A 111321-nucleotide genomic window follows, 5' to 3' on the forward strand; every position below is an offset into this window, starting at 1 on the left:
CGGCGAAGAGCCGTCGTACGACCGTGGCGGGGGTGATCGCGCACCTGCTGTCCGTGGACGGGCTGGTCGCGCTCGCGCTCGGTCTGGAGGACCCGCTGGCCGACGTCGTCGGCGCGGCCGCGCAGGACGCGGTGGGCCCGGCCGAGCGCACCGAGGCGTTCTGGCGGACCTCCCACTTCCCGCCGACCCGCTCGGTGCGGGGGCCCTGGCGGGAGCAGAGCCACGGCCTGGTGCGGACGGTGTCCTTCACCGGTGGGAACGCGGGCGGACTGGCGGTGTCGTACGGCGACTTCGAGCTGCCGCTGCACGACGCGATGCTGGACCGGGCCTTCGAGTCCTGGGTGCACGCCGAGGACATCGCGGAGGCGGTGGACTACCCGTACCAGCCGCCCGCGCCGCGCCACCTGAACAGGATGATCGACCTCGCGGCCCGGATGCTGCCCGCCGCGCTGGCCCGGCGCCGGCAGTCCGGGCTGGCTTCCCCGGCCCGCGGCCGCCACCTCGGCCTCGCCGGCGAGCCCGGCCGCAGCCTGCGGCTGGAGATCGAGGGCGCGGCGGGCGGCGAGTGGCTGATCCCGCTGGATTCACCGGCGGCGCTGGCCTCCGCGGACCTGGAGGTGGCCCATGTGGCGCTGGACGGCGTGGAGTTCTGCCGCCTGGCCGCCGGCCGGGTGTCGCCGGAGGAGGCCGCGGTGGGGCAGGTCGGCGACCGGGAGGCGATCAGGGATGTGCTGTTCGCGACGGCGGGGCTGAGCCGGCTGTAGGGGTGGGTCGCGGTTTCGCGGGCGGCCGAACGCCCCGGGCTGCTAGGCGAACACCACCGTACGGCGGCCGTTGAGCAGAATCCTCCGCTCCGCATGCCACTTCACCGCCCGCGCAAGTGCCTGGCACTCCACGTCCCGGCCGATCGCGACCAGCTGATCCGGGGTCACGTCATGCCCCACCCGCTCGACCTCCTGCTCGATGATCGGCCCCTCGTCAAGGTCGGCGGTCACATAGTGCGCGGTCGCCCCGATGAGCTTGACCCCCCTGGCGTGGGCCTGGTGATACGGCTTCGCGCCCTTGAAGCTCGGCAGGAAGGAGTGGTGGATGTTGATGATCCGGCCGCTGAGCTGCTTGCACAGGTCGTCCGAGAGGACCTGCATATAGCGGGCGAGGACGACCAGCTCGACGTCCTGCTCGCGCACGATGTCCAGCAACTTCGCCTCGGCCTGCGACTTCGTGTCCTTGGTGACCTGGATGTGGTGGAACGGAATGTTGTAGGAGCCCACCAGCTCCTCGAACTCGGTGTGGTTCGAGACCACGCCCACGATCTCCACCGGCAGCGCACCGATCCGGGCCCGGAACAGCAGGTCGTTCAGGCAGTGCCCGAACTTGCTGACCATGAGCAGGATCCGCATCTTCTCGTCGGCCCGGTTGATCATCCAGTCCATGTGGAAGGAGTCACCGATCGCCGCGAAGCTCGCCCGCAGCTTGTCCACCGTCACCGGCGCCTCGGCCGAGAAGTGGACGCGCATGAAGAACAGACCCGTGTCGTGGTCGCCGAACTGCTGGCTGTCCTCGATGTTGCAGCCGGTCATGAAGAGGTAGCTCGACACGGCGTGCACGATCCCCTGCTTGTCCGGGCAGGAGAGGGTGAGGACGTACTGGTCGGCCGGTGCGGCGGAGGGCGCGGGCTGCTCGTTCATGCACTACAGGTTCTCACGACGACCGCCCGCCGTGGGTGATCGTCCCGCAGGGCGGACGGGCTACGCGGTCCTCGTCATGATGCGCAGCACTTCCAGGGTCCGCGGGGGCGTGTCGGGATCGTCGCCGTCGCTCACCGCGAGGCGTACGTGCGCGTCCCGCGCCGCCCGCACCGCCTCCGGCCACCCCTGGTGGTCGAGATACGCGGCGACCGGCGCGTCCGGGCCGACCTGGTGCATGATCCGCAGCACCCGCAGCACGGCGGTGTCCACGAGCGCCGCCTCCTGCGAGTCCCGGAATATCGTGCCGACGTATTTCTCCGCGGACCAGTTGTCCAGCCAGGTGTCCTCCACCAGCCGGTAGACGGCGTCCGTGACGTCGCCGTACCCGTCCACGCCGGCCAGCCAGACGTCCCGCTGGAACACCGGGTCGGAGAGCATGTGCAGCGCCGAGCGCACATTGCTGCGCCAGCGCCACCACGGCATGTCGCTTAGGGGCATGCCGCCCATGGTGGAGGAGCGACGGCCACGACGGGAAGAGTTCTCCGAACCTTGCACGGTCATCGATCGTACGTTCCTCGTCACACCTGCCTCACCGGCCCCTCTAATTCACCTCGATGTCACTCTTCGTTGACTCAGGGTCACTCGACGGTTAGTCGTGTGAGGGAATCGTGCGTGCACATGACCGGCAGGCGACGCGCTATTAGTACATTCCTCCATTCGACCCTCCGCCCCGGCAGAGCCTCCGCCCTGACCGCGGGCGCCGTGGCCCTCTGTGCGTCGCTCACCGCCGGATGCGGGGTCGTCCCCGGTGCCACGGGGGGCTCCGGGGACGACCCGATCAAGGTGATGACCTGGGCGCCGCAGGACACCAGCGGCACCAACAAGCCCGGCATGCCCGCGATGGCCGTCGCCTACGCCAAGTGGATCAACACCAACGGCGGCATCAACGGCCGCATGCTGAAGGTCCTGACCTGCAACGACCACAACGACAGCGTGGGCGCCGCCAAGTGCGCCCGGTACGCGGCCGACGAGAACGTGGTCGCGGTCGTCGGCTCCTACAGCCAGTTCACGGACTCCTACTCCGCCCCGCTGGAAGGCGCCGGCATCCCCTACATAGGCGGCTACGGCGTCACCAACGACGAGTTCACCGGCCAGATGTCCTACCCGGTCAACGGCGGACAGCCCGCCCTGCTCGCCGGTCTCGGCAGGGCCCTCGGTGCCTCCTGCGGCAATGTCTCCTTGGTCCGCCCGGACAGCATCGCCGGTGACGAGCTGCCGGTGCTGCTCGACTCCGGGCTGAAGGCGGGCGGGCACGCGAAGGCGGGCGACCAACTCGCCGCGGAGGACGCCACCGAGTACGGCGACCAGGCCGACCAGGCGCTGCGGTACGCCGGCAGCGACCCCGCGAGGAAGGGCTGCGTGGTGCCGGCGCTCGGGGACCGCACCGACACCTTCATGGACTCGTTCCGGCGGGACCGCGGGGGCTTCCCCTCGGTACGGCTCGCGACCGTGCTCGGCAGCGTCGACCAGACCGTGATCAACGCCACCGGCGGCGCGTCCGGGCCGTACGAGGGGGCGTACATCACCGGCTGGTACCCGCCGGCCTCGGACTCGCGCTGGGACCCGATGAAGAAGGTGATCAACGAGGAGGCCTTCGGCGACACCCGCATCGACCCCGCGGACGCCGGAGTGCAGACCACCTGGATCGCCTACACCGTGCTGAAGGCCGTGCTCGACAAGATCGGTGACGGCGAGGTCACCGCCGACTCGGTGCGGCGCACCCTCGACGACGGCCTGCGGGTCCCCACCGGCGGTCTCACCCCGACCCTGCACTGGACCTACTCCAGCGAGCTCGCCGCGGTCGGCTTCCCGCGGATGGTCAACGCCGACGTCACCCTGCAGGTGGTCCAGGACGGCAAGCTGGTGGCCGCCCGCAAGGGCGTCGGCGGATTCGACGGCACCACCGACATGACGCGGACGCTGGAGGCCGCCGACGTGCAGTGACGCCCGCCGGCGCGCCCCTCAGGCCTGCCTCACAGCTGGGTGGGCCCGCGCTGGGTCAGGCCGTACTTCTGCGCGATCGTGTTCCACAGCGCCGCCGCCTTCACCTTCTGCGCGCTGGCGGTGCCGCTCGCCCGGTTGCCGGCCTGGGTCTCGCCCGTGACGCGGGCGTGGCCCTTGCGGCAGACCTTGCGGTCCTTGGCCTGGTCGGCCCAGGCCGCGTAGTGGTTGTCGGCCGCGGCGGACGCCTGCCAGGCCTGGGTCAGCGCGGCGGTGAGCTCGCCGTTGTTCGGCAGCTTGTCCACGGACAGCGTGCCGAGCCGGGTGACCAGGTCGCCCCGCTGCTTGGCGGCGGCGCGCAGATCGGAACCGGCCGTGTCGAGGTTGTCGCAGTTCTTGACGTCGGCCACCGACTTGATCACCGTGGCGCGGCTGCTGCCGCTGTCGGCGAGCAGCTTGTCCAGCGCGACCGCCTGCTGCCGGGCCGGATCGGCGGCCCCCGAGGAACCCTGGCCGGGGGCCGCGGAGGTGGCCGCGACCGTCTTGCCGTCGGCGCCCTGGTCCTTGCCGCCCCCACCGCTGAGCAGGGCGCCGGCGCCCACACCGATGACGACGATGCCGACACCGATCGCGGCGATCAGCGGCACCCGCGACCGGCCGCGCTGCCGGTCGTCGTCGTGCGCGGGGGCGTACGACGGCTGCTGCGCGCCGTACGAGGGCTGCTGTGCGCCGTACGGCGCCGGGCCGCCGGGGTAGCCGCCCGGCTGCTGGGCGCGCGGCATCTGCTGGGTGGCCCCGGCCGGGCCGTCATCGCCCGCGGGGCCGCCGCGGAAGAGGTGGTCGAACCCGTCCGACGGCTGCCGGTCCACGCCCTGCGCCTGGTTCTGCGCCTGTGCCTGCGCGGCGTACGGCGGGATGTACTGCGTGGCCTCCGCGTCGGGCGACGCCGACGCGGGCGCCTGCGGCTGGACGCGGCCGAGGTAGCGCGTCTCCTCGCCGCCCGCCTCGGGCCGCAGCGCGCCGGGCGCGACCGGCGGGATGTACTGGGTCGCGCCCTCGTCGGCGGTTGCGGCCGGCACCGGGGGCAGGTACTGCGTGGCGCCCTCGGCGGCCGCCGCCTGCACCGGCGGTATGTACTGCGTCGCGCCCTCGTCCGCGGCGGGCAGCGGGGCACCGGCGGGCGGGTAGGCGTCCGCCGGCGGCAGCGGCGCGGCACCGGCCGGCGGCTGCCGGTAGGGCTGCGGCAGAGACTGCTGATGCGTCTGGTGCTGCGGCTGCTGCTGGTACGGACCGGGTGCCGCGCCGTACCCGGGCTGCTGACCGGCGCCGTAGCCACCGCCCTGCGCGCCGGGGTGGTCGTACGACGGCGGGCCGTACGACGGCGCCGGGGCGCCCTCCGGGGGCAGCGGGCCGGGGTTCGCGGCGGGCGGCTGCCCGGGGGCGTCCGGGGTGTGCCACTGCTGGGCCGGCGCGGGGGGCCAGCCCTGGCCCGGCTGGGGCGGCTGCTGCTCGGGCCCCCAGGAGCCACCCCAGGCCTGCCCGCCCGTCGGGGCGGCGGGGGCGGGCGCGCCCGCCATGCCCGGCAGCAAGGGCTCGCCTCCGTCGGAGGGCAGCACGATGCCTTCGTGCGCGGGCCGCGCCGAGGGCTCCTCGCCCTGTCCACTCTGCGTCACCGGGACTCCTACTAATGGGGGACCTTGTGAATCGGGCTCACGCTACCGGGTCCCCCGAGCCGGGTGCCATGCAGCTCAGGGCGCGATCTTCTTACCTGTGACGGCGGTAACAGGACCGCCCCGCGGTGCGCCGTCCGCGGCACCTCGCCCGTCCGGGTGCCGTTGGCCGTGCGTTCACGCAGCCGCGGGGCCGGTGTTCACGCGGCCTGCTGGAGATCGAGGCGCGCCCCGAACTCCCGTACCACCGCCTCCTCCCGGAAGGGTTCCAGGCGCTGCTGGAGATCTTCCAGGTACTCGGCGCCCCGGTTGGAGCGGAGCGTCTCCAGCAGTTCCACCGCCTTCAGGCCGGTGCTGCAGGCCTGTTCGACCTCCCGCTGCTGCACCTGGGCCGTGGCGAGCAGCACATAGCCGATGGCGCGCCGCCGGGCCCGGGACTCCGGGTGCCCGGCCAGTGACTGCTCGGCGTACCGGGCCGCCTGCTCGCTCTGGCCGAGATCGCGGTGGCAGTGCGCCAGTTCGTCGGCGAGATACGCCTCGTCGAAGTGGCGGATCCACACCGGGTCGTCACCGGAGGAGCCGTCCGCCCGCTCCATCGCGGTCACCGCGCGCCCGATGGACGCCTGCGCCGCGCGCGTGTCGCCGAGCAGGGCGTGCCCGCGCGCCTCGGCCGCGTGGAACATCCCCTCCACGCGCGGGGTCACATGGCCGCGCGCGCCCTCCTGCGCCGCCCGCGCCAACTGGGCGATCTCCCGCGGGTTTCCGAGCTGTGCGGCGAGGTGGCTCATGGACGCGGCGAGGACGTAACCGCCGTACCCGCGGTCCCCGGCGGCCTGCGCGAGCCGCAGCGACTGGATGTAGTACCGCTGGGCCAGCCCCGGTTGCCCGGTGTCGACGGCCATGTACCCGGCGAGCTCGGTCAACCGGGCGACCGCCGCGAACAGATCCCGCCCGACCGTCTCCCGGTACGAGCCGGCGAGCAGCCCGGAGACGACGCTGTTGAGGTAGTGCACGACGACCGGCCGCACATGCCCGCTGCCGAACTGGTGGTCCAGGTCGGTCAGCGCCTGCGTCATGGACCGTACGGCCGCCACGTCGGCCTGCCCCACCCGCGGGCCCGCCTGCCGGGCCACCTGGGCGTCCGGCGCCGAGATCAGCCAGTCCCGGCTGGGCTCGACCAGCGCGGAGGCGGCGACGGAGGAGCCGGACAGGAAGTCCCGGCGTCCCACGTCGCTGCGCCACAGCTCGCAGACCTGCTCGATGGCCCCCAGTACCGTCGGCGAGAACTGGAGACCGACCCCCGAGGCGAGGTTCTTGCCGTTGGCCATGCCGATCTCGTCGATCGTGACCGTACGGCCGAGCTTGCGGCCGAGCGCCTCCGCGATGATCGCCGGGGCGCGGCCCCGGGGCTGCTGTCCGCGCAGCCAGCGGGCCACGGACGTCTTGTCGTAGCGCAGGTCGAGGCCGTGCTCGGCGCCGCACATGTTGACCCGCCGGGCCAGCCCGGCGTTCGAGCACCCCGCTTCCTGGATGAGTGCCTGCAGCCGTTCGTTCGGCTGCCTCGCCACGAGAGGCCTTGCGGCCATGGACTACCCCCTGCGTTGCGAGCCCCCGGAGCGTGAAGTTCCGGCCGAGTGATCGGTGACGATCCGTACGGGAAGATCACTGCCCAGTTGACATACCGTCAATGCGCGACATGTGCGGTTTGCCGGGGTAAAGGTGCTTGCCACCCCACCCCTGGCTACCCAGGTCACGCCCCGCTTCCTCCTGCGCGCCCCCACCCGTGCACCCATGCGCCCCGGCTGCCGAATCGATGCTCCACCTCCGCGCGCGCTACGGCCGTAACTCCAGGTGGGTGCGGGAGTTGAGAGGGGCGTGGAAGAGACGATCGCGGGCGCCGAAAACATTCAGATTGCCGGTCAGATTCCGCAGCAGCGCGGGGAATCGCTGCTGGAGACCGCCGTACGCTACGCCGAGGAACGCCACTGGGAGGTGTTCCCGGGCACCTGGCTGGAAGCGGTCGACGGAATCCAGCGCTGCTCGTGCGGCGACGCCTCCTGCCCTGCGCCGGGTGCGCACCCCGCGCGCCCCGACTGGGCGACGCAGGCGACCGGCAGCGCGACCGTCGCCCGCCGGATGTGGCAGAAGCAGCCGACGGCTTCGATTCTGCTGCCGACGGGGCGGACGTTCGACGCGTTGTCCGTCCCCGAGAGTGCGGGGTTTCTGACGCTCGCCCGCATGGAGCGGATGGAGTTGACGCTCGGGCCGGTCACTCTGGCTCCGGACCGGCGGATGCACTTCTTCGTGCTGCCGGGCGGGTCGGTGAAGGTGCCGGAACTGGTGCGGAAGCTGGGCTGGACGCTTTCGTCGCTGGACCTGGTGGCGCTGGGCGAGGGGGCGTATGTGGCCGCCCCTCCCACGCGGTTCGGGTCCCGGGGGGCCGTGCAGTGGGCTCGTCGGCCCACGCCGGCGAACCGGTGGCTGCCGGATGCGGAGGAGCTGATCTCGCCGCTCGCCTACGCGTGCGGGCGGGATCGGTAGCCGTCTCGTCCCCGTGGCCGCCCCGCACCCCTCAGGCCGGCGTCCGCGCCGTAGCCTTCATCCATGACCGATGTGGCAGTGCGGGTGCGAGGGCTCTGGAAGCAGTTCGGGCAGCAGGTTGCCGTCGGGGGGATCGATCTGGATCTGCCCGCCGGGAAGTTCATCGGGCTGGTCGGGCCCAATGGGGCCGGGAAGACCACCACCCTGTCCATGGTGACCGGGCTGCTGCGGCCGGACGGCGGGTCCGTCGAGGTCGTCGGTCATGACGTGTGGCGGGATCCCGTGGCCGTCAAGGCGAGCATCGGCGTCCTTCCCGAAGGGCTGCGGTTGTTCGAGCGGCTGTCGGGGCGGGAGCTGCTCGGCTACTCGGGGCGGCTGCGCGGACTGCCGGGGGCCGAGGTCGACAAACGGGCCACCCAGCTGCTGGACGTCCTCGACCTGGCCGGCGCCCAGCACAAGCTCGTCGTCGACTACTCGACCGGCATGCGCAAGAAGATCGGGCTCGCGGCCGCGCTCCTGCACAATCCCGAGGTGCTCTTCCTGGACGAGCCGTTCGAGGGCGTCGACCCGGTGTCCGCGCAGATCATCCGAGGCGTCCTGGAGCGGTACACCGCCTCCGGCGCCACGGTCGTCTTCTCCTCGCACGTCATGGAGTTGGTCGAGTCGCTGTGCGACTGGGTCGCGGTGATGGCGGCGGGCCGGATCCGCGCGACCGGGCCGCTGGCGGAGGTGCGCGGCACGCATCCCACGCTCCAGGGGGCGTTCCTGGAACTGGTCGGGGCGAGCGGCCGGGACACCGGGTCCGATCTGGACTGGCTGGGCGGAGGGGCGGCCCGATGACGAACCTCACCTCCACCGTCGTGCGCCTGAAACTGTCACTGCTGCGGAACGGGCTGCGGCAGTCCGGGGGCCGGCGGGCCGCGTTCGTCGTCTCGGCGGTGATCGCGGTCCTGTTCGCCCTGCTGCAACTGCTGGGGCTGCTCGCGCTGCACGGGCACGCGCACGCCGACGCCGTCGCCGTGCCGGGTACGGCCGTGCTGGCGCTGGGCTGGGCGGTGCTGCCGCTGTTCTTCCCGACCGGCGACGAGACGCTGGACCCGACCCGGCTCGTCATGCTCCCGCTGCGCCCCCGCCCGCTGGTCCGGGCGCTGCTCACGGCCTCCCTGGTCGGCATCGGCCCGCTGTTCACCCTGCTGGTGCTGGTGGGCTGCGCGCTGTCGCTGGCTCAGGGCGCGGCCGCGTACGTCGTCTCCGCCGTCGCCGTGGCCCTCGCGCTGCTGGTCTGCGTGGCGCTGGCGCGGGCCGTCGCCACGGCCAACGTACGGCTGCTGACCAGCAGGAAGGGCCGCGATCTGGCCGTACTGAGCGGACTGGTGATCGCCATCGGGGCCCAGCTGGTCAACTTCGGGGCGCGGCAGCTGGGTTCGGCCGGGATCGGCCAGTTGCAGCCGGTCGCGGACGTACTGTCCTGGGTGCCGCCGGCGTCGGCGGTGGCGGCGGTGCACGCGGCGAGCCAGGGGTCGTACGGCATCGCGGTCAGCCAACTCGCCGTGACGGCCGCCGGGTTGGCGGCGCTGATCGCGCTCTGGGCGCGGAGCCTGACCCGGCTGATGACCGCGCCCGACGCCTCCACGCTGCAGCCGGTCGACACCGCGGTCCGCAGCCGCTCGGCCACCGGACTCGGCCGACTGCTGCCGCAGGACCGCACCGGTACGGTCATGGAACGCAGCCTGCGCTACATCTGGCGGGACCCGAAGACCAAGGCCGCCTGGGTGACCTCCCTGGCGATCGGGCTGATCGTGCCGGTGTTCAACGCGATGCAGGGCACCGGATCGGTCTACTTCGCGTGCTTCGCCGCCGGGATGCTCGGCATCCAGATGTACAACCAGTTCGGGCAGGACACCTCCGCCTTCTGGATGGTGGCCATGACCATCTCCTCACCCCGGGACGCCTACGCCGAGCTGCGCGGCCGCGCCCTGGCGCTGCTGCTGATCACCCTGCCGTACGCGGCACTCGTGACGGTGGTGACGACGGCCCTGCTGGGCGCCTGGACCCGGCTGCCGGAGGTACTGGGGCTGTCCTTCGCCCTGCTCGGGGCGATGCTCGCGACCGGCGCCTGGACCTCGGCCCGCTTCCCCTACTCCATCCCCCAGGAGGGCCACAAGAACGTCGTCCCCGGCCAGGCGGGCCTCGCCTGGATCTCCATCTTCGGCGGCATGATCTCGGCGGCCCTGCTCTGCTCCCCGGTCATCGCCCTCACCGTCTGGCTGCATGTGAGCGAGGGCGGGGCGGACTGGCGGTGGCTGCTGCTGCCCGTGGGGGCGGCGTACGGCGCGGGGCTGACCCTGGGCGGCCTGCGCCTGGCGGCACCGCGGACGGCGGCACGGTTGCCGGAGATCCTGACGGCTGTCAGCAAGGGGTAGGTCGGTTCAATCCCCGAGCACCCGGTCGAGAAACGGCGAGACAGCGCCCCGCCAAGCCGACGGCAGCTCATAGTGCGCAAGATGCCCGGCATCGGAAACCTCCGCGTACTCCCCGGCCGGCAGCACCCGCACCATCTCCTGTGCCTCCGCCCGCCCCAGCTCCCCGTCCACCCCACGCACCACCAGCGTGGGGCACCGCACCTGGGCCAGCTCCTCCCAGTGCGCGTCGTACACCCAGGTCTCCCGGGAGCGGAGCATCTGCTCCGGCTCGAACACCGGCCGCCAGCCGTCGGCGGCCTCGTGCATCACCTCGGCGTAGAACTCTCCGCGCGAGGCATTCGGCCGCTCCACCCAGGGATCGTCCTCACCGAACCACTTGCGTACGTCGGCCAGCGTGGCGAAGGGAACGGGCCAGGCCCTGAACCAGTCGGCCCACTCCCGCTGCGAGGCGGCGCCCAGCGCGGAGGCCCGCATGTCGCAGATGATCAGGCCCCGGACCAGTTCGGGGCGCTTCGCGGCGAGCTGCCAGGCGGTCAGCGCCCCCATGGCGTGGCCGATGAGGAGCGCGGGGCCGAGGCCGAGCTGTTCGAGGGCGGCCTCGGCGTCCGCGACGTACGCCTCGCGGGTGTAGGCGGCCTGTGGGGGCTTCTCGCTCTGGCCGTGTCCGCGCTGGTCGAGGGCGACGGCGCGGTGGCGTGCGGCGAGCCAGCGGGCGGTGGAGGCCCAGTGGGAGGCGCGGCCCATCAGGCCGTGAAGTAACAGCACGCCCGGCGTGCCGGGCGGCGCATCCGCCCGGCGCTCCCCCTGGTCGTCCACCGGATCGGGTCCCGGCTTGGGAGGTTCGGCGAACTCCCAGGCGGCGAGGCGCACCCCACCCGCTCCCGTCACGTCGATACGCCGTGCCATCGGCCTGGCACCCCCCAGCTCCGCCTGCCTCGTACCGGTGTACTGCCGTACTCGCTCGTACTCGCTGCTGTCGCTGTCGTGCTTGTCGTGCTGTCGTCGCGCTCGTCCTGCCGCCGCAGACTATCGAATACCTATTCGAAAAATGCGCTTCTGCGGGACAACACCCCTCCTTCGAGTGACACCCCTGAAGGCATGATCGCCGCCACCGAGGGGATCTTTTCTGGCGAGAGGCGGACCGCTCGGGGAAAAACGGTCCGTGGGGGGATGACCCTGAGAGCTCGGGGCTCCGGGTCAGCACAGGGGAGGACAGGCCCCGGCGCCACCAGGCGCCGGGGCCCTCTCCCGCTCAGCGTTTGGCGACGAACACGTGGGAGGCGACATCCGCCTCCAGCTCGGCCGCCTCGCCGCCACTGCCCACCAGGACACCGCCGGCCGACTCCGTCACGCTCACCACGGAACCGGGCTGCACACCCGCGCGCCGCAGCGTGTACATCAGCTGCGCGTCCGTCTGGATCGGCTCGCCGATACGGCGGACGACGACCGTCTTGCCGTCCGTGCCCGCGTCCAGGTCCGCCAGCGAGACCATGCCCTCGTCCAGGAACGGGTCGGCGCCGTCCTTCTCGCCCAGCTCCTCCAGCCCCGGGATCGGATTGCCGTACGGCGACTCGGTCGGATGCCGCAGCAGCTCCAGCACGCGCCGCTCGACGGCCTCGCTCATCACGTGCTCCCAGCGGCAGGCCTCCGCGTGCACCTGCTCCCACTCCAGGCCGATCACATCGACGAGGAGACACTCGGCCAGCCGGTGCTTGCGCATCACGCGCGTGGCCAGCCTGCGGCCCTCTTCGGTCAGCTCCAGGTGACGGTCGCTGGCGACGGACACGAGCCCGTCACGCTCCATGCGCGCCACCGTCTGGCTCACCGTCGGCCCGCTCTGGTCGAGCCGCTCCGCGATGCGGGCGCGCATGGGGACGACGCCTTCCTCTTCGAGTTCGAGGATGGTGCGGAGATACATCTCCGTGGTGTCGATCAGTCCGGACATACGTGCCCCTCGATTACCTCTGCCGGCAGCCCGGCGCGTGCGCTGGCCCTAGCACCAATTCTGCCGGATCCGACTGACAAGCGGGGGCCTCCGGCGTAACGGGCCGGTACGGGTGACCGCCGCGGTGACCCGTGTCTCAATCTTGCGGGGCCAATCTTGAGGGAACAGGATGTGGGCTGGGTCACGTTCCAGTTGAATGATGGGCACTGAGCGAACCGTGCGCCGCACGTGCGCCGACGCAGTCTCCAGGGGGTCCAGGTGAGTGCTTCCCGGCCGAGTGGGACCACCGATGAACTGGGGCCCGACGAGCCCGGTGAGTCAGGGGGATCCGATCTGCTCGCCGCACTGCTCGACGGCATGGACGCGGCACTGTGCGCCTTCGACTCAGACGGGGTCGTCACGCACTGGAACCGGGAGGCCGAGCGCATCCTCGGCTGGACGGCCGCCGAGGCGGTGGGACGGCACGGGTTCGCCGGATGGGCGGTGCGCAGCGCCGACGCCGAGGAGGTGCAGGCCCGGCTGATGTCGGCGATGCACGCCCCCGGGCGGCAGGTGCACGAGTTCGCGCTGGTCACCAAGGACGGCGGGCGGGTGCTCGTACGGACCCAGTCCGCCGCCGTACGCGGACCCGACGGAGAACCCGCCGGACTGTACTGCGCGTTCAGCGAGGTCCACGCCCAGATCGACCTGGAGCGGTCGATCGCGCTGAGCGAGGCGCTGTTCGAGGACGCGGCCTGGGGAGTCGTCCTCATCGACGCCGATCTGCGGCCCGCCGTCGTCAACGCGCACGCGGCCCGCGCGCTCGGCATCGGGCGCACCTCCGCGCTCGGCCGGCCGCTCGGCGAGCTGCTCGCACAGGGTGTGGAGGAACTGGAGGCCGCGCTCACCCACGTACTGGCCGAGGGCGCCCCGCCCGCGCCCGCCGAGATGTGGGTGACCGTGCGCACCCGGGAGAGCGAGAAGCGGCGCTGCTGGCGCAGCGGCTTCGTCCGGCTGGCCTCGCCGCTCGCGGAGGAACCCGTACCGCTCGGCGTCGGCTGGCTGTTCCAGGACGTCACCGAGGCCAAGCAGGGCGAACAGGAGGCGGCCCTGCTGCGGTTCCGCACCAACCAGCTGCACCGGGCCGCGCGCGCCGCCGCCGAGTGCGAGGACCCGGCCGAGGCGGCCACCGTCCACCTGGACTTCGCCCTCGCCGGCTTCGCCGACCACGCGCTGATCGACCGGGCGGTGCCTGCACCGCGCTCGGAGGCTTCGCGGGGTTCGGAGGGCGAGGAGGCGGCGGCCGTACGACTGGTGCGGCTCGCCGCGACGCCCGCCGGAGCGCCGGGACCGAGCCTGCTCACCGGGGCGGCCGGGCTGCCCGTGCGCTACGAGCCGGGCCATCCGGCGCTGCAGTGCGTCGAGCGGGCCGGGGTCGTGCGCGCGGACGCCGGGTCGGTCCCGGAACAGCGGGCGCGGGAGTGGGCGCTGGCCCGGCAGTGGCCCGGCGACGCGGTGCACGCCCTGTGCGCGGTGCTGCGCAGCCGAGGGCGGACGCTGGGCGTGGTGACCTTCCTGCGCGGCTCCGGCCGCAGCCGCTTCGAACGGTCCGACACGGCCTACGCCGAGGACGTGGCGGTCCGCATCGCGGCGGCGCTGGACCTGGCGGACGCGGTACGGGAGAAGCAGGCCCCCCGGTAGCTCGCCGGCGGGGTCAGCGCCGGTAGAAGATCCGGTCGCCGTACTCCCGCATCACCCGGCCGTTCCACTCGTGGCCGCCGTCGACATTGCCGGAGCGCAGGAGCGGGGGCTCGATGCCCCGGTCGGCGAGGGCGGCGGCGGTGGTCGCCATGACGGCCTGCATCAGGGCGGTGGTGACGACCGTGGAGGCGGGGGCGAAGGGCGCCGGGATGGTGTCCAGGGTGAGCTCCGCGTCGCCGACGGCGATCTTCGAGTCCAGGACGATGTCGCAGTGGTCCTTCAGGAAGGTGCCGGAGGAGTGCCGGGACCTGGTCTGCGCTGCGTACGCGACCGAGGTGACGCCGATGACCTTCACGCCGAGGGCGCGGGCGTTCAGGGCCATCTCCACGGGCAGGGCGTTGCGGCCGGACAGGGAGATGATCACCAGCGCGTCGCCGGCGCGGACCGGTGAGGTGTCGAGGACGGCGCTCGCGAGGCCGTCGACGCGTTCGAGGGCGGAGCCGAGGGTGGCCGGGGTGACGTCGACACCGACGACACCGGGCACGGCGAGCAGGTTCATCAGCGCGAGTCCGCCGGCCCGGTAGACGACGTCCTGGGCGGCCAGCGAGGAGTGCCCGGCGCCGAAGGCGAACAGTCGGCCGCCGGCGGCGACGGTGTCCGCGAGCAGGGTGCCGGCCGCGGCGATCGACTCGGCCTCCTCCGCACGGACCCGTTGCAGCAGGCCGATCGCGGCGTCGAAGAACAGGTCGGCAGGCGTGCCGTCGCTCATGCGGTGCCCCTTCGCAGCGTCTGTGTCGCGGATCACCGTGCGGTCTGGACCAGTGCGGTGTCAATACGGCCGCTCACGGCCGCTCCGGCGGGGCGACGACTGCGGCTACGACGTCCGGCCGGAAGCCCCTGCCGCAGGATCTCCAAAAAACAGTTGAGCCCTCCCCAATCGCTTCTTAGGCTGTGCCTCACGTCGAAGGGAGGTGATCGGGTAAATGAGTGAAACCCGGACGCGCGAGGTGGCTGCGGGCTAGCGGCTCGCCACCACACCCAGTGCGGTGCCGGACCAGCGTGTGTGCGAAACACGCAGCCGGCCTAATCCAACGCAGTCACCCGACCCGCGGGCTGCCGGTACGTCCGGCCGGCTCCTCCTTGAGGAACCCAGCCCGCGGGTCGTCTGCGTTTCCCGGCCCCGTGCCGTCAGGGGGCGAGGCGCTCGACCTTCCAGGTGCCGCCCGGCTGGGCGACGTAGCGCAGGCGGTCGTGGAGGCGGTTCACGCGGCCCTGCCAGAACTCGACGGTCTCCGGGGTGATGCGGAAGCCGCCCCAGTGCGGTGGGACCGGGACCTGTTCGTCCTCGGGGTAGCGGGCCCGAAGGTCGGCGTAGGCGGTGTCCAGTTCGGTGCGGGAGGCGATCACCGTGGACTGGGCGCTGGCCCAGGCGCCGAGCTGGGAACCGTGCGGGCGGGTGCGGAAGTAGGCGGCGGTCTCGTCGCGGCCGGTGCGGTGGGCGGTGCCGGTGACGATGACCTGGCGGGCCAGCGGGTGCCAGGGGAAGAGCAGCGCGATGTGCGGGTTCTCCGCGAGGTCGTGGGCCTTGCGGGAGTCGTAGTTGGTGTAGAAGACGAAGCCCTCGGTGTCGAACTGCTTCATCAGGACCGTGCGCGAGCTGGGGCGGCCGGCCGCGTCCACCGTGGAGACGACCATCGCGTTGGGCTCGTAGACGGTGCCGTGCAGCGCTGCCCGGGCGGCGTCCTCGAACCAGCGGGCGAACTGGTCCATGGGGTGCGCGGCGAGGTCCTGTTCGGCGAGGCCTTCCGCCCGGTACTGCTTGCGCATGGCGGCGGGGTCGAGGGCGGGGTCCAGGAGCGGGTCGCGGTCGGTCACGCGGTCATCTTGCCGTATCGAACGCCACTGGCACTCAGTGTCGTACGGACTCCCCAAGTCTGGCACCGGGGGTTATGGTGCTGGTTCCCTTGCGGTTTTGGGTGACCACCGGTCGAACGGGGCATCACCGGGGTGACCGCCGCCGAACCATCTCAAGGAGCCGCCTGATGTCCGATTTCGTACCCGGGCTCGAGGGAGTCGTCGCGTTCGAGACGGAGATCGCCGAGCCGGACAAGGAGGGTGGCGCCCTGCGGTACCGGGGCGTCGACATCGAGGATCTGGTCGGTCATGTCTCGTTCGGGAATGTGTGGGGGCTGCTGGTCGACGGGGCGTTCAACCCCGGTCTGCCGCCCGCCGAGCCGTTTCCGATCCCGGTGCACTCCGGTGACATCCGGGTGGACGTGCAGTCGGCGCTCGCCATGCTGGCGCCGGTGTGGGGGCTGAAGCCGCTGCTCGACATCGACGAGGGACAGGCGCGGGAGGATCTGGCGCGGGCCGCCGTGATGGCGCTGTCGTACGTCGCCCAGTCGGCGCGCGGGCAGACGCTGCCGATGGTGCCGCAGCGGGAGATCGACAAGGCCAGGTCGGTGGTGGAGCGGTTCATGATCCGGTGGCGGGGTGAGCCGGATCCCAAGCATGTCGCCGCTGTGGATGCCTACTGGACGTCCGCGGCCGAGCACGGGATGAACGCCTCGACCTTCACCGCGCGGGTCATCGCCTCCACCGGGGCGGATGTCGCGGCCGCGCTGTCGGGGGCGGTCGGGGCGATGTCCGGGCCGCTGCACGGGGGTGCGCCCTCGCGGGTGCTCGGGATGATCGAGGAGATCGAGCGGACGGGGGATGCGGAGGCGTACGTCAGGCAGGCCCTGGACCGGGGTGAGCGGCTGATGGGGTTCGGGCACCGGGTGTACCGGGCGGAGGATCCGCGGGCGCGGGTGCTGCGGCGGACGGCGCGGGAGCTGGGCGCGCCGCGGTTCGAGGTCGCCGAGGCGCTGGAGAAGGCCGCGCTGGAGGAGTTGCACAACCGCCGGCCGGATCGGGTGCTCGCCACCAACGTGGAGTTCTGGGCCGCGATCGTGCTGGACTTCGCCGAGGTGCCGGCGCACATGTTCACGTCGATGTTCACGTGCGCGCGGACTGCCGGGTGGTCGGCGCACATTCTCGAGCAGAAGCGGACGGGACGGCTGGTGCGGCCCTCCGCCCGGTATGTGGGGCCCGGGCCGCGCCGGCCGGAGGACATCGAGGGGTACGGGGAGATCGCCCGCTGAGCGGGACCCAGCCCCCCGCGCCCCTGAAAATCGGGCCCTTCGGGCCCGATTTTCATGCTGTCGCAAGCAGACCCGCATGGTGCCTCTCCGCGACCAGCGGATGCGCCCTCAGCTTGCCCTTGAGTTCGTTGTAGCCGTACTCGGCGTACAGGGGGTTCGCCGGGTCGGTGGTGATGCCGGGGGCCTGGGAGGCGTGCGGGAAGGGCAGGGGCTCCACCCTGGCGTCCAGGCGCGGGTTGTAGAAGAACGGGACGGAGAAGCGTTCCGTGGCGCCGGGCGGGCTGACCACGCGGTGGTTGGTGGCGATGAGGTAGCCGTTGGTGGCCACTTCCAGGAGTTCGCCGAGGTTGACGACGAAGGCGCCCTCGATGGGCGGGACGTCGTGGAAGAGGCCGTCCTCGCGCTGGACCTGGAGGCCGCCGACGGTGTCCTGGAGGAGCAGGGTCAGGAAGCCGTAGTCCTTGTGGGCGCCGACGCCCTGGTCGGTGCCGTCGCCGGCGCTGCCGGGGTAGCGGACGAGCTTGAGGTGCGGGTGGGCGTGGGCGCCGAAGACCGGGTCGTAGAAGTCGGCGGGGGCGCCGATGGCGGCGAGGAGCTCGTGCAGGAGGCGGTCGGCGACTGTGCTGAGCCTGTCGATCCAGGCGAGGGCGGCGGTGCGCAGTTCGGGGAGGGCGACGGGCCACTGGTTGGGGCCCTGGAGCCACCAGTACGGGGGTTCGCCGGGGGCCGGGACGCGGGCGGGGCGTTCGGCGCCTATGTCGAGCTGGTCGCGCCAGTCGCGGGCGCCGGCGGTGCGTTCGTCGCCGGTGCGGGTGTAGCCGCGGAAGTGCGGGGAGTTCACGTTGTCGAGGGCGAGCCGGTCGGCCTCGGGGAGGGCGAAGAAGGCGCGCATGGCGGTGAGCAGCGCGTCGGTCTCGGCCTGGGTCACGCCGTGTCCGACGAGCTGGAAGAAGCCGACGTCGTGGGCGGCGCTGTGCAGCTGGGCGTGGAGCAGGGCGCGGGCCTGGGGGCCGCGGTCGGCGGCCGACAGGTCGATGATGGGGAGCTGGTCGTACGACGGGGTCGTCGTGGGGTGCGTCGATGCGGTGTGCGTCGTCATGGGTGCGTCCACGGGGTGTGTGGGCCACGGGCAAGCCACCGAGGGTGTGGGCGGCGTCGCCCCGGGTGCCGTAAGAAGATGCCGTAAGAAGGCGGGAGAAAAGAGGCTGAATCAGGCCGAAGGCCGACAGCCCATGCTCGTGACGCGCACGTAGTCCACGTGGCGGCGGCGAACGAGCATCGGAAGCATGCGGCAAGGGTACTGCCCGGTGCCGGATACCGGTGTGGCCTGCTTCACGGGGTCAGAGCTTGCCCAAGCCCAGGTGGGCGAAAGCGAAGTGGTCGTGGGCCCAGGTCCGGTCCGGGAGCGGGACCGAGGTGGCCCAGGCGGGGCAGGTGACGTCGGCCGCTCCGCTCGTGTGCCAGCGGTCCATGGCCGTGCCGTACGGCTCCCAGGCCGTGTCGATCCGGTCGTACTCGTCGGCGTAGCGGCGGGTAGTGGTCGTGCAGCGGGGGCAGCGGACCCACTCGGGCTCGCCGTGGCCGCCGTGGAAGCTCGTGCGCCCGGTGTGGACGGTCAGGCCGTCGGACGGTTCCCGGTCGACGTCTGCCGGGTCGACGGCCCGGTCCCAGTGCGGGCCGGGCAGGTGGTGGCCGAAGGAGCGGTCGGTGCGCTCGACGAGCCGCGGCGCCTCGGCGGCGGTGGCGTCCAGGTCGACGATCGTCTGAAAGTGGTCCCCCATGCCCGCTACCGTGGCCGCCGCCACTGACAGCGGCTCAGCCCAGGGCCTGTTCCAGCAGCTCGGCCCATTGGGCGACGACTCGGGCGCGGCGGGCGGTGTCGTCGGTGAGGAGGTTGGCGAGGCCGAGGCCGCGGGCCATGTCGAGGAGGCCCTGGACGGTTTCGCGGACGCCGGGGCGGGTCTCGTCGGCGCCGAGGAGGTCGACGGCGATGCGGTGGGTCTCGCGGCCGACGCGGGCCTCCAGTTCGGTCACGCGAGTGCGCAGCTGGTCCTCGTTGGAGGCGGCGACCCACAGGTGCAGGGCGGCGCGGAAGAGGGGTCCGGTGTAGAGGTCGACGAGGGCGGCGACGACGGCATGGCGGTTGGCGGGGCCGGACGGGAAGAGTTCCCGGAGGGCGGTGGAGCGTTCTTCGGCGACGTATTCGACGGCGGCCGTGAACAGGTCCTCGCGGGTCGGGAAGTGGTGCTGGGCGGCGCCGCGGGAGACTCCGGCGCGTTCGGCGACGACGGCGACGGTGGAGCCTGCCCAGCCGTGTTCGGCCAGGCAGGCCACGGCGGCCTCCAGGAGCCGCTGCCGGGTGGCCCGGCTGCGGTCCTGCTTGGGCGCCCGGTCGCGTTCCCTGGACACCCGGTCGTGTTCCGCCGTCGTGCTCATGTGGTCACACCGCCCATGCCGCGTCCCGTCTTTCCAGGAAGGCCGTCATCCCCTCCCTGGCCTGGTCGGAGGCGAACAGCCGGGCCGAGAGGGCGGTCAGGTCCGCCGCGTCCCGGTCGAATGTTTCCAGCACCCTAGCCGTGAGCAGCCGTTTCGTCTCGGCCAGGGCCTGGGGTGCGGCCTGGCGCAGTCCGTCGAGGATCGGGGCGAGGGCGTCGTCGACGTCGTCGCCGGTGACGGTGAGGAGCCCGGTGCGTACGGCCTCGCGCGGGTCGAAGCGTTCCCCGGTGAGGTAGTAGCGGGCCAGGGCGCGCTGGTCGGCGCGGGGGATCACCGGCAGGGAGATCACCGCGGGTGCGACGCCGATGCGGACTTCGGTGAAGGCGAAGGTGGCCGTGCTGGAGGCGGCGGCGATGTCGCAGGCGGCGAGCAGGCCGAGGCCGCCCGCGCGGACGTGTCCGGTGATGCGGGCGACGACCGGTTTGGGCAGTTCGACGATCTGCCGGAGCAGGGCCACGAGGGCCTCGGGCCCGGGCGGGTCGCGCAGGTCGGCGCCGGCGCAGAAGGTGTTGCCGGTGTGGGTGAGGACGACGGCGCGTACGTCGGGGTCCTTGCCGCATTCGGTGAGGGCCTCGGCGAGGCCGGAGACCAGGGCCGCGGAGAGGGCGTTGCGGGTGTCGGTGGAGTCGAGGCTGAGGGTTTCGACGGCACGCGCGCGTGTACGGCTGATCGGCGTCACGGCAGCTCCCTCAGTTCCCGGCGCAGGATCTTGCCGGAGGCGGCGCGGGGGACGGTGTCGATGAAGGTGACCTGGCGGACCCGTTTGTAGGGTGCCACCCGTTCGGCGACGTACAGCATGATCTCGCTCTCCGTGAGTTCCTCGGCGTCGTCCGCCCGGCGGACGACGAAGGCGTGCGGGACCTCGTTGCCGTCGTCGTTGTAGCTGCCGATGACGGCGGCGTCGGCGATGCCGGGGTGGGTGAGCAGCAGGGCCTCCAGTTCGGCGGGGGCCACCTGGAAGCCCTTGTACTTGATGAGTTCCTTGACCCGGTCCACGACGAAGAGCCAGCCGTCCTCGTCGACGTGCCCCACGTCCCCGGTGTGCAGCCAGCCGTCGACGTCGATCAGCGCGGCGGTGGCGTCGGGTCGGCCGAGGTAGCCCTTCATCACCTGGGGGCCGCGGATGAGGATCTCGCCGCGCTCGCCGGTGCCGAGGTCCTTGTCGGGGTCGTCCAGGGAGACGATCCGCATCTCGGTGCCGGCGATGAGCCTGCCGACGGTGCCGGCGGGGGCGTCGTGCAGCCGGTCGAGGGGGACGACATGGGTGCCGGGGGACAGTTCGGTCATGCCGTAGGCCTGGCCTATCGGGGGCAGGCCGAGCCGCTGTGCGCAGGCGCGGGCGAGGTGGGCGTCCAGCGGGGCGGCGGCGCTGAGGACGTACTTCAGGGAGGAGAGGTCGTAGCGGGCGACCGCCGGGTGCTTGGCGAGGGCGAGGACGATCGGCGGGGCGACGTACAGGCCGGTGATGCGGTGGGTCTCGATGGCCGCGAGGAAGGTCTCCAGGTCGAAGCGGGGCAGGACGACGACCGTGGCGCCCTTGCGCAGGGGGGCGTTCATGAGGGCGGTGAGGCCGTAGATGTGGAAGAAGGGCAGGACGGCGAGGATGCGGTCGTCGGGGGTGGCCGGGACGGCGGGTTCCAGCTGGGCGAGGTTGGTGGCGATCTGCCGGTGGGTGAGCATCACGCCCTTGGGGATGCCGGTGGTGCCGGAGGAGTACGGCAGCGCGGCGATGTCCTCGGCCGGGTCGAAGGCGTGCTGCGGCTCGGGTGTGGTCGTGGCGAGCATGTCGATGAGCGACCGGTGCCCGGGCGCGCTGTCGCAGACGAAGATCTCCCGTATGCCGCCGGAGAGTTCGGCGGCGCGGCGGGCCGTCTCCAGCAGGGGTGAGACGGTGACGATCCAGTGGGCGCCGCTGTCGCCGAGCTGTTTGGCGAACTCCTCGGGCGTGGCGAGCGGGTGCACCGTGGTGACGGAGGCGCCCGCGCGTGTGGCCGCGTAGAAGGCGGTCGGGAAGGCGATGGTGTTGGGGCTGTGCAGGGCGAGGACGTCGCCCTTGCGGACATGCGCGTCGGCGAGACCGGCGGCGACGCGCCGGTGGAACCGGTCCAGCTGCTCGTACGTGAGCGTGGTGCCGTCCGTGCCGTCGATGAGGGCGGGGCGCTCGCCGAACTCGGCGGCGCGGCCCAGGACGGCCTCGTGGATGGGGAGTGCTACGGGCGGGACGTCTGCGTACTCGCTGCGGAACACGGTTCCTCCAGGACGGTCGGCGCGGCCGCCTAGTACGACTTGGGCAGGCCCAGCGTCTGATGGGAGACGTAGTTGAGAATCATCTCGCGGCTCACCGGGGCAATACGAGCCACGCGTGCGGCCGTTATCAGCGAGGCGAGCCCGAACTCGCGCGTGAGCCCGTTGCCGCCGAGGGTGTGCACGGCCTGGTCGACGGCCTTCACGCAGGCCTCCCCGGCCGCGTACTTGGCCATGTTGGCGGCCTCGCCCGCGCCGATGTCGTCACCGGAGTCGTAGAGGTGGGCCGCCTTCTGCATCATCAGCCGGGCCAGCTCCAGGTCGATGTGCGCCTGCGCCAGGGGGTGGGCGATGGCCTGGTGGGCGCCGATCGGGGACTTCCAGACGGTACGGTCACGGGCGTACTCGATCGCCTTGGCGAGCGCGTACCGGCCCATCCCGACGGCGAACGCGGCGGTCATGATCCGCTCGGGGTTGAGTCCGGCGAACAGTTGCAGCAGACCGGCGTCCTCGTCGCCGACGAGCGCGTCGGCGGGCAGCCGTACGTCGTCCAGGACCAGCTCGAACTGCTTCTCGGCGGCGGCCAGTTCCATGTCGATCGGCCGTTTCTGGAAGCCCTCGGCGTCGGTCGGGACGATGAACAGACAGGGCTTGAGGCGTCCGGTGCGGGCGTCCTCGGTACGGCCGACGATCAGGACGGCGTCGGCCATGTCGACACCGGAGATGAAGACCTTGCGGCCGGTGAGCAGCCAGTCGGCGCCGTCGCGGCGGGCGGTGGTGGTGATGCGGTGGCTGTTGGAGCCGGCGTCGGGTTCGGTGATGCCGAAGGCCATGAGACGGGTGCCGTCGGCGATTCCGGGGAGCCAGGTCTGCTTCTGGGCCTCTGTGCCGAAGCGGGAGATGACCGTTCCGCAGATGGCCGGGGACACGACGAGCATGAGCAGGGGTGCGCCCGCGGCACCCAGCTCTTCGAGGACTATGGAGAGTTCGGCGATGCCGCCGCCTCCGCCGCCGTAGGCCTCCGGCAGGTTGACGCCGAGGTAGCCGAGCTTTCCGGCCTCGGACCAGAGTTCGGTGGGGGGCTTTCCGGCGGCGACCGTCTGGACGAGGTAGTCGCGTCCGTAGCGCTTGCCGAGGGCGGCTACCGCTGAGCGGAGGGCTTTGTGCTCTTCGGTTTCGATGACGGGAGACATGAGGCTCCTAAGAAGAGGTTTCCTGCACTACGGCGAGCAGCGTTCCGGGTTCCACCTGCCGGCCGGTCCTGGCGTGCAGCGCGGTCAGGGTTCCGGTGACCGGCGCCGAGATCTGGTGCTGCATCTTCATCGCCTCCAGCCAGATGAGGCCCTGACCGGCCTGAACCGTTGCCCCCTCCGCCAGGCCATCGGCGATGCGGACGACCGTGCCCGGCATCGGCGCGAGCAGGGAACCGGGGGCGAGCTGGGCGGTGGGATCGGGGAATCGGGGCAGGGCGGTGAGGCGGGTGGTGCCCACGTACACCTCGTCGCCGTAGCGTGTGGTCCTGAACTTCCGTTCCACACCGTCCACTTCGAGTACAACCGCACGCTCGTCGGCGTGCACGACCCGTACCCCGTCCGCAGCCAGGCCCTCCCTCGTGTGCCAGTAGCGGACCTCCTGCTCCTCCCCCGCCACCGCGTACCGCTTCACCTGCGGCTGTGAGGGCAGGTTGCGCCAGCCGCCGAAGCGGGAGCGGCCGTGGGCGTCGGCGAGGGCGGCGGCGAGGGGGGCGTACGAGCCGGGGGCGGGCTCGGTCAGTGCGGTGAGGTGGCGGTCGTAGAAGCCGGTGTCCATGCGGCCGCTGGTGAACTCCTCGTGGCGCAGGGAGCGGACCAGCAGGTCGCGGTTGGCGGCCGGGCCGTGGATCTCCGCGCGCTCCAGCGCTCCGGCGAGCCTGCGGATCGCCTCCGCGCGGGTGGCTGCGTGGGCGACGACCTTGGCGAGCATCGGGTCGTAGTGGACGCCGATGGTGTCGCCGTCGGTGTAGCCGGTGTCCAGGCGGACCCCGGCCGGTACGGCGAGGTGGTGCAGGGTGCCGGTCTGCGGGGCCCAGTCGTGGGCGGGGTCCTCGGCGTACAGGCGGGCCTCGATCGCGTGGCCACGCGCGCGTGGCGGGTCCTTTTCGAGGGTCCCGCCCTCCGCGATCCGGATCTGTTCGGCGACCAGGTCGATGCCGAACGCCTCCTCGGTCACGGGGTGCTCGACCTGGAGGCGGGTGTTCATCTCCAGGAAGTGCGCGCGGCCGTCGGCGACCAGGAACTCGACGGTGCCGGCGCCGACGTAGGCGACGGCGCACGCGGCCTGCACGGCCAGCGCGTACAGGTCCTGCGTGAGCCCCTCGGAGAGGCCGGGCGCCGGGGCCTCCTCGATGACCTTCTGGTGGCGGCGCTGGAGGGAGCAGTCGCGGGTGCCGAGGGGCCAGATCGTGCCGTGGGTGTCGGCGAGGATCTGCACCTCGACATGGCGGCCGTGCTCCAGGTAGGGCTCGATGAACACCTCGCCGTCACCGAAGGCGCTCGCGGCCTCGGCGCCTGCGCTCTCCAGTGCGGCGCTCAACCCCTCCAGACGGCGCACGATCCGCATTCCCCGCCCCCCACCGCCGGCGGCCGCCTTCACCAGCACCGGCAGATCGGCCTCCGTGACCTGCGCCGGGTCGAGGGGCGCGAGACCCATCAGCTCCTTCGCGCGGGTCTTGGACGCCATCGCCTCGATGGCCTCCGGCGGCGGGCCGATCCAGGTCAGGCCGGCATCGAGCACGGCGCGGGCGAAGTCGGGGTTCTCGGAGAGGAAGCCGTAGCCGGGGTGCACGGCGTCCACGCCGGCGGCGAGGGCCGCCTTCACGATCAGATCACCGCGCAGATACGTCTCGGCGGGCGCCGCGCCCGGCAGCCGTACCGCCGTGTCGGCCACGCGCGCGTGGAGCGCGTTCTCGTCCGCGTCCGAGTGCACGGCGACCGTCCGGATTCCCAACTCACGGCAGGTGCGGAAGATCCGGCAGGCGATCTCGCCCCGGTTGGCGACGAGCAGAGTCGAAATCACGTGATCCCTCACATCCGGAAGACGCCGAAGCCGCCGCGCGCGCCCTCGTAGGGCGCGGTGTGGAGGGCCGACAGGCACAGGCCGAGGACGGTGCGGGTGTCGCGCGGGTCGATGACCCCGTCGTCGTACAGCCGCCCGGACAGGAACATCGGCAGCGACTCGGACTCGATCTGCTGCTCCACCATGGCGCGCAGGGCGGCGTCCGCGTCCTCGTCGTACGGCTGCCCCTTCGCCGCCGCCGACTGGCGGGCGACGATCGAGAGCACGCCCGCGAGCTGCTGCGGCCCCATCACGGCGGACTTGGCGCTCGGCCAGGCGAACAGGAACCGGGGGTCGTACGCGCGCCCGCACATGCCGTAGTGCCCGGCGCCGTACGACGCCCCCATGAGCACGGACAGGTGCGGGACCCTGCTGTTGCTGACCGCGTTGATCATCATCGAGCCGTGCTTGATGATCCCGCCCTGCTCGTACTCCTTGCCCACCATGTAGCCGGTGGTGTTGTGCAGGAAGAGCAGCGGGATGTCGCGCTGGTTGGCGAGCTGGATGAACTGGGCGGCCTTCTGCGACTCCGCGCTGAAGAGCACGCCCTGCGCGTTGGCCAGGATGCCGACCGGATATCCGTGCAGGGCGGCCCAGCCGGTGACCAGACTGGTCCCGTACAGCGGCTTGAACTCGTCGAAGTCGGAGGCGTCGACGATCCGGGCGATGACCTCGCGCGGGTCGAAGGGGATCTTCAGATCGCCGGGGACGATGCCCAGCAGTTCCTCCGGGTCGTACTTGGGCGGCTCGGCGGGGCCGGGATCCGGGTACGCCTTGCGGTGGTTCAGCCGGGCCACCACCCGGCGGGCCTGGCGCAGGGCATCCGGCTCGTCGACGGCGAAGTAGTCGGCGAGGCCCGACACGCGCGCGTGCATCTCGGCGCCGCCCAGGGACTCGTCGTCGCTCTCCTCGCCGGTGGCCATCTTCACCAGCGGGGGCCCGCCGAGGAAGACCTTCGCCCGCTCCTTGACCATGATCACGTGGTCGGACATGCCGGGGATGTAGGCGCCACCGGCGGTCGAGTTGCCGAAGACGACGGCGACGGTCGGGATGCCTGCGGCGGAGAGGCGGGTCAGATCGCGGAAGATGGCGCCGCCCGGGATGAAGATCTCCTTCTGGGACGGCAGATCGGCCCCTCCCGACTCCACCAGGCTGATGCAGGGCAGCCGGTTGGCGCGCGCGATGTCGTTCGCCCGCAGGGCCTTCTTCAGGCTCCACGGGTTGCTCGCGCCGCCGCGCACGGTCGGGTCGTTCGCGGTGATCAGGCACTCCACGCCCTCGACCACGCCGATGCCGGTGACGATCGAGGCGCCGACCGTGTAGTCACTCCCCCAGGCGGCCAGCGGGGACAGCTCCAGGAAGGGCGTGTCCGGGTCGAGGAGCAGCTCGATCCGCTCCCGCGCGAGCAACTTGCCGCGTTTCCGGTGCCGTTGCACGTACTTCTCGCCGCCGCCCGCGAGCGCCTTGGCGTGCTCGGCCTCCAGTTCGGCGAGCTTGGCGAGCATGGCCTCGCGGTTGGCCCGGTGGTCGGGTCCGGCCGGGTCCAGGGCCGAGGTCAGGGTGGTCACAGCAGGGCCTCCGGGATGTCCAGGTGGCGGGAGCGCAGCCATTCGCCGAGGGCCTTGGCCTGTGGGTCGAAGCGGGCCTGCGCGGCGACGCCCGCGCCGAGGATGCCCTCGACGACGAAGTTGACCGCGCGGAGGTTCGGCAGCAGATGCCGGGTGACGGGCAGGTCCCGGCTCTCGGGGATCAACTGCCGGAAGCTTTCGGCGGTCAGCTCGTGCGCGAGCCACCGCCAGGCCTCGTCACTGCGCGCCCAGACGCCGACATTGGCATTGCCGCCCTTGTCCCCGCTGCGGGTCCCGGCGACCAGGCCGAGCGGTGCGCGGCGGGTCGGCCCGGGCGGAAGGGGATCGGGCAGGGCGGGTTCCGGTACGGCGTCCAGGGGCCGGGTCTCCTGGGGCGGCGCCACGGGGACACGCCGTCCGTCGTGGAGGACGGCCATATGGTCGACGGCGCCATGGGGGACGTACACATCCTCGAAAACCCCATAAGGCGAGCCCTTCCCCGGTGGGGAGAGCACATGGAAGCCCGGGTAGCTGGCCAGCGCCAGCTCCACGGCAGCGCCGCTCAGCGCCCGCCCGACGACCCGCTCGTCCGCGTCCCGTACGACGAGCCGCAGCAGTGCGCTCGCGGTCTCCTCGGTGTCGGCGTCGGCCCGGTCGGTGCGCACGAGTTCCCAGCGGACCTCGGCGGGCGGCGACTTGGCGAGCACGTCGGAGAGCTGCGCCCGCACCAGCTCGGCCTTCGCCTCGATGTCGAGTCCGGTGAGGACGAAGACGACCTCGTTGCGGAAGCCGGCGAGCCGGTTGAGGCCGACTTTCAGGGCCGGCGGCGGTGCCTCGCCGCGCACGCCCTCGATCCGCACCCGGTCCGGCCCGTCCTGGCTCAGCCGTACGGTGTCCAGCCGGGCGGTGACATCGGGGCCGGCGTACCGGCCGCCACCGGTCTCGTACAGCAGCTGCGCGGTGACCGTGCCGACGTCGACCAGGCCGCCGGTGCCGGGGTGCTTGGTGATGACACTGCTGCCGTCGGCGTGGATCTCGGCGAGCGGGAAGCCGGGCCGGCATACGTCCCCCTCCCGGAAGAACGCGTAGTTCCCGCCGGTGGCCTGCGTCCCGCACTCCAGCACATGCCCGGCGACGACAGCCCCCGCGAGCCGGTCGTGGTCCGTCCGCGCCCACCCGAAGTGGGTGGCGGCGGGCCCGGTGACCAGGGCCGCGTCCGTCACGCGCCCCGTGACGACGATGTCCGCACCGGCCCGCAGACACTCGGCGATGCCGAAGCCGCCGAGGTAGGCGTGGGCGGCGAGGGCGCCGGGGTGGGAGGCGGTGAGGTCGTCGCCCTCGACGTGCGCGACGCGGACCGGGATGCCGAGGCGGCCGGCCAACTCCCGTACGGCATCGGCGAGTCCGGCCGGATTGAGCCCGCCCGCGTTGGTGACGATCTTCACCCCGCGCTCATGGGCGAGGCCGAGGCAGTCCTCCAGCTGGCGCGGGAAGGTGCGGGCGTAACCGGCGCCGGGGTCCTTCAGCCGGTCGCGGGCGAGGATCAGCATGGTGAGTTCGGCGAGGTAGTCGCCGGTGAGGACGTCGACCTCGCCGCCGGTCAGCATCTCGCGCAGAGCGCCCGTGCGGTCGCCGTAGAAGCCGGAGAAGTTGCCGATGCGGAGGCCGGTCACGCCGGGTCCTCCTTCGGCGGGCGGCCGCCGCCGGGCGGGCCCGCGAAGGCCTGGGCGATGTCCAGCCAGCGGTCGGCGTCCGGGCCGACGGCCGTCAGGGCGAGGTCGGCCCGGTGGGCGCGCTGGGTGACGAGGAGGCAGAAGTCGAGAGCGGGGCCGGTGACGCGTTGCGGGGCGTTCTCGGGGCCGTAAGCCCACAACTCGCCGTTCCATGTGGTCAGTTCCACGCGGAACTCCTCGGCCGGCGGGGTGAGGTCGTGGACGGTGTAGGCGAAGTCGCGTGTGCGCACCCCGAGTCGGGCCACATGCCTGAGCCGGTCGGTGGGTGGGCGGACCACACCCAGGGCGTCGGCGATGTCCAGGCCGTGGGCCCAGGTCTCCATGAGGCGGGCGGTGGCCATGGAAGCGGCCGACATGGGTGGGCCGTACCAGGGGAAACGGGCGCCGGGCGGTGCGGTGCGCAGGGCCCGGTCGAGGGCGGTGCGCCCCTCGCGCCAGGCCGACAGCAGCTCGACGGGCGCGAGCCGGGCGCCTTCCGCCGCGCCCTCGTCCACGAAGGAGTCGGGGGCGGCGAGCGCCTTCTCGACCAGCGCTTGGAAGGCGTCGGCGTCGGTGATGGCGAGCAGGGCCGAGCGGTCTGTCCAGGCGAGGTGGGCGATCTGATGGGCGAGGGTCCAGCCAGGGGCGGGGGTGGGCAGTGCCCACTGCTCGCGGCTCAACTGGGCCACGAGCAGGTCGAGTTCCTCGCTCTCGGCACGCAGGTCGTCGATGACGGGCGTCGGGTCGGCCATGGGGGGAGCATGGCAGTGTAGGCAGAAACAATCAAGCACGCTTGCATGAATTTTCCCTCCTCTTCCCCACCCGCGCCTGGTCGGCCTTCGTGCAGTCGGTCAAGGGCTGAAGCGACTGATCAGCCCCCGGCCGGAAGCGGCCGGGGGCTGGGATGCGCTGCGTGGACGATCGGCCCCGTCGGCGAATTCACTCCGCGCCGACCGCCCGCCACCTGCTTGTCCAGGAAGCCGGGGCGGTACCCGACGAAGCGGAGGTCGTCCGGCAGCACCTCCTCCGCCGCTGCGAGGACGTCCGGTTGGCTCACTGCACGACGAGGTCGATGGGGTGATGCGGGTCCCAAGGGCATACGGCGACGGTCAGGCGACCGCGGCCCGGCGAGACTCCGGTAGGGTCGTTGGCCCACAAGGTGTCCGCGGCTTTCTGGTCTTCGTAGGGGATCCAACTGTTCGTGCTGGGATCCCATTCGCGTTCGTCCGCCGTCAGCAGCGGGGCGAGTTCCGCGCCGCAGACGGAGCAGAGCAACGGCCGTGGCCCCGTAGGAGGCCACGCCACATACCCGCCGACCTTCCAGCCAGGAACCGTGGACAGATCCGAGATGTACCGGTCGCCCGCGTCCTCAGGCCCTTCCCATGCGGCGATGCGTTCCTGCATGGCAGGGTCGAGCGTCATGAAGTAGGGATGCTCGATGATTTCCTCGGGATCCAGCACGCAAGGGGACGGGACGAGTTCTTCGCGACCGACGACTTCGGGCACCGGCTGCTGCGCCAGCGGTGTTCCGACGTCCTGGGAGTGCCGCCACCGTAGGTGCACGTAGAGTTCGTGGCGAGTGTCTTCGCCGTCCCACTGCCACTGCTCGCTGCTCCCGTCGGGGCCGACGCGTGTGAGTAGCCGTCCTTCGGCATCCCAGCCGAAGCGAGACGTCTGGCCAAGCGCGTCGGTGAGTTCGAGGACGTCAGGCCTCCGGGGCCGGTTCCACCCTGGCCTTGCCCCGGCCCACCTGGGTGCGGACCGCGCCGATGCTCGCCGTGATGACCAGGGTGATGGCGGCGGCCTCCGCGGCGGACAGGGACTGGCCGAGGATCAGGAAGCCGGCCGTGGCCGCTATCGCCGGCTCCAGGCTCATCAGGATTGCGAACGTGGATGCGGGAAGGCGGCGCAGGGCCAGGAGTTCGAGGGTGTAGGGCAGGACGGAGGAGAGCAGGGCCACCGCCGAGCCGATGGCGACGGTGGTGGGGTTCAGGAGGCGGGTGCCCGCCGCGGTGATGCCGATGGGGAGGAAGAGGAGGGCTGCGACCGCCATGGCCAACGCCAGGCCGTCCGCCTGAGGGAAGCGGCGGCCCGTACGGGCGCTGAAGAGGATGTAGATCGCCCACATGGCACCGGCGCCCAGAGCGAATCCGACACCTGTGGGGTCCAGACTGCTGAAGCCTCCGCCGCTCAGCAGGAAGACGCCGAGCAGGGCGAGGCCCGCCCACAGCGCGTTGATCGCGCGGCGGGAGGTCAGGACGGACAGGGACAGCGGGCCGAGGACCTCCAGGGTGACCGCCGGGCCGAGCGGGATGCGAGCCACCGCCTCGTAGAAAAGGCCGTTCATCGCGCCCATGGCGATACCGAACGCGATCACCGTGCCCCAGTCGGCACGCGAGTGGCCGCGCAGACGGGGGCGGCAGACCAGGAGGAGGACCACCGCGGCCGCGAGGAGGCGCAGGGTGACGACGCCCGGTGCGCCCGCGCTCGGCATCAGGGTCACCGCGAGGGCGCCGCCGAACTGGACCGAGATGCCGCCGGCCAGGACCAGGCCGACCGGGCCGAGCGAGCCGAAGCGGCGCGGTCCTCGGGCAGGGGTGACCGGGGTCGGCGTGGCGGTGCTGGAGGTGGCGGTCACGGGCGGTCCTGTGCTTGATCGGGTTCGTTCATCTCGATGTACTACCAGGTCCAGGGTAATGGACTTTGACAGGTGCGTGAACCCTTTAAGCAGCTGTCCCGGATGCTGGAATCAGATACCCGGCCACGCCTCCTCGTCACGGAAGGCGTAGGGCGCGTAACCGTACTGCTGCTGAGAACGGCCTCAGCGCAGGGTCAGGTAGACGTCAAGTGCCTTGTGCAGCAGGCGGTTCAGGGGGAAGCCCCACTCGCCCAGGTACTCCACGGCCTCGCCGCCCGCGCCCACCTTGAAGCGGAGCAGGCCGAGGAGGGGGTCGGACTCCTCCAGGGTGTCGGTGATGCCCCGGAAGTCGTAGACGTGCGCCCCGAGTTCGTGGGCGTCGCACATCATGCGCCACTGCATCGCGTTGCTGGGCTGCACCTCGCGTCTGCGGGCGGTGGAGGCGCCGTAGGAGTACCAGACGTGCCCGCCGACGATCAGCATCGTGGCCGCGGCGAGCACGTCGCCGTCGTGGTGCGCGAGATACAGCCGCATCCGGTCGGGGTCCTCGGCGGTGAGCGCGGTCCACATGCGCTGGAAGTACGGCAGCGGGCGCGGGATGAACCGGTCGCGCCGGGCCGTCTCGGCGTACAGACCGTAGAAAACCGGCAGGTCCTCGTAGCCGCCCCGGACGACCTTCACGCCCGCCTTCTCGGCCTTCTTGATGTTGCGCCGCCACTGCTGGTTGAGGCCCCGGTGGATGTCGTCCAGCGACCGTCCGGCGAACGGCACCTGGCACACATACCGCGGCTGACCGGCGGCGAATCCCTCCTCGCCGCCGGGCTCGGCCTGCCGCCAGCCCATCCGGCGCAGCCGGCCGGCCAGGTCCGCGGCGCCCTGTTCGGACGAGGTCGGCGGCACGTCCCGCAACCGGTGCGCGTCCGGGTCGGCGATCGCGGCCTTGACCGCCTCGGTACTCCAGCGCCGGGCCACCACGGGCGGGCCCATCTTCACCGAGAACGCGCCCAGCGCCTTGAGATGGGCGAGCATCGGCTCCAGCCAGCGCTCGAGGTCGGGCGAGTCCCAGTCGATGACCGGGCCCTCGGGCAGATAGGCCAGATACCGTCTGATCTTCGGCAGCGGCCTGAGCAGCACCAGCCCGGCCCCGGCGAGCCGCCCGTCCGGCTGGAACCAGCCGAGGCTCTCCGCCTTCCAGTCCGCCTTCACATCCCCCCACGACGGCACCTGCATATGACTGACGGAGGGTCGGCCCGCCACGAAGGCGAGGTGCTCGGCACGGGTGATGGCCCGGAGGGTGAGGGTCATGCGCGCTCCTTGGAGATCGCCGGTCAGGTCGTCCTATGAACCATCCCTCCCGTCCTTCGGTCCCCATGCCGCCAGCACCTGAGTGTCCGTCGCCCGGGCGTACAGGTAGTGGTCGGCCCACTCGGCGATCTCCGGGTAGGCGCACTCCGCGGTGAGCCGGGCGACGGCCGCCGGGATGTCGTACGGCGTCACGCGCAGGTCGGTGCCGGGGCCCAGGAGGCACCAGTGGGCGCCGGGGCGGCCGTAGGGCATGCCGACGCTGCCGGGATTGACCACCAGGCGGCCGTGCGCCAGACGGGCGTACGGCATGTGGGTGTGGCCGCAGACGACCGTGCCGATGCCGGGGTCGAGGCCGGTGAAGACCTCCGCCCAGCGGTCGGGGCGGGAGTCCACCAGCACCAGCTCCTCGTCGTCGCGTGGGGTGGCATGGCAGAACAGGACCGTGCCGAGGCCGCGGACGCGCAGGGTGAGCGTGCGAGGCAGGCCGGCGAGGAAGTCGATCTGCTCCTCGCGAAGGGCCCGGGCCGCGTGCGGGCCGATGGGGTCGGGGATGTCGGTGCGCTCGCCGCGCCGGTACTCCACCAGCTCCCGGTCGGCGTTTCCCGCGAGCCACAGCACCCGCTCGCCCTGCTCCCGCAGCAGGTCCAGCACCTCGGCCGGCTGCGGGCCCGCCGTGATGTCGCCGGTCAGGACGATACGGTCGGCCGCCGCCACTTCGGGCTCCGCCAGCACCGCCGCCAGGGCGGGCAACACACCGTGGATGTCGGACAGCACGGCCACCCTGCTGTATTCCTCGGTCACTTCAAGTCCCTCGTCACTACGCTTCCCCTCGGTCACTTCGCCTCTCCCGCCGGCTGGTCCAGCGCCTCCGCCAGCACCTCCGCCAGGTGCCGCCCCCGCACCCCGGCCAGCTGTGCCAGCTGGGTGCGGCAGGAGAAGCCGTCGGCCAGGATCACGGTCTGCTCGGATGCCTCACGGACCGCGGGCAGGAGCTGTTCCTCCGCGCAGGCCCTGGACACCTCGAAGTGGCCTTTCTCGAAGCCGAAGTTGCCGGCGAGGCCGCAGCAGCCGCCGCTCAGCTCGCCGGTGAGGCCCGCGGCCACGCGCAGCCGGCGGTCGGGGGCGTCGCCGAGCACCGCGTGCTGGTGGCAGTGGGTCTGACCGGCGACCGGGCGGTCCACGGCGGGTGGGGTCCAGTGCGGGGCGTGCCGCTGAAGGGCCTCGGCGAAGGTGACGACGGCCGCGGAGAGGCGGGCGGCGCGCGGGTCGTCGTGCAGGAGTTCCGGCAGGTCGGTGCGGAGGGCCGCGGCGCAGCTCGGTTCCAGGACGACGACCGGGACCCCGGCCCGCAGCACCGGCTCCATCAGGTCCAGCGTGCGCCGCAGCACGGCACGGGCGCGGTCGAGCTGGCCGGTGGAGACGTAGGTGAGGCCGCAGCAGACCCGGGCCCGGCGGGCGGTGAGCAGCGCGGTGGCCGGCCTGCTCCGGCCGTCATCGGTGCCGCCGATCCTTCCCCCGCGCAGCAGCAGCGTCGGCGGCAGGGCCACCCGCAGCCCGGCGGCCTCCAGCACCCGGACAGCGGCCCGGCCGACGGACGGTGACAGATGCTCGGTGAAGGTGTCCGGCCAGAGCACGACCAGATCCCCCGGGCCCGAGCCGCCCGGCACCGGCCCCCCGGTGCCGCTGTGGGCAGGCTTCCTGCCGCGCCACCAGCCGGTGAACGTCCGTGTCGCCAGCCGGGGAATCTCCCGCTCGGGCGCGATCCCGCCCAGGCGTTTGCCGACACCGGCCAGCGGCCGCACCGAGGCGAGGGTGTTGAGCAGCGGTGCCGTGCGGGTGGCGGCGACCCAGCGCAGCCACTGCGGCAGCCGGCCCATGCCGATGTGCGCGGCGGGACGGCGCCGGCCGGCGTAGTGGTGGTGCAGGAACTCCGCCTTGTAGGTGGCCATGTCGACGCCGACCGGGCAGTCGGAGCGGCAGCCCTTGCAGGACAGGCACAGGTCGAGGGCGTCCCGCACCTCGGTCGAACGCCAGCCGTCGGTGACCAGTTCGCCGGCCAGCATCTCGTGCAGCAGCCGGGCCCGGCCGCGCGTGGAGTGCTCCTCCTCGCCGGTCGCCCGGAAGGACGGGCACATCACGGCCGGGCCGGACACGGTCGTCGTACGGCACTTGGCGACGCCGACGCAGCGGCGGACGGCGGCGCGGAAGTCGCCTTCGTCGGCCGGGTAGCCGAAGGCCACGTCGACCGGGTCGCGGGGCAGGACCGAGAAGCGGAGGTTCTCGTCCAGCCGGGCCGGGCGGACCAGCATCCCCGGGTTCAGCAGGTCGTCCGGGTCCCAGACCGCCTTGGCCCGCTCGAAGAGCCGGACGGTCTGCGCGCCGTACATGCGTGGCAGCAGCTCGGCGCGGGCCTGTCCGTCGCCGTGCTCCCCGGACAGGGAGCCGCCGTGCTCCACCACCAGGTCGGCCAGTTCCTCGGAGAAGCGGCGGAAACGGCCGATACCGGCCCCGGTGAGCAGGTCGAAGTCGATGCGGACGTGGATGCAGCCGTCGCCGAAGTGGCCGTACGGCGTGCCGCGCAGGCCGTACGCCGACAGCAGGGCGCGGAAGTCGCGCAGATAGGCGCCGAGCCGGGCGGGCGGCACCGCGCAGTCCTCCCAGCCGGGCCAGGCCTCGCTGCCGTCCGGCATACGCGTCGCCGTACCGCTCGCGTCCTCGCGGATGCGCCACAGGGTGCGCTGGGCCGCCGGGTCGGTCACCACCAGGGAGTCGGTCACGCCGGCCGCGCGGGCGATCGCCTCCGCTTGTGCGCGTGCCGCGGCCGCCGAGTCCCCGCCGGTCTCCACGAACAGCCAGGCACCCCCCTTCGGCAGACCGGCCGGCGCGCGCACCAGGTCGGCCGCCATGCCCTCCACCGTCAGCGGGCCGTAGGGCAGCAGACCGGCGGCGGCCTCGGCGGCGGCGCTCTCGTCGCCGTACGCCAGCACGGCCAGGGCACGCGCGTGGGGGGCCTGGACGAGCTGGACGACGGCCTCGGTGAGGATGCCGAAGGTGCCCTCGGAACCGCAGAAGGACCGGGCGACATCGGCGCCCTTCTCGGGCAGCAGCGCGTCCAGCGCGTACCCGGAGATGCGGCGGGGCAGCTCGGGGAAGCCGGTGCGCAGCCGCGCCAATTCCCCCTCGGCCAGCTCGCGCAGCCCGTCCGGCGCGCCCGCCCAGCCCTGCCCGAGCCGCAGCCGACGGCCGCGCGCGGTGACGACGGACAGCTCCCGCACGCTGTCCGCGGTCGTGCCCCAGGCGACCGAGTGCGAGCCGCAGGAGTTGTTGCCGATCATCCCGCCGAGCGTGCACCGGCTGTGGGTGGACGGGTCCGGGCCGAAGCGCAGGCCGTGCGGGGCCGCGGCCTCCTGGAGCCGGTCGAGGACGAGGCCCGGTTGGACGACGGCCGTTCGGGTGCCGGGGTCCAGCTCCAGCAGGCCGTTCATATGCCGGGTGAAGTCCAGCACCACGCCGGTGCCGGTCGCCTGCCCGGCGATCGACGTGCCCCCGCCGCGCGCCACCACCGGCACCCCGCGCGCCCGGCAGACCTCCAGCACGGCGGCCACGTCGTCGGCGTCTCTCGGGGCGACGACACCCGCCGGAACGCGCCGGTAGTTGGACGCGTCCATGGTGACCAGCGCCCGGGAGGCGGTGTCGAAACCGACCTCGCCCCGGACGGCGCCGCGCAGCTCCGCTTCGAGACCCGAGTGATCCGTCATGCGTCCAGGATGCATCCGCTCACGGACAGTCACCGGAAGTTTTCCACAGCCTCCCGCAGATCGTCGTACGAATTCACGAGTCCAGGGCCCGGCGATCTCGTCTCATCGGACGGACACGGTTCCGCCCGGTTTCGCCCACCGGATACCCTCCGACTCGTGGCCGACATCCAGATTCCCGCTGACATCAAGCCCGCCGACGGACGTTTCGGCGCGGGCCCCTCCAAGGTGCGCACCGAGGCGCTCGACGCCCTCGCCGCGACCGGAAGCTCCCTGCTCGGCACCTCCCACCGCCAGGCGCCCGTCAAGAACCTGGTCGGCAAGGTCCGTGAGGGCATCTCCGAGCTGTTCTCCCTGCCCGAGGGCTACGAGGTGGTCCTCGGCAACGGCGGCTCGACCGCCTTCTGGGACATCGCCACCCATGGCCTGATCGAGAACAAGTCCCAGCACCTGAGCTTCGGCGAGTTCTCCTCCAAGTTCGCCAAGGCCGCGAGGCTCGCCCCGTGGCTGGCCGAGCCCACCGTCATCTCCACCGACCCCGGCACCCACCCCGAGGCGCGGGCCGAGGCCGGCGTCGACGTGTACGCCTTCACCCACAACGAGACCTCGACGGGCGTCGCGATGCCCATCAAGCGTGTCGAAGGCGCGGACTCCGGTTCCCTGGTCCTCGTGGACGCCACCTCCGGCGCCGGCGGCCTCCCGGTCGACGTGTCCGAGACGGACGTCTACTACTTCGCCCCGCAGAAGTCCTTCGCCTCCGACGGCGGCCTGTGGATCGGCGTCTTCTCCCCGGCCGCGATCGAGCGCGCCGAGCGCGTCCACGCCTCCGGCCGCCACGTCCCGGAGTTCTTCTCGCTGCCCACGGCGATCGACAACTCCCGCAAGAACCAGACGTACAACACCCCGGCCCTCGCCACCCTGTTCCTGCTGAACCAGCAGCTGGAGTGGCTGAACGGCCAGGGCGGTCTCGCCTGGTCCACGGCCCGCACCAAGGACTCCTCGACCCGCCTGTACTCCTGGGCGGAGGAGTCGAAGTACGCCACCCCGTTCGTCACCGACCCGGCCAAGCGCTCGCAGGTCATCGGCACGATCGACTTCTCCGACGAGATCGACGCGGCCGCCGTCGCCAAGGCCCTGCGCGCCAACGGCATCGTCGACACCGAGCCCTACCGCAAGCTCGGCCGCAACCAGCTGCGCGTCGCGATGTTCCCGGCGATCGACCCGGCGGACGTCGAGGCGCTGACGCACTGCATCGACTACGTGATCGAGAAGCTCTGACCTCTCGGGTACGCCGATCTCGGGCACGATCCCAGGTACGACGATGAAGGGCGCCCTGCGAACACCGGGCGCCCTTCGGTCATGTCGCCGTGCGACGCGGCCTCATCGGCGCCGCCGCAGCCGCCGCAGCCCGAACAGGGCCGCCAGCCCGACGGCGACGACGACGGCGGCACCCGCCTTCAGACCGTCCCCGGTCCCGGCCGCACTCCCCGCCGAACCCGAACTCGCGCTCGCCGACGGGGACTTGGCGTCCGGCCGGCTCGGCGCCTGCTTCGCCACGACCTCGCTGCCCGCGCCCTCGCTGCTATAGAGCAGCTCGGTCCCGTCGGGGGAGTACGAGACGCCCTCGCCCTGTCCCTGAAGGGGCACGTCGAGCTGGCCCTCCCGCTTGATCCGGCCGCCGTTCCAGTCGTAGTAGATCCCGCCCAGGTACCCGCGCACGGCGAGCTGCCGCCCGTCCGGTGAGAAGGCCGCGTCCGTGGCCCAGAGGTCGACGGGGGCGATCGGCTCGAAGATGTTCGCGCCGGAGGTGGAGAGGGTCGCCGGGCCCTCGTACAGGTGCCCGCCGTCCTCCTTCTTGTCGATGATGTAGACCCGCCCGGTCTTCGGGTGGACGATCAGCGACTCCGCGTCGCGCGGCCCGTTCGCGTACTTCACGACGTACTGCGTGGCGGTGACCGTCTGGTCCTTCAGCTCCTCGGGCTCGGGCAGCCGGTAGATCCACACGTACGGCCATCTGCCGCCGTAGTTGTCGCCGATGTCGCCCAGGTAGATCTCGTTGTGCGGCCCGATGGAGATGGCCTCGTCGTCACGCGGGGTGCCGATGCCGCGCAGGGTGATCCGGGCGACGGTCTTCCCGGTCCGGCTGTCCACAGCGTAGATGTACGGCCCGTCGCCGCTGTCGTTGTGCGTCCAGTAGATGCCAGGGTGGAGGTGGGAGGCGGCGAGCCCGCTGGACTCGGTGATCCGCGGGTCCTTGAGGGTGAACCCCTGGTCGCCGGCCCCGTCGGCGCTCTCGGCGGCGGAGGCGGGCAGCGTACAGGCGGCGGCGAGCAGCAACCCGGCGAGGAGGGCGGACGATGGACGCATGGGCCAAGACTGCCATTCCCTCCCAGGGGTGACCGGGCGTGCTGCCGACGGGTCCCGTGGACGTGGTGGGCCTCACATCCCATCGGCGCGCGTGATCATCCATCATGAGCGGATGCTTAGGTTCATGCCCGTAGGTGACTCCATGACGATCGGGAGCGCGGGCGAGCACACATGGCGTTACCGGCTGTGGCGGCATCTGTGCGACACGTACGGCGGCCCGTTCACCTTCGTCGGACCGCGCGAGGAGCTGTACGACAAGGCGACCGAGGCGCCGACCTCCCACGCCTACGCCGAGCCCGGCTTCCCCCGCCGCCACCTGGCCGGCTGGGGCGAGGGCTGGCTGCACATGGCTCCGCTGATCGGCGAGGCGATACGGGAGCACCCGGCCGACGTGCTGCTGGTCTCCCTCGGACTGATCGACCTGGGCTTCTACACCAACGCCGAGCAGACGGCTCAGAACGTGCGCGCCTTCGTCGCCGGGGCGCGGGCGGCCGAGCCGCGCATCCGCATGGTGCTGCTGCCGGTGATCCCGAACATCCGGGCCGCGGCGGACACATCCTTCGCCGAGCAGGTCGACCGCTTCAACGTCCTGCTCGCCAAGGCGGTCGCCGACCTGGACGAACCCCGGTCGCCGATCCTGCTGGCCTCGCCGCCGGAGTCGTACGACATCCACGTCGACACCTACGACGGCACCCATCCCAACGTGAGCGGGGAGCACCGGATCGCGGCGGCGTTCGCGGGGGCGATGTGGGAGGCGTGGGGGGTCGGACAGGCGTACGTGGCCGGAACGGATTGACCGATTTCCGGCGTCTCCTCGTCACCGTGCGTATCGTTGAACCGCGCGGCTGCACCGGTGCGTGGGGCAGCCGGGTAGGAGCGCCACGATGACCGTCCTTGAAGACAGGATCGAGATGGCCGAGGAGAGCGGCGAGCTGACTCTGGACGACCTGTTCGAGTCGCTCGAGCGGACCACCCCCGAGGGATACAAGGTCGAGATCGTCGAGGGGGCCATCTTCATGTCGCCGCAGCGGGACACCCATTGGGAGATCATTCTCGACATCGTTGAGCAACTGCGCACCAAGTACCCGCGCAAGCGCGTCAAGTCGGACGTCCGCGTCGACTACCCCGGTCACCTCAACGGCTTCGCATCCGACGTCACCCTCGTGGCCGAAGGCGCCGAGAAGACACCCAAGGGCCTCTGGCGCTGCGACGACGTCGAGTTCGTCGCAGAGGTCATCTCGAAGGGCACGGCGCACAACGACTACGGCCCAAAGAAGACGGCCTACGCCACCGCCGAGGTCCCCGTCTACCTCATCGCGGATCCCTACCAGGGCAAGTGCCACCTCTACAGCCAGCCGAAGGACGGTGAGTACGTCAGCGAACTGACCGTCACCTTCGGAGCGGACGTCGACATGACCACCACCGCCCTGGGCCTCACTCTCAAGACCGACGAGTTCCCCCGCGACTGACGTCCCCGGCCGAAAGCCCTTGCATAGAGCGCACTTCAAGCCGTTGGCTGGAGAACCATGAAGTACACGCAGCTTGGACGCACGGGACTCAAGGTCAGCCGACTCGTCCTCGGGACGATGAACTTCGGGCCGCAGACCGACGAGGCCGACAGCCACACCATCATGGACGCGGCGCTGGACGCGGGCATCAACTTCTTCGACACGGCCAATGTGTACGGGTGGGGCGAGAACAAGGGCCGCACCGAGACGATCATCGGCAACTGGTTCGCCCGGGGCGGCGAGCGCCGTGACAAGGTCGTCATCGCCACCAAGGTCTACGGCAACATGGCCCCCGACGGCGAGACCGCCTGGCCCAACCACGACAAGCTCTCCGCGCTGAACATCCGCCGCGCCGTGGACGCCAGCCTGCAGCGGCTGCAGACCGACTACATCGACCTCTACCAGTTCCACCACATCGACCGCAGCACCCCGTTCGAGGAGATCTGGCAGGCCATCGACACCCTGGTCCGGCAGGGGAAGATCCTGTACGCCGGCTCCTCCAACTTCCCCGGCTACAAGATCGCCCAGGCCAACGAGATCGCCGCCCGCCGCGGCGGCACCATCGGCCTGGTCAGCGAGCAGTGCCTGTACAACCTCGCCGAGCGCCGCGCCGAGATGGAGGTCATCCCGGCCGCGCAGGACTACGGCCTCGGGGTCATCCCGTGGTCGCCGCTGCACGGCGGTCTGCTCGGCGGGATCATCAAGAAGGAGGTCCAGGGCGGCCGCCGCGCCACCGGCCGGGCCGCCGACACCCTCAAGGATCCGGCCGCCCGCGCCCGGATCCAGGCGTACGAGGACCTGGTCGACAAGCACGGCCTGGAGCCCGGCGAGGTGGCCCTGGCCTGGCTGCTCACCCGCCCGGGTGTGACGGGTCCCATCGTCGGTCCGCGTACGGCCGAACAGCTGGAGTCCGCGATCAGGGCTTCGGAGCTGGAGCTGACCGAGGAGTTGCTGGCCGGCCTGGACGAGATCTTCCCGGGCCCGGGCCCGTCCCCGGAGGCCTTCGCCTGGTAGTTCCGGGAGGTGCCGACGCCCCGTAAGGGGGGCGGGGCCGCGTTTGACACGCGGCCCCGCCGCGCGGGCGCGACCTGCCCCGACGGGCCTACACCCGGCAACCGGCCGCAGTTCCCCCGCCGCCGCTCCTCCGTCACACCGCTACCTGACGGCCGCCGAAACAGCCACCACCACAAACATCAGCACAAGCACGCCGGCCATGATCCGGTTCCGAGTCTTAGGGTCCACACCGTCGAGCCTAACGGCCGGCGCCCAGTGCCCAGCGGGCGACCGCCTCATAGCGCGGCTGCTCCCCCACCATCCCCGACCGCGGCAGATTGCTCCGCACCAGCACCAGCTCGTTCACCGTCCAGGTCCGGCTGGTGAACTCGCGGAGCAGATCGACATACGGCCGTACGTCCACCGAGTCCCGGCCGCGCGCCACCGTCAGGTGGGCCTTGTACCGCCGGTGCTCCCCCATCGACACGCCCGCCTTCCGCGCCGCCGACTCCGCCCGGTCGGCCAGCAGCCGCATCGCCTCCACCTCGCCGTAGGCGCCGGTCCACAGGGCCTTGCCGTGCCCGAACTGGCCGCCGCCGGAGAGGGCGAGGTCGAAGGGCGCCGTACGGCCGGCCGCGCGGGCCAGGCGGTCCGACAGGTCCGGTACGAGGTCCTCGGCGACCTCGCCGTAGAAGGCGAGGGTGAAGTGCCAGCCCGGCCGGTTGGTCCAGCGCAGCCGCTCGGCGCCGGGCAGCCGTTTCAACCTGGCCACCTCGACGGCGAGTTCATGGACGACAGACTCCGGAGGGAGCACCGCGGCGAAGAGTCTCATGCCTTCACCTTCGCAGACCCGTGCGGGCAGGATGGTCCCATGACGATCACCATCCGCGAAGCCGGCCCCGACGACCTGCCGACGATACTCGGCATGCTCGACAGCAGTGTGCGGTGGCTGGTCTCACAGGGGCGCACCGAGCAGTGGGGAAGCGAGCCGCTGTCGGAGAACCCGAGGGTGGCGGAATCGGTCGCCGGGTACATGGCGCAGGGCACCACCTACCTCGCCGAGATCGACGGCGTACCGGCCGCCACCCTCACCCTCACGGACGCGCCCGGCGCCTACCTGTCGCATCTGCCGGCGCCGGGCGAGCCCGAGCGGTACATCCACTGGCTCGCCTCCGACCGCCGGTTCGAGGGACGGGGCGCCGGTGCCGCGCTGCTCGCGCACGCGGCCGAGGAGACCCGGCGGGCCGGGGTCTCCCTGTTGCGGGTGGACTGCTACGCGGGTGGCGACCGCAAGCTCGTCGCCTTCTACGAGGCGAACGGTTTCACGCCGACACAGGCGTACACCTCCGGCGAGAACGACTGGCCGGGGCAGGTGCTCGCCCGGCGGGTGTGACCGCCCGGCGAGCACCTCACGTCCGGTCGGCGGATCAGCGCTCGGCGCGCAGCGTGCCGAGCAGGCCGTGCTGCTCGTCCCCGATTCCCGCGGCGAACCAGACGCTGTCCCTGCCGCCGGACTCTGCGGTGCCCCGCTGCAGTCCCCACAGGCCGTCGATCACGATCGCCCGGCCGTTGCGGTCCCTCAGGGTTCCCTCGAACCGGCCGGTCCTCAGGTCGAAGGCGTGGATGCGGCCGTCGCCGAAGTTGCCCACGAGAAGGTCACCCGCGAACTTCCCGAACCCCTTGGGTGCCGTCTCCAGGCCCCAGGGCGAGTTGAGCACGCCCCGGCTCGCGAAGCGCTCGATGAGCCGGCCCCCGGTGGTGAACACGTCGATGAAGCCGTTGCCCGGACCCGGGACGTCGTCGTGCTTGTCCGCGTCCTGCTTGGCGTAGGTGACGAAGATCCGGCCGCCGATGTTCTTGACGTCGAAGGGCGCGAAGCCGCCCGGGATCCTCGGGTCCCGGAACGCGTCGGCGGGCAGGTCCACCTGGTTGAAGCCGGTGTCGAAGGCGTCGATGCGCGCGTCACGGAAGTTCGCCACGAGGATGCGCGACTGCCGCTCGCCGCCCTTGCGGCATTCCGTGCCCCTCGCGTCCTTCTTCTGGCAGTCCACCAGCGTCAGGCCCTTGAACACGGCGTCGTCCTCCTGCGCGACGCGGAAGGCGTGCGTCGGATCCACGTTCGCGTTGAACGCGAAGAGGCCGCCGCCCTCCCCCGCGAAGATGTACCGCGCGGGAGCCGACCTCTGGGAGACGGTGAAGCGGAAGTCGCCGGTGTCGTTGCGCACGATTCCGGTCGGGTCGGCGTCCTGGGGGAGCTGGATGACGGGAGACAGGGCGATGACCGGCCGGTTGTCCCGGGCGCCCGTGTACACCGTGGAGGTGTTGGTTCCGTTGTTGGAAACCCTGATCGCACCGCTCGGTGTGCGGACGAGGCCCCAGGGGTTGACCAGGTCGGGGTCCTGCAGCTCCGCCCTGTTCGCCTGGTCGGAGACGAGATCGCGCTCGCGGAAGCCGTGGTCGGCGCGGCGCGGCGCGTCCACCGCCCCGGACGGCACGGCGGCGGCGAGCGCGCCGACCGTGCCGAGGGTCAGCGCGACCGCCGCCAGCCGCCGCACGCGGGAGCGGGATCTCGGGGTCAATGCCGGTGATGCCATGCGGGTGCTCCTGTTCCCCTACGGGTGCCCAATAGGACTTACCGGCAGAAGTAATCTCATATAGGGGCAATCGCGCCCGCGATCGACACGCAGACGCACATCCGTACGAGCACAGGCGGTGGCGGTTCCTACGCCGCCGTCGCCAGCCGCTCCCGCTCGCGCGGGACGAAGCGGACCCGCGGATGGCCGTGGTGCCAGCCAACCGCCAGCCGCAGACCGCCGATACGGGCCAGGACCAGGCCGATACCGGCGGCGGCCGCGGCCGAGATCAGGCCGCCGAGGGCGAAGCCGACCCGGGCGCCGTAGGTGTCGGTGATCCAGCCGACGACCGGCGCGCCCAGCGGCGTACCGCCCATGAACACCATCATGAACAGGGACATCACCCGGCCGCGCATGGCCGGGTCGGTGGCCATCTGCACGGCGGTGTTCGCGGTGACGTTGACCGTCAGGCCGAAGACCCCGATCGGGATCATGAGCAGCGCGAACAGCCAGTACGACGGGGCCAGTGCGGCCACCACCTCAAGTGTGCCGAAGGCGAGCGCGGCGGCGATCAGGATGCGCAGCCGGGCCGTGCCGCGCCGGGCGGCCAGCAGGGCGCCGCCCAGTGAGCCGACGGCCATCAGGGTGTTGAAGAGGCTGTAGGAGCCGGCGCCGGAGTGGAAGACGCCGTTCGCGTACGCCGACAGCCACACCGGGAAGTTGAAGCCAAAGGTGCCGATGAAGCCGACGAGGACGATCGGCCAGATCAGCTCGGGGCGCCCCGCCACGTACCGCAGGCCCTCGCGCAGCTGGCCCTTGCCGCGGGGCGCGCGCCGGACCGCGTGCAGTTCACGGGCGCGCATCAGCAGCAGGCCGGTGATGGGCGCGACGAAGGACAGGCCGTTGGCGAGGAACGCCCAGCCGGTGCCCACGCCGGTGATCATCACACCGGCGACCGCGGGGCCGACCAGGCGGGCGGACTGGAAGTTCGCCGAGTTCAGGCTGACCGCGTTCTGCAGCTGCTCGGGGCCGACCATCTCGGAGACGAAGGACTGGCGGGCCGGGTTGTCGAGCACCGTGGCGAGGCCGACGGTGAAGGCGGCGACGTAGACGTGCCAGACCTGGACATGGCCGCTGAGCGTGAGGAAGGCGAGCGCCAGGCCCGTCACGGCCATGGCGGCCTGCGTGACCAGCAGCGTGGGGCGCTTGGGGAGGCGGTCGACCAGGACTCCGCCGTAGAGGCCGAAGACGAGCATCGGCAGGAACTGCAGGGCCGTTGTGATGCCCACGGCGGCGGAGGAGCCGGTGAGGCTGAGGACCAGCCAGTCCTGGGCGATGCGCTGCATCCAGGTGCCGGTGTTGGAGACGACCTGGCCGATGAAGAAGAGGCGGTAGTTCCTGATCCTCAGCGAGCTGAACATCGAGCCCTTGCGGGCGGCTGGGGTAGTAGTGACGGTCGGTGCGGGGGCGGAAGGTGTTCCGGATCCCGTACTCAAAAGGGTTCGCCTCCTCGACAGCGGTTATAGGTGTGCGAGCTTCTCCAGCACGGGGGCGGCGGCGCGCAGTTTGGCCCACTCGTCCTCGTCGAGGCCCTCGACCAGGCCGGCCAGGAACGCGTTGCGCTTGCGGCGGCTCTCCTCGAGCATCGCCTCGGCCCGCTCGGTCTGGGTGACGACCTTCTGGCGCCGGTCCTCGGGGTGCGGCTCCAGCCGGACCAGCCCCTTGGCCTCCAGCAGCGCGACGATGCGGGTCATCGACGGCGGCTGGACGTGCTCCTTGCGTGCGAGCTCGCCCGGGGTGGCCGAGCCACAGCGGGCCAGGGTGCCGAGCACCGACATCTCGGTGGGGCTCAGCGACTCGTCGACCCGCTGGTGCTTGAGCCGACGGGACAGTCGCATCACGGCGGAGCGGAGGGCGTTCACGGCGGCAGCGTCGTCGCCATGGGTGAGGTCCGGCATGTTCTTTAGAGTAACTCATTACCCTCTCTAAAGAACACTGCGACACGCCCGAAGGCCCGTGATACCCGCCACTGAACCAATCGATCACCCAAACGAGTGAGTCGGTTCCCGAAAGTGACGCATGGGACGGCCCTATGTGGCGACCCTCGTACGCATGGCGACCAGTGTGCTCAGCCTGCGCATAGACGGAGAGCTGCTCGAAAGACTCCGGCAGCACGCGGCGAAAAGAGGAATGAGCGTGCAGGACTATGTGGTCCGCACGCTCATCCGGGACGACTTCGACGAGCGGTTCCAGGCCGCCGTCGAGGAGACGGAGCGGTTCTACGACGTCACGTGACGCCGTGGAACCGTGACGCCGTAGAACCGCAGCGGGCTCAGGTCAGGCCCAGGGCCGGCATCAGGTAGTAGAAGGCGAAGACCGCCGAGACGACGTACATGGCGGCCGGGATCTCCCGGAACCGGCCGGCGGCCAGGCGCAGCACCGTGAAGGTGATGAAGCCCATGCCGATGCCGTTGGTGATCGAGTAGGTGAACGGCATCATCAGCATCGTCACGAACGCCGGGATCGCGATGGTGTAGTCGGCCCAGTCGATCTCCTTGATCGAGTTCGACAGGATCAGGAAGCCGACCGCGACCAGCGCCGGGGTCGCCGCCTGGGACGGGACCATCGTGGCGACCGGGGTGAGGAACAGCGCGGCGGCGAAGAGGCCGCCCGTGACGACGTTCGCGAGGCCCGTGCGGGCGCCCTCGCCGACGCCGGCCGTGGACTCCACGAACGCCGTGGTGGCCGAGGAGGAGCTGGCGCCGCCCGCCGCGACCGCGAGGCCGTCGATGAACAGGACCTTGTTGATGCCGGGCATGTAGCCCTCGGCGTCGGTCAGCTTGGCCTCGTCGCTGACGCCCATGATCGTGCCCATCGCGTCGAAGAAGCACGACAGCAGGACCGTGAAGACGAAGAGGACGCCGGTCAGCACGCCGACCTTGGAGAAGCCGCCGAACAGGCTGACGTGGCCGACCAGCCCGAAGTCGGGGGTGGCGACCGGGTTGCCCGGCCACTTCGGGACCGTCAGACCCCAGGACGGGATCGTGGTGACCGCGTTGAGGACGAGGGCGAGGACGGTCATGCCGACGATCGAGATCAGGATCGCGCCCGGCACCTTGCGGACGATCAGCGCGAAGGTCAGCAGCGCGCCCAGGATGAAGACCAGCACCGGCCAGCCGTGCAGATGACCGCCGGTGCCGAGCTGGACCGGGACGGTGGTCTGGGCGGCGTCCGGCATCCGGGTGACGAAGCCCGAGTCGACCAGGCCGATCAGCATGATGAACAGGCCGATACCGATCGAGATCGCCTTGCGCAGCCCGAACGGCACGGCGTTCATCACGCGCTCGCGCAGCCCCGTGGCGACCAGCAGCATGACCACGAAGCCCGCGAGGACGACCATGCCCATCGCGTCCGGCCAGGACATCCGGGGCGCCAGCTGGAGGGCGACGACCGAGTTCACGCCGAGGCCCGCGGCGAGGGCGATCGGGACGTTGCCGATGACCCCCATGAGGAGGGTGGTGAACGCGGCCGTCAGCGCGGTCGCCGTCACCAGCTGGCCGTTGTCCAGGTGGTGGCCGTACATGTCCTTCGCGCTGCCGAGGATGATCGGATTCAGCACGATGATGTAGGCCATCGCGAAGAAGGTGGCGAAACCGCCACGGATCTCGCGAGCGACGGAGCTGCCGCGCTCGGAGATCCTGAAGTAGCGGTCAAGGGCGCCCTGAGCGGGCACACCGCCCGGAATCTCGGGGGTGGGGACCTTGGCGGGTGCCGAGGTGGACATGCGGGTCTCCATCACCAACGGGGTTCCCCCGAGCCTCGTTGGAGTTTCATACGAACAGAAGCGGACACAGACAAACGGTTTCAGTATGAACGTATGAGTACGAGATCGCCATCTCCGCGCGTAGAACGACCATCCGCTTAAGCTGTGCACATGGCCAAGTGGACCCCCAAGCACGAGGCGCCCGAGCCCCTGGAGGGCCCCGTGGTCGCCACCATCACCGGCGGCACGATCGTCTGGTTCGTCCTCTTCCTCGTCCAGCTTCCCTTCTACGGCTGGTTCCACGAGCACGGACATCTGTGGTGGCTGTGGACCTGCCTGGCCGGGGGCGGACTGGGGCTGATCGGCATCTGGTACGTCAGGAAGCGGGACGCGGCGATCAAGCGGGCGGTGGCCCTGCGGTCGACGTCGGCCGAGTAATCCGTAAAGCGGGCGAGGGGGCAAAACCGCACGTACCGTCGGATGCATGACCGACATAGACGCGGGCGCGGAACTCGACCCCGTGCATCCGGTGGCCCTGCCGATGACCAGGTCGGCAGGGCTGACCCGCGCCGAGGTCGCGGAACGCGTCACCCGCGGCCAGGTCAACGACGTACCGGTGCGCAGCAGCCGGTCACTGGGCGAGATCGTCCGGGCCAACGTCCTCACCCGGTTCAACGCGATCATCGGTGTGCTCTGGCTGGTCATGCTGTGCGTCGCGCCGATCCAGGACAGCCTCTTCGGCTTTGTGATCCTCGCCAACACCGGCATCGGCATCATCCAGGAGTGGCGGGCCAAGCAGACCCTCGACTCGCTCGCGGTGATCGGCGAGGCCCGGCCCACGGTACGAAGAGACCGCACGGCCATCGAGGTCGCCGTCCATGAGATCGTGCTCGACGACCTCATACAGATCGGTCCCGGCGACAAGGCCGTGGTGGACGGGGTCTGCGTCGAGGCCGACGGGCTGGAGATCGACGAGTCGCTGCTCACCGGTGAGGCCGACCCCGTCGTCAAACGCCCCGGCGATCCGGTCATGTCCGGCAGCTTCGTCGTCGCGGGCGGCGGCGCCTACCAGGCGACCAAGGTCGGCCGCGAGGCCTACGCCGCCCAGCTCGCCGAGGAGGCCTCCCGCTTCACCCTGGTCCACTCCGAGCTGCGCACCGGCATCTCCACGATCCTCAAGTACGTCACCTGGATGATGGTCCCGGCGGCGGTCGGGCTCGTCATCACCCAGCTCGTCGTCAAGAGCAACGGCTTCAAGGACTCCATCGCCCGCACGGTCGGCGGCATCGTCCCGATGGTCCCGGAGGGGCTCGTCCTGCTCACCTCGGTCGCCTTCGCCATCGGGGTCATCCGGCTCGGCCGGAAACAGTGTCTGGTGCAGGAGCTGCCGGCGATCGAGGGGCTGGCCCGCGTCGACACCGTCTGCCTGGACAAGACCGGCACGCTCACCGAAGGCGGCATGGACGTCACCGAGCTACGGGCGCTCGACGGGGCCGACGAGGGTTACGTCCGCAGAGTGCTCGGCGCCCTCGGCGAGTCGGATCCGCGCCCCAACGCCTCCCTCCAGGCCATCATCGACGCCTACCCGGACAGCGAGGACTGGCGCTGCGTGGAGTCGCTGCCCTTCTCCTCGGCCCGCAAGTACAGCGGGGCGGCGTTCAGCGAGGCCGACGGCGAGACCAGCACATGGCTGCTCGGCGCCCCCGACGTCCTCCTCACCGACGGCGACCCGGCCCTGGCCGAGACCGAGCGCCTCAACAAGCAGGGCCTGCGGGTGCTGCTGCTGACCCGGACGAGCCGCGACCTGGACGACCCCGAGCCGGCCCATGGCGCCCGCCCCACCGCCCTCGTCGTCCTGGAACAGCGGCTGCGGGCGGATGCCGCCGACACCCTGCGCTACTTCGCGGACCAGGACGTCCGCGCCAAGGTCATCTCCGGCGACAACGCGGTGTCGGTCGGCGCGGTCGCCGCCAAGCTGGGCCTGGAGGGCAGGACGGTGGACGCGCGGCACCTGCCCGCCGACCGGCCGGGCATGGCGGACGCGCTGGACCAGGGGACGATCTTCGGGCGGGTCAGCCCGCAGCAGAAGCGGGACATGGTCGGGGCGCTGCAGTCGCACGGGCACACGGTCGCGATGACCGGCGACGGCGTGAACGACGTGCTCGCGCTGAAGGACGCCGACATCGGGGTCGCCATGGGCTCCGGTTCGGAGGCGACGCGGGCGGTGGCGCAGATCGTGCTGCTGAACAACAGCTTCGCCAGCCTGCCGTCGGTGGTCGGCGAGGGCCGCCGGGTGATCGGCAACATCACGCGCGTCGCGACGCTCTTCCTGGTGAAGACGGTCTATTCGGTGCTGCTGGCCGTCCTGGTGGTGTGCTGGCAGGTGGAGTATCCGTTCCTGCCCCGGCATCTGACCCTGCTGTCCACCCTCACCATCGGCGTCCCGGCGTTCTTCCTGGCCCTGGCACCCAACAAGGAGCGGGCGAAACCGCACTTCGTGCGCAGGGTCATGCGGTACTCGATCCCGGGCGGTGTGGTGGCGGGGGTGGCGACCTTCGTGACGTACCTGGTCGCCCGTGACCACTACACGGGAGCCGGCCGGCTGGACGCGCAGACCAGCGCGGCCACCCTCACGCTCTTCCTGGTCTCCATGTGGATCCTGGCGATCGTCGCCCGCCCCTACACCTGGTGGCGGGTGACCCTGGTGGCGGCGATGGGCGTGGCGTTCCTGCTGGTCCTGGCCGTCCCGGCGCTCCAGGGCTTCTTCGCGCTGAAGCTGGTGGGGGCCACGATGCCGTGGACCGCCGTCGGCATCGCGGTGGTGGCGGCGGCCGCCCTGGAGTGGCTGTGGAAGTGGGTCGACCGCCGCTTTCCCGATTAGGGGATGACTACTTCGCGCCCACGTACACACCCGTGGCGCTGACCGCCGGGGTCGTCGAGACGCCGGCGAAGGAGTAACGCCAGTAGCCGCTGGAGTTCACGGTGGCCGAGGTCTTCACGTTGCCGTACGAGTCGGTGGTCACCGTCTTGATCGTGGTGTACGTGCTCGTGCCGGCCTTGCGGAACTGGAGCTTGACGGGCTGGCCGCCGAAGTTGTTGTACGTGTGGTGCTCCCAGTCGGCCCGGGTCAGCTTGCCCGACACCGTGACGCTCTTGCCCTTGTAGACGGACGTCGAGCTCACGGTGGTCGTCAGCTTGGAGTTGCGCTGCACCAGGCTGGTGCCGAGGCCGCTCTGGTCCTTGAAGCCGACCTTGCTCATGTCGGGGTTCTGCTGGTCCTGGCCGTTGAAGGCGACGGCCTCGGCGGCCACGCTCCAGCTGCCGGCCCAGGCGTTCTTCAGGTCGCCGTCGGCCGGGCGGATGTTGATGGAGCCCTTGCAGGTGGCCGTCGTCGACGAGGTGGCGGTGCAGGTCGCCGGGTTGTCGCCGTACAGCTCGGGGGCGGTGTCGCTGTAGGTGCCGTGGTAGAGGAAGGCGTCCGTGTAGAAGTCCTTCGCGGCGATGTTGACGGTGGAGCCGTGCGTCAGCGTGTACGAGTACGCGACGGTCACCTCGCTGGTGGTGCCCACCTTGATCGACTTGGCGATCGAGACGTTGGAGAAGCTTGCGTTCAGCGTGTACGGCGCGCCCGAGTCGGTGACGGCCTGCGCGGCCGGGACTGCGAGGGCGGAGAGGGCCAGGGCGCCGGAGACGGCGGCCACGGTGGCACGTATGCGCATGTGCGTTTCCCCTGGAGGGAGAAGTGATCGTGGAGTCGGTTGACTCACGCGATCAGATCCGCGGAGGGTGCCGCTGGTTGTACGGCGGTTGCCCCCGCGGACCAGATTTTGTGCCGCGCTTACTGATCCGTTACCGCACGTCGACGAAGTCGCCCGTGGCGCTGACCGCCGGGGTGGTCGTGGTGCCCGCGAAGGAGAAGCGCCAGTAGCCGTCGACCGACGCGGTGGCCGTGGTCTTCAGGTTGCCCGTGGAGTCCGACTTGATGGTCTTCAGCGTGGTGTAGGTGCTGGAGCCGTACTTGCGGAACTGGAGCTGCACGGACTGATTGGTGTAGCCGTGGTACTGGTGGTCCTCCCAGTTGGCCCGGGAGAGCTTGCCGGTGATCGTGAGCGTCTTGCCCTTGGCGATCGGCTCGGGGCCGGCGTTGACCGTCAGCTTGGAGTAGCGCTGGACCTTGGTGGTGCCCAGGCCGCCCTGCACGGAACCGTCCCCGGTGCTGTACTGCAGCGCCAGCGCGCCGGCGTTCCAGGTGCCCGCGTCGGAGTTGAGCAGCTCGTCGTCGGCGGGGTAGATGTCGATGAGGCCCTTGCAGTTGGCGGTCGTCGACGAGGTGGCGGTGCAGCTGGCCGGGGCGTCGCCGAGCAGGATGTTGCTCGCAGTGTCCGGCGAGGAACCCTTGTAGATGAAGGGGCCGGTGGCGAAGTCGTCCGACGCGATGTCGTAGTTGGCTCCGTGGGTCAGCGTGTAGGTGACCGTGGTGGAGACGTGGTTGGTCGTACCGACCTTGACCGCCGAGGCGATCTTGAGGTTCGAGAAGGTCACGCCGAGGTCCGCGCCCTCGGCGGTGCTGAACGCGGACTTGCCGGAGGCATGGAGCGCCTTCGCGGCCTCCGTCTGGTACGACGGGGCGGAGCCGGCGGCCTGGGCGGCCGGCACGACGAAGGCGGAGAGGGCCAGGGCGCCGGAGACGGCGGCCACGGTGGCACGTATGCGCATGCGTTCCCCTGTGTGGAGAAAGTGGACACGAGGTCCAGTGATCAAGGAGTCAGACGACTCGCGTGATCAGACCCGTGAAGGAATGAAGTGGTTGTACGAGTGATGCCGTGAGTTTCCGACGGATTCACCGGACGGCTACTGCACGTCGACGAAGTCACCGGCGGCGCTGACCGCGGAAATGGTCGAGTTGCCCGCGAAGGAGAAGCGGTGGTAGCCGTCGGCCTGCGCGGACGGGACGGCGAGGGCGGACAGGGCCAGAGCGCCGCCGACGACGGCGACACAGGCGCGGCGGAAGCGGACGTTCCGGGGTGCCGTCAGTCGAACCAGCGGTCCCTGGCCAGCTCCTCCGTCCGCGAGGGGTCCTCCAGCAGGGCCGCCACCTCGAACCGCCGGGGCCACTGACCGGCCGCCCACGCGAGCCCGGCCGCGACCCCCTCCAGGGTGGCCGCGTGCAGCACACCGTCGTCGGTGAGCCGCCAGTCGATCTCCACGCCGTCCACGACCAGTTCCTCGTGCTCGACATAGGTCCCGGGCGTACCCGGCCCGAGCAGCACCCGCACCGACTCCGGCACGTCGTGCTCGGTCCCCTCGGAGTGCACCTCGCCGGTGACGGACTCGCTCAGCCGCCGCACCTGGAACAGCTCCGCCAGCTCGGCCGCGCGGGACGGCCGTACCGGCAGCAGCGCGACCCCGCCGGTGAACGGCAGCAGATCGGGCGAGTCGACCACGACCGCCTCCCCCGCGTCCACGACCTCCACCCGGCCGTCGACCACGGCCCGCAGCTCGTCCGGCAGCGTCACCTGCTCCGGGTCCAGCTCCGCCAACGCCCCGTACAGTGCGTGTAGTTGGCCCGGGGTGACCGGCCGGTCGGGGTCAGCCAGCCGGTCCAGCAGCTCCGCGGCACCGCCGGGCTCGTCCAGCAGGGCCGCGACGGAGGTGCGCACCCCCAGGGCCCGCAGCACCTGCTCGTCCTCGAACCCGGTCGCGTCGGCCTCGTCGTACAGGCCGCGCAGCAGCGGATCACCGCCCGCCGCGAGCAGACCGGCGGGCCGGCGCCCGTCGAGCACGGGATGACCGCGCAGCCACCACGCCGTGTACGGCCGCACGACGTCGTGCGTGCCGTCGTGCAGCAGGATGCGCACCGGCTGGGTGAGGGCGTCCCGCAGCGGCGGCTGCGCGAGCAGCGCGAGCGCCTGCGGCCAGTGCTCGTCGTCCACCAGGTCCAGATCGCGTACGGCGACCAGCTCGGTGGCGACCGGAGGCACCGGGCTGTCCGGGAAGCGGTCGAGGATGTCCTCGCACCACACGTCGACCGCGTCCAGCAGCCCGGCGTCGTCGGGCTCGGCGAAGTCGCTCTCCCGGGGCTCCAGTTCGTCCGGGTCGAGGACCACGTCGGTGGCGCGGACCAGCGCGAAGTTCGCGAGTACGCCACAGGCGGCCAGCGGCTGCTCGCCCCACTTGTCGGCCAGCTCGTGGTCCACGGCGGCCAGTTCGCCCTCGCGGATCACCCGGGCGAACGGACTGCCGGGGAAGACGAGTTCCCCGGCGGGGGCCAGTTCCCCGTCCTCGTCGGGCAGGGCGAGGGCGCCGAGCCAGGGTTCGTCCCCGGGCTCCAGGTCCGCGTCCCGCACCAGCCCGAGCACGGTCTCGGCCAGTTCCTCCGCGTCCGGAGCGTCCTCCTCCCAGCCCCCGAGCGCGCCCTCCTCGTCCAGCGAGGCGGCGACGGCGGCCCGCACCTGCGGGGTGGTGAGCACCGCGCGCGGGGTCGCGGGCAGCGCGCCGAGCTTCTCCAGCAGCGGATGCGCGGCGTCCTCGTGGGCCACCTTCAACCCGAGTCGGCCGAGGACGTCCGCGTCGATCCGGGCGGCGTCCGAGGTGGGCAGCAGCACCTGCCGGGGGCCGATGGTGGTCCGTCCGTCCGCCAGCGGCACCGGCAGCCCGGACAGCCGGTCGGGGTCGACCCCGGCGAGGCTGTCGTAGAGCCGCCACCACCAGTCGGGGTCCTTCTCCAGGCCGGCGAGCCGGTCGACGGCGTCGGCGAGCCGCAGCCGGGCGACCCCGAGGGTGCGCAGCTCCACGCGCCGTTCGAGACCGGCCGGCAGCAGCGTGGGCAGCACCTCGGCGAGCACCCGGACGGTGGCGGCCCCGGCGCCCTCCACGATCTCCGCGTCCCTGGGGCGCAGCGCCTGAGGAAGCTCGTGGTCGTCGTCCGCCTTCGCCGCCACCGCCGGGGGCAGGAAGGTCGTGCGCGGCAGCCGCTCCAGCACGGCCTGCCGCAGCGCCCCGTCCAGCTCGCCCTTGCCGAGCGGTCCCGGCACGAGGTCGATGATCCCGTCCGTCACCGGCCGCCAGTCGGCGAGCAGTTCGGTGTAGACGTCGGCGGCGCGCTGCACCAGGAAGTCGGTGAGCGGACCGGGAGCCGTGTGCCGGCGGGTGGTGTCGAGGGGGAAGGAGGCGATGAGCAGGGCGGGAACGCCGAGGGGTTCGTCACTGGGCGTGGGTGCGTGCACCACGGGCGTCGTACGAGGCCGCACCGGGCGCCCGCCCTCGTCCTCGGGCACGGCCCAGGTCACCGACCAGTGGGGCCGCAGCCGCTCCTCCACCGGCCGGTCGGCGAGCAGATCGGGCGTGAGCGCCCCATGGGCGGACGCGGTACGCCACCGGGTGGCCCCCGCGCGCGAGTCCTCCACGACGACGGCGGCGCCCTCGGCACGGCGCCGCAGCACCCGCTGCGCCTCGCCCCCGACCTCGATGACGACCTCCTCCAGGCCCGGCAGGGCGAGGAGCAGCGCGTCGTCGACGGAGTTCAGCAGCCGCTCGGCGAGATCGGCGGCGGCCGCGTCCCGCAGGGGCAGGATGACGGCGGTGTCGTACGGGTCCGGGGCGGTGCCCTCGGCGGCGAACGGCAGCCGGAGCAGCGGCACATGCCCGTCCCGGCGCCGGATCTCGTCCCCCAGCCCCGGGCTGTGCCGGGCGGTCTCGGCGGCCCGCTCCCGTGCCTCGCCGAGCGACCACCGCACACCCCCGTGCCGCCCGACGATCGCGGGTTCGTCGGTCACCGCGAGTACGGCGGCGAAGCCGACGCCGAACCGTCCGACGGCGCCCTGGGTGGCATCGCTGTCCCGCTTGGCCGAGGCGCGCAGCGTGGACAGTGACTCGACTCCGGCCGCGTCCAGCGGGGCACCGGTGTTGGCGGCGACGAGGACCCCGTCGCGCAGGGTGAGCCGCAGCCGCCCCGGCAACCGCGCCCGGGCGGCGGCGTCGGCGGCGTTCTGGGCCAGCTCGACCACGAGCCGGTCCCGGTAGCCGCCGAGGACCAGGTCCTCCTCGGCGTTGGCGTCCTCACGGAACCGGGCGGGGCTGGTGGCCCAGGCGTCGAGGACACCACGGCGCAGCCGGGCCGTCCCGAAGGGATCGGCGCCTTCGGCCGCAGGCCGCACGTACTTGCTGCTCACGCTTACCCATCCTCCCGGCTTCCTGCGAGGAGCCCCTGGCATCGCGCCGGGGTGGAGCGCCTCGCGCCTGCGGATCGTATCCCGTGGCAGCGACACCGGGCGTCGGCCGCCGCCCGCTGCGGGCAGCCGCAACCCGGCCAAATCCTTCAGGGCAAGTGTGTTGCCGGGGGATGCCGTTGGACCTGGGCGGGGCGGCGGTCACGAACGGTGCGCGTCGGACACGTCGGACATGGGCGCGCGGGCGTACCCGGGCCGCCCTCGGTCAGGAGTGGCCCAGTTCCGCCGTCTCCTCGTCGCCCGCCTCCGGGACCGAGCCCGAGTCGCGGGCGGGGCGCAGGGGGAAGGGGTCCACCCGGGTCTCGTCGATGACCGGCGGGGCCGGCTGCGGGGGCTTGGGCATGACCGCGGCCTCCGAGTGGCCGCCGCAGCCGTAGGACAGGGAGACCACACGGCCGTCGGCCGGGGAGAACTCGTTGGCGCACACGCCGAAGGCCTGGCCGAGGGAGCCACCGATCGGGGCGAGGAAACCGCAGGTCATACAGGTGGCCGGGGCCGCCTGGGCCATCGCGGTCTTCGGGCCGTACGACTCCTCCCAGCGGTCCGCGGCGACATGCAGGCCGTAGCGGGACAGGACGCGGGCCCTGCGCATGCCCAGTTCCTCCGCCACTGCGGCGATCGTGCCCCGGGTGGGGACCGTGGGCTGGGTGGCGGGGGCGCCGGGCGTGACGTCGGCGTCCTCGGCCTCCGCCAGTTCCGCCATCTCGTGCGAGACCACCGAGTTCGGCGGCGGCTCCTCCTCGCCCGTGTAGCCGGGCTCCAGGCGCAGGTCGTCCTGGTCGGTGGGGAGCAGGTCGCCGGGGCCGAGGTCACCGGGGCGCAGCCGCTCGCTCCACGGGACCCACTCCGGGGCGAGCAGGGCGTCGGGGCCGGGGAGGAGGACCACCTCGTCGAGCGTGACGATCTTGGCGCGGGAGGCGCGGGCCACGGTCACCGCCCAGCGCCAGCCGCGGTAGCCCAGTTCCTTGCACTCGAAGAAGTGCGTGACAACGCGGTCGCCCTCGGAGACGAGGCCGGCGTGCTCCCCGACCACACCGGGGGCCGCGGCCTCCTCGGCGGCGGCACGGGCGAGATCGACCGCCTCGGCGCACAGGCGGTCGGGGGTGCGGCTTCGCGTTGTCGCTGCGCTCACAGGTATCGCTTCTCTCCTACGCCGTCTCGTCGAGTGCGGCTGCCTGACGGCGGCTCTGCCGACGGAGCGGACCGGAGGACCGCATCGACGTCTGCATCCGCGCGCTGGGCGCACCTCTGCCATCCATTCTGCGTTATGGCTGAGATAGGCACGCTACACCGAACGAGATTCATCGCCGCCACACGGCAATTTTTCCTGCCCGCACACCCGGCCCTGCACACCGCCTCGTGGTTCGGTTCGGCGCCATGCGCGTCGTATGCGCACTATCCGGCCGCTTCTCGGGGCACTATGAAGCACGTGGCGACCGCGGACAGGCGTGGTGTTCGGGGTGGCGGTGCGAGCCGGGCCGGTGGCGCCGTCCGTTCCGTCGGGCGTGCCCTGCACTTCCCGGTCACCGGGGCCGCGCGCGGGATCCGGAAGGCCACGCATGCGCACGGGGCGGGCGAGTCGGGGCTCGGCAAGCTGATCGAGCTGCACGCGGTGAACGGCGCCGGCGATGTCATGATCACCGTGGCGCTGGCCTCCACGGTGTTCTTCTCCGTGCCGACCGACGAGGCCCGCGGGCGGGTCGCGCTCTACCTCGCCATCACCATGGCGCCCTTCACCGTCCTCGCCCCGGTCATCGGCCCCCTCCTCGACCGGCTGCCGCACGGCCGGCGCGCCGCGATGGCCGGGGCCATGCTGGCCCGTGCTCTGCTCGCGCTGGTGATCTCGGGGGCCGTGGCGAGCGGCAGCCTGGAGCTGTATCCCGCCGCGCTGGGCGTGCTGGTGGCGTCGAAGGCGTACGGGGTGGTCCGCAGTGCGGTCGTGCCCAGGCTGCTGCCGCCCCGGTTCTCGCTGGTGAAGGCCAACTCGCGGGTCACCCTGGCGGGACTGCTGGCCACCGGTGTCGCCGCGCCGGTCGCGGCGGGGCTGCACCAGGTCGGCGATCCCTGGCCGCTGTACGGCGCCTTCGTGATCTTCGTCGCGGGAACGTTCCTGTCCTTCTCCCTGCCGCCCAAGGTGGACTCGGCCAAGGGCGAGGACGTGGCTCTGCTCGCGGCCGACGAGCGACATCTGCACGGGCCGCAGCGCAGGAAGGAGCAGGCGAAGCGGCCGGGGCTGCGGACCGTGGGCCCCGCCGTCACCCACGCGCTCGGCGCCAACGCCGCCCTGCGCTGCCTCTCCGGCTTCCTGATCTTCTTCCTCGCCTTCCTGCTGCGCGAGCACCCGCTGACCGGCGAGAGCGCGGCGGTCTCGCTCGGCATCGTCGGTGTCGCCGCCGGCGTGGGCAACGCGCTGGGTACGGCCGTCGGGGCCTGGCTGAGATCACGCGCCCCGGAGATCATCATCGTCACCGTCGTCGCGGTGGTGCTCGGTACGGCGCTCGTGGCCGCCCTGTTCTTCGGGGCGCTGCTGGTGGCCTGTCTCGCGGCGGTCGCCGGGTTCGGGCAGGCGCTGGCCAAGCTGGCCCTGGACGCGCTGATCCAGCGGGACGTGCCGGAGCTGGTGCGCACCTCGGCGTTCGCCCGCTCGGAGACGCTGCTGCAGATGGCGTGGGTGTTCGGCGGCGCCGTCGGCATCGTGCTGCCGCTCAACGGCACCGTCGGCCTGCTGGTCGGCGCGGTGTTCGTGGCGGTCGGCTGGCTGACCACCCTCAAGGGCCTCCTCGCCTCGGCCCGCCACGGCGGCCGCGCCCACCCCCGCGTCGCCTGACCCGCCCACCCCGACCCCACGCCGGCCGACGCCCCGACCCAGCCCCACCTCGGCATCGCGCCCGGCGCAATTCTGACCTCGGCATAACGAAGCGGACACGGTTTCCCGAACCGCAGGCACGGCTGGCGTAACGAACCGGGCACGCCGCACCCCGCATGGGCGGACGGCTCCGGCCGCCAGATAGCCTTCGGTCATGACCACGCTGCAATCCGTTGTGCGACGCCGCCGCGCCGTCGCCGCCGCCGGCGCCGTTTCCGCCGGACTGCTCCTGCTCTCCGCCTGCGAGAAGCCGACGCCTGTCGCGACGGTCACCGTCGGCGACAGCTCGGTCAACTCCGAGGCCATGTGCTACAACGACGGCAACGCGCTGGACGCCAAGTCGCTGGCGACGTGCGTCAAGAACGTCGGCAAGGCCAAGTCGATCAAGGTCGACCAGGACGAGACGGTCCGCATCGGCGTCGACCCGAAGATCGCGGACGCCGGCTGGGTCCTGCTGGTGAACGGCCAGCAGTTCACCGACGTCAGCAAGAAGACCTACCGCACCATCCCGGGCAGCGCGTTCTTCAACCAGCAGTACGGCACCCAGGGCGACATCAACACGGTCACGATCCGGATGGGCGAGAAGTCCAACCAGGGCATGTGGTCGTTCAAGCTGACGAAGGCCTGATCACGGCTTCCGTGCGCGTCCTTGTGGCCACCGCGGTCCCCGTCGAGCGGGACGCGGTGGCACTGGCGTTTCCCGGAGCCGGGAGCGGGACACGGCTCCCCGGCGCACTCCTGTGCCGTACCGCGACCGGCTGTGATCTGCTCGCCGCCGGCGTCGGCCCGGCCCTCGCCGCCGCCTCCACCGCCGCCGCGCTGACCGCCGCCGCCCTCGAAGGCACCCCGTACGACCTGGTCGTCTCGGCCGGGATCGGCGGTGGCTTCCAGCCCGAGGCGCCCGTCGGCTCGCTCGTCGTCGCCGACGCGATCACCGTGGCCGACCTGGGCGCCGAGACCGGCGACGGCTTCCTCCCGGTCACCGAACTCGGCTTCGGGACCGTCACCCACCGGCCGCCGCTGCCGGTCGTACACGCCGCGGCCGAGGCGACCGGCGCCCGCACCGGCACCATCCTGACCGCCTCCACCGTCACCGGCACCGCCGCCCGCGCCGCCGAGCTGCGGGCCCGGCATCCGCGGGCGCTCGCCGAGGGCATGGAGGGCTTCGGGGTGGCGGAGGCGGCCGCCGCGCACGGCACGCCGGTGCTGGAGATCCGCGCGGTCTCCAACCCGGTCGGCCCGCGCGACCGCGCCGCCTGGCGCATCGGCGACGCCCTCACCGCCCTCACCGAGGCGTTCGGGAAGCTCCTCCCGGTACTGGAGAGTTGGAACCCACATGACCAGTGAGCCCTTGCAGATCGCCTACTCCCCCTGCCCCAACGACACCTTCGTCTTCGACGCCCTCGCCCACGGCCGGGTCCCCGGCGCCCCCGCGCTGGACGTGACCTTCGCCGACATCGACATCACCAACGGCATGGCCGAGCGCGGCGAGTTCGACGTGCTGAAGGTGTCGTACGCCGTCCTGCCGTACATCCTCGGCGCGTACACGCTGCTGCCGTGCGGCGGTGCGCTGGGGCGGGGCTGCGGGCCGCTGGTGCTCACGCGCGAGCCGGGGGACGACCTGACGGGCCGTACGGTCGCGGTGCCCAGCGAGAAGTCGACGGCGTATCTGCTGTTCCGGCTGTGGGCGGCGGACACCCTTCCGGAGGGGGTCGGCGAGATCGTCGTCCTGCCGTTCCACGAGATCATGCCGGCCGTGCGGGACGGCAAGGTGGACGCCGGTCTGGTCATCCACGAGGCCCGGTTCACCTACCGGAACTACGGGCTGCACAAGCTCGCCGACATGGGCGAGCACTGGGAGCGGACCACCGGACTGCCGATCCCGCTCGGCGCGATCGTGGCCAAGCGCTCGCTCGGCGCCGGCACGCTGACGCGGCTCGCCGACTCCATCCGCGCCTCGGTGCGCGCCGCCTGGGACGACCCCGAGGCGTCCCGGCCGTACGTCATGGCACACGCCCAGGAGATGGACCCGGCCGTGGCGGACCAGCACATCGGCCTGTACGTGAACGAGTTCACCGCCGACCTCGGCGAGGACGGCTACGCCGCGATCCGCGGCCTGCTCACACGCGCGGCGGCCGAGGGGCTGGTGCCGCCCCTCGGCCCGGATGCGCTCGCGTTTCCCTGACGGGTGCCTATACGTCCAGCTGGTCGGCGACCGCCCGCAGCAGACCGGCGATCTTCTTGCCGGAGGCCTTCTCCGGGTACCGGCCCTTCTCCAGCATCGGCGTGATGTTCTCCAGAAGGGTCGTCAGGTCCTGCACGATGGAGGCCAGCTCGTCCGGCTTCTTGCGCTGGGCCGCGGCGACCGACGGCGTCGGGTCCAGCACGGTCACCGACAGCGCCTGGTCACCGCGCTGACCGGCGACGACGCCGAACTCCACACGCTGTCCCGGCTTGAGTGCGTCGACTCCGGCGGGGAGAACAGAGGAATGGACGAAGACGTCACCGCCGTCGTCGCGGGAGAGAAAGCCGAAGCCCTTCTCGCTGTTGAACCATTTGACACGCCCGGTCGGCACCGTCTGTCCTCGTCCTCGTACTAGTCGGGAAAAGTGCTCTTGATAGCACTAGAGCGGGTCCACCGTGACCCGCCGCTATCAAGGCTAATGGTCTCGGGGCGGGTGACAAGACGTCCCCCGGTTGTTCCCTCGCGCTGGGAACTACCCTGGTCCGGTGCGTGACAAAACCCAAACGAATTCCGCCGCGCCCGGCGACCGGCTGATCCGCGCCGGTGCGATCGTCTTCTTCATCGGGGCCGTGGCCACTCTGGTCACGGTGGCCCCCCTGTTCCTTGGCGCAAAACCCTTTCCGACGTACATGTTCGGTCTGAGCATGCTCATGGCGGTCGGTTTCCTCGTCGCCGGCGCGGGCGTCCTGCGGTCGATCGCCGCCGGCCGGCGTCAGGCGCGGGGCGCCTCGCGGTAGGCGTCCAGCCACGCCGGGAAGACGGACAGGTCCGCCAGGACCACGTCCGCACCGGCGGCGCGCAGCTCGTCGGCGGGGCAGGGTCCGGTCGCCACGGCGACCGACAGCGCCCCCGCCGTACGGGCCCCGCGCACGTCCCCGACGTGATCGCCGACGTACACGCCGGCGCGGTACTCGCGCAGCGCCTGCGCCTTCTGCTCGGCCCACAGGTCGCCCACGACCACGTCCGGCTCGATGCCGAGGTGGCTCAGGTGCAGCTTGGCGTTGGGCTCGTACTTCGCCGTGACCACCATCGTCCGCCCGCCGGCCGCCCGCACCGCGGCTATCGCCTCCCGGGCGCCGTCCATGGCGGGGGTCGCGGCGATGGCGATCGCCGGATACATCTCCCGGTACAGGTCGGCCATCGCGGGCACCTGCTCCTCCGGGAACCAGTTGATCAGCTCCTCGGCGAGCGGCGGTCCGAGCCGGGTCACCGCCAGATCGGCGTCGATGTGGGTCCCGGTCCGCTCGGACAGCGCCAGGTAGCAGGCGTGGATACCGGGCCGGGAATCGATCAGGGTCATGTCGAGGTCGAATCCGACGGTGAATGTCATATGCGGCATTGTGTCAGGACCGCTGCCTCCGGCGGTTCGGCCGAACGGGCGTGCGCCACAGGGTCACCGTCGTCTGCCGGGTGCGGTCCGCTGTGGGCTGGTCGCGCAGTTCCCCGCGCTCCTTCGGGGCGCGCCTCACCTGGTCCTCTGCGACCGCCACACCAGGAACAGCGCCGAAGCCACCGCCGCCCCCCGGACCACCCACGGCCATGTCCCGGCGACCGCGTCGTTCATGTGGCCCTGGGCGATCGGCTGGCCCCAGCGGCCGTTGACCCTTCCCCACAGCCACACGGTCCCCGCCGCGACCGCCGTACCCGGCAGGACCATCACGGCCGTCTTGGTCTCAGCGGGCGTCAGCCGCCGGGAGCCGTAGGCGATCACCCAGCCGAGGAGCAGCGCGAACCAGTTCCCGAGCACCGCACCGGCGACCAGCGCGGCGGCGGCCAGCAGCAGGAGGGGGTTGGTCCAGCCGGCCGCGGGGCGGGGGAGCAGACGCCGGCGCGCGGCCGAGGGCGCGGGCTCGGCCTCGGTCGCCTCCGGTTCCGGCTCGGCCGGCGCCGGGGCCCGGTCCGCCGGCTCCCGCTCCTTCGGCGGCCGCCTGAGCAGCTCCGGGATCTCCACCCCGCCCACGAACCCCGGCACCGAGTCCGTCTCGGCGCCCACACCGAAGGAACCGCCGCCGGCTCGCCACCAGTCGGGCTGTACGGCGCTGTCCCCGAGTTCGTGCGCGGCGGCCAGGTGCGGCGGGGACGGGGCGTCGCGCGGGACGGAGGGCTCGGACCGGGTCTCGTCGGGGCGGGGGCGGGGGACGGCCCGGCGCAGCGCCTTCAGGCCCCTCGGACCGTTCTGGCGTTCCCCGTCCGCCGGATCCGGCGCCTTCGGGTTCCGTTCGCGCGGCGCGGGCTGCACCGGCACGACGGCGGGCCGCTGTGCGACCCCGCCGGTGCCGGACGTGCCGCCCGCGGCCGCGACGACCTCGTCCGGGGTGCCCAGCCGGTCCAGGATGCGGCGGACCGCGGCGGGACTGTCGACCGTCGCCCTGGCCCGGTGCCGGTCGATCTCGTTGCGCAGCTCCGACACGAGCCGCATCCGCGTGGCCGACGGCAGCTGCCGTTGCTGAGCGATGTCCCCGACACGGCTCAGGTACTCGTAGACGACCTGGTCGCTCTCGATCCCCAACGGAACCCCTCCGGGGCGACGGTGATGAAACCCCGTGAGGACGGTAGCGCAGAGACCTGGCGCCGAACCCGCACCCCGGGTGGGGACCTCCGGGGACGCCCCCTCGGCGACGGCACCCGCTACCGTGGGTCAGATGAGCCAAGCGGCCCACCCCGCTCCCCGTTCCCTCGCGGAAGCGCTCCGCGCGCGGGACGACGCCTTGCTGGCCGCGCTGCTGCGCAGCCGCCCCGACCTCATCACGCCTGTCCCGACCGACCTCACCCAGCTGGCCACCCGCGCCGGCACCCGTGCCTCGGTGCTGCGCGCGCTGGAGCGGCTGGACCGGTTCGCGCTGCAGACGGCGGAGGCGCTGGCCGTGGCCCCGGACCCGGCGTCCTACGACACGCTGCTCGCGCTGATGGCCGGGGACGCCGGGGACGAGAAGGTCGCCGCCGCGCTGCCGCACGCCCTCGGCACCCTGCGCGAACAGGCGCTGGTGTGGGGCGACGACGAGCGGCTGCGGCTGGTGCGCACGGCCCGCGAACTCCTCGCGCCGTCCCCGCAGCACCCCTCCCCGACCGGGCTCGGCCCCAGCGTGCAGGAGGCCACCTCGGGCATGTCTCCGGGCCGGATCCAGGAGATCGTCACGGCGGCCGGGCTGCCCTCGACGCACGACTCGGTGTCCGCCGTGACCGCGCTCACCGCGCTGTTCGACGACCGCAAGAAGATGGGCAAGCTACTGGCCGGCGCCCCGGAACCCGCCCGCGAGGTGCTGGCGCGGCTGGTGTGGGGGCCGCCGTACGGGCAGGTCACCCCGGAACCGGCGGCGCATCTGCGCTGGCTGCTCGACCGCGGTCTGCTGCTGCCGACCGCGCCCGGCACGGTCGTCCTGCCGCGCGAGGTAGCCCTGCATCTGCGCGAGGGCCGGGCGCACCGCGCACCCGAGCCGCTGCCGCCCGCCGTGGAGGCGGCCGCGGCATACGGTCCGCAGGTGGTGGACGCGACGGCGGCCGGGCAGGCGTACACCGCGCTCGCCACGGTCGAGGAGCTGCTGAAGGACTGGGACGAGGGCGGCCCGGCCGTGCTGCGGGCCGGCGGTCTCAGCGTCCGCGATCTGAAGCGGACCGCCGTCGCCCTGGACGTGTCCGAGCCGGTCGCCGCGTTCTGGGTGGAACTGGCGTACGCGGCCGGGCTGATCGCCTCCGACGGCGAGGCCGACGAGCGGTACGCGGCCACGCCCGCCTACGACGAGTGGCTGGAGCGGCCCGCCGCCGAGCGCTGGTCCCAGCTGGCGGCGGCCTGGCTGGCGGCCACCCGGACGCCGGGGCTGGTCGGCGGGCGGGACGCCAAGGACCGTACGCTCGCCGCGCTCGGCCCCGGCCTGGACCGCTCGGCCGCGCCCGAGGTACGGCACCGGGTGCTGACCCTGCTGGCCGGGCTGCCAGCGGGAGCCGCACCGGACACCGAGTCAGTGCTGGCCCGGTTGCACTGGGAACGGCCCCTGCGCGGACCCCAGCAGCGGGACGGCGACGAGGACCTGCGCTCCCGGCTCGCCCGCTGGACCCTGTCCGAGGCGGAGCTGCTGGGCGTCACCGGACGGGGCGCGCTGTCGGCACACGGCCGGGCGCTGCTGGGCGCACCGGCACCGGGGACGGGAACGGGCTCGCGCACCGCGTCGGGCGCCCCTCGCACGCCGGGCGCCTCCGGCTCGGCGGCCGCCTCCGTCGGCTCGCTCGACACCGTCACCACCGCCCTCACCGAGCCCACCGGCCCCGGCGACAAGCTGCCCGTCCACCATCACCACCGTCCCGGCCCCGCCCTCCCCCCGCTCTCCCCCGCCGAGCAGGCCGTGGCGACGGCCGCCGCCGCCCGGCTCCTCGCGCCGCTCCTGCCCGAGCCGCTGGACCACGTGCTGCTCCAGGCCGATCTGACGGCGGTGGCACCCGGACCGCTGCAACGCCCCCTCGCCGATCTGCTGGACGTGCTGGCGGACGTCGAGTCCAAGGGCGGCGCGACGGTGTACCGCTTCACCCCGGCCTCCGTACGGCGGGCCCTGGACGCCGGCCGTACCGCCGCCGATCTGCACGCCTTCCTCGCCGAGCACTCCCGCACCCCGGTGCCGCAGCCGCTCGCGTATCTGATCGACGACGTGGCCCGCAAGCACGGGCATCTCCGGGTCGGCGCGGCCTCGGCGTATGTGCGCTGCGACGACGACGCCCTGCTGAACGAGATCCTCGCCGACCGGCGCGCCGCCGCCCTGCGGCTGCGTCGGCTCGCCCCGACCGTGCTGGCCGCCCAGTGCGACCCGGCCACGCTGCTGGAGGGCCTGCGCGCGATGGGCTACGCGCCGGCCGCCGAGTCCGCCGAGGGTGACGTCCTGATCACCCGCGCCCACGCCCACCGCACCCCGCCGCGCACCGCCCCCGAGCCGGTCCCGGACGGCCCGCCGCCGCCCGACGCCACGCTGCTCACGGCGGCGATCCGGGCGATCCGGGCCGGCGACCTGGCCGCCACCGCCCCGCGCAAGACCCCCGGGGCCGGGGCTCCGCTGCCGGGCGGCGAACTGCCCCGCACCTCCTCCGCCGAGACCCTGGCCACCGTGCAGGCCGCCGTCCTGACCGGCGCGTCCCTCTGGATCGGCTATGTCAACCCCGAGGGCACCGCCAGCCAGCGCGTCATCGCCCCGGTCAAGGTGGAGGGCGGTTTCGTCACGGCGTACGACCACACCGCGGACGAGGTACGCACCTATCCGCTGCACCGGATCACCGGCGTGGCGGAGCTCGCGGAAGACTGACGGTGATCGTCGGCGTTTAGGGCAGACTGGACGTTTGGTTGTTGTGGAAAGGGTGTGGCCGCACGTGAACGGACCGCTGATCGTCCAGTCCGACAAGACCCTGCTCCTGGAGGTCGACCACGAGCGGGCCGACGACTGCCGGCGTGCCATCGCGCCGTTCGCCGAGCTGGAGCGTGCGCCCGAGCACATCCACACCTATCGGGTCACCCCGCTCGGGCTGTGGAACGCGCGGGCCGCGGGGCATGACGCCGAGCAGGTCGTGGACGCGCTCGTGCAGTACAGCCGGTATCCGGTCCCGCACGCGCTGCTCGTGGACATCGCCGAGACGATGGACCGGTACGGGCGGCTCACGCTCAGCAAGCACCCGGCACACGGGCTCGTGCTGACCACCACCGACCGGCCGGTGCTGGAGGAGGTGCTGAAGTCCAAGCGGATCGCCCCGCTGGTGGGGGCGCGGATCGATGCGGACTCGGTCGTCGTGCACCCGTCCGAGCGCGGGCAGATCAAGCAGGTGCTGCTGAAGCTGGGCTGGCCGGCCGAGGACCTCGCCGGGTACGTCGACGGCGAGGCGCATCCGATCGAGCTGCTGGAGGACGGCTGGGCGCTTCGGCCGTACCAGAAGCAGGCCGTGGAGAACTTCTGGCACGGCGGCAGCGGTGTCGTGGTGCTGCCCTGTGGCGCCGGGAAGACGCTGGTCGGCGCCGGGTCCATGGCCCAGGCCAAGTCCACGACCCTGATCCTCGTCACCAACACCGTCTCGGCGCGGCAGTGGAAGCACGAGCTGGTGAAGCGGACCTCGCTGACCGAGGACGAGATCGGCGAGTACAGCGGTACCAGGAAGGAGATCCGCCCGGTCACCATCGCCACCTACCAGGTGCTGACGACCAAGCGGAAGGGTGTCTATCCGCACCTGGAGCTGTTCGACTCCCGGGACTGGGGTCTGATCGTCTACGACGAGGTGCATCTGCTGCCCGCTCCTGTCTTCAAGTTCACCGCCGATCTGCAGGCGCGCCGCCGGCTGGGCCTCACCGCGACCCTCGTCCGCGAGGACGGCCGCGAGTCGGACGTGTTCTCCCTCATCGGTCCGAAGCGGTTCGACGCGCCCTGGAAGGAGATCGAGGCGCAGGGGTACATCGCTCCGGCCGACTGCGTCGAGGTCCGGGTGAATCTGACGGACGCCGAGCGGCTGTCGTACGCGACGGCCGAGACGGAGGAGAAGTACCGCTTCTGTGCGACGACGGACACCAAGCGGAAGGTGACGGAGGCGATCGTCCGCCGTTTCGCCGGCCAGCAGATCCTCGTCATCGGCCAGTACATCGACCAACTCGACGAGCTGGGCGAGCACTTGAACGCGCCCGTCATCAAGGGCGAGACTTCCAACGCCCAGCGCGAGAAGCTCTTCGACGCCTTCCGCGAAGGCGAGATCAGCGTGCTGGTGGTGTCGAAGGTCGCGAACTTCTCCATCGACCTGCCGGAGGCAACGGTCGCCATCCAGGTGTCCGGCACCTTCGGCTCCCGCCAGGAGGAGGCCCAGCGCCTCGGCCGGGTCCTGCGCCCGAAGGCCGACGGCCACCAGGCGCACTTCTACTCGGTCGTCGCCCGCGACACCATCGACCAGGACTTCGCCGCCCACCGCCAGCGCTTCCTGGCCGAACAGGGCTACGCCTACCGGATCGTGGACGCGGACGAGATCCTGGCGGAGGACAGCACCGGCTGAGCCGCGATCGCGAGCAGGAGCGCGTTGCCTGCGACGGCTACTTGCGGCGTATGCCCGCTTCCTCGCCGTACTCGCCGAGGATGATCACGCCGAACGCGGCCTCCGCGAACACCTTGATGGCGCGCAGGGCGTTGCCGAGCAGGTGGTGATGCGGGCCGTCCACGGCTGTGGCGCCGGTCGGCGGTCGGACAGGGCCTGGGGAGATGGTTGCTGCGCTCATGTCTCCATGGTGGATCGCCGGACGCGCCACCCGCATCGGTCTGCAGAGCCAATCCCGGACGGCCCCGCGTAGATCTACGGGTGGACCCCGGCCCCTACTTCGGGGGCTGCCCGTCCCCTAGGGGTCGGAGCGGGCCGGACAGGGCCGTGACAGGGACCGGACAGGGGGCGGAAAAACCATTGGCCCCCGCCGCGCGCGCTCGCCTAGAATCTCCGCTCTTGCCCGCCTCCCCTCCGCGGAGTGCCGTCGCCCGGTCGGAAACCGGGCGGCTTCGTCGTAGTCACCCAGCAGGTCCACCGGAGGCACCCCCTTGTCCACGTCCACTCCCGCCGACGACCCACTCGCCCGAGAGCGATCCCACCTCGCCGACTCCCGCGCCGCTCTGCGCGCCATGCGCGAGGACGTGGAGTCGCTGGACATCCGGGACGTCACCGCCAACTGGGTCAACGCCGAAGTACTGTCCCGCCAGATCGACGAGCGGATCAAGGCGCTGGCCGACCTGAGCGACACCCCGCTGTTCTTCGGCCGGCTGGACTATCTGCACGCGCCTCGCGCGGACGAGGCAGAGGGCGCGGAGGGCGAGCAGTTCTACATCGGGCGGCGGCATGTGCACGACGCCGACGGCGACCCCATGGTCATCGACTGGCGCGCCCCGGTCTCGCAGCCGTTCTACCGGGCGTCCAAGAAGGACCCGATGGACGTCGGCCTGCGCCGCCGCTTCGGCTACACCGGCGGCGACCTGACCGCGTACGAGGACGAGCACCTCTCCGACCCGGCCGAGGCGGCGGCCACCAGCAAGCTGCTCCAGCAGGAGATCGAGCGGCCGCGTGTCGGCCCCATGCGGGACATCGTCGCCACCATCCAGCCCGAGCAGGACGAGATCGTCCGCTCCGGCCTGTCCGGCACGGTCTGCGTCCAGGGCGGCCCCGGCACCGGAAAGACCGCCGTCGGCCTGCACCGGGTCGCCTACCTCCTGTACGCCCACCGGGAGCGGCTCGCCCGCACCGGCACCCTGGTGATCGGCCCGAACAGGTCCTTCCTGCACTACATCGAGCAGGTCCTGCCCGCACTGGGCGAGTTGACCGTCCAGCAGGCGACCGTCGACGACCTGGTCGCCCATGTCGAGGTGCGCGGCACGGACGAGGCGGCCGCCGCCATGATCAAGGGCGACGCCCGGATGGCCGAGGTGCTGCGCCGGGCCCTGTACTCCCATGTGACCCTGCCGACGGAGGCGGTCGTGGTGGTGCGCGGCTCCCGGCGCTGGCGGGTGCCGACGCACGAACTGGAGGACATCGTCCGGGAGTTGCTGCAGCGGGACATCCGGTACGGCGCGGCCCGCGAGGCCCTGCCGCAGCGGATCGCGCACGCGGTGCTGGTGCAGATGGAGCGCTCGGGCGAGGCGCCGGACGACCGGGTGCAGGACGCGGTGGCCCGCAACAGCGCGGTGAAGGCGGCCGTGAAGGAGATCTGGCCGGCCGTGGACCCGGCGAAGCTCGTGCTGCGCCTGCTGACGGACGCGGACTTCCTCGCCGAGCACGCCGCCGGGATCCTGGACGAGGACGAGCAGAAGACGATCCTGTGGGCCAGGCCGGTGCGCAGCGTGAAGTCGGCCAAGTGGTCGGCGGCGGACGCGGTGCTGATCGACGAGGCGGCCGATCTGATCCAGCGCACCCACTCGCTGGGCCATGTCGTCCTGGACGAGGCGCAGGACCTGTCCCCCATGCAGTACCGGGCCGTCGGCCGCCGCTGCACGACGGGCAGCGCGACGGTGCTGGGCGACCTGGCGCAGGGCACGACTCCCTGGGCGACCCGCAGCTGGGACGAAGCCCTCGCCCACCTCGGCAAGACGGAAGGCGTCATCGAGGAGCTGACGGCGGGCTTCCGCGTCCCCACGGACGTCATCACCTACGCCTCCCGCCTGCTCCCGCACATCGCACCGGGCCTCACCCCGGTCGAGTCGGTCCGCGAGAACCCGGGCTTCTTCGAGGTCCGTACGACGACGGAGACGTCCGAAGTCGTCGCCGCCTGCAAGGAGTTGCTGCGCAACGAGGGTTCGACGGGCCTGATCGCCGCCGACGCCCGGATCCCGGTCCTCGCCGAGGCCCTGACGGCGGCTGGGCTCCCCCACCTCGCCCCCGGCGAGGAGACCACCCGGGAGACCCGCCTCACCCTCGTCCCGGCCTCCCTCGCCAAGGGCCTGGAGTACGACTACGTGGTCCTGGACGAGCCCCAGGCGGTGATGGACGGCGAGCCGGACGAACGCACCGGCCTGCGACGCCTGTACGTGGCGCTGACGCGTGCGGTCTCGGGCCTGATCGTGACGCACTCGGCACCGCTGCCGGCGCAGTTGGCCTGACGGCGCACCGCTAGGGTGTCGTGCCGTTCCGGCATGTCCCCATGGAAAGGCCTCCGTTGAGCACTCCACCGCCTTCGCACCCCGCGTACCAGCAGTACCCCGGTCCCTACCAGCAGGCACCGGCGGGCCACCCGCAGGCGCCGGGGCCGTATCAGCAGGCCCCCGCGGGTTATCCACAGGCGCCGGTGGGACAGCAGCCGCAGCCCGCCGGGCCGTACGGGCAGGCACCGGGCGGCTACGGGCAGGCTCCCTACCCGCAGGCGCCCGCCGACTTCGGCCAGGCCGGGTATCAGCAGGCCCCCGGCGCGTACCCGGCCGCTCCCGGCGTCGGGTGCGAGGTGTGCGGAGCGGCGCCCGCCGAGCGGGTGACGATCCGCGGCCACCAGGGCATGCTGATCGTGATGCGGAACCTGTGGCGGAAGGGCACCTTCTGCCAGACCTGCGCGCTCGCCGTCTTCCGGAAGATGCAGTCGGACACCATGGCGCAGGGGTGGTGGGGTCCGGCGTCGATGCTCATCACGCCCGTCACGCTGCTGATCAACCTCTTCGCCCTGGCCAAGATCCGTAAGCTCCCCGCACCGGCCGGCGCCCAGGGCCCCGGGCTGGACCCGGGCCGCCCGGTGCTGCGGCGCCCGGCCGGAATCCTGGGCCTCTTCCCGCTCACCGGCTTCGCCCTGGTGCTGCTCCTCGTGCTCGTCGGGATGGCGGCCGGGTGACGGCCGACAGCACCACGGCTCCGTAAGAGGCACGGGGGCTGTGCCGCGCCCGGCCAACGACCCGCGGGCCCGGGGCGCTACCCCGCGTCCAACGCCCTCCGCCACTCCCGCACGGCCCCCTCGAAAACCGGCCCCTCCCACCCGGAGGGCCGGGCCGCGCCGCCGATGTGGAAGGCGTCGATACCGGCGGCCCGAAGCCGCGGCACATGCTCCAGGCGCAGGCCGCCGCCGACCAGGAGGGTCTGGCCGTACCCCGGCTCCCCCCGCCGGCCCGCCTCCGCGACCAGCGTCGGCAGGCCCTCGTCCACCCCGCCGGCGGCGCCCGCGGTGAGGTAGGTGTCGAGGCCGGGCAGGTCGGCGAGCTGTTTGCGCAGGGCGTCGCGGTCGGCGGCCCGGTCGATCGCCCGGTGGAAGGTCCACGCGCAGCCGTCCAGCGCCTGGACCACCCGCTCCACCGCCGCCAGGTGAACCACGCCGTCCGCGTCGAGGAAGCCGAGGACGAACTGGTCGGCGCCGGCCTCGCGCAGGCCGCCGGCCACCCGAACCAGACCGTCCACGTCTCCGGCCGCGAACCCGTCCGCGAGGCGGAGCATCACGCGCAGGTCGATGTCGACGGCGGCCCGGATCCGGGCGACGGTGGCGGGCGCCGGGCTGAGCCCGTCGGCCGCCATGTCGGTGACCAGCTCCAGGCGGTCCGCGCCTCCGGCCTGGGCGGCGACCGCGTCCTCGACGTCGAGCGCGATCACCTCCAGGACTGCACGCTTGCTCATGGCACCCCATTCATCGTCGGCCACTACAGGTCTAGTCCAATTCCAAGACTACGCCTGTGCGCGAGCAGGTGGGGTCCGCGTCAGGGCGCCGACGGGCAGGCGTCACGGCGGAACGACGGCGCGCGGCGCGGAAGAATGGGCCCATGGCCGACCTCGATGCCCTGCGTCTCCGTTTCGCCCGTGCGCTGGAAGCCGCCCGTGCCCCCGGCGGCGGGCCCGATCCCGCGCCGTACGCCGACAACCTGCTCGCCCGCTGGCAGGAGCCGCAGCGCCGGTACCACACGCCGGCCCACCTCACCGCGGTGCTCGACCACATCGACGTACTGGAGAAGTACGCCGCCGACCCGGACGTCGTGCGCCTGGCCGCCTGGTTCCACGACGCCGTCTACCTCCCGGAACGGTCGGAGAACGAGGAGCGCTCGGCCCGCCTCGCCGAGCGCGCGCTCCCCGAGGCCGGGGTCCGTGCGGAGACGACCGCCGAGGTGGCCCGGCTGGTCCGGCTCACCTTCACGCACGACCCGGCCGACGACGACCGCAACGGCGAGGTGCTGTGCGACGCCGACCTCGCGATCCTGGCCGCGCCCCCGTCGGCGTACGCCGTCTACACCGCCGAGGTGCGCGAGGAGTACCACTTCGTGCCGAACGACGCCTTCAAGGAGGGCCGTTCGGCGGTCCTGCGCCAACTCCTCGCCCTCCCCCGGCTGTTCCGCACCCCCTACGGCCAGGAGCACTGGGAGGCCACCGCCCGCTACAACCTCGCCTCCGAGCTGGAAATGCTGTCGACCTGAGGGGTACGGCCCCCTAGGGTTCGCTCCATGCGACCGATAAACGGGGACGATGTGACCGAGGCCGTGGCAGGCTGCACGGCGGCACTGCGCGCGGCGGTGGACCGGGACTGGCGGGCCGTACCGGCCGGGCGGCTGGAGTGGGACTGCCACACCACCGCCGTCCATGTCGCCGACGACCTCATCGCCTACGCCGCCAACCTGGCCGGACGCGCGCAGGACGGCTACCTCCCCTTCGAGCTCACCCTCGACGAGGGCACCGACAACGCGGGTCTGCTGCACGTCATCGAGACGACCGGCGCGCTCCTCGCCGCCGCCGTCCGCACCGCCCTGCCCGGCGTCCGCGCCTTCCACCCCTACCCCTTCCGCAGCGCCGACGCCCAGGGCTTCGCCGCGATGGGCATCGCCGAGGTGCTGCTGCACACCCACGACATGGCCGAGGGGCTCGGGATCGCCTACGAGCCGCCGGCCGAGCTCGTCGAGTCCCTCCTCGCCTGCCTCTTCCCGCACGTCCAGCCCGGCCCCGCCCCCTGGCCGACCCTGCTGTGGGCCACCGGCCGCGGCGAGCTGCCCGGTCGCGCCCCGGTCACCGAGTGGCGCTGGAACAACAACCTGGTCATCCCGGCCGAGCGCCTCACCCTGGTCGGCGTCCGCCCGGCCGCCGCCCACGGTCTGCGCCTGGGCGGCGACGGCGGCTTCACCTGGCTCGACGGCGGCCCGTACGAGGGCACCCGGGAGGCCGCCTCCTTCCTGCTGAAGGCGTACGAAGCCGGTGTGCACCGGCCGGAGTTCGGGGTCTTCGCCCTCGTCCGGCAGGAGGACGGCCGTGCGATCGGCGGCATCGGCTTCCACGGCGTCCCGGACGAGGACGGCCGGGTGGAGATCGGCTACGACCTGGTCGAGGGCGCCCGCGGTCAGGGGTACGCCACCGAGGCCCTGCGCGCGCTCGCGGACTGGGCGCTGGCCCGCGACGACGTCGGCTCCCTGTTCGCGACCGTCGAGCGGGACAACACCGCCTCGCAGGCGGTGGTCACCCGGGCCGGGTTCACTCAGGTCAGCGACGAGGGTGCCGAGTTCGCCTACGAACTGCGCCGCTGAACAAGCCCCTTGCGCCGGCGCAGGCCCGAGGCGTGCAGCAGCCGCACCACCTCGCGGCTGCCCACCTCCACCGCGCCGGCCGCCACCGCCTCCGCGTACCGGTGCGACGGAAGGTCGTAGTGGTCGCGCTCGAAGGCGCGCCTCGGCACGCCCAGCCGCTCGGCGAACGCGTGGAGTTCGGCGTAGGACACGTCGCTGACCAGGTGCGACCACATGCGGCCGTGTCCCGGCCAGGTCGGCGGGTCGATGTAGAGGGTCACGAAGAGGCCATTCCGCCCGTGGCCGAGCCCAGCGAGCCCACCGCGGCAACCTTCACGCCCGCCTTGTGGCACACCCAGTGCGGATCGGGGCCCAGTTCGGGCTCCACGTCCAGCGCGTGCGGGTCGCCGGAGCCGCACACCGGGCACAGCGGCCAGCGGCCGTACCGGTCCAGCAGGGCGTCCTGTACGTCCTGTGCGACCAGCCCGGCGACATAGGTCGCGCCGTCCGGCCACTGCTCGACCCACCAGCGGCGCTCCGCGACGGAGTCCTCGACGAGCGAGACCACGTCCGCCTCCGCGACCTCGCCGGCGATCAGATCGGCGAGCACGAGGGCTCGGGCGGCATGCAGGGCCTGCTCAAGGGGTGTGATGGGCTCCATGGAACCCATTGTGCGCACTCTTGACCCCGAGGCCGAACCGAAAATACCTTTCACATGTGACCCAGGACGTGAAGGAAACTTTCGGCAGCCCGGGCGGCTCCCTCGCCGCCAAGGTGCGCACCCTCGCCCCGTCCATGACCCGCTCCATGCAGCGCGTCGCGGAGGCCGTCGCGAGCGACCCGGCCGGCTGCGCCGCCCTCACGGTCACCGGCCTCGCCGAGCTCACCGGCACCAGCGAGGCCACGGTCGTCCGCACCGCCCGGCTCCTCGGCTACCCCGGCTACCGCGACCTGCGGCTCGCCCTCGCCGGGCTCGCCGCGCAACAGCAGTCGGGCCGGGCGCCCGCGATCACGACCGACATCGCGGTGGACGACCCCATCGCCGACGTCGTCACCAAACTCGCCTACGAGGAGCAGCAGACCCTCGTCGACACGGCCGCCGGGCTCGACACCGTCCAGCTCGGGGCCGCTGTGAGCGCGCTGGCCGGGGCCCGGCGCACCGATGTGTACGGCATAGGGGCCTCGGGGCTCGTCGCCCAGGACCTCACCCAGAAGCTGCTCCGTATAGGCCTCATAGCCCACGCCCACAGCGATCCGCACCTCGCCGTGACCAACGCGGTGCAGCTCCGCTCGGATGACGTGGCGATCGCGATCACCCACTCGGGCTCGACGGAGGACGTCATCGAGCCGCTGCGGGTCGCCTTCGAGCACGGGGCCACGACCGTGGCCGTCACCGGCCGGCCGGACTCGCCGGTCACCCAGTACGCCGACCACGTACTGACCACGTCCACCTCACGGGAGAGCGAGCTGCGACCCGCCGCGATGTCCTCGCGGACGAGTCAACTGCTCGTGGTGGACTGTCTGTTCGTGGGAGTGGCCCAGCGCACGTACGAGTCGGCGGCGCCCGCGTTGGCGGCGTCGTACGAGGCGCTCGCTCACCGGCATCGCACCGGCCGCAGGTGACCGACCGAGGTGACCGGCCCCAGGTGACCGACCCCGGGTGGGCAACAGCACGCACAACGGCACCCAGACCTGAGAGAGCCACCCCCCATGACCTCCCATGACCTGCGTCAGCAGTTGGCTTCCCTGACCACCGAAGCCTTCCGGCCCGAGCTCGCCGAGATCGACCGCCTTCCCACCCTCGACATCGCCCGCCTCATGAACGGCGAGGACGCCGGAGTGCCCGCCGCCGTCGCCGCCCAGTTGCCCCGGATCGCCGCCGCCATCGACGCCGTCGCCGAACGCATGGCCCGCGGCGGACGGCTGATCTACGCCGGCGCCGGCACCGCCGGCCGGCTCGGCGTGCTGGACGCCGCCGAGTGCCCGCCCACCTTCAACACCGACCCCGCGCAGGTCGTCGGCGTGCTCGCGGGCGGCCGGGAGGCAATGGTGACCTCCGTCGAGGGCGCGGAGGACTCCGGGGAACTGGCCCGCCGCGACCTGGACGCGCTGGCGCTCACCCCCGCCGACACCGTGGTCGGCATCTCCGCCTCCGGCCGTACCCCCTACGCGATCGGCGCCGTCGAGCACGCCCGGGCCCTGGGCGCGCTGACCGTCGGCCTGGCCTGCAACGAGCGCAGCGCGCTCGCGGCCGCCGCCGAGCACGGCATCGAGGTCGTGGTCGGCCCCGAACTGATCACCGGCTCCACGCGCCTGAAGGCGGGCACGGCCCAGAAGCTGGTCCTGAACATGCTGTCGACGATCACGATGATCCGGCTCGGCAAGACCTACGGGAACCTGATGGTCGACGTCCGCGCCTCCAACGACAAACTCCGCGCCCGCTCCCGCCGGATCGTCTCCCTGGCCACGGGCGCCTCGGACGAGGAGATCGAGAAGTCCCTCACCGAGTCCGGCGGCGAGGTGAAGCACGCGATCCTCGCCCTCCTCGCCGGTGTCGACGGCCCGACGGCCGCCCGCCTCCTGGAGGAGTCCGGCGGCCATCTGCGTGCCGCGCTGGCGCACGCGGCCCGCTGACCCGCACGCTCGGGGCGCAACGACCCCGCCTCCACCGCGACCGCCCTCCTCACCCGGGTCGGCGGCCCGGCCGACATCACCGCCGTGGCCCACTGCATGACCCGCCTCCGGCTGACCCTCGCCGACCCGGCGGCGGTGGACGAGGAGGGATTGCGGGCCCTGCCCGGCGTGCTCGGGCTGGTGTCCGACGGCCCGACCTGCCAGATCGTGATCGGCCCCGGGGTGGTCGACGAGATCACGGCAGAGGTGGAGGCGCGGGTCACGGCCGGACGACAGGCCGTAGACGGCCCCGAGCCGAAGAAGACGAAGCTCCTGGCCACGGCTGCCTGATCCATCAGGGCCGCTGAGGTACGGCAGTCAGGGCGACCGCCAGACCAGCGTGTAACGCCAGAACAGCCGCCGCCGGAACCGGGCCCCGGGAAGCAGCCGGCGGGCCTCCCGCTCGACCTCGTCGTAGGTCATCCCGGGCTCCCGGGTGGGCGCGGTCATGGACACGGGCCGGTGGGTGACCGCCCGCCCGCGGTTCTTCACCCATCCGGTCAGCGCGTTGAGCGGTACGGCGACCAGCCCGACGGCGTGATCGAGGGGCGTGGCGGCCTGCGCACAGCCGACGACGACAAGGGTTCCGCCCGGAGCCAGCCCTTCCTTGAGCCGGTCGAGGGTCTCGGCGAAGGGCAGGTGATGGAGCGCGGCCACACAGGTGATGACGTCGAAGGGGCCGGGCGGAAGACCGTGCGGGGCGGAGGCGAGGGTGTAGGTGACGGGAGCGTCGGGGGCCGTGAGCTGCCGCGCCTTCCCGAGGATCTCCGGCTCGGCATCCACCCCGACGACCGACTCCGCCCGCCGAGCCAGCAGCCGAACGAGGTCCCCGCTCCCGCACCCCACGTCCAGGGCGGTGCGGAACCGCCTGGGCAACTGCCGTAGCAGCCAGGGGTGATGGTGGGCGTTGTGGTCCCAGGGGTGGGCGGCGTTGAAACGCTGGAGGGCGTCAACCAGCCGGTTCGGCAACATGATCACACCCTAGGACGTGGGTCACCTTCCACACGCACCGCGCGGAAGCACGGCACCGGCCCAAGCAGCCGCTCTCGTACCCTTGGCTGACATGAACCACGTCCAGCTCGCCGCCCTGGGAAGGGCCCTGCGGCTTCTCGGGGAGCACGGGGAGGCGCTGACCGCCGACACCCCGGACGCCCGGCTGCACGAGATCAAGGCCGACCTGCGCCGGGCGCTCGATCTGGTGGAGGAGAGCGTCGGGGGCGGCGCGCCCAGCACCCGCTGCCCCGAGCATCCGCAGGGCCCCGTCGACGAGAGCGCGCCCGATCTGTGTCTGCTCTGTGAGACCCGGCGCCGGGCCGCCCGGCGGTCGGAGTTCCAGGGTGGGCGGACCGGACCCGCGCCCACCGCCACCGCACCCTCCCGCTACGGGGTCCGGGCCGACCGGCCCCAGCCGCAGCAACGCTGGTTGCCGGAGGCGTGGAACGGGCACGAGTGGCAGTTGTGCGGGACACCGAGGCGGGACCGGCACGAGGCCGAGGCGTACCTCGCCGCTCAGCGGCGCGGATCGCGGCCCGCCATGGCCTACCGGCTCGTGCACGAGTTCACCGACTACGAGGTGCTGCGGGTGTGGGGCACCCCCGTGCACGTCGACATCGAGCCCATGGGCAACCTGTAGGCCTCAGGCGTCTCAGCTGAGCGTCTTCAGCGACGCCGCGTCGTACGGCTTCAGCTCGTCGAGGCGGTCGGAGAGCACCTTGGCCGCCCACTCCGGGTCCTGGAGCAGCGCGCGGCCCACGGCGACCATGTCGAACTCGTCGGCCTCCATGCGGTCGAGGAGGTTGTCGATTCCCTTGACCTCGGAGCCCTGGCCCTGGAAGGCGCCCAGGAACTCGCCGTCGAGGCCCACCGAGCCGACGGTGATGACCTGCTTGCCGGTGAGCTTCTTCGTCCAGCCGGCCAGGTTCAGGTCCGAGCCGTCGAACTCCGGCAGCCAGTAGCGGCGGGTGGAGGCGTGGAAGACGTCGACGCCGGCCGCGGCGAGCGGGGTGAGGATCGCCTCCAGCTCCTCGGGGGTCTCGGCGAGGCGGGCGGTGTAGTCCTGCTGCTTCCACTGCGAGTAGCGGAAGATGACCGGGAACTCGGGGGAGACCGCGGCGCGGACCGCGGCCACGATCTCCGCGGAGAACTTGGTGCGGGCCACCGCGTCGCCGCCGTAGGCGTCGGTACGGCGGTTGGTGCCCTCCCACAGGAACTGGTCGAGGAGGTAGCCGTGGGCGCCGTGGAGCTCCACGCCGTCGAAGCCGATGCGCTCGGCATCCGCGGCGGCCTTGGCGAACGCGGCGATGACGTCGTCCAGGTCCGCCTGCGTCATCGCCTTGCCGGCCGGCTCGGCGTCCGCCGCGACCAGGCCGGACGGGCCCATCGCGGGGGCGTCCGGGAAGGGGGCCTCGCCGTCCTTGCGGACCATGCCGATGTGCCACAGCTGCGGGACGATCGTGCCGCCCGCCGCGTGCACGTCCTCGGCGACCTTCGCCCAGCCCGCGAGCTGCTCCTCCCCGTGGAACCGGGGCACGCGCGCGCTGTTGCCGGCCGACTCATGGCCGACGTACGTGCCCTCGGTGACGATCAGGCCGACTCCGGCGGCGGCCCGGCGGGAGTAGTACGAGCGCACGTCCTCACCCGGGATGCCGCCCGGGGAGAACATGCGGGTCATCGGCGCCATCACGATCCGGTTGGGGACGGTGAGACCGTTGAGCGCGATCGGGCGGGACAGGACCTGGGCCGCGCGGGAGGCGGGCGTCGTGACGGTCACGTGGGGGCTCCTCGTGAGAGACGGGGTTAACCGAGCGGTATGTGAGCACGCATTGTTGCAGCTCCTTAAGTAATCGCCTATGCGCTGCCCCACATTCCGCCCCTGCAGAAGCCTTTACGTGACACCGCTCACACTGCCCCGGTTCAGCCGCCGCCTGGCCTACTCCGAAGGGCCTGACCCCCGGACGGCTGGAAGACGATCCGGCGACCGTTGCCCAGCTGTCGGCATCACCCTCGACACCGAGAAGCTGAAGGACTACGCCGACCGACCTCAGCAAACGCCCGAGGGCGGCATCCCCAGCCGGAAGCTGGGGATGCCGCCCTCGCAAAGGACAGGTGATCCGGGAAGGATCAGAAGTCCATGTCACCGCCCGGCATGCCGCCGCCGGCCGGCGCGGCGGCCTTCTCCGGCTTGTCGGCGATGACGGCCTCGGTGGTGAGGAACAGCGCGGCGATGGAGGCGGCGTTCTGCAGAGCAGAGCGGGTCACCTTCGCCGGGTCGATGATGCCCTCGGCGACCAGGTCGACGTACTCGCCGGTCGCGGCGTTCAGGCCGTGGCCCGGGGTCAGGTTGCGCACCTTCTCCACCACGACACCGCCCTCGAGGCCGGCGTTGACGGCGATCTGCTTCAGCGGGGCCTCCAGGGCGATGCGCACGGCGTTGGCGCCGGTCGCCTCGTCACCCTCGAGCTCCAGCTTCTCGAAGACCTGGGAGGCCTGCAGCAGGGCCACGCCGCCACCGGCGACGATGCCCTCCTCGACGGCCGCCTTCGCGTTGCGGACGGCGTCCTCGATGCGGTGCTTGCGCTCCTTGAGCTCCACCTCGGTGGCGGCACCGGCCTTGATGACCGCGACGCCGCCCGCGAGCTTGGCCAGGCGCTCCTGGAGCTTCTCGCGGTCGTAGTCCGAGTCGCTGTTCTCGATCTCGGCGCGGATCTGGTTGACGCGGCCGTTGACCTGCTCCGAGGAGCCGGCGCCGTCGACGATGGTGGTCTCGTCCTTGGTGATGACGACCTTGCGGGCGCGGCCCAGGAGGTCCAGGGTCGCGTTCTCCAGCTTGAGGCCGACCTCCTCGGAGATGACCTCGCCGCCCGTGAGGATGGCGATGTCGCCGAGCATGGCCTTGCGGCGGTCACCGAAGCCCGGGGCCTTGACGGCGACGGACTTGAAGGTGCCGCGGATCTTGTTGACGACCAGGGTCGACAGGGCCTCGCCCTCGACGTCCTCGGCGATGATCAGCAGCGGCTTGCCCGACTGCATGACCTTCTCCAGGAGCGGGAGCAGGTCCTTGACGGAGCCGATCTTGGAGTTGGCGATGAGGATGTACGGGTCCTCGAGCGACGCCTCCATGCGCTCCATGTCGGTCGCGAAGTAGGCGGAGATGTAGCCCTTGTCGAAGCGCATGCCCTCGGTGAGCTCGAGCTCCAGACCGAAGGTGTTGCTCTCCTCGACGGTGATGACGCCTTCCTTGCCGACCTTGTCCATGGCCTCGGCGATCAGCTCGCCGATCTGGGTGTCGGCGGCGGAGATGGACGCGGTGGAGGCGATCTGCTCCTTGGTCTCGACGTCCTTCGCCTGCTCCAGCAGGGCGGCGGAGACGGCCTCGACGGCCTTCTCGATACCGCGCTTCAGCGCCATCGGGTTGGCACCGGCGGCGACGTTGCGCAGGCCCTCCTTGACCAGGGCCTGGGCGAGCACGGTCGCGGTGGTCGTACCGTCACCGGCGACGTCGTCCGTCTTCTTGGCGACTTCCTTGACCAGCTCGGCGCCGATCTTCTCGTACGGGTCCTCGAGCTCGATCTCCTTGGCGATGGAGACGCCATCGTTGGTGATCGTGGGGGCGCCCCACTTCTTCTCGAGGACGACGTTGCGGCCCTTGGGGCCGAGCGTCACCTTGACGGCGTCCGCGAGCTGGTTCATGCCGCGCTCGAGGCCGCGCCGCGCCTCCTCGTCGAACGCGATGATCTTGGCCATGTGAAGTGGTCCCTCCAGGACTGGGGGTGATTCCTTCGGACCGCGCCCGCGCCCGCGACGGACGGCTCGCCGGCCGCGTGGTTCCTTGCCCCACTTGGCCTGCGGGCCTCACCGACCCGGTCCTTCACTGTCACTCTCACCTTCAGAGTGCTAACGCCAATGATTAGCACTCGGCATGCACGAGTGCAAGGCGCACCCGCGAAGCGGGTTCGTTGAGGGGTGGTGGTCGGGCGACGGGTGGGCGCAAGCGCCCTCCGGGGTACGGCACCCCCGTCAGCCGCCCGCGAACACCGGACCCCGGGCATGACGCAGGGCCCACACCCCGAGCGAGGTGCGGGCCCTGCGAAGATGAACGAAGAACGTCGCTGACAGTCGACGCGTGCTTCAGCTGGTCGCCAGCCGGACCATGTCCGCCTGCGGGCCCTTCTGGCCCTGCGAGATCTCGAAGTCGACCCGCTGCCCCTCTTCCAGGGTGCGGTAACCGTCCATCTGGATCGCGCTGTAGTGGACGAAAACATCCGCACCACCGTCGACCGCGATGAAGCCGTACCCCTTCTCCGCGTTGAACCACTTGACGGTGCCCTGAGCCATGCCTAACTCCCCTATTACTGGCCCTTGCACAGATCCACACTTCGCGGACCCGGGTCAGACCTCACCCCCCATCGGTCGGGGGCGTGCGCCGGAACGCGTCGACCGCGGCTGAATGTATCTGTCCAACTGCCGTCTGCAACAGGTCAATCGGACGAGAATTCTGGACGGGAACGGTCCGGAATGTGGTGTGAATTCACCCGACTTCAGGGCAAGTCGGGCCCTACAGACCGCCACAAAAGCCGCATAAAGCCCGCACACTTTGGCTACTTCTTGTCGGGCGTCCGGCATGAATACAGGGCTCCCGACCGGTCATGTCGAGAGCGCGTTCCCCAACTCTACCGCGCTCAATCACGCAGAATTGCCCCCTCCGCTTCTCTCACGGAGGGGGCAATTCGATGAACAATGCGTAACTGAAGTTACCTAAGGTAACGATCAGCCGCCGGCGACGGCCGGAATGATGGAGACGCCGGCGCCGTCCGGGGTCGCGGTCTCCAGGCCCTGCTCGAAGCGCACGTCGTCGTCGTTGACGTAGACGTTCACGAACCGGCGCAGCTTGCCCTGGTCGTCCAGCACGCGCGCGGCGATGCCGGTGTGGTTCTTCTCCAGGTCGGCGATGACCTCGGCGAGGGTGGCGCCCTCGGCTGCCACTTCGGCCTGCCCGCCCGTGTAGGTGCGCAGGATGGTGGGGATGCGAACGGTCACGCTCATGCGAGGCCAGCCTCTCGGAAGGAGTCCAGGGTCGGTCGGATGGTGGCGGTGAGGCCGGTACCGGCCACCGCGTCAAGGGTCTTCAGGCCGTCGCCGGTGTTGAGGACCACCGTGGTCTTCGTCGGGTCCAGGACGCCGTCCTTGAGCAGCTTGCGGGTGACGCCGACGGTCACACCGCCCGCCGTCTCCGCGAAGATGCCCTCCGTGCGGGCCAGCAGCTTGATGGCGTCGACGACTTCCGCGTCCGTCACGTCCTCCACCGCACCGCCGGTGCGGCGCGCGATGTCCAGGACGTACGGCCCGTCGGCCGGGTTGCCGATGGCGAGGGACTTGGCGATGGTGTTCGGCTTCTGGGGCCGTACGACGTCGTGGCCGGCCTTGAAGGCGCTCGACACCGGCGAGCAGCCCTCGGCCTGCGCACCGAAGATCTTGTACGGCTTGTCCTCGACCAGACCCAGCTTGATCAGCTCCTGCAGACCCTTGTCGATCTTGGTGAGCTGGGAGCCGGAGGCGATCGGGACCACGATCTGGTCGGGCAGCCGCCAGCCGAGCTGCTCGCAGATCTCGTACGCGAGGGTCTTGGATCCCTCCGCGTAGTACGGCCGCAGGTTGACGTTGACGAAGCCCCAGCCCTCGCCCGCCGGGTCGCCGATCAGCTCGGAGCAGAAGCGGTTCACGTCGTCGTAGTTGCCCTCGATGCCGACCAGCTCGCCGCCGTAGACCGCGGCCATGACGACCTTGCCCTGCTCCAGGTCGTGCGGGATGAACACACAGGAGCGGAAGCCGGCCCGGGCGGCGGCGGCGCCGACGGCACCGGCGAGGTTGCCGGTGGAGGAGCAGGACAGGGTGGTGAAGCCGAAGGCGCGCGCGGCCTCCAGGGCCTGGGCCACCACGCGGTCCTTGAAGGAGTGGGTCGGGTTGCCGGAGTCGTCCTTGACGAACAGGCCGCCGGTGACGCCGAGTTCGGCCGCGAGGTTGTCGGCCTTGACCAGCTTGGTCCAGCCCGGGTTCAGGTTCGGCTTGTCGGCGACGTCGGCCGGGACCGGCAGCAGCGGCGCGTACCGCCAGATGTTCGCGGGGCCGGACTCGATACGGCGGCGCAGCTCTTCGGTCTCGTAGGCGGAGAAGTCGTAGGCGATCTCCAGCGGGCCGAAACACTCCTCGCAGGCGAACACCGGGCCGAGCGAGACGCGGTGACCGCACTCGCGACAGCTCAGGGCCGCGGCGGGGCCGAGGTCGACGGTGGAATCGGTCGAGCTTGCAACTGTCTGCACAGCCATGGAGGCGAGGCCCTTTCTCCTCATCTTCCTCACGACGCACCTCGCCGTGAGACGGATTTGGCACCTTCCCTGGCCGGGAGCCTCGCGTGAACGAGTGCGGCTCAGGGGGGTTGCCGGGGCTTCATCGGGCCGTGTCCCTCTGCCCCTCTGGATGAGCGGTATGCGGTTGTGAGCGCCTGGCTGACCCCCGACATGCGATGGTCATCAGCGTTGTTCAAGACTGTAACCGAAGGCCAAGACAGTTGAGAGAGTCGTCCGAACCGCGAGACAACAGTGAGGAGCCGCCGACCGTGCTGGAAGAAGTCGAGCGCTGGCTGAGCACCCGCTCCTGGTCCGTGACCGATCGCCCACTGCACAAGATCTTGGCCGCCAAGCAGCGTACGGGCCAGTCGGTGTCCGTCGTGCTGCCCGCGCTCAACGAGGAGGAGACGGTCGGCGACATCGTCGCGATCATCCGCCACGACCTCGTGGAGCGGGTCCCGCTCGTCGACGAGATCGTGGTGGTCGACTCCGGCTCCACCGACCGCACCGCCGAGGTCGCCGCCGCCGCGGGCGCCCGGGTCGTTCACCGGGACGAGATCCTGCCCCGCATCCCCGCCGTCCCCGGAAAGGGCGAGGTGCTGTGGCGCTCGCTGCTGGTGACCAGCGGGGACATCGTCTGCTTCGTCGACGCGGACCTGAAGGAGTTCTCCCCCGACTTCGTCACCGGGATCGTCGGCCCGCTGCTCACCGAGCCGGACGTGGACCTGGTCAAGGCGATGTACGACCGTCCGCTCGCCGGGGCGGCCGGCCAGGGCGGCCGGGTCACCGAGCTGATGGCCCGCCCGCTGCTGAACATGCACTGGCCGCAGCTGGCCGGATTCGTGCAGCCGCTGGGCGGCGAGTACGCGGCCCGGCGCTCGCTGCTGGAACAGCTGCCGTTCCCGGTCGGGTACGGCGTGGAGCTGGGCATGCTGGTGGACGCCCTGCACCTGGTGGGTCTCGACGCGCTGGCGCAGGTGGACGTGGGCGTGCGCAAGCACCGCCACCAGGACGGGCAGGCGCTGGGCCGGATGGCCGCGGCGATCTACCGCACGGCCCAGCTGAGGCTGGCCCGGGGCCATCTGATCCGCCCCTCCCTCACCCAGTTCGAGCGGGGCGAGGACGGCTTCGAGCCGCGCACCTACTCGGTGGACACCGAGGAACGGCCGCCGATGGCGGAGATCGCCGAGTACGCCGAGCGCCGCGTGGCCTGAGTTCGTATACGGCCGCGACACCCGGCGTGGCCGTACGTTTGAGCGTTTCCGGGCCGGGCTAGGTTGAGGACCATGGCTTCCACGCAGGGTGCTGCCGAGAAGGCTCAGGTGCTGGTCGCGTCCAACCGCGGCCCGGTTTCGTACACGGTGGACGAGAACGGCTCGCTGTCCGCCAAGCGGGGCGGCGGCGGGCTGGTCTCGGGGCTGTCGGCCATCGGACCGGACGCGGACTCGCTGTGGGTGTGCGCGGCGCTCGACGACGGGGACCGGGAGGCCGTACGGCGCGCGGGCGGCGGGCCGCTGCCGGACGAGGACACCGGCGGGCAGCGGGTGCGGATGCTGGACATCGACGCGAAGGTCCACTCGGACGCCTACAACGGCATCGCCAACTCGGTGCTGTGGTTCGTGCACCACATGCTGTACCAGACCCCGCTGGAGCCGGTCTTCGACACGGAGTTCCGGCGCCAGTGGGCGTCGTACGAGGCCTACAACCGGGCGTTCGCCGAGGCGCTGGCCGAGGAGGCGGCCGAGGGTGCGGCGGTGCTGGTGCAGGACTACCACCTGTGCCTGGTGCCGGGGATGCTCCGCGAGCTGCGCCCCGACCTGCGGATCGGCCATTTCTCGCACACCCCGTGGGCGCCACCGGAGTACTTCCGGCTGCTGCCCGACGACATCGCCGCCGAGCTGCTGCGCGGCATCCTGGGCGCGGACCGGGCGGCGTTCCTGACCAGGCGCTGGGCGGACGCCTTCACGGAGTGCTGTCACGCGGTCCTGGGACCCGGTACCCCGGCCCTGCGGGTCGGTGTGCACGGGCTCGGCGCGGACGCCGACTTCCTGCGCAAGCGGGCCCATGAGCCCGATGTGGACGAGCGGATGGCCGCGCTGCGCGCGGAGATCGGCGAAGGCCGCAGGACCGTCGTGCGCGTCGACCGCACCGAGCTGTCCAAGAACATCGTGCGCGGTCTGCTGGCGTACCGGCAGTTGCTGGAGGACCGTCCCGAGTGGCGGGAGCGGGTGGTGCATCTGGCGTTCGCGTATCCGTCGCGGCAGGACCTCGCCGTGTACCGGGACTACACCGCCGAGGTCCAGCGGGTGGCCGAGGAGATCAACTCGGCCTATGGCACCCCCGGTTGGACGCCGATCGTGCTGCACGTCAAGGACGACTTCGCCCGTTCCCTGGCCGCGTACCGGCTCGCCGACGTGGCGCTGGTCAACCCCATCCGGGACGGCATGAACCTGGTCGCCAAGGAGGTGCCGGTCGTCTCCGACGAGGGCTGTGCGCTGGTGCTGTCGCGGGAGGCAGGGGCGTACGAGGAGCTGGGCGCCGACGCGCTCGTGGTGAACCCGTACGACATCGGGGGTACGGCCGACGCGTTGCACTCCGCGCTGAGCATGCCGGCGGACGAGCGGGCGGAGCGGTCGAAGCGGCTGGCCGCTGCCGCCACCGCGTTGCCGCCCGCTCAGTGGTTCCTGGATCAGCTGCGGGCGCTGGAGGAGCTTCAGTCCAGCTGAGCCGCGAGGGTCCGCAGCAGGTGTACGACGCCGGGCGGGCCGTCCACCACCACGTCCGCGCGTTCCGCCAGCTCCGTGACCTCCGTGCTGCCGCTGCAGACCAGGAGGCCGGGGACGCCGTCGGCGCGGAGTTCGTCGACGGCGGCGAAGGCGGGGAGGTCGCCGAGGTCGTCTCCGGCGTAGAGGACGGACTCGGCGCCGGTCCTGCGGACGTGGTCGGCGAGGGCCACGCCCTTGTCCATGCCCGGCGGGCGCAGTTCCAGGACCAGCCGGCCGGGTTCGACGATCAGGCCGTGGCGGGCGGCGAGGTCGGTGAGGGGGCCGCGCAGGGCCTCGAACGCGGCCTGCGGGTCGTCGGCGCGGCGGGTGTGCACCGCGACCGCCCGGCCCTTCTCCTCGATCCAGGTGCCGTGCCAGGCGCCGGCGCGGTCCAGCACGCCCGGCAGCTCGGCGCGGGCCGCCGCGACGCCGGGGTGCGGGGGCGGGGCGGTGACGGTGGCGGTGACCGCGTCCCAGCGTTCGGCGCCGTAGTGGCCGAGGACGGTCAGGCGCTCCAGGCCGGGGACGCCGGCGAAGCCGCCGTAGCGGACCGCGACGCCGGCGGGGCGGCCGGTGATCACGGCGACGGAGGCGACCTTCGGGGCGAGTGCGGCGAGGGCCGGTACGGCCTCGGGGTGGGCGCGGGCCTGCTCGGGGTCGGCGACGATGGGGGCCAGTGTGCCGTCGAAGTCCAGACCGACGATCGCGGCGGACGGCTTCGCCAGGAGCGCGGCGAGTCCGTCCCGGCCGGGCTGGGTCTGCGGGGTCGGCAGAGGGTCCATACAGCGACACTATCCAGGCTCGCCCGGCCTCACTCCTGGGGCCTTCTCGGTCGGCCGAACGAGCGCCCGCGCAGCCGGTTCAGCGTTCCGTGCGCCGGGTCTCCCGCACCCTCCGCAGGCGGTTCACCGTCACCGGGTCCGCCGCCAGGGCCCGCTCGTCGTCCAGGAGCGCGTTCAGGAGCTGGTAGTAGCGGACCGGGGACAGGCCCAGTTCCTCGCGTATCGCTCGCTCCTTCGCGCCGGGGCCGGGGAAGCCGCGGCGCTCCAGGGCGAGGATGGCTTGTTCGCGGAGGGGCAGTTCCATGGAGTCACCGTAGCGGTGGGCACTGACAGCCGCGCTCAGTTCCTGGCGCTGCTGTCCGCCGCCGTCGCCGTCGTCTGGAGGCGGGTCAGGACGCCGGCCGGGTCGCCGCCGGGGGCGACGGCCTGGCCGATGTTCTGCTTCACGGCCGCGCTGACCGTCGCCCAGGAGGTCTTGCCGGCGGGGTACAGCTCGGAGGTCGGCAGCTGGTCGAGGAAGGGGTGCAGAGGGCTGTCGGTCGGGGCGTCCGACGCGCTCATGGTGTTGGACGCGGAGCCGGTGACCGGCAGCAGGCCGTACTCGCGGGAGAACGCCAGGACGTTCTTCTCGCTGTAGACGAAGTTGAGGAAGTCGCCGATCCGGTCGCGGTGACCGTTCTGCTTGAAGGCCATCATCCAGTCGGTGACGCCCATGGACGCCCTGGATGTACCGGTGCGCCCCGGCATCGGCACCATGCCGAACTGCACGCCCTTCTTCTCGGCCTGCTGGATCAGTGTGGGGTGCCCGTTGAGCATGCCGACCTGGCCGTCGGCGAAGGCGGCGAACGCGTCCGCGCGGTTGAGCCTGCCGGGCGCCACCGGCCCGGTCAGGCCCTTGTCGACCAGCTCGTCCTTGAGCCAGGTGAAGGTCTGGACGTTCGGCGCGGAGTCGATGGTGTAGGTGCCGATGTCGTCGGTGTAGCCGTTGCCGCCGTTGGTGCCGCTGCTGCCGTTGGTGCCGCTGCTGCCGCTGCTGCCGCTGAGCAGCCACTGCATGGTCTCAGCTTGGGCCTCCTCGGGGCCGAGCGGCAGCGCGAAGGGGTACTTCACGCCCTTGTCCTTGAGCGCCCTGGCGTCGGCGGCCAGCTCGTCCCAGGTGGTGGGCGGGGTGATGCCGGCCTTGGCGAACAGGGTCTTGTTGTAGAAGAGCACGCGCGTGGAGGCGGCGAAGGGTATGCCGTACTGCGTGTGGTTCCACTGGCCGGCCTCGGAGAGCTGGGCGAGGAGGTCGGCCTGGGTGGGGATGGAGAGCAGGTCGGAGGCCGGGTAGAGCTTGCCGGCTGCCGCGTAGTCGGCGTAGGCGCCGATCTGGGCCAGGTCCGGGGCGTGGCCGGCGGCGACCATGTCCTTGACCTTGGCGTCGACGTCGTTCCAGGAGTACACGCTGACGTCGATCTTCACACCGGGGTGCTTGGACTCGTACTCCTTGGCCAGGGCGTCCCAGTACTTCTTCGAGCTGTTGGCGGGGGAGTCGCCGTAGTCGGCGGCGACGAGTCTCAGTGTCACTTCGGAGGCCGTACTCCCGCAGCCGCCGAGGACCGCCGTCATGCCCAGTGCGGACACCACCGCGATCGTTCCTGCCGTACGCCGACGCAGCACCCTCAAAACCCCAACCCTGCTGTCTGACCGTTCAATATATGGACACATAAGGTCTACACCACGTGAGTGGACTAGACCTCTCGCGGGTGGGGGGCCACACTAGGGCCCGTGGTGAGACATGTCATCGCCCTGGACGTGGGCGGTACCGGGATGAAGGCCGCCCTCGTCGGCGACGGCGGCGTACTGCTCCACCGCGCCCGCCGCGCCACCGGACGCGAGCGCGGACCGGACGCGGTGGTCGGGACGATCCTCGACTTCGCCGCCGAGCTGCGCGCGTACGGCGTCGAGCACTACGGCGTGGCCGCCGCCGCTGCCGGCATCGCGGTCCCCGGCATCGTCGACGAGGAGCGGGGCATCGCCTCCTACGCCGCCAACCTCGGCTGGCGGGACGTACCGCTGCGCGCCCTGCTCACCGAGCGGCTCGGCATCCCCGTCGCCCTCGGCCACGACGTGCGCACCGGCGGTCTCGCCGAGGGCCGGATCGGCGCGGGCAGGGGCGCCGACCGGTTCCTGTTCGTGCCGCTCGGCACCGGGATCGCGGGCGCCATCGGCATCGACGGCCGGGTGGAGGCGGGCGCGCACGGCTTCGCGGGCGAGATCGGCCATGTGGTCGTACGGCCCGGCGGGATCGCGTGCCCCTGCGGGCAGCACGGCTGCCTGGAGCGGTACGCCTCCGCGTCCGCCGTCAGCGAGGCCTGGGCTGCGGCCTGCGGGGACCCGGACGCGGACGCCGCCGACTGTGCCAAGGCCGTCGCGTCCGGCGACCCGAACGCCGTCCGGGTCTGGCAGCAGGCGGTCGACGCGCTCGCCGACGGCCTGGTCACCGCGCTCACCCTGCTGGACCCGCGCACCCTGATCATCGGTGGCGGTCTCGCCGAGGCGGGGGAAGTGTTGTTCCCACCGCTGCGCGACGCCGTCCGGCGCCGGGTCACCTTCCAGAAGCTCCCGGCCATCGTCCCCGCCGCCCTCGGCGACACCGCCGGCTGCCTGGGCGCCGGCCTGCTGGCCCGCGACCTGCTGGCCACGACAACCACTTCTACGACTCCGGAGGTAAGCGCCTGATGGCTCCCAGCTTGGTTCTCACAGGTGCTCGGGTGGTGCTGCCCGGCGGAGTGGTGGACGACGGACGCGTTTGCGTCGAGGGCACGAAGATCGTGGCCGCGACGGCCGAGAGCGCCGAGACGCTCGACCTCACCGGCCACTGGCTGGTACCGGGCTTCGTCGACATCCACAACCACGGCGGCGGCGGAGCCTCCTTCTCCGGTACCCCGGACGACGTCATGAAGGCCGTCCGCACCCACCGCCTGCACGGCACCACCACCCTCGTCGCCTCCACCGTCACCGACGAGACGGACCTGCTGGCGACGCAGGCCGGGCTGCTGAGCGAGCTGGCCGAGCAGGGGGAGATCGCGGGCATCCACTTCGAGGGGCCGTTCATCTCGCCGTGCCGCAAGGGCGCGCACTCCGAGGCGCTGCTGCGCGACCCTGACCCGGCCGAGGTCCGCAAGCTGATCGACGCCGCGCGCGGCAAGGCGAAGATGGTCACGCTCGCGACCGAGCTGCCGGGCGGCATCGACTCCGTACGGCTGCTCGCCGAGCACGGGGTCATCGCGGCGATCGGGCACACGGACGCCACGTACGAGCAGACGGTCGAGGCCATCGACGCGGGCGCCACGGTGGCCACCCACCTGTTCAACGCCATGCCCGCCCTCGGCCACCGCGCCCCCGGCCCCATCGCCGCCCTGCTGGAGGACGAGCGGGTCACGGTCGAGCTGATCAACGACGGCACGCATCTCCACCCGGCCGCGCTGGAGCTGGCCTTCCACCGCGCGGGCGCGGACCGGGTCGCGTTCATCACGGACGCGATGGACGCGGCCGGGATCGGCGACGGCCGTTACATGCTCGGCCCGCTGGAGGTCGAGGTCAGCGAGGGTGTGGCCCGGCTGGTGGAGGGCGGCTCGATCGCGGGCTCCACGCTGACCCTGGACCGTGCGTTCAGGCGGGCGGTGACCGTCGATCGGCTGTCGGTCGAGGACGCCGTACAGGCCCTGTCGGTCAACCCCGCCCGCCTCCTGGGTCTTTCCGACCGCATCGGCTCGCTGGAGCCGGGCAAGGACGCCGACCTGCTGGTGCTGGACGCGGGCTTCGACCTCAAGGGCGTGATGCGGCGGGGCGAGTGGCTGGTGATCCCGCCCCAACTGGCCTGATCTGCCCGTCTTTTCCCTGGACGACGGCCGGCTCATGACTGGGCCGGCCGCCGTCTGTTTGGCATGATCGTGCCCCCGGAACCGATGACAGGCACAGGGACTTCGAGGGAGGTCGGCCCGGGTGATCCTCACGGTCACGCTGAACACCGCTCTCGACCTCACCTATCGCGTGCGGTCGCTACGGCCGCATGCCTCGCACCGGGTCTCGGAGGTCATCGAACGGCCCGGCGGCAAGGGCGTGAACGTGGCCCGGGTGCTGGCGGCGCTCGGGCACGAGGTGACTGTCACGGGGTTCGCGGGCGGCGGGACCGGCCGGGAGATACGCGACCGGCTCGCCGATGTACCCGGGGTGACGGACGCGCTGGTCCCGGTCGCGGGCGCGACCCGGCGCACGATCGCGGTCGTGGACGAACTCTCGGGTGACACGACCCAGTTGAACGAGCCGGGCCCGCTGATCGCCGCGGCGGAGTGGGGCGCGTTCCTGGACCGCTACGAGGAGCTGCTGCCCGGCGCCTCGGCGGTGGCCCTGTGCGGCAGCCTGCCGCCGGGCGTGCCGGTGGGGGCGTACGCGAACCTGGTCCGCGCCGCCCGCTCCCACGGCGTTTTTGTGTTGCTGGACACCAGCGGCGAACCCCTGCGCCGCGGAGTGGCGGCCCGCCCGGACCTCATCAAGCCGAACGCCGACGAACTGGCCGAACTGACCGGCTCCCACGAGCCGTTGCGCGCCACCCAGGATGCGCGACGGCGCGGGGCGCACGCGGTGGTGGCCTCCCTCGGCCCGCAGGGCCTGCTGGCCGCGACCCCGGAGGGCCACTGGCGCGTGGCGCCACCCTCTCACGTCCCCGGCAACCCCACAGGCGCAGGAGACTCCGCCGTCGCGGGGCTGCTGTCAGGGCTGGTGGAGCAGCTGTCCTGGCCGGACCGCCTGACCCGCGCGGTCGCCCTGTCGACAGCCACCGTACGGTCCCCGACAGCGGGCGATTTCGACTGCGCGGCTTACGAGAAACTCCTGGCGCGAGTGTCGGTCGCGGCGGCGTGAAGGCTGTGCATCCCTTGCCGGATTTGCCCACCTGGCAGTTTGGCCGAAAGCGATTTCCTTTCATGACAGCCGATTGATCCTGTGATCATCTGTTCGCTGCATCGACCGAAAGCGAACGATTCAGAATCGGGGACCTGTGAGCGTACTCAAGAAGAGCCTGACAACGATCGCCGTAGCCGGCGCATTGCTGGGCGGCGCCTTTGCCACACCGGCCGCGGCGGCCGATCCCAACACCTGCCCGAAGGGCAAGTTCTGCGGATGGTCGGGGCCGAACAGGACCGGGACCAGGACGGTCTACTCCGAAACGCCCGGCTGCATCCCTCTCGACCACATCGCCCGGTCCGTCTCGAACCAGACTTCTTACACTCTGGTTTTCTGGAAGGCCACCCTCGGCTGCGCCACCGGCACCAAGCTGGTCACCCTGAAGCCGGGCACCTACTCGGACAACCCCGGCAGCGCCAACTCGGTTGAGATTTACGGCTGAGGTGCGCCAAGAGCGCTCAACCTGAAGTTCACAATGCCCGACAGCCGCCGGAAATCAACACCTCCGGCGGCTGTCCCGCTTGACGGACCGCATCAACCTCTACTTGGTGATGTAGAGCTGGTCCAGGACAGCGTTGCACTGGTTGCCCGCATTGCAGGCGAGCACGATCGTGTTGGTGCCCTCGTGCAGGTTGACGTTGGCCCACGTGGTCTTCCAGCCCTTCTCCCAGTCACCTGCGGGAGTGTTGCCGAAGTTCTTCATGTTCAGCGGCTGGGTGTTCGCCTCGCCGTTGACCAGCAGGGTCGCATTGGCGTCCGCGCCTGGGACACCGTAGCGCACGTACAGTCGGTAGGTGCCGGCGTTCTGGATGCCGTTGACGGTCCAAGTGACCTTCGCCCCAACCTGGTTGAAGCCCGTCACATAGACGCCGCCGGCGGCCTTGGCACCCTTGAAGTCGGACGCCGTGGTGGCTCCGCCCTCCAGGCCAAGGGCCTTCGCGTCGCTCTTCGGCAGCTCACCGGCTGCCGCCGGTTTGCTGTTCGACGGGCTCGGGCTCTGGCTCTGGGACTGGGTCGGGGTGCCGCCCGCCTGGTTGTTGTGCTTGCCGTCGTCCGCGTTGCCGTTGAGCATCGTGATGCCGATGCCGATGACGACCGCGGCGACCACCGCGATCGCGCCGATCAACAGGCCCTTGGTGTTCGGGCCGCGGCGGCCGGGAGCCGGCGGTACCGGCTGTCGGCTGGTCGGGGCGCCGCCGGGCAGGGTCTCGGGGGCCTGGTAGTAGGCGTTCGGCTGGCCGTGGGCACCCTGCTGCTGCGGCACTCCCTGGCCGTAGGCGGCCTGCGGCTGGCCGTACTGCCGCTCGCCGACCGCCCGCACCCTGCTGACCGAGTTCGGGTAGCCGTAACCGCCGGACGGCGGCTGGGCCCCTCTGGCCTGGCCGTCGGCGTACAGATAGCCGAACGGGTCGTCGTCCTCGGGCGTGCTCGGGCCGTTTTCGCCGGGCGTCATCCCTAGGTCTCCTCAGCGGGTGCGAGTGGATGCGGTACAGGTCTGAAGGGGGAGCCTACCCGCTCCGACTGTGCCAAACGGGTGACTCGAATCGCATCAAGTCCCTGACCTGCGGATCATCCGGCGCGCCGATGTTGTTTGGGACGAGATCGTTTCTCTACGTACATCCGTTCGTCGGCTGACTTCAACACTTCGTCCGCCGTCATGCCGCAGTGTGCCCATCCGATGCCGAAGCTCGCGCCCACCCGGACGGCCCGGCCCTCCGCCCGGATCGGCTGGATGATCTCGTTGCGCAGCCGTACGGCGAGGTCCTGGGCGTCGGCCCGGCCGAGGCCGTCGGCGAGGATCACGAACTCGTCGCCGCCGAGCCGGGCGACCGTGTCCCCGTCCCGGACCCCGCGCGACAGCCTGCGCGCCACCTCGATGAGGACCGCGTCGCCCGCGTTGTGCCCGAAGCGGTCGTTGATCGACTTGAAGCCGTCGAGGTCGCAGAAGAGCACCGCGAGGCCCTTGGTGCCGTCGTCGCGGCCGTCCTCGGGGGCGACGGTGTGGACGTGGTGGTCGAAGGTGTCGTACGCGTCCGCGCCCGGCCGGAAGTCGAAGCCGTGGCCGACGGGGGCGTCGAAGGCGGGGTGCCCGTAGGCCGCGTCCAGGGATTCCAGCTCGTCGGCGTGGGCCGGGCGCCGGCACAGCCGGGCGGACAGGCGGGAGCGCAGCTCGGCGGAGTTCGGCAGGCCGGTGAGCGAGTCGTGGGAGGCGCGGTGGGCCAGCTGCAGCTCGCGGCGCTTGCGTTCCTCTATGTCCTCGACGTGGGTGAGGAGGAAGCGGGGACCGTCGGCGGCGTCCGCGACGACGCTGTTGCGCAGGCTCACCCAGACGTACGTGCCGTCGCGGCGCCCCAGGCGGAGTTCCGCGCGGCCGCCCTCCGCCGAGGTCCGCAGCAGCGTGCCGATGTCCTCGGGGTGGACGAGGTCGGAGAAGGAGTAGCGGCGCATCGCGGAGGCCGGGCGGCCGAGGAGACGGCACAGGGCGTCGTTGGTGCGCAGGATGCGGCCGTGCTGGTCGCCGCCCATCTCGGCGATGGCCATGCCGGAGGGGGCGTACTCGAAGGCCTGCCTGAAGCTTTCCTCACTCGCCCGCAGCGCCTGCTGCTCGCGCTCCAGGCGGACCAGGGCGCGCTGCATGTTGGCGCGCAGCCGGGCGTTGCTGATCGCGATGGCGGCCTGGAAGGCGTACATCTGCAGGGCCTCGCGGCCCCAGGCGCCGGGGTGGCGGCCGTTGCGCGGCCGGTCGACCGAGATGACCCCGAGCAGCTCGCCGCATGAGCCGCCCGGGACGCCCGGCGTGTACATGGGGGCGAAGAGGCGGTCGGAGGGGTGCCACTCGTCCTCGAAGCGCGGCGCGGGCCCGTCCGTGAACCACTGGGGGACGTCGTCGTCGTCCAGCACCCAGCCCTCGGTGTGCGGTATGAAGACCAGGTCGCCCCAGCGCTCGCCCATGGTCAGCCGGCGGTCCCAGGACTCGCGGGAGCCGACCCGGCCGGTGATCAGGGCCTCGGCGGCGGAGTTCCCGGCGAACGCGGCGACGACGAGATCGCCGTCGGGGCGTACGAGGTTCACGCACGCCATCTCGTACCCGAGGGCCTGTACGGCGCCGTCGGCGACGGTCTGCAGTGTGTCCGCCAGGCTGCGTGCCGTGTTCATGTCGGCCATGACCTGGTGCAACTGCCGCAGGGACGCAAGACGGACATACGGCTCCGACTCGGTCTCCATGCTCGCCCTCCCCCCGAGACCTCGCAGCGAATCAAGGGTTGTCTTCGGCGCTTCTTAAGGGTGCCTCTTACGGTGCGTTTCAGCTTTCCCCGCCACTGAATCACAGCGCGCTGCCCACTCGGTACACAGGGTCAACAATTACTGGCCCTTGTGACTCAAGTCACAGGTGAACGTGAACAATTGAGTGGAGTTTCTGCGTTTTCCACGTGCGTTTACCGAACGCAAGCTTTTGGTAACTGTTCACATGATGCACACAGCGGTCGTCCGTTGGTCCTAGGACCCGGCTCGGGCGAAGGCCCGATGCTGCCCGTGCGGGGCGGAGACTAGCGTTCCGGGTGTGCTGAAGACTCCCTCATCCACCGCCCCCGCCGCTTCCGGGCATGCTGAGGGGGTGAGCAACGACGAGTTCCGGGCCGCGATGTCCCGGCTGGCCGCCGGAGTGGTCCTGGTGACCGCGCAGGAGCCGCCGCTGGACGCCGACGACCCGGGCGCGCCGGGCATGGAGGACGTCGGCATGACCGCCACCGCCTTCATGTCCGTCTCCCTCGACCCGCCGCTGGTCCTGGTCAGCCTGCGGACGGGCGCCCGCATGGACGACCTGCTCGACGAACAGCCCCTGTGGGCGGTGTCGGTCCTCACCGAGAGCCAGCGGCACATCGCGGGCCGCTTCGCCATGAAGGGCCGCATCAGCGACCGGCTGCTCTTCGAGGACATCCCCTACATCCGCGGCGAGGCCACCGGCGCCCCGCTGGTGGGCGGCGCGCTGGCCACGCTGGAGTGCCGCACCGAGCAGCGGGTGACGGCCGGCGACCACACCCTCGTCATCGGCCGCGTCCTGACCGCCCGCGTCCCGAGCACGGAGGGCGGCCCCCTGCTGTACTTCCGAGGCCGGTACCGGCAGTTGGGGTGACTGGATATTCCGGAGACGTACATCCACCCCGCCGGCGCCCGGCCCCGGCCAATGCCCGGCTACACCGGCTCGATGGTCAGCTCGGACAGGTCCTCCGGGTTCGTCACGATGTCGATGGCCGTGATGCGGTCGGCGACGAAGGTGAACGTCAGGACGCGCTCCACGCGGCCGTCGGCGTACACGACCAGCCCCGTCGCCCCGTCGACCAGCGCGGGACGCGCCACGCGGGCCAGATGGGCGAAGCTCTTCGCACCGGAGGCGACCCCCGCCGCACCGGTGGTCACACCCGCCTCGCCGCGCGCCACCACGTCCGGGTCGAGCACCTCCAGCAAGCCGTCGAAGTCCCCCTCCCGCGCGGCCGCCAGGAACGCGTCGACCACCTCCCGCTGCCGCGCCAGGTCGGCCTGCGGCGCGTCCGCGCCCCGCACCCGGCGCCGCGCGCGGCTGGCCAGCTGCCGCGCGGCGGCCGGGTTGCGTCCGAGGATCCCGCCGACCTCCTCGAACGGCACCCCGAACAGATCGTGCAGCACGAACGCCAGCCGCTCGGCCGGCGAGAGCGTCTCCAGGACGACCAGCAGCGCCGCCCCGACCGAGTCCGCGAGCACCGCGTCCTGCGCGGGGTCCGGCTCGGCGCAGGCTCCGGGATGCCAGGTCTCCAGGGGCTCCTCGCCCCGCGAGCGGCGGGAGCGGAGCATGTCGAGGCAGACCCGCCCGACGACGGTCGTCAGCCAGCCCCCGAGGTTGTCCACCGCACGCGTGTCGGTCCGGCTGAGCCGGAACCACGCCTCCTGCACCGCGTCCTCGGCCTCCGCGGCCGAGCCCAGCATCCGGTGGGCGACGGCCCGCAGATGCCTCCGGTACGCCTCGAACCGCTCGGCGAGGAACTCGTCGTCGCGGTGCTGCCACTCGTCGTCGCCCATGGGGGTGCGGCCCTTCCGTCGCCCAGGTGGTCCGCTGCCTCACGGACTCGCTGACTCACTGACGAACGGCAGGCCGCGAATGTGACGGCTCACCGGCGCGACGGCAGCCGCGCGGGTGACCGGCGGCCGCCCGCGCCCGCCGGGCTCACGACCAGTCCCGGCCCGAGCGGCCCCGCTTCGTCTCCGAGCGCTGCTTCTTCTCCCGCAGCCGGCGTTCGTTGATGCCGCGCGGGATCCGGGTCGGCCTGCGCGGTCTGGGCGGGGGCGCGCTGGCCTCCGCGAGAAGGGCGGCGAGGCGCACGGCGGCGGCCTCGCGGTTGCGCCACTGGGAGCGGTGCTCGGAGGCCCGTACGGTCACCACGCCGTCGGCGAGCCGGCCCGCGAGCCGCTGCAGCGCCCGCTCCTTCCAGACCGCGGGCAGCGCCTCGGTGCGGGCGAGGTCGAAGCGCAGCTCCACCTGCGAATCGCTGGTGTTGACGTGCTGTCCGCCGGGCCCGGACGACCTGGAGAAACGCCACATCAGCTCGGCCTCGGGAAGGGAGACGGAGCCGCGAATGACGTAAGGACCGGACATGCCCTCCATGTTCCCGGCCGGCCCGGTCCGCGTCACCTGGATTTCCGGATCCCCCGCTCGGTAAAAAAGGTAAAGGGACCCGGAACCACCGGCACCCCCCTCGACGTTCTTCACGGTGACGGTAGCTTCAACGGCACTGCACCACATGTCCAAGGAAGGGACTCCCAACATGGCTGTAAGCCTGTCCAAGGGTGGCAACGTCTCGCTCACCAAGGAGGCTCCGGGCCTGACCGCCGTCACCGTGGGCCTCGGCTGGGACGTCCGCACCACCACCGGCACGGACTTCGACCTGGACGCCTCCGCCATCGCGGTCAACGGCCAGGGCAAGGTCTACTCGGACGCGCACTTCGTCTTCTTCAACAACAAGCAGACCCCGGACAACACCATCGTCCACACCGGCGACAACCGCACCGGCGAGGGCGAGGGCGACGACGAGGCGATCAACGTCAACCTGGCCGCGCTCCCGGCCGACATCGACAAGGTCGTCTTCCCGGTCTCCATCTACGACGCCGAGAACCGCGGCCAGAACTTCGGCCAGGTCCGCAACGCCTACATCCGCATCGTCAACCAGGCCGGCGGCACCGAGATCGCCCGCTACGACCTCTCCGAGGACGCCGCCACCGAGACGGCCATGATCTTCGGCGAGCTGTACCGCAACGGCGCGGAGTGGAAGTTCCGCGCGGTGGGCCAGGGTTACGCCTCGGGCCTGGTCGGCATCGCCCAGGACTTCGGCGTCAACGTCTGACGGACGCCGGGCGCTGCGCTGAGCAGGGGCCGCTGCTGAAGCGACCTGCGCGAAGGCGGCGGGCGGAGGCCTCTCGTGCGGCCGACCACGGCGAAAGGCTCCCGCCCGCCTCCTGGCTCCCACCCCGCCCGCCTGAAGGGGCGCGGGGCACTCGGCCACCGCCCCCCGGAGGGATAGCCTGCCGCTGTGATTCTCGAACCCCTGTCCCCCGGCCGGGACTTGTGGCCACCGCCGCTGCTGGCCGAGCTCACCGCGCTCTACGCGTCCAACCGTGAGTTCCACCGGCTCAGCGGCGACTTCCCCGATTAGACCGGCGCGAACGGCGGGAGCTGTACGTCGCCTGCCTGACCAAGTACCGGCTGGCGTACGAGGCCATGCACACGGCCGCCGGCGCCCACCGGGACGGGCCCGCCGACCGGCGGGAGACGGCCGTGCGGGAGGCGTTCCGCGCCTCGGGCTGCGACGAGGTCCGGGAAAACCTGCTGATCTGCGCCACGGAGGAGATGACGGCCGTCGTCGAGGACGTCTACGCCTCCCTGCGGAAGCTGCTGGAGGTGTTCGCGGCGGGCGATCCGGCGCTGGACACCCTTGGGTTCCAGGAGCACCGGCTCAAGCACGCGCAGGCCATGTGGGCGGCACGGGCGGCGATGCGGGCGGCACTGGAGCGGGGAGCCCGGTAGCCGCGCCCGTCACGGACGGCCGGGCCTGCCGGTCACGGATGTCACGGGTGGGCCGGTTTGCCGTCGCCGTACAGCCAGTCCTGCCAGATCTCGGTGAAGTCCTTCTGCGGGGCCTTCTTCTCCACGTACGCGGTGAAGTCAGCGGTGCTCGCGCTGCCGTGCCGGTGGGCGGCGGCCCAGCCCTGGATGATGTCGTAGAAGGTGTCGTCGCCGACCTTCTGCCGGATCTTCTCCAGGACCATCGCGCCACGCTGGTAGACCGGGCTGTCGGAGATGTGCGCGGCGCTCGACGGTTTCGCGGGCGGGTAGGCCCAGATGGCCTTGTCGTCGCCGTTGTAGTAGTCCATGAAGGTCTGCTGGGCGCTCTCGCCGCCGTGGTCCTCCCAGTACAGCCACTCCGCGTACGTCGCGAATCCCTCGTTGAGCCACATGTCCCGCCAGGACTTCGGGGTGACCGAGTCGCCGTACCACTGGTGGGCGAGTTCGTGCACGAGGGTGCCGGTGTCCGGGGCGCCGGGGAAGACGGGCCGGTTCTGGGTCTCCAGGGCGTACCCGGCGTCGTCGGGGCGGGCGACGATCGCGCCGGTGGAGGAGAAGGGGTAGGGCCCGAAGTTGATCTCCTCCCACTTGATGATGTCGGGGAGCTGCGCCAGCGCCTGCTCGCTCGCCTTCGCCTGGGTGGGGTCGACGGCGGTGAGGATCGGCAGTCCGTGCGGGCCGGTGCCGCGAGTGAGGTCGAAGTGGCCGACGGCGACGGTGGCGAGGTAGCTCGCCATGGGCTGGGCGGTGTGCCAGTGGTAGGTCGTGCGGCCGCCCTTGGTGGTCCGGTCGGTCAGCTCGCCGTTGGAGACGGCCTGGAGGCCCTGGGGGACGGTGACGGTGAGGTCGTAGGTGGCCTTGTCGGAGGGGTGGTTGTTGCCGGGGAACCAGGCCATGGAGCCGACGGGTTCGCCCAGGCCGAGGGCGCCGTCGGCGGTGGGCAGCCAGCCCTCCTTGGAGCCGTCGGGATCGGTGAGGGTGTGCGGGGTCCCCGAGTAGCGGACGGTGGTGCGGAAGGTCTCGCCCCTGCGCAGGTCGTCGTGCGGGCGGACGGTGAGCTCCTGGCCGGCCCGGTTGAAGCGGGCCTTCCTGCCCTCGACGGTGACCGAGTCGACGTGCAGCCCGGCGAGGTCGAGGTCGAAGGCGGACAGGTCCTGGGTGGCGCGGGCGGTGATGACCGCCGTGCCGGTGAGGTGGCGGGTGGCGGGGGTGTAGTCGAGGGTGAGGCCGTAGTGCCCGACGTCGTAGCCGCCGTTGCCGGCCTTCGGGAAGTAGGGGTCGCGTACGCCGGAGCCGCCGGGGGTGCCGTGCACACCGCGGTCGCACGCGGTGCCGGTGAGGGCGAGGGCGAGCAGGACCGCGGCGGCCGGCACCAGGCGTACGGATCTGGACATGTCAGCGATCTTAAGTGCCGGGGCACGAGTGATCCGAGTGTCCGGGGCTGCTGCCGGGGCGTGACACCATCTCTCCCGTGCTCGACATCGGCTACGCCCTCTCCAACCGGTTCCCGGACCCCCCGCAGACCGACTACCGCCGCGCGGACGTGCACGCGCTGCGGCACGACCTGTTCTGCGGTGATGTGTATCTCGCGGACACGAAGACGGACCGGGAGCTGTCCACAGCCTGGGGATGGGTGCCGGTGCTGGACTTCGCGTGGGCGCTGTGCGACATCGTGGAGCGGCTGGACCGGGACCCGATGGGCTCCCGCGCGGCCCGGCCGCAGCGGGCGGAGCTGGACTTCACCGAGTCCACCGACCGGATGCTGTTCGAGCGCCGCTTCGGCTGGGTGGACATCACCGCCGACTGGGTGCCGGACGAGGAGTCCCCCCTGTCCTTCTCCCACGCCGAACTGCGCCGCGAGGCCCGCGACTTCCTGCACGACCTGATCTACGACCTGACCGACCTCCATGAGGACCTGGCCGAGAACCCGGCGATCTGGACCCTCCAGGCCCGCTTTCCGCGACTGCCGTGAGGCCTACTCCACCCGGATCCCCAGCTCCGCCGCCAGCACCGGCGCCAGATCCAGCAGTTGACCCGTGCTGATCACCGCCCCCGACAGCCGGTCCAGCCCCCGCACGATCTCCAGTGGCGCGGCGCCGCGCAGGTCCACGTCCTTCAGTGTCGCGCTGCCGAAGTCGGCCTCTCTCAGCGCGCAGTCGACGAACTCCACCCGCTCCAGCGTCGCGCCCGCGAAGTCCGGCTCGACCAGCACGCAGGACTCGAAGACCACGTCCTTGAGGCGCGCCTCACGCAGATTCAAATAATCGATCTTGCCGCCGCGGACCACGACCCGCTCCAGGACGGCGCCATGCAACTGCGTGCCGCCCAGCCGGGCGTCGATCAGCTCGACGTCCCGGAACGTGGACTCGGCGAGATGCGTGCCCACCCCGCGCAGCCCGGTCAGGACCGAGTCCAGGACTCTGGCCCGGCCCAGCGAAGTGCCCTCCACCACGCAGCCGGTCAGCGCGCAGTCCATGAACCGGGCGCCCACACCGTCCTGCCCGGTCAGATCGGCGTCCCGGAACTCCAGCCCGTCATAGTCCCCGTCCGGCGCCAACTCACCACCGGACCACGGCTCCAGGGGCGGCAGCCGCAGCTCCGGCCGCCGCGCGCCCTTCACCGCTGCCCGGCCCACCGCACGGCCGCCCGTTGCTCTCCTCGCCATGCTCCCATGCTGCACCCCACCACTGACAATCCGTCTGACCTGCGCAAACCCAGGCGATGTCACATTCCGGCCCCGCCAAACAGTCCTACCTACGGACCGACAGAGCCGTACGCACGGACCAGGTGTACCGATCCGAGGGAGGGCCCACCTCATGCACCGCCCCATGCACCGCATCACCGTCGTCGGCGGTGGCTTCGCCGGACTCACCGCCGCGATCACCGCCGCCGAGGCGGGCGCCGAGAACGCCGGCGCCACCGTGATCGGACTCGCGGGCGGCCCGGAGAAGACGGTCCGGGTCCGGGCGAACGGCGCCGACCTCGCCGTCGACTACACCGACACCGCCTGGCCCGCGAAGGTCCGGGCCGACCTCGGGGCGAGGCAGGCCTCGATGGTCTACGACGGAGTCGGCGGCGAGGCGGCCCGGCAGGCCGTCGCCCTCCTCGGACCCGGCGGGCGGCACGTCTTCGGCTGGTCGGCGGAGGGCATCGCAGAGGGCGCGGGGGCACTTCGTCGAGGGCGTCTCCCGGTCCGTGCTCGGCCCCGAGATGCTCCGCAGGGCCGACGGACTGCGCGCGCTCGAACTGCGCGCGCTCGCCGAAGCCGCGCACGGCCGGCTGCGCCCCGCCGTCACCCGCTTCCCCCTCGCGGACGCACCCGCGGCGCACCGCGCACTCGAGAACCGCGGCACTATCGGAAAGGTGGTACTGGAACCATGAAACGCCCGCCGAAAACCACGCCGAAGGCCCCGAACAGCCGGAACGCACACACGGATGCGATACGCCCCGATTCATGGTCTTCTGGCCAGATGACCAACGGCCGAACGGGTGCGACCGGAACCCCCCGACAGGCCCCGGAGGCGACCGACCCGCACCGCTGGTGGGCGCTCGTCGTCATCGCCCTCGCCCAGCTGATGGTCGTCCTGGACGCGACGATCGTGAACATCGCGCTCCCCTCCGCCCAGCACGCCCTGCACATGTCCGACGGCAACCGGCAGTGGGTGATCACCGCCTACACCCTCGCCTTCGGCGGCCTCCTACTGCTCGGCGGCCGCATCGCCGACCTCGTCGGACGCAAACGCACCTTCGTCCTCGGACTCGTCGGCTTCGCCGTCGCCTCCGCGCTCGGCGGCGCCGCCACCGGCTCCGGCATGCTCTTCGGCGCCCGCGCGCTCCAGGGCGCCTTCGCCGCCGTCCTCGCGCCCTCGGCGCTCTCCCTGCTGACCACGACCTTCACCGACCCCCGCGAACGCGGCAAGGCCTTCGGCGTGTACAGCGCCCTCGCCGGCAGCGGCTCGGCGATCGGGTTCATCGTCGGCGGCCTGCTGACCGAGTACCTCAACTGGCGCTGGTGCCTGTACGTCAACGTGCCCATCGCCGTGCTCGCCGTGATCGGCGCCTTCGCCCTCCTGCACGACCGCCCCGGCCACCGCGAGTCCCGCCTCGACGTCCCCGGCGCCCTGCTCGGCTGCGGCGGACTCGTCGCGATCGTCTACGGCTTCAGCGAGGCGCAGCCCCGCGGCTGGAGCGACTCCCTGGTGCTCGCCCTGTTCGCGAGCGGACTGCTCCTGCTCACCGCGTTCGTCTGGTGGCAGAACCGCGCCCCGAGCCCCCTGCTCCCGCTGCACATCATCAAGGACCGCAACCGCGCCGGCTGCTTCCTGACCATGATGCTCGCGACGATCGGCATGTTCGGGCTGTTCCTGTTCATGACCTACTACCTGCAGATCATCCTCGGCTACTCGCCGGTCAGGACGGGCCTCGCCTATCTGCCGCTCACCGCCGCGATCATCATCGGCGCCACGCAGATCTCCGCCCGGCTGCTGCAACACGTGGCCCCGCGCATGCTGATGACTCCCGGCATGATCATCGCCGCCGGCGGCATGGCCCTCCTCACCCGCATCACGGTCCACTCCTCCTACCCCACCGAGATCCTGCCCGCCCTCATCCTCATGGGCCTCGGCATGGGCCTGACCTTCATGCCCGTGTTCGCCACCGCGACCTCCGGTGTCGCCCCCCGCGACTCCGGCGTCACCTCCGCGACCGTCAACACCTCGCAGCAGGTCGGCGGCTCGATCGGTACGGCGCTGCTCAACACCATCGCCACCACCAGCAGCACCGCCTACATCACCGCCCACCTGCGCATCGGCGCACCCAAGGCCCTCGTGGTCCCGGCCGGAGTCGTCCACGGCTACACCGTCGCCATCTGGTGGGCGTCCGGCGTGATGCTCCTGGCGGGCCTGACCGCCGGCCTGATGGTCACGGCCAGGGCGCCGAAGAAGGGGCTGCCGGCCGACGCCCCGGTAGCGGAGTCAGTGATCTGACGCCAACTGCGCGAGCGGCCCGTCCGTCAGCCGGTACACCGTCCACTCGTCCTGCGGACGGGCACCCAGCGCCTCGTAGAAGCCGATCGCGGGCCGGTTCCAGTCCAGCACCGACCACTCCAGCCGCTCGTACCCGCGCTCCACACAGATCCGCGCCAGCTCCGTCAGCAGCGCCCGGCCGTGCCCGCCGCCACGGGCACCCGGCCGGACGTACAGGTCCTCCAGATGGATCCCGTGCGCCCCTCGCCAGGTCGAGAAGTTCAGGAACCACAGCGCGAACCCCACGGCCTCGCCGGTGGCGTCGTCCACAGCCATGTGGACGAACGCCGCCGGCCGCTCCCCGAACAGCGCCTCCCGCAGCTGCTCCCTCGTCGCCCTAGCCTCGTGCGGAGCCTTCTCGTACTCGGCCAGCTCACGGATCAGAGCGTGGATGACGGGGAGGTCGGCGGGTGTCGCGGTACGAATCATGCCGCGAGGCTAACCGGTGAGCCGGCGCGCGATCTCCAGCAGCCGCCCCCTTCATGACGGGGCGTGCCGCCCCCGCGCGGTCGGCGGCCGACACGTTCTCGAAGTGCGGATCCCAGACGGGCCGGCAGCCGCGAGATGACCACGACGGCCGCACGCGTGACGGCCCCACGGCCGCCGTCGGGCCCGACGACCGGCAGAGCCCTGCATTCCTGGACTCCATCTCCTGGACACCGCAAGATCGCCGGGAATGTCAATCACGGGCCGGACGATACTGGCGTGCGTGAATCGGCTCATGCGAATCAACCGGGGCCTCGGCTACGTACGGGCGTACATCCGCAGCGCTCCCGGCACGTATGTGTGGCTGGCGGTCCTGTTCGTCACGACCGTCGCACTGCACCAGATGTCGCCGGAGTTCGAGCAGCACTTCCTGCGGCAGCGGTCGACCAACATCCACGAACTGTCGCACAATCCCGTGCGGGTCCTGGTGGCCAGCGCGATGTGGATCGACAGCGGCCGCTGGCTTCCCTACGTCCTGCTGTACACGGTGTTCCAGGCGCCCGCCGAACGCTGGCTCGGCACGGCCCGCTGGTTCGCGGTGTGCGCCCTGGCGCACGTCCTGGCCACCCTCATCAGCGAGGGTGCCCTGCTCAAGGCCATCCGGGACGGCATGGCCCCGCACTCGGCCGTCAACACCCTCGACATCGGCGTCAGTTACGCCCTGGCCGGCGTCATCGGCGTCCTCACCTACCGCTTCGCGTTCCCCTGGCGGTACGCGTATCTCCTGGTCATCCTGACCGTCTTCACCCTGCCCCTGGCCGCGGGACGCACCTTCACCGAACTCGGCCACCTCGTCTCCCTACTGATCGGACTGGCCTGCTACCCGCTGACCAGAGGCCGCGGAAAAGCGTGGAATCCGAAGGAGACACTGACCGCCCCGAGGGGTTAACGTCCCGGCCATGAGCAGTACGGCAAGCAGTGTCGTCAACGGCGGGATCTCCTTCTGGTACGCGGACGACGGCCTCCCCGCGGTACGCGAGCCCCTGCCCGGGGACGCCACCGCCGACGTCGCGATCATCGGCGGCGGCTACACCGGCCTGTGGACCGCGTACTACCTGAAGAAGGCCGCCCCCTACCTCCGCATCACCGTCCTGGAACAGAAGTTCTGCGGCTACGGCGCCTCCGGCCGCAACGGCGGCTGGCTCTACAACGGCGTCGCCGGCCGCGACCGGTACGCCCGGCTGCACGGCCGCGAAGCCGCCGTACGCCTGCAGAAGGCCATGAACGACACCGTCGCCGAGGTGATCGCGGCGGCCGAGACGGAGGGCATCGACGCCGACATCCACCAGGGCGGCGTCCTCGAAGTGGCCACCACACCCGCCCAACTGGGCCGCCTCAAGGCCTTCCACGAGCACGAGCTGTCGTACGGCGAGAAGGACCGGGAATTCTACGGCGCCCGCCAGACCGCCGAACGCATCCGCATCGCCGACGCCGTCGGCTCCACCTGGACCCCGCACGGCGCCCGACTGCACCCCGTGAAGCTGGCCAAGGGCCTCGCGGCGGCCGTCGAGGCCCTCGGCGTCACGATCCACGAGTCGACCCCGGTCACCGAGATCCGCCCCAAGCACGCCGTCACCCCCTACGGCACGGTCCGCACCCCCTACATCCTGCGCTGCACCGAGGGCTTCACCGCGTCCCTGAAGGGCCAGAAGCGCACCTGGCTCCCCATGAACTCCTCGATGATCGCCACCGAGCCGCTGACCGAGGACCAGTGGGCCTCCATCGGCTGGGACGGCCGCGAAACCCTCGGCGACATGGCCCACGCCTACATGTACGCCCAGCGCACCGCCGACGGCCGGATCGCGCTCGGCGGCCGGGGCGTGCCCTACCGCTTCGGATCGAGGACGGACAACGACGGCCGCACGCAGCAGGCGACCATCGAGGCCCTCCGCGAGATCCTGACCCGCTTCTTCCCGGCCCTGACCGGACTCCGCGTGACCCACGCCTGGTCGGGCGTCCTCGGCGTGCCCCGCGACTGGTGCGCCACGGTGACCCTCGACCGCTCGACGGGCCTCGGCTGGGCCGGCGGATACGTCGGCTCCGGCGTCGCCACCAGCAACCTGGCCGCCCGCACCCTGCGCGACCTGGTCCAGCAGGACTCCGGCCAGGGCGGCCGCACCGAGCTGACGGACCTGCCCTGGGTGAATCACAAGGTCCGCAAGTGGGAACCCGAACCCTTCCGCTGGCTCGGCGTCCACGGCATGTACGCCACCTACCGCACCGCCGACCAGCGCGAACGCCTCCGCCCGGGGACGGAGTCCTCACGGCTGGCGAAGATGGCGGACCGGGTGGCGGGACGGCACTGAGCGAGCTGGAACGAGCGGGCCGACCTGAGGGAAATCCCAGGTCGGCCCGGTTGTCTGGAGCCCCCTGTCGGATTCGAACCGACGACCTTCGCTTTACAAGAGCGGCGCTCTGACCAGCTGAGCTAAGGAGGCGTGCACCTGGGTGCTCGTGCAGTGTACCCAGGTCCACGGCGGGTCCCGTCGAGAATTTCCGCGAAGTTCACAGTCGTCGAGGTACTGACAGACCACGTGAACGCCAGGTACCGTCCTGAGCCAGTTCACTCGTGTGGACTACACCAACCACCTTCCTACAACGGATCGTCCGGCACGTTCCTGCCGGTAGAAGGGGGCCCATCACCATGGCCACTGTCACGTTCGACAAGGCGACCCGGATCTACCCGGGTTCCACCAAGCCCGCCGTCGACGGTCTCGACATCGCGATCGAGGACGGCGAGTTCCTCGTCCTGGTCGGCCCGTCGGGTTGCGGAAAGTCCACCTCGCTGCGGATGCTCGCGGGCCTGGAGGACGTCAACGGCGGCGCCATCCGCATCGGTGACCGCGACGTCACCCACCTGCCGCCCAAGGACCGGGACATCGCCATGGTGTTCCAGAACTACGCCCTCTACCCGCACATGACGGTCGCCGACAACATGGGCTTCGCACTCAAGATCGCGGGCGTCAACAAGGCGGAGATCCGGCAGAAGGTCGAGGAGGCCGCGAAGATCCTCGACCTCACCGAGTACCTGGACCGCAAGCCGAAGGCGCTCTCCGGCGGTCAGCGCCAGCGTGTCGCCATGGGCCGCGCCATCGTGCGTGAGCCGCAGGTGTTCCTCATGGACGAGCCGCTGTCCAACCTGGACGCCAAGCTCCGTGTCTCGACCCGTACGCAGATCGCGTCGCTGCAGCGCCGCCTCGGCATCACCACCGTCTACGTCACCCACGACCAGGTCGAGGCCATGACGATGGGCGACCGGGTGGCCGTGCTCAAGGACGGCCTCCTGCAGCAGGTCGACTCGCCGCGGAACATGTACGACAAGCCCGCGAACCTCTTCGTCGCCGGCTTCATCGGCTCCCCGGCCATGAACCTGGTCGAGGTCCCGATCACCGACGGCGGCGTGAAGTTCGGCAACAGTGTCGTCCCGGTCAACCGGGAGGCGCTGAAGGCCGCCGGCGACAAGGGTGACCGCACGGTGACGGTCGGTGTCCGGCCCGAGCACTTCGACGTGGTCGAGCTGGGCGGCGGTGCGGCCGCCTCCCTGACGAAGGACAGCGCCGACGCGCCGGCCGGTCTCGCCGTCTCCGTGAACGTCGTCGAGGAGCTCGGCGCCGACGGCTACGTCTACGGCACCGCCGAGGTCGGCGGCGAGGTCAAGGACCTGGTCGTCCGCGTCAACGGCCGCCAGGTGCCGGAGAAGGGCTCCACGCTGCACGTCGTGCCGCGGCCGGGCGAGATCCACGTGTTCTCGACGTCCACGGGTGAGCGTCTCTCCGACTGAGCACGTGCACGCCGAGTGAGCTGCGCGTTTGCGCGAAGTTGACGAAAGAGGCCCTGCGGACTGCCGCAGGGCCCCTTTCGTGCCGTTCGCGCGGCCGGATATACCCCGGCACAGCCATCATTTCGGGCGAGGCCCGTCAACCCCCTACCCAGAAAATGGCGACATTCCATCCCCCGAAGGGGTGACTCAATGTCGCCAAATCATTACGCCACGCTACCCTCACACGCGTGAAGCACTCCACCACCCCACAGACGCGACGCGGCCACCGGGGCGGCCCTGCCCGCCGGATCGGCCGCACTCTCGCCCTCGTCCTGCCCGTCGTCCTGGTGCTCTCCGGGACCCTCGCGGTCACCCGGGTCAACTGGACGGGAAGCCCCTCCGGCTCGGTGCTGGCCGCCTCGGACATCTCCTCGGCCGAGGTCTCCACCAGGACGGTCTCCCGCGCCCCGCAGGACGTGCTCCGCGACCAGCTGATGAGCGAACTGCAGGACAAGAACCCCGGGGTCGTCCTCACCCACCTCCAGCAGGCCGTCAACGGACACCCCGCACTGGCCCGGCACTGCTCCGCCATCGCCCGTGCGCTGGGCCAGGCCGCGGTGCGCATCTACGGCGCCCCGCGCGCCCAGTCCTACGCCCGCCCCGTGTGCGACACGGCGTTCGCCTCGGGCGTGCTCGCCGCGCACAGCTGACGCCGGGTGCGCCGGGACGTCGGCGACGGCTCCTCAAGGAGCGCGCCGCCGTCGGTCGGCCCCAGGGGCGCGCCACGTACAGTGCGGTCATGACCCATCCCAACGCCGCGTCGCGCCCCACTCAGGCCGTGATCCTGGCCGGTGGCCAGGGCTCCCGGCTGCGCCCCTACACCGACGACCGGCCCAAGCCGATGGTCGAGATCCCCGGCACGGGCACTCCGATCATCGGCCATCAGCTGACCTGGCTCGCCGAGGAAGGCGTGACCGACGTGGTGGTCTCCTGCGGCCACCTCGCCGACGTCCTGCAGAAGTGGCTGGACTCCGCCGACCTGCCGCTCTCCGTCACCACCGTCGTGGAGACCGAGCCCCTCGGCCGTGGCGGCGGCCTCAAGTACGCCGCCGCGCGTCTCCCGCGCCCCGACCGGCCCTGGTACGCCACCAACGGCGACATCTGGACCCGCTTCTCCCTGCGGGACATGGCCGACTTCCACACCGAGCGGGACGCCGTCGCGACACTCGCCCTCGCTCGGCCGCGGATCCCCTGGGGCGCGGTGAAGACCGACGGGTTCGGGCACATCACCGACTTCATCGAGGCGCCGCCGTCGACGTTCGAGATCAACGCGGGCGTGTACGTCTTCTCCCCCGAGTTCGCCCCGCTGCTGCCGGAGCGCGGGGATCACGAGCGCACCACGTTCCCCGGGCTGGCCCGTGAGCGGAAACTCGCCGGGTTCCCCATTCCGCAGGGGGCGTACTGGCGGGCCATCGACACGGCCAAGGATCTGACGGAGGCGGCCAAGGAGCTTGCCGCGCTGGGGCGGTAGCCCGGGGGCCGCTCGGTAGCCGGGGTTGTGCCCTCCCCACGTCAGAAGGCCCCGTACCTTTCGCGGTACGGGGCCTTCCGCTCGCTGGGTCGAGCTAGCCGAGCAGACCGCCCACCAAGCCCGGCTGGCCGCTGGACGAAGAGCCGCCCGAGCCGCCGGAGCCGCCGGAGCCGCCGGAGCCGGACGAGCCGCCGGAACTGGACGAGCCGCCGGAGCTGGTCGGGCCGGCCGTCGTGCTCGGGGCGCCGCCCGTCGGGGAGGACTGGCGGGGCGGAATCTGGCCCGAGGTGCCCTGGGTCTGGCTGGGGGTCGTGGTCGTACCGCCGGCGCTGCGGGTGGCACCCGGGGTCGTGGCCGCGCCGGAGGGGCTCGCGCCGGCCGTGGCGCCGCCCGAGGGCGAGGTGGAGGCCGCCGGGTTCTTCTTGTGCCGCTGGCCGGACTGCTGGGGCAGCGGGGAGCCCGGGAGGTTGTTGCGGGGGGCATCGCCCGGGCCCGGGACGATGACGCGGCTGGAGTCGCGTACGGCGCCGCCGAGCAGGGAGCCGACGAGCAGGGTGACGCCGACGGTGATGACCGTGATCAGGGCGCCGCGGCGCAGGACGTAGCGGCGCAGGTCCCAGATGTCGGCGCGGGGGCCGAGGCGGCGCCAGGCGCCGGCGGCGAGGCGGCCGTCCACGGAGTAGACGGGGGCACCGGCGATGATCAGCGGGGACCAGGCGGCCAGATAGATGATGTCGGGGGCGTCGTAGGCGGGGACCGTCTTCCAGCTGACGGTGACGATCAGGGCCGCGGACAGCAGGGCCCCCACGACCGCGGCGACGCGCTGCCAGCAGCCGAGGACGGTCAGGACGCCGACGACCACCTGGAGGAAGGCGATGACCAGTCCGGAGCCGACCGGGTGGTGCAGCGCGAACTGGCGCAGCGGCTCGGCGACGTCCCAGGGGTGCAGGGTGTTGAGCCACTTGACCATCGAGCCGCGCTTTCCGCCGTCGAAGTAGACGGGGTCGCACAGCTTGCCCATGCCGGCGTAGATGGAGATGAAGCCCAGGAAGATGCGGAGCGGGAGGAGGACGACGCCCAGGTTCATCCGGCGGCCGGGGTAGTAGGCGTGCCGGGCCGGGTCTTCTCCGTGGCGGCGGGCGCGGCGCGGGGCGTCGGGATCGGAGAGGTGTGCGTAGTCGTCGTAGTCGCCATGGCCTTCGTAGCCGTCGTGGCTCTCGTACGGCTCGAAGGCGGCGCCCGGGTAGGGGGGTTCGTCGTAGGCGCCGCCGACCGTGCGCATGTGGGGCAGCAGGCGGGTGCCGTCGGCGGCGTCGGGGGCCGTGCGCTGATGGCCGACGACCGGGGTCGCGACCGTCTGCCCCAGGTCGTCGTAGGCGTCGGCGTAACCGGTCCCGACGCGTGGGATGACCCGGGTGGCGCCGGGCTCGGGCTCGTCGGTGTGGCGGACGCTGCTGCCCCGCACGGCCTGGAGGAGCCGGTGGGCGCCGGTGTCGTCGGGGGCGGACCTGCCGCTCCACACGACGGGGCGGCGGCGGCCGGCGGCGGC

Annotated in this window: 104 protein-coding genes, 1 tRNA gene, 3 pseudogenes and 1 riboswitch (2 of these 109 running past the window's edge); of the genes and pseudogenes, 48 read left to right on the forward strand and 60 right to left on the reverse strand. The window is 71.8% G+C overall.

The window, feature by feature from the left end; translation table 11 throughout:
• A protein-coding gene (locus ACFYOH_RS27175) for an MDMPI N domain containing protein (RefSeq protein WP_388630466.1) crosses the window boundary here: on the forward strand, nt 1-764 show its 3' portion. The gene continues 667 nt to the left of window position 1, outside the view; the window shows 764 of its 1431 coding nt (coding positions 668-1431); the start codon falls outside the window, past its left edge; the stop codon is at nt 762-764.
• Between the two features lie 42 nt (nt 765-806).
• Here the strand turns inward: ACFYOH_RS27175 and purU are convergent, their stop codons facing one another.
• Together purU and ACFYOH_RS27185 are read right to left on the reverse strand one after the other, a co-directional pair.
• Nucleotides 807-1688, reverse strand: coding sequence for a formyltetrahydrofolate deformylase (purU, locus tag ACFYOH_RS27180; RefSeq protein WP_388630469.1), 882 nt, complete (start codon nt 1686-1688; stop codon nt 807-809).
• A 60-nt stretch (nt 1689-1748) separates the two neighbouring features.
• Nucleotides 1749-2249, reverse strand: coding sequence for a hypothetical protein (locus tag ACFYOH_RS27185; protein WP_388630472.1), 501 nt, complete (start codon nt 2247-2249; stop codon nt 1749-1751).
• 117 nt (nt 2250-2366) lie between these two features.
• Between ACFYOH_RS27185 and ACFYOH_RS27190 the strand changes: the two genes are divergently transcribed.
• Complete coding sequence (locus tag ACFYOH_RS27190; RefSeq protein ID WP_388630475.1) at nt 2367-3692, forward strand: ABC transporter substrate-binding protein; 1326 nt, start codon at nt 2367-2369, stop codon at nt 3690-3692.
• 29 nt (nt 3693-3721) lie between these two features.
• Here ACFYOH_RS27190 and ACFYOH_RS27195 read toward each other — a convergent pair whose 3' ends face one another.
• Together ACFYOH_RS27195 and ACFYOH_RS27200 are read right to left on the reverse strand one after the other, a co-directional pair.
• A complete protein-coding gene (locus ACFYOH_RS27195; protein WP_388630477.1) occupies nt 3722-5362 on the reverse strand; it encodes a hypothetical protein in 1641 nt (546 codons plus the stop codon).
• 197 nt (nt 5363-5559) lie between these two features.
• Complete coding sequence (locus tag ACFYOH_RS27200) at nt 5560-6945, reverse strand: transcriptional regulator (RefSeq protein WP_388630479.1); 1386 nt, start codon at nt 6943-6945, stop codon at nt 5560-5562.
• Nucleotides 6946-7234: 289 nt separating this feature from the next.
• Between ACFYOH_RS27200 and ACFYOH_RS27205 the strand changes: the two genes are divergently transcribed.
• The 3 genes from ACFYOH_RS27205 to ACFYOH_RS27215 all read left to right on the forward strand — a co-directional run bounded on the left by ACFYOH_RS27205 (nt 7235) and on the right by ACFYOH_RS27215 (nt 10323).
• On the forward strand, nt 7235-7900 hold the full coding sequence (locus ACFYOH_RS27205; RefSeq protein ID WP_388630481.1) for a bifunctional DNA primase/polymerase: 666 nt from the start codon (nt 7235-7237) through the stop codon (nt 7898-7900).
• A gap of 63 nt (nt 7901-7963) precedes the next feature.
• Nucleotides 7964-8740, forward strand: a complete 777-nt coding sequence (locus ACFYOH_RS27210) for an ABC transporter ATP-binding protein (protein ID WP_388630482.1) — start codon at nt 7964-7966, stop codon at nt 8738-8740.
• A complete protein-coding gene (locus ACFYOH_RS27215; RefSeq protein ID WP_388630484.1) occupies nt 8737-10323 on the forward strand; it encodes a transporter in 1587 nt (528 codons plus the stop codon). Before ACFYOH_RS27210 ends, ACFYOH_RS27215 begins: the two co-directional genes overlap by 4 nt.
• Nucleotides 10324-10329: 6 nt before the next feature.
• Here the strand turns inward: ACFYOH_RS27215 and ACFYOH_RS27220 are convergent, their stop codons facing one another.
• Both ACFYOH_RS27220 and ACFYOH_RS27225 read right to left on the reverse strand, forming a co-directional pair.
• The gene (locus ACFYOH_RS27220) at nt 10330-11229 is read right to left on the reverse strand and encodes an alpha/beta fold hydrolase (protein ID WP_388630486.1); all 900 of its coding nucleotides are present in this window, start codon (nt 11227-11229) and stop codon (nt 10330-10332) included.
• 346 nt (nt 11230-11575) lie between these two features.
• Nucleotides 11576-12268 carry a metal-dependent transcriptional regulator gene (locus tag ACFYOH_RS27225; RefSeq protein WP_383025050.1) on the reverse strand — a complete coding sequence of 231 codons (693 nt, stop codon included), beginning with the start codon at nt 12266-12268 and terminating at the stop codon, nt 11576-11578.
• A 258-nt stretch (nt 12269-12526) separates the two neighbouring features.
• Between ACFYOH_RS27225 and ACFYOH_RS27230 the strand changes: the two genes are divergently transcribed.
• Nucleotides 12527-13948, forward strand: a complete 1422-nt coding sequence (locus ACFYOH_RS27230) for a PAS domain-containing protein (RefSeq protein ID WP_388630488.1) — start codon at nt 12527-12529, stop codon at nt 13946-13948.
• Between the two features lie 13 nt (nt 13949-13961).
• Here the strand turns inward: ACFYOH_RS27230 and ACFYOH_RS27235 are convergent, their stop codons facing one another.
• Nucleotides 13962-14717: an SIS domain-containing protein gene (locus ACFYOH_RS27235; protein ID WP_388630490.1), complete on the reverse strand. Its 756-nt coding sequence runs from the start codon at nt 14715-14717 to the stop codon at nt 13962-13964.
• Between the two features lie 419 nt (nt 14718-15136).
• Nucleotides 15137-15823 (reverse strand): pyridoxamine 5'-phosphate oxidase, encoded by a 687-nt coding sequence (pdxH, locus tag ACFYOH_RS27240; RefSeq protein WP_388630492.1) that lies wholly within the window; start codon nt 15821-15823, stop codon nt 15137-15139.
• 167 nt (nt 15824-15990) lie between these two features.
• On the opposite strand from pdxH, the gene ACFYOH_RS27245 reads away from it, so the two are divergent.
• Nucleotides 15991-17091 (forward strand): citrate synthase 2, encoded by a 1101-nt coding sequence (locus ACFYOH_RS27245; protein WP_388630494.1) that lies wholly within the window; start codon nt 15991-15993, stop codon nt 17089-17091.
• Between the two features lie 52 nt (nt 17092-17143).
• Here the strand turns inward: ACFYOH_RS27245 and ACFYOH_RS27250 are convergent, their stop codons facing one another.
• The 17 genes and pseudogenes from ACFYOH_RS27250 to ACFYOH_RS27330 all read right to left on the reverse strand — a co-directional run bounded on the left by ACFYOH_RS27250 (nt 17144) and on the right by ACFYOH_RS27330 (nt 35905).
• The gene (locus tag ACFYOH_RS27250; protein WP_388630497.1) at nt 17144-18190 is read right to left on the reverse strand and encodes an isopenicillin N synthase family dioxygenase; all 1047 of its coding nucleotides are present in this window, start codon (nt 18188-18190) and stop codon (nt 17144-17146) included.
• Between the two features lie 241 nt (nt 18191-18431).
• Nucleotides 18432-18872 (reverse strand): hypothetical protein, encoded by a 441-nt coding sequence (locus ACFYOH_RS27255; RefSeq protein WP_388630500.1) that lies wholly within the window; start codon nt 18870-18872, stop codon nt 18432-18434.
• Nucleotides 18873-18906: 34 nt separating this feature from the next.
• Complete coding sequence (locus ACFYOH_RS27260; RefSeq protein ID WP_388630503.1) at nt 18907-19527, reverse strand: TetR/AcrR family transcriptional regulator; 621 nt, start codon at nt 19525-19527, stop codon at nt 18907-18909.
• Between the two features lie 4 nt (nt 19528-19531).
• On the reverse strand, nt 19532-20266 hold the full coding sequence (locus tag ACFYOH_RS27265; protein WP_388630506.1) for an enoyl-CoA hydratase family protein: 735 nt from the start codon (nt 20264-20266) through the stop codon (nt 19532-19534).
• Nucleotides 20263-21834, reverse strand: coding sequence for a 4-coumarate--CoA ligase family protein (locus ACFYOH_RS27270; protein WP_388630509.1), 1572 nt, complete (start codon nt 21832-21834; stop codon nt 20263-20265). The genes ACFYOH_RS27265 and ACFYOH_RS27270 overlap by 4 nt, the downstream gene beginning before the upstream one ends.
• Nucleotides 21835-21863: 29 nt before the next feature.
• A complete protein-coding gene (locus tag ACFYOH_RS27275; RefSeq protein WP_388630512.1) occupies nt 21864-23024 on the reverse strand; it encodes an acyl-CoA dehydrogenase family protein in 1161 nt (386 codons plus the stop codon).
• A 7-nt stretch (nt 23025-23031) separates the two neighbouring features.
• A complete protein-coding gene (locus ACFYOH_RS27280) occupies nt 23032-24885 on the reverse strand; it encodes an acetyl/propionyl/methylcrotonyl-CoA carboxylase subunit alpha (RefSeq protein ID WP_388630515.1) in 1854 nt (617 codons plus the stop codon).
• Nucleotides 24886-24893: 8 nt separating this feature from the next.
• Nucleotides 24894-26492 (reverse strand): acyl-CoA carboxylase subunit beta, encoded by a 1599-nt coding sequence (locus tag ACFYOH_RS27285; RefSeq protein WP_388630517.1) that lies wholly within the window; start codon nt 26490-26492, stop codon nt 24894-24896.
• The gene (locus ACFYOH_RS27290; RefSeq protein ID WP_388630520.1) at nt 26489-28165 is read right to left on the reverse strand and encodes an acyclic terpene utilization AtuA family protein; all 1677 of its coding nucleotides are present in this window, start codon (nt 28163-28165) and stop codon (nt 26489-26491) included. Before ACFYOH_RS27290 ends, ACFYOH_RS27285 begins: the two co-directional genes overlap by 4 nt.
• Entirely contained in the window at nt 28162-28956 is a 795-nt protein-coding gene (locus ACFYOH_RS27295; RefSeq protein ID WP_388630523.1) for a TIGR03084 family metal-binding protein, read from the reverse strand. The genes ACFYOH_RS27290 and ACFYOH_RS27295 overlap by 4 nt, the downstream gene beginning before the upstream one ends.
• Nucleotides 28957-29075: 119 nt before the next feature.
• Entirely contained in the window at nt 29076-29261 is a 186-nt protein-coding gene (locus ACFYOH_RS27300) for a hypothetical protein (protein WP_388630526.1), read from the reverse strand.
• Nucleotides 29258-29665: a hypothetical protein gene (locus ACFYOH_RS27305; RefSeq protein WP_388630529.1), complete on the reverse strand. Its 408-nt coding sequence runs from the start codon at nt 29663-29665 to the stop codon at nt 29258-29260. Before ACFYOH_RS27305 ends, ACFYOH_RS27300 begins: the two co-directional genes overlap by 4 nt.
• A 150-nt stretch (nt 29666-29815) precedes the next feature.
• A pseudogene (locus ACFYOH_RS27310) lies at nt 29816-29896 on the reverse strand (RHS repeat domain-containing protein); the annotation flags it as partial.
• 13 nt (nt 29897-29909) lie between these two features.
• Complete coding sequence (locus tag ACFYOH_RS27315; RefSeq protein ID WP_388630532.1) at nt 29910-30842, reverse strand: DMT family transporter; 933 nt, start codon at nt 30840-30842, stop codon at nt 29910-29912.
• A 183-nt stretch (nt 30843-31025) separates the two neighbouring features.
• Nucleotides 31026-32147, reverse strand: a complete 1122-nt coding sequence (locus ACFYOH_RS27320; RefSeq protein WP_388630535.1) for a lipid II:glycine glycyltransferase FemX — start codon at nt 32145-32147, stop codon at nt 31026-31028.
• A gap of 33 nt (nt 32148-32180) precedes the next feature.
• Nucleotides 32181-32948, reverse strand: a complete 768-nt coding sequence (locus tag ACFYOH_RS27325) for a metallophosphoesterase family protein (RefSeq protein WP_388630538.1) — start codon at nt 32946-32948, stop codon at nt 32181-32183.
• Nucleotides 32949-32980: 32 nt separating this feature from the next.
• Complete coding sequence (locus ACFYOH_RS27330) at nt 32981-35905, reverse strand: FAD-binding and (Fe-S)-binding domain-containing protein (RefSeq protein WP_388630540.1); 2925 nt, start codon at nt 35903-35905, stop codon at nt 32981-32983.
• Nucleotides 35906-36061: 156 nt separating this feature from the next.
• On the opposite strand from ACFYOH_RS27330, the gene serC reads away from it, so the two are divergent.
• A complete protein-coding gene (gene serC / locus ACFYOH_RS27335) occupies nt 36062-37180 on the forward strand; it encodes a phosphoserine transaminase (protein WP_388630543.1) in 1119 nt (372 codons plus the stop codon).
• 102 nt (nt 37181-37282) lie between these two features.
• Here serC and ACFYOH_RS27340 read toward each other — a convergent pair whose 3' ends face one another.
• Nucleotides 37283-38269: a WD40 repeat domain-containing protein gene (locus tag ACFYOH_RS27340; RefSeq protein ID WP_388630546.1), complete on the reverse strand. Its 987-nt coding sequence runs from the start codon at nt 38267-38269 to the stop codon at nt 37283-37285.
• 112 nt (nt 38270-38381) lie between these two features.
• Between ACFYOH_RS27340 and ACFYOH_RS27345 the strand changes: the two genes are divergently transcribed.
• The 3 genes from ACFYOH_RS27345 to ACFYOH_RS27355 all read left to right on the forward strand — a co-directional run bounded on the left by ACFYOH_RS27345 (nt 38382) and on the right by ACFYOH_RS27355 (nt 40791).
• Nucleotides 38382-39065 carry a GDSL-type esterase/lipase family protein gene (locus ACFYOH_RS27345; protein ID WP_388630549.1) on the forward strand — a complete coding sequence of 228 codons (684 nt, stop codon included), beginning with the start codon at nt 38382-38384 and terminating at the stop codon, nt 39063-39065.
• Nucleotides 39066-39153: 88 nt separating this feature from the next.
• Nucleotides 39154-39738: a Uma2 family endonuclease gene (locus ACFYOH_RS27350; RefSeq protein WP_388630552.1), complete on the forward strand. Its 585-nt coding sequence runs from the start codon at nt 39154-39156 to the stop codon at nt 39736-39738.
• A gap of 57 nt (nt 39739-39795) precedes the next feature.
• Nucleotides 39796-40791, forward strand: coding sequence for an aldo/keto reductase (locus ACFYOH_RS27355; RefSeq protein ID WP_388630555.1), 996 nt, complete (start codon nt 39796-39798; stop codon nt 40789-40791).
• A gap of 238 nt (nt 40792-41029) precedes the next feature.
• Here the strand turns inward: ACFYOH_RS27355 and thpR are convergent, their stop codons facing one another.
• Complete coding sequence (gene thpR / locus ACFYOH_RS27360; RefSeq protein WP_388630558.1) at nt 41030-41602, reverse strand: RNA 2',3'-cyclic phosphodiesterase; 573 nt, start codon at nt 41600-41602, stop codon at nt 41030-41032.
• A 39-nt stretch (nt 41603-41641) separates the two neighbouring features.
• Here thpR and ACFYOH_RS27365 point away from each other — a divergent pair, with 39 nt between their 5' ends.
• Nucleotides 41642-42163, forward strand: coding sequence for a GNAT family N-acetyltransferase (locus tag ACFYOH_RS27365; protein ID WP_388630561.1), 522 nt, complete (start codon nt 41642-41644; stop codon nt 42161-42163).
• A gap of 34 nt (nt 42164-42197) precedes the next feature.
• Here the strand turns inward: ACFYOH_RS27365 and ACFYOH_RS27370 are convergent, their stop codons facing one another.
• The 3 genes from ACFYOH_RS27370 to ACFYOH_RS27380 form a co-directional block, all read right to left on the reverse strand.
• Nucleotides 42198-43364 (reverse strand): TIGR03118 family protein, encoded by a 1167-nt coding sequence (locus tag ACFYOH_RS27370; protein WP_388630564.1) that lies wholly within the window; start codon nt 43362-43364, stop codon nt 42198-42200.
• Between the two features lie 128 nt (nt 43365-43492).
• Complete coding sequence (locus ACFYOH_RS27375; RefSeq protein ID WP_388630567.1) at nt 43493-44839, reverse strand: MFS transporter; 1347 nt, start codon at nt 44837-44839, stop codon at nt 43493-43495.
• 24 nt (nt 44840-44863) lie between these two features.
• Complete coding sequence (locus tag ACFYOH_RS27380) at nt 44864-45301, reverse strand: MarR family winged helix-turn-helix transcriptional regulator (protein ID WP_388630570.1); 438 nt, start codon at nt 45299-45301, stop codon at nt 44864-44866.
• Nucleotides 45302-45422: 121 nt separating this feature from the next.
• Here ACFYOH_RS27380 and ACFYOH_RS27385 point away from each other — a divergent pair, with 121 nt between their 5' ends.
• Entirely contained in the window at nt 45423-45638 is a 216-nt protein-coding gene (locus tag ACFYOH_RS27385) for a ribbon-helix-helix protein, CopG family (RefSeq protein WP_388630573.1), read from the forward strand.
• A 37-nt stretch (nt 45639-45675) separates the two neighbouring features.
• Here the strand turns inward: ACFYOH_RS27385 and ACFYOH_RS27390 are convergent, their stop codons facing one another.
• On the reverse strand, nt 45676-47127 hold the full coding sequence (locus tag ACFYOH_RS27390; RefSeq protein WP_388630576.1) for an NCS2 family permease: 1452 nt from the start codon (nt 47125-47127) through the stop codon (nt 45676-45678).
• 150 nt (nt 47128-47277) lie between these two features.
• Here ACFYOH_RS27390 and ACFYOH_RS27395 point away from each other — a divergent pair, with 150 nt between their 5' ends.
• Nucleotides 47278-47544, forward strand: a complete 267-nt coding sequence (locus ACFYOH_RS27395) for a DUF2530 domain-containing protein (protein WP_388630578.1) — start codon at nt 47278-47280, stop codon at nt 47542-47544.
• A gap of 46 nt (nt 47545-47590) precedes the next feature.
• Nucleotides 47591-49987 carry an HAD-IC family P-type ATPase gene (locus ACFYOH_RS27400; RefSeq protein ID WP_388630581.1) on the forward strand — a complete coding sequence of 799 codons (2397 nt, stop codon included), beginning with the start codon at nt 47591-47593 and terminating at the stop codon, nt 49985-49987.
• A 7-nt stretch (nt 49988-49994) separates the two neighbouring features.
• Here the strand turns inward: ACFYOH_RS27400 and ACFYOH_RS27405 are convergent, their stop codons facing one another.
• The 4 genes from ACFYOH_RS27405 to ACFYOH_RS27420 form a co-directional block, all read right to left on the reverse strand.
• Nucleotides 49995-50825, reverse strand: a complete 831-nt coding sequence (locus ACFYOH_RS27405; RefSeq protein WP_388630584.1) for a hypothetical protein — start codon at nt 50823-50825, stop codon at nt 49995-49997.
• Between the two features lie 130 nt (nt 50826-50955).
• Complete coding sequence (locus tag ACFYOH_RS27410) at nt 50956-51822, reverse strand: hypothetical protein (RefSeq protein WP_388630587.1); 867 nt, start codon at nt 51820-51822, stop codon at nt 50956-50958.
• Between the two features lie 314 nt (nt 51823-52136).
• The gene (locus tag ACFYOH_RS27415) at nt 52137-55277 is read right to left on the reverse strand and encodes a sacsin N-terminal ATP-binding-like domain-containing protein (protein WP_388630589.1); all 3141 of its coding nucleotides are present in this window, start codon (nt 55275-55277) and stop codon (nt 52137-52139) included.
• 262 nt (nt 55278-55539) lie between these two features.
• Entirely contained in the window at nt 55540-56466 is a 927-nt protein-coding gene (locus tag ACFYOH_RS27420) for a DUF3027 domain-containing protein (protein ID WP_388630592.1), read from the reverse strand.
• A gap of 288 nt (nt 56467-56754) precedes the next feature.
• On the opposite strand from ACFYOH_RS27420, the gene ACFYOH_RS27425 reads away from it, so the two are divergent.
• The 4 genes from ACFYOH_RS27425 (at nt 56755) to ACFYOH_RS27440 (ending at nt 60385) form a co-directional block, all read left to right on the forward strand.
• Nucleotides 56755-58161 (forward strand): MFS transporter, encoded by a 1407-nt coding sequence (locus tag ACFYOH_RS27425; RefSeq protein ID WP_388630594.1) that lies wholly within the window; start codon nt 56755-56757, stop codon nt 58159-58161.
• A gap of 193 nt (nt 58162-58354) precedes the next feature.
• Nucleotides 58355-58828, forward strand: a complete 474-nt coding sequence (locus ACFYOH_RS27430) for a DUF2771 domain-containing protein (protein ID WP_388630597.1) — start codon at nt 58355-58357, stop codon at nt 58826-58828.
• 11 nt (nt 58829-58839) lie between these two features.
• Nucleotides 58840-59547, forward strand: coding sequence for a futalosine hydrolase (locus ACFYOH_RS27435; RefSeq protein ID WP_388630600.1), 708 nt, complete (start codon nt 58840-58842; stop codon nt 59545-59547).
• The gene (locus tag ACFYOH_RS27440) at nt 59537-60385 is read left to right on the forward strand and encodes a 1,4-dihydroxy-6-naphthoate synthase (protein WP_388630603.1); all 849 of its coding nucleotides are present in this window, start codon (nt 59537-59539) and stop codon (nt 60383-60385) included. The genes ACFYOH_RS27435 and ACFYOH_RS27440 overlap by 11 nt, the downstream gene beginning before the upstream one ends.
• Before the next feature lie 7 nt (nt 60386-60392).
• Here the strand turns inward: ACFYOH_RS27440 and ACFYOH_RS27445 are convergent, their stop codons facing one another.
• On the reverse strand, nt 60393-60776 hold the full coding sequence (locus ACFYOH_RS27445; RefSeq protein WP_351805449.1) for a cold-shock protein: 384 nt from the start codon (nt 60774-60776) through the stop codon (nt 60393-60395).
• 154 nt (nt 60777-60930) lie between these two features.
• On the opposite strand from ACFYOH_RS27445, the gene ACFYOH_RS27450 reads away from it, so the two are divergent.
• A complete protein-coding gene (locus ACFYOH_RS27450) occupies nt 60931-61182 on the forward strand; it encodes a hypothetical protein (RefSeq protein WP_356303861.1) in 252 nt (83 codons plus the stop codon).
• On the opposite strand, the gene ACFYOH_RS27455 is transcribed toward ACFYOH_RS27450, so the two are convergent.
• Complete coding sequence (locus tag ACFYOH_RS27455; RefSeq protein ID WP_388630607.1) at nt 61158-61784, reverse strand: HAD family hydrolase; 627 nt, start codon at nt 61782-61784, stop codon at nt 61158-61160. The two genes, ACFYOH_RS27450 and ACFYOH_RS27455, sit on opposite strands and share 25 nt — an antisense overlap.
• A gap of 126 nt (nt 61785-61910) precedes the next feature.
• Nucleotides 61911-62954 (reverse strand): hypothetical protein, encoded by a 1044-nt coding sequence (locus ACFYOH_RS27460; RefSeq protein WP_388630610.1) that lies wholly within the window; start codon nt 62952-62954, stop codon nt 61911-61913.
• 133 nt (nt 62955-63087) lie between these two features.
• On the opposite strand from ACFYOH_RS27460, the gene ACFYOH_RS27465 reads away from it, so the two are divergent.
• Complete coding sequence (locus tag ACFYOH_RS27465) at nt 63088-65727, forward strand: helicase-associated domain-containing protein (protein WP_388630613.1); 2640 nt, start codon at nt 63088-63090, stop codon at nt 65725-65727.
• 64 nt (nt 65728-65791) lie between these two features.
• Nucleotides 65792-67444 (forward strand): DNA repair helicase XPB, encoded by a 1653-nt coding sequence (locus tag ACFYOH_RS27470; protein WP_388630617.1) that lies wholly within the window; start codon nt 65792-65794, stop codon nt 67442-67444.
• A gap of 37 nt (nt 67445-67481) precedes the next feature.
• On the opposite strand, the gene ACFYOH_RS27475 is transcribed toward ACFYOH_RS27470, so the two are convergent.
• The gene (locus ACFYOH_RS27475; protein WP_388630620.1) at nt 67482-67664 is read right to left on the reverse strand and encodes a hypothetical protein; all 183 of its coding nucleotides are present in this window, start codon (nt 67662-67664) and stop codon (nt 67482-67484) included.
• Between the two features lie 310 nt (nt 67665-67974).
• Here ACFYOH_RS27475 and ACFYOH_RS27480 point away from each other — a divergent pair, with 310 nt between their 5' ends.
• Both ACFYOH_RS27480 and ACFYOH_RS27485 read left to right on the forward strand, forming a co-directional pair.
• The gene (locus ACFYOH_RS27480) at nt 67975-70020 is read left to right on the forward strand and encodes a HelD family protein (RefSeq protein ID WP_388630622.1); all 2046 of its coding nucleotides are present in this window, start codon (nt 67975-67977) and stop codon (nt 70018-70020) included.
• Between the two features lie 56 nt (nt 70021-70076).
• Nucleotides 70077-70736, forward strand: coding sequence for a hypothetical protein (locus ACFYOH_RS27485; RefSeq protein WP_388630624.1), 660 nt, complete (start codon nt 70077-70079; stop codon nt 70734-70736).
• 77 nt (nt 70737-70813) lie between these two features.
• Here ACFYOH_RS27485 and ACFYOH_RS27490 read toward each other — a convergent pair whose 3' ends face one another.
• Nucleotides 70814-71506, reverse strand: a complete 693-nt coding sequence (locus tag ACFYOH_RS27490; RefSeq protein WP_388630626.1) for a copper homeostasis protein CutC — start codon at nt 71504-71506, stop codon at nt 70814-70816.
• Between the two features lie 143 nt (nt 71507-71649).
• On the opposite strand from ACFYOH_RS27490, the gene ACFYOH_RS27495 reads away from it, so the two are divergent.
• Together ACFYOH_RS27495 and ACFYOH_RS27500 are read left to right on the forward strand one after the other, a co-directional pair.
• A complete protein-coding gene (locus tag ACFYOH_RS27495) occupies nt 71650-72294 on the forward strand; it encodes a hypothetical protein (RefSeq protein WP_388630628.1) in 645 nt (214 codons plus the stop codon).
• A 27-nt stretch (nt 72295-72321) separates the two neighbouring features.
• Entirely contained in the window at nt 72322-73389 is a 1068-nt protein-coding gene (locus tag ACFYOH_RS27500; protein WP_388630631.1) for a GNAT family N-acetyltransferase, read from the forward strand.
• Here the strand turns inward: ACFYOH_RS27500 and ACFYOH_RS27505 are convergent.
• The gene (locus tag ACFYOH_RS27505; protein ID WP_388630634.1) at nt 73371-73649 is read right to left on the reverse strand and encodes a DUF4031 domain-containing protein; all 279 of its coding nucleotides are present in this window, start codon (nt 73647-73649) and stop codon (nt 73371-73373) included. The genes ACFYOH_RS27500 and ACFYOH_RS27505 overlap by 19 nt on opposite strands.
• Nucleotides 73646-74029: a hypothetical protein gene (locus tag ACFYOH_RS27510; RefSeq protein WP_388630637.1), complete on the reverse strand. Its 384-nt coding sequence runs from the start codon at nt 74027-74029 to the stop codon at nt 73646-73648. Before ACFYOH_RS27510 ends, ACFYOH_RS27505 begins: the two co-directional genes overlap by 4 nt.
• 56 nt (nt 74030-74085) lie before the next feature.
• On the opposite strand from ACFYOH_RS27510, the gene ACFYOH_RS27515 reads away from it, so the two are divergent.
• From ACFYOH_RS27515 to ACFYOH_RS27525, 3 genes and pseudogenes are all read left to right on the forward strand, one after another.
• Entirely contained in the window at nt 74086-74991 is a 906-nt protein-coding gene (locus ACFYOH_RS27515; RefSeq protein ID WP_388630640.1) for a MurR/RpiR family transcriptional regulator, read from the forward strand.
• An 87-nt stretch (nt 74992-75078) separates the two neighbouring features.
• Nucleotides 75079-76002 carry an N-acetylmuramic acid 6-phosphate etherase gene (gene murQ, locus ACFYOH_RS27520; protein WP_388630643.1) on the forward strand — a complete coding sequence of 308 codons (924 nt, stop codon included), beginning with the start codon at nt 75079-75081 and terminating at the stop codon, nt 76000-76002.
• Between the two features lie 54 nt (nt 76003-76056).
• A pseudogene (locus ACFYOH_RS27525) lies at nt 76057-76332 on the forward strand (PTS glucose/sucrose transporter subunit IIB); the annotation flags it as partial.
• Between the two features lie 27 nt (nt 76333-76359).
• Here ACFYOH_RS27525 and ACFYOH_RS27530 read toward each other — a convergent pair.
• Nucleotides 76360-77013, reverse strand: a complete 654-nt coding sequence (locus tag ACFYOH_RS27530) for a class I SAM-dependent methyltransferase (RefSeq protein WP_388630646.1) — start codon at nt 77011-77013, stop codon at nt 76360-76362.
• 91 nt (nt 77014-77104) lie between these two features.
• Between ACFYOH_RS27530 and ACFYOH_RS27535 the strand changes: the two genes are divergently transcribed.
• On the forward strand, nt 77105-77674 hold the full coding sequence (locus ACFYOH_RS27535; protein ID WP_388630649.1) for a hypothetical protein: 570 nt from the start codon (nt 77105-77107) through the stop codon (nt 77672-77674).
• A gap of 12 nt (nt 77675-77686) precedes the next feature.
• On the opposite strand, the gene ACFYOH_RS27540 is transcribed toward ACFYOH_RS27535, so the two are convergent.
• The 5 genes from ACFYOH_RS27540 to thrC all read right to left on the reverse strand — a co-directional run bounded on the left by ACFYOH_RS27540 (nt 77687) and on the right by thrC (nt 83363).
• Nucleotides 77687-78811, reverse strand: a complete 1125-nt coding sequence (locus ACFYOH_RS27540) for an NADH:flavin oxidoreductase (protein WP_388630652.1) — start codon at nt 78809-78811, stop codon at nt 77687-77689.
• Between the two features lie 350 nt (nt 78812-79161).
• Nucleotides 79162-80784: a chaperonin GroEL gene (groL, locus tag ACFYOH_RS27545; protein ID WP_031170937.1), complete on the reverse strand. Its 1623-nt coding sequence runs from the start codon at nt 80782-80784 to the stop codon at nt 79162-79164.
• A gap of 384 nt (nt 80785-81168) precedes the next feature.
• A complete protein-coding gene (locus tag ACFYOH_RS27550) occupies nt 81169-81375 on the reverse strand; it encodes a cold-shock protein (protein WP_019057200.1) in 207 nt (68 codons plus the stop codon).
• 432 nt (nt 81376-81807) lie between these two features.
• Nucleotides 81808-82083 carry a MoaD/ThiS family protein gene (locus ACFYOH_RS27555; RefSeq protein WP_004000249.1) on the reverse strand — a complete coding sequence of 92 codons (276 nt, stop codon included), beginning with the start codon at nt 82081-82083 and terminating at the stop codon, nt 81808-81810.
• On the reverse strand, nt 82080-83363 hold the full coding sequence (gene thrC / locus ACFYOH_RS27560) for a threonine synthase (RefSeq protein ID WP_388630658.1): 1284 nt from the start codon (nt 83361-83363) through the stop codon (nt 82080-82082). Before thrC ends, ACFYOH_RS27555 begins: the two co-directional genes overlap by 4 nt.
• A gap of 17 nt (nt 83364-83380) precedes the next feature.
• A riboswitch (SAM riboswitch) is annotated at nt 83381-83521 on the reverse strand.
• Between the two features lie 132 nt (nt 83522-83653).
• Between thrC and ACFYOH_RS27565 the strand changes: the two genes are divergently transcribed.
• The gene (locus ACFYOH_RS27565; RefSeq protein WP_388630661.1) at nt 83654-84598 is read left to right on the forward strand and encodes a glucosyl-3-phosphoglycerate synthase; all 945 of its coding nucleotides are present in this window, start codon (nt 83654-83656) and stop codon (nt 84596-84598) included.
• A 72-nt stretch (nt 84599-84670) separates the two neighbouring features.
• A complete protein-coding gene (locus ACFYOH_RS27570) occupies nt 84671-86110 on the forward strand; it encodes a trehalose-6-phosphate synthase (protein ID WP_388630664.1) in 1440 nt (479 codons plus the stop codon).
• Here ACFYOH_RS27570 and otsB read toward each other — a convergent pair.
• From otsB to ACFYOH_RS27585, 3 genes are all read right to left on the reverse strand, one after another.
• Nucleotides 86098-86931 (reverse strand): trehalose-phosphatase, encoded by an 834-nt coding sequence (gene otsB, locus ACFYOH_RS27575; RefSeq protein ID WP_388630666.1) that lies wholly within the window; start codon nt 86929-86931, stop codon nt 86098-86100. The two genes, ACFYOH_RS27570 and otsB, sit on opposite strands and share 13 nt — an antisense overlap.
• Before the next feature lie 79 nt (nt 86932-87010).
• A complete protein-coding gene (locus ACFYOH_RS27580) occupies nt 87011-87235 on the reverse strand; it encodes a DUF3263 domain-containing protein (protein ID WP_388630669.1) in 225 nt (74 codons plus the stop codon).
• 35 nt (nt 87236-87270) lie between these two features.
• On the reverse strand, nt 87271-88557 hold the full coding sequence (locus ACFYOH_RS27585) for an extracellular solute-binding protein (protein ID WP_388630997.1): 1287 nt from the start codon (nt 88555-88557) through the stop codon (nt 87271-87273).
• 144 nt (nt 88558-88701) lie between these two features.
• Here ACFYOH_RS27585 and ACFYOH_RS27590 point away from each other — a divergent pair, with 144 nt between their 5' ends.
• The 4 genes from ACFYOH_RS27590 (at nt 88702) to ACFYOH_RS27605 (ending at nt 92320) form a co-directional block, all read left to right on the forward strand.
• On the forward strand, nt 88702-89652 hold the full coding sequence (locus ACFYOH_RS27590) for an ROK family protein (protein ID WP_388631000.1): 951 nt from the start codon (nt 88702-88704) through the stop codon (nt 89650-89652).
• Nucleotides 89652-90797: an N-acetylglucosamine-6-phosphate deacetylase gene (gene nagA / locus ACFYOH_RS27595; RefSeq protein ID WP_388630672.1), complete on the forward strand. Its 1146-nt coding sequence runs from the start codon at nt 89652-89654 to the stop codon at nt 90795-90797. Before ACFYOH_RS27590 ends, nagA begins: the two co-directional genes overlap by 1 nt.
• A gap of 121 nt (nt 90798-90918) precedes the next feature.
• Nucleotides 90919-91836: a 1-phosphofructokinase family hexose kinase gene (locus ACFYOH_RS27600; RefSeq protein WP_388630675.1), complete on the forward strand. Its 918-nt coding sequence runs from the start codon at nt 90919-90921 to the stop codon at nt 91834-91836.
• Between the two features lie 136 nt (nt 91837-91972).
• A complete protein-coding gene (locus tag ACFYOH_RS27605) occupies nt 91973-92320 on the forward strand; it encodes a peptidase inhibitor family I36 protein (protein WP_388630678.1) in 348 nt (115 codons plus the stop codon).
• A gap of 99 nt (nt 92321-92419) precedes the next feature.
• Here ACFYOH_RS27605 and ACFYOH_RS27610 read toward each other — a convergent pair whose 3' ends face one another.
• Complete coding sequence (locus tag ACFYOH_RS27610) at nt 92420-93331, reverse strand: CBM35 domain-containing protein (RefSeq protein ID WP_388630681.1); 912 nt, start codon at nt 93329-93331, stop codon at nt 92420-92422.
• A gap of 116 nt (nt 93332-93447) precedes the next feature.
• Nucleotides 93448-95103 (reverse strand): diguanylate cyclase CdgB, encoded by a 1656-nt coding sequence (gene cdgB / locus ACFYOH_RS27615; protein ID WP_388630684.1) that lies wholly within the window; start codon nt 95101-95103, stop codon nt 93448-93450.
• A gap of 337 nt (nt 95104-95440) precedes the next feature.
• Here cdgB and ACFYOH_RS27620 point away from each other — a divergent pair, with 337 nt between their 5' ends.
• Nucleotides 95441-96013 (forward strand): flavin reductase family protein, encoded by a 573-nt coding sequence (locus tag ACFYOH_RS27620; RefSeq protein WP_388630687.1) that lies wholly within the window; start codon nt 95441-95443, stop codon nt 96011-96013.
• Nucleotides 96014-96072: 59 nt separating this feature from the next.
• Here ACFYOH_RS27620 and ACFYOH_RS27625 read toward each other — a convergent pair whose 3' ends face one another.
• Both ACFYOH_RS27625 and arfB read right to left on the reverse strand, forming a co-directional pair.
• Nucleotides 96073-96933 carry a sigma-70 family RNA polymerase sigma factor gene (locus tag ACFYOH_RS27625; RefSeq protein ID WP_388630689.1) on the reverse strand — a complete coding sequence of 287 codons (861 nt, stop codon included), beginning with the start codon at nt 96931-96933 and terminating at the stop codon, nt 96073-96075.
• Nucleotides 96934-97078: 145 nt separating this feature from the next.
• Nucleotides 97079-97516: an alternative ribosome rescue aminoacyl-tRNA hydrolase ArfB gene (gene arfB / locus ACFYOH_RS27630; protein ID WP_388631003.1), complete on the reverse strand. Its 438-nt coding sequence runs from the start codon at nt 97514-97516 to the stop codon at nt 97079-97081.
• A 160-nt stretch (nt 97517-97676) separates the two neighbouring features.
• Between arfB and ACFYOH_RS27635 the strand changes: the two genes are divergently transcribed.
• From ACFYOH_RS27635 to ACFYOH_RS27645, 3 genes are all read left to right on the forward strand, one after another.
• Entirely contained in the window at nt 97677-98252 is a 576-nt protein-coding gene (locus tag ACFYOH_RS27635) for a TerD family protein (RefSeq protein ID WP_388630692.1), read from the forward strand.
• A 186-nt stretch (nt 98253-98438) separates the two neighbouring features.
• Nucleotides 98439-98561, forward strand: a complete 123-nt coding sequence (locus ACFYOH_RS27640; RefSeq protein WP_388630695.1) for a hypothetical protein — start codon at nt 98439-98441, stop codon at nt 98559-98561.
• A 65-nt stretch (nt 98562-98626) separates the two neighbouring features.
• Nucleotides 98627-98932, forward strand: coding sequence for a hypothetical protein (locus ACFYOH_RS27645; protein WP_388630698.1), 306 nt, complete (start codon nt 98627-98629; stop codon nt 98930-98932).
• A gap of 41 nt (nt 98933-98973) precedes the next feature.
• Here ACFYOH_RS27645 and ACFYOH_RS27650 read toward each other — a convergent pair whose 3' ends face one another.
• Entirely contained in the window at nt 98974-100365 is a 1392-nt protein-coding gene (locus ACFYOH_RS27650) for a M1 family metallopeptidase (RefSeq protein WP_388630700.1), read from the reverse strand.
• Nucleotides 100366-100442: 77 nt separating this feature from the next.
• Here ACFYOH_RS27650 and ACFYOH_RS27655 point away from each other — a divergent pair, with 77 nt between their 5' ends.
• Nucleotides 100443-100943: a hypothetical protein gene (locus ACFYOH_RS27655; protein WP_388630703.1), complete on the forward strand. Its 501-nt coding sequence runs from the start codon at nt 100443-100445 to the stop codon at nt 100941-100943.
• 3 nt (nt 100944-100946) lie between these two features.
• Here ACFYOH_RS27655 and ACFYOH_RS27660 read toward each other — a convergent pair whose 3' ends face one another.
• Nucleotides 100947-101636, reverse strand: a complete 690-nt coding sequence (locus ACFYOH_RS27660; protein WP_388630706.1) for a pentapeptide repeat-containing protein — start codon at nt 101634-101636, stop codon at nt 100947-100949.
• A 235-nt stretch (nt 101637-101871) separates the two neighbouring features.
• Between ACFYOH_RS27660 and ACFYOH_RS27665 the strand changes: the two are divergent.
• Nucleotides 101872-102352 (forward strand): annotated as a pseudogene (locus ACFYOH_RS27665) (zinc-binding dehydrogenase); the annotation flags it as partial.
• A gap of 89 nt (nt 102353-102441) precedes the next feature.
• Nucleotides 102442-103956, forward strand: coding sequence for an MFS transporter (locus ACFYOH_RS27670; protein WP_388630709.1), 1515 nt, complete (start codon nt 102442-102444; stop codon nt 103954-103956).
• Here ACFYOH_RS27670 and ACFYOH_RS27675 read toward each other — a convergent pair.
• Nucleotides 103945-104424, reverse strand: a complete 480-nt coding sequence (locus ACFYOH_RS27675; RefSeq protein WP_388630712.1) for a GNAT family N-acetyltransferase — start codon at nt 104422-104424, stop codon at nt 103945-103947. The genes ACFYOH_RS27670 and ACFYOH_RS27675 overlap by 12 nt on opposite strands.
• A gap of 292 nt (nt 104425-104716) precedes the next feature.
• Here ACFYOH_RS27675 and ACFYOH_RS27680 point away from each other — a divergent pair, with 292 nt between their 5' ends.
• Complete coding sequence (locus ACFYOH_RS27680; RefSeq protein WP_388630715.1) at nt 104717-105370, forward strand: rhomboid-like protein; 654 nt, start codon at nt 104717-104719, stop codon at nt 105368-105370.
• 10 nt (nt 105371-105380) lie between these two features.
• On the forward strand, nt 105381-106787 hold the full coding sequence (locus ACFYOH_RS27685) for an NAD(P)/FAD-dependent oxidoreductase (RefSeq protein ID WP_388630718.1): 1407 nt from the start codon (nt 105381-105383) through the stop codon (nt 106785-106787).
• Between the two features lie 55 nt (nt 106788-106842).
• On the opposite strand, the gene ACFYOH_RS27690 is transcribed toward ACFYOH_RS27685, so the two are convergent.
• Nucleotides 106843-106919 (reverse strand) — tRNA-Thr (locus ACFYOH_RS27690).
• Between the two features lie 206 nt (nt 106920-107125).
• Here ACFYOH_RS27690 and msiK point away from each other — a divergent pair.
• The 3 genes from msiK (at nt 107126) to ACFYOH_RS27705 (ending at nt 109772) form a co-directional block, all read left to right on the forward strand.
• Nucleotides 107126-108262, forward strand: a complete 1137-nt coding sequence (msiK, locus tag ACFYOH_RS27695; protein WP_388630721.1) for a diacetylchitobiose ABC transporter ATP-binding protein MsiK — start codon at nt 107126-107128, stop codon at nt 108260-108262.
• Between the two features lie 227 nt (nt 108263-108489).
• A complete protein-coding gene (locus ACFYOH_RS27700; protein WP_388630724.1) occupies nt 108490-108951 on the forward strand; it encodes a hypothetical protein in 462 nt (153 codons plus the stop codon).
• Nucleotides 108952-109040: 89 nt separating this feature from the next.
• Nucleotides 109041-109772 (forward strand): NDP-sugar synthase, encoded by a 732-nt coding sequence (locus ACFYOH_RS27705; protein ID WP_388630727.1) that lies wholly within the window; start codon nt 109041-109043, stop codon nt 109770-109772.
• A 94-nt stretch (nt 109773-109866) separates the two neighbouring features.
• Here ACFYOH_RS27705 and ACFYOH_RS27710 read toward each other — a convergent pair whose 3' ends face one another.
• Nucleotides 109867-111321 carry the 3' portion of a DoxX family membrane protein gene (locus ACFYOH_RS27710; protein ID WP_388630730.1) on the reverse strand. Its footprint extends 261 nt past the window's final position, so 1455 of the gene's 1716 nt are visible here — the last part of the coding sequence; its start codon lies off the right edge, out of view; it ends in the stop codon at nt 109867-109869.

Origin of the sequence: Streptomyces sp. NPDC007856 (genome assembly GCF_042868225.1) — a bacterium.
In the GTDB taxonomy this organism is placed as follows: Bacteria; Actinomycetota; Actinomycetes; order Streptomycetales; family Streptomycetaceae; genus Streptomyces.

What these genes read in the sequence shown, in the direction of transcription:
- purU (WP_388630469.1), bottom strand. Translation starts at nt 1,688, where the DNA reads ATGAACGAGCAGCCCGCGCCCTCCGCCGCACCGGCCGACCAGTACGTC.
- ACFYOH_RS27185 (WP_388630472.1), bottom strand. Translation starts at nt 2,249, where the DNA reads ATGACCGTGCAAGGTTCGGAGAACTCTTCCCGTCGTGGCCGTCGCTCC.
- ACFYOH_RS27190 (WP_388630475.1), top strand. Translation starts at nt 2,367, where the DNA reads ATGACCGGCAGGCGACGCGCTATTAGTACATTCCTCCATTCGACCCTC.
- ACFYOH_RS27200 (WP_388630479.1), bottom strand. Translation starts at nt 6,945, where the DNA reads ATGGCCGCAAGGCCTCTCGTGGCGAGGCAGCCGAACGAACGGCTGCAG.
- ACFYOH_RS27210 (WP_388630482.1), top strand. Translation starts at nt 7,964, where the DNA reads ATGACCGATGTGGCAGTGCGGGTGCGAGGGCTCTGGAAGCAGTTCGGG.
- ACFYOH_RS27215 (WP_388630484.1), top strand. Translation starts at nt 8,737, where the DNA reads ATGACGAACCTCACCTCCACCGTCGTGCGCCTGAAACTGTCACTGCTG.
- ACFYOH_RS27220 (WP_388630486.1), bottom strand. Translation starts at nt 11,229, where the DNA reads ATGGCACGGCGTATCGACGTGACGGGAGCGGGTGGGGTGCGCCTCGCC.
- ACFYOH_RS27225 (WP_383025050.1), bottom strand. Translation starts at nt 12,268, where the DNA reads ATGTCCGGACTGATCGACACCACGGAGATGTATCTCCGCACCATCCTC.
- ACFYOH_RS27235 (WP_388630490.1), bottom strand. Translation starts at nt 14,717, where the DNA reads ATGAGCGACGGCACGCCTGCCGACCTGTTCTTCGACGCCGCGATCGGC.
- ACFYOH_RS27245 (WP_388630494.1), top strand. Translation starts at nt 15,991, where the DNA reads ATGTCCGATTTCGTACCCGGGCTCGAGGGAGTCGTCGCGTTCGAGACG.
- ACFYOH_RS27250 (WP_388630497.1), bottom strand. Translation starts at nt 18,190, where the DNA reads ATGACGACGCACACCGCATCGACGCACCCCACGACGACCCCGTCGTAC.
- ACFYOH_RS27255 (WP_388630500.1), bottom strand. Translation starts at nt 18,872, where the DNA reads ATGGGGGACCACTTTCAGACGATCGTCGACCTGGACGCCACCGCCGCC.
- ACFYOH_RS27260 (WP_388630503.1), bottom strand. Translation starts at nt 19,527, where the DNA reads ATGAGCACGACGGCGGAACACGACCGGGTGTCCAGGGAACGCGACCGG.
- ACFYOH_RS27275 (WP_388630512.1), bottom strand. Translation starts at nt 23,024, where the DNA reads ATGTCTCCCGTCATCGAAACCGAAGAGCACAAAGCCCTCCGCTCAGCG.
- ACFYOH_RS27295 (WP_388630523.1), bottom strand. Translation starts at nt 28,956, where the DNA reads ATGGCCGACCCGACGCCCGTCATCGACGACCTGCGTGCCGAGAGCGAG.
- ACFYOH_RS27320 (WP_388630535.1), bottom strand. Translation starts at nt 32,147, where the DNA reads ATGACCCTCACCCTCCGGGCCATCACCCGTGCCGAGCACCTCGCCTTC.
- ACFYOH_RS27330 (WP_388630540.1), bottom strand. Translation starts at nt 35,905, where the DNA reads ATGACGGATCACTCGGGTCTCGAAGCGGAGCTGCGCGGCGCCGTCCGG.
- ACFYOH_RS27340 (WP_388630546.1), bottom strand. Translation starts at nt 38,269, where the DNA reads ATGCGTCCATCGTCCGCCCTCCTCGCCGGGTTGCTGCTCGCCGCCGCC.
- ACFYOH_RS27345 (WP_388630549.1), top strand. Translation starts at nt 38,382, where the DNA reads ATGCTTAGGTTCATGCCCGTAGGTGACTCCATGACGATCGGGAGCGCG.
- ACFYOH_RS27350 (WP_388630552.1), top strand. Translation starts at nt 39,154, where the DNA reads ATGACCGTCCTTGAAGACAGGATCGAGATGGCCGAGGAGAGCGGCGAG.
- ACFYOH_RS27355 (WP_388630555.1), top strand. Translation starts at nt 39,796, where the DNA reads ATGAAGTACACGCAGCTTGGACGCACGGGACTCAAGGTCAGCCGACTC.
- thpR (WP_388630558.1), bottom strand. Translation starts at nt 41,602, where the DNA reads ATGAGACTCTTCGCCGCGGTGCTCCCTCCGGAGTCTGTCGTCCATGAA.
- ACFYOH_RS27365 (WP_388630561.1), top strand. Translation starts at nt 41,642, where the DNA reads ATGACGATCACCATCCGCGAAGCCGGCCCCGACGACCTGCCGACGATA.
- ACFYOH_RS27370 (WP_388630564.1), bottom strand. Translation starts at nt 43,364, where the DNA reads ATGGCATCACCGGCATTGACCCCGAGATCCCGCTCCCGCGTGCGGCGG.
- ACFYOH_RS27380 (WP_388630570.1), bottom strand. Translation starts at nt 45,301, where the DNA reads ATGCCGGACCTCACCCATGGCGACGACGCTGCCGCCGTGAACGCCCTC.
- ACFYOH_RS27385 (WP_388630573.1), top strand. Translation starts at nt 45,423, where the DNA reads ATGGGACGGCCCTATGTGGCGACCCTCGTACGCATGGCGACCAGTGTG.
- ACFYOH_RS27390 (WP_388630576.1), bottom strand. Translation starts at nt 47,127, where the DNA reads ATGTCCACCTCGGCACCCGCCAAGGTCCCCACCCCCGAGATTCCGGGC.
- ACFYOH_RS27395 (WP_388630578.1), top strand. Translation starts at nt 47,278, where the DNA reads ATGGCCAAGTGGACCCCCAAGCACGAGGCGCCCGAGCCCCTGGAGGGC.
- ACFYOH_RS27400 (WP_388630581.1), top strand. Translation starts at nt 47,591, where the DNA reads ATGACCGACATAGACGCGGGCGCGGAACTCGACCCCGTGCATCCGGTG.
- ACFYOH_RS27405 (WP_388630584.1), bottom strand. Translation starts at nt 50,825, where the DNA reads ATGCGCATACGTGCCACCGTGGCCGCCGTCTCCGGCGCCCTGGCCCTC.
- ACFYOH_RS27410 (WP_388630587.1), bottom strand. Translation starts at nt 51,822, where the DNA reads ATGCGCATACGTGCCACCGTGGCCGCCGTCTCCGGCGCCCTGGCCCTC.
- ACFYOH_RS27425 (WP_388630594.1), top strand. Translation starts at nt 56,755, where the DNA reads ATGAAGCACGTGGCGACCGCGGACAGGCGTGGTGTTCGGGGTGGCGGT.
- ACFYOH_RS27430 (WP_388630597.1), top strand. Translation starts at nt 58,355, where the DNA reads ATGACCACGCTGCAATCCGTTGTGCGACGCCGCCGCGCCGTCGCCGCC.
- ACFYOH_RS27440 (WP_388630603.1), top strand. Translation starts at nt 59,537, where the DNA reads ATGACCAGTGAGCCCTTGCAGATCGCCTACTCCCCCTGCCCCAACGAC.
- ACFYOH_RS27455 (WP_388630607.1), bottom strand. Translation starts at nt 61,784, where the DNA reads ATGCCGCATATGACATTCACCGTCGGATTCGACCTCGACATGACCCTG.
- ACFYOH_RS27465 (WP_388630613.1), top strand. Translation starts at nt 63,088, where the DNA reads ATGAGCCAAGCGGCCCACCCCGCTCCCCGTTCCCTCGCGGAAGCGCTC.
- ACFYOH_RS27475 (WP_388630620.1), bottom strand. Translation starts at nt 67,664, where the DNA reads ATGAGCGCAGCAACCATCTCCCCAGGCCCTGTCCGACCGCCGACCGGC.
- ACFYOH_RS27490 (WP_388630626.1), bottom strand. Translation starts at nt 71,506, where the DNA reads ATGAGCAAGCGTGCAGTCCTGGAGGTGATCGCGCTCGACGTCGAGGAC.
- ACFYOH_RS27495 (WP_388630628.1), top strand. Translation starts at nt 71,650, where the DNA reads ATGGCCGACCTCGATGCCCTGCGTCTCCGTTTCGCCCGTGCGCTGGAA.
- ACFYOH_RS27500 (WP_388630631.1), top strand. Translation starts at nt 72,322, where the DNA reads ATGCGACCGATAAACGGGGACGATGTGACCGAGGCCGTGGCAGGCTGC.
- ACFYOH_RS27510 (WP_388630637.1), bottom strand. Translation starts at nt 74,029, where the DNA reads ATGGAGCCCATCACACCCCTTGAGCAGGCCCTGCATGCCGCCCGAGCC.
- murQ (WP_388630643.1), top strand. Translation starts at nt 75,079, where the DNA reads ATGACCTCCCATGACCTGCGTCAGCAGTTGGCTTCCCTGACCACCGAA.
- ACFYOH_RS27530 (WP_388630646.1), bottom strand. Translation starts at nt 77,013, where the DNA reads ATGTTGCCGAACCGGCTGGTTGACGCCCTCCAGCGTTTCAACGCCGCC.
- ACFYOH_RS27535 (WP_388630649.1), top strand. Translation starts at nt 77,105, where the DNA reads ATGAACCACGTCCAGCTCGCCGCCCTGGGAAGGGCCCTGCGGCTTCTC.
- groL (WP_031170937.1), bottom strand. Translation starts at nt 80,784, where the DNA reads ATGGCCAAGATCATCGCGTTCGACGAGGAGGCGCGGCGCGGCCTCGAG.
- ACFYOH_RS27550 (WP_019057200.1), bottom strand. Translation starts at nt 81,375, where the DNA reads ATGGCTCAGGGCACCGTCAAGTGGTTCAACGCGGAGAAGGGGTACGGC.
- ACFYOH_RS27555 (WP_004000249.1), bottom strand. Translation starts at nt 82,083, where the DNA reads ATGAGCGTGACCGTTCGCATCCCCACCATCCTGCGCACCTACACGGGC.
- thrC (WP_388630658.1), bottom strand. Translation starts at nt 83,363, where the DNA reads ATGGCTGTGCAGACAGTTGCAAGCTCGACCGATTCCACCGTCGACCTC.
- ACFYOH_RS27570 (WP_388630664.1), top strand. Translation starts at nt 84,671, where the DNA reads ATGGCTTCCACGCAGGGTGCTGCCGAGAAGGCTCAGGTGCTGGTCGCG.
- otsB (WP_388630666.1), bottom strand. Translation starts at nt 86,931, where the DNA reads ATGGACCCTCTGCCGACCCCGCAGACCCAGCCCGGCCGGGACGGACTC.
- ACFYOH_RS27580 (WP_388630669.1), bottom strand. Translation starts at nt 87,235, where the DNA reads ATGGAACTGCCCCTCCGCGAACAAGCCATCCTCGCCCTGGAGCGCCGC.
- nagA (WP_388630672.1), top strand. Translation starts at nt 89,652, where the DNA reads ATGGCTCCCAGCTTGGTTCTCACAGGTGCTCGGGTGGTGCTGCCCGGC.
- ACFYOH_RS27610 (WP_388630681.1), bottom strand. Translation starts at nt 93,331, where the DNA reads ATGACGCCCGGCGAAAACGGCCCGAGCACGCCCGAGGACGACGACCCG.
- cdgB (WP_388630684.1), bottom strand. Translation starts at nt 95,103, where the DNA reads ATGGAGACCGAGTCGGAGCCGTATGTCCGTCTTGCGTCCCTGCGGCAG.
- ACFYOH_RS27625 (WP_388630689.1), bottom strand. Translation starts at nt 96,933, where the DNA reads ATGGGCGACGACGAGTGGCAGCACCGCGACGACGAGTTCCTCGCCGAG.
- arfB (WP_388631003.1), bottom strand. Translation starts at nt 97,516, where the DNA reads ATGGAGGGCATGTCCGGTCCTTACGTCATTCGCGGCTCCGTCTCCCTT.
- ACFYOH_RS27635 (WP_388630692.1), top strand. Translation starts at nt 97,677, where the DNA reads ATGGCTGTAAGCCTGTCCAAGGGTGGCAACGTCTCGCTCACCAAGGAG.
- ACFYOH_RS27645 (WP_388630698.1), top strand. Translation starts at nt 98,627, where the DNA reads ATGCACACGGCCGCCGGCGCCCACCGGGACGGGCCCGCCGACCGGCGG.
- ACFYOH_RS27650 (WP_388630700.1), bottom strand. Translation starts at nt 100,365, where the DNA reads ATGTCCAGATCCGTACGCCTGGTGCCGGCCGCCGCGGTCCTGCTCGCC.
- ACFYOH_RS27660 (WP_388630706.1), bottom strand. Translation starts at nt 101,636, where the DNA reads ATGGCGAGGAGAGCAACGGGCGGCCGTGCGGTGGGCCGGGCAGCGGTG.
- ACFYOH_RS27670 (WP_388630709.1), top strand. Translation starts at nt 102,442, where the DNA reads ATGACCAACGGCCGAACGGGTGCGACCGGAACCCCCCGACAGGCCCCG.
- ACFYOH_RS27675 (WP_388630712.1), bottom strand. Translation starts at nt 104,424, where the DNA reads ATGATTCGTACCGCGACACCCGCCGACCTCCCCGTCATCCACGCTCTG.
- ACFYOH_RS27680 (WP_388630715.1), top strand. Translation starts at nt 104,717, where the DNA reads ATGCGAATCAACCGGGGCCTCGGCTACGTACGGGCGTACATCCGCAGC.
- ACFYOH_RS27685 (WP_388630718.1), top strand. Translation starts at nt 105,381, where the DNA reads ATGAGCAGTACGGCAAGCAGTGTCGTCAACGGCGGGATCTCCTTCTGG.
- msiK (WP_388630721.1), top strand. Translation starts at nt 107,126, where the DNA reads ATGGCCACTGTCACGTTCGACAAGGCGACCCGGATCTACCCGGGTTCC.
- ACFYOH_RS27705 (WP_388630727.1), top strand. Translation starts at nt 109,041, where the DNA reads ATGACCCATCCCAACGCCGCGTCGCGCCCCACTCAGGCCGTGATCCTG.